93 protein-coding genes, 1 tRNA gene and 2 pseudogenes are annotated in these 99,893 nt (G+C 60.5%); 48 read left to right on the top strand and 48 right to left on the bottom strand.

The genetic code is table 11. The features are described 5' to 3' along the window. Positions 1-308: 308 nt before the first annotated feature. The gene (yegQ, locus tag DBR00_RS12820; protein WP_108490102.1) at positions 309-1,625 is read left to right on the top strand and encodes a tRNA 5-hydroxyuridine modification protein YegQ; all 1,317 of its coding nucleotides are present in this window, start codon (positions 309-311) and stop codon (positions 1,623-1,625) included. A 9-nt stretch (positions 1,626-1,634) separates the two neighbouring features. Here yegQ and DBR00_RS12815 read toward each other — a convergent pair whose 3' ends face one another. From DBR00_RS12815 to DBR00_RS12805, 3 genes are all read right to left on the bottom strand, one after another. After that, complete coding sequence (locus DBR00_RS12815) at positions 1,635-2,342, bottom strand: PolC-type DNA polymerase III (RefSeq protein WP_108490103.1); 708 nt, start codon at positions 2,340-2,342, stop codon at positions 1,635-1,637. After that, positions 2,339-4,270 (bottom strand): putative nucleotidyltransferase substrate binding domain-containing protein, encoded by a 1,932-nt coding sequence (locus DBR00_RS12810; protein WP_108490104.1) that lies wholly within the window; start codon positions 4,268-4,270, stop codon positions 2,339-2,341. The genes DBR00_RS12815 and DBR00_RS12810 overlap by 4 nt, the downstream gene beginning before the upstream one ends. A gap of 170 nt (positions 4,271-4,440) precedes the next feature. Further along, the gene (locus DBR00_RS12805; protein WP_108490105.1) at positions 4,441-6,618 is read right to left on the bottom strand and encodes a malate synthase G; all 2,178 of its coding nucleotides are present in this window, start codon (positions 6,616-6,618) and stop codon (positions 4,441-4,443) included. Between the two features lie 296 nt (positions 6,619-6,914). Between DBR00_RS12805 and DBR00_RS12800 the strand changes: the two genes are divergently transcribed. Then, positions 6,915-7,361: a GNAT family N-acetyltransferase gene (locus tag DBR00_RS12800; protein WP_108490106.1), complete on the top strand. Its 447-nt coding sequence runs from the start codon at positions 6,915-6,917 to the stop codon at positions 7,359-7,361. Positions 7,362-7,382: 21 nt separating this feature from the next. Further along, a complete protein-coding gene (locus DBR00_RS12795) occupies positions 7,383-7,901 on the top strand; it encodes a glycine cleavage system protein R (RefSeq protein WP_108490107.1) in 519 nt (172 codons plus the stop codon). A gap of 356 nt (positions 7,902-8,257) precedes the next feature. Here the strand turns inward: DBR00_RS12795 and rarD are convergent, their stop codons facing one another. The 3 genes from rarD to DBR00_RS12780 all read right to left on the bottom strand — a co-directional run bounded on the left by rarD (position 8,258) and on the right by DBR00_RS12780 (position 11,250). Continuing rightward, entirely contained in the window at positions 8,258-9,151 is an 894-nt protein-coding gene (gene rarD, locus DBR00_RS12790; RefSeq protein ID WP_108490108.1) for an EamA family transporter RarD, read from the bottom strand. Between the two features lie 167 nt (positions 9,152-9,318). After that, positions 9,319-10,293 (bottom strand): serine/threonine protein kinase, encoded by a 975-nt coding sequence (locus DBR00_RS12785; protein ID WP_108490109.1) that lies wholly within the window; start codon positions 10,291-10,293, stop codon positions 9,319-9,321. A gap of 222 nt (positions 10,294-10,515) precedes the next feature. Next, positions 10,516-11,250: a ComF family protein gene (locus DBR00_RS12780; protein WP_108490110.1), complete on the bottom strand. Its 735-nt coding sequence runs from the start codon at positions 11,248-11,250 to the stop codon at positions 10,516-10,518. Positions 11,251-11,330: 80 nt separating this feature from the next. Here DBR00_RS12780 and bioB point away from each other — a divergent pair, with 80 nt between their 5' ends. From bioB to hutC, 16 genes are all read left to right on the top strand, one after another. After that, positions 11,331-12,386 carry a biotin synthase BioB gene (gene bioB / locus DBR00_RS12775; protein WP_108490111.1) on the top strand — a complete coding sequence of 352 codons (1,056 nt, stop codon included), beginning with the start codon at positions 11,331-11,333 and terminating at the stop codon, positions 12,384-12,386. A 122-nt stretch (positions 12,387-12,508) separates the two neighbouring features. After that, positions 12,509-13,690: an 8-amino-7-oxononanoate synthase gene (gene bioF, locus DBR00_RS12770; protein ID WP_108490112.1), complete on the top strand. Its 1,182-nt coding sequence runs from the start codon at positions 12,509-12,511 to the stop codon at positions 13,688-13,690. Continuing rightward, complete coding sequence (locus DBR00_RS12765; RefSeq protein WP_108490113.1) at positions 13,683-14,414, top strand: alpha/beta fold hydrolase; 732 nt, start codon at positions 13,683-13,685, stop codon at positions 14,412-14,414. The genes bioF and DBR00_RS12765 overlap by 8 nt, the downstream gene beginning before the upstream one ends. Then, positions 14,407-15,213 carry a malonyl-ACP O-methyltransferase BioC gene (gene bioC, locus DBR00_RS12760; protein ID WP_108490114.1) on the top strand — a complete coding sequence of 269 codons (807 nt, stop codon included), beginning with the start codon at positions 14,407-14,409 and terminating at the stop codon, positions 15,211-15,213. The genes DBR00_RS12765 and bioC overlap by 8 nt, the downstream gene beginning before the upstream one ends. A 63-nt stretch (positions 15,214-15,276) precedes the next feature. Beyond that, a complete protein-coding gene (gene bioD / locus DBR00_RS12755) occupies positions 15,277-15,966 on the top strand; it encodes a dethiobiotin synthase (protein WP_108490115.1) in 690 nt (229 codons plus the stop codon). A 96-nt stretch (positions 15,967-16,062) separates the two neighbouring features. Next, on the top strand, positions 16,063-16,362 hold the full coding sequence (locus DBR00_RS12750; protein ID WP_108490116.1) for a hypothetical protein: 300 nt from the start codon (positions 16,063-16,065) through the stop codon (positions 16,360-16,362). Positions 16,363-16,515: 153 nt separating this feature from the next. Next, positions 16,516-17,205, top strand: a complete 690-nt coding sequence (locus DBR00_RS12745; protein ID WP_324288934.1) for a putative metalloprotease CJM1_0395 family protein — start codon at positions 16,516-16,518, stop codon at positions 17,203-17,205. Between the two features lie 165 nt (positions 17,206-17,370). Continuing rightward, on the top strand, positions 17,371-19,176 hold the full coding sequence (locus tag DBR00_RS12740) for a phenylacyl-CoA dehydrogenase (RefSeq protein ID WP_108490118.1): 1,806 nt from the start codon (positions 17,371-17,373) through the stop codon (positions 19,174-19,176). Positions 19,177-19,360: 184 nt separating this feature from the next. After that, entirely contained in the window at positions 19,361-20,653 is a 1,293-nt protein-coding gene (locus DBR00_RS12735) for a diguanylate cyclase (RefSeq protein ID WP_108490119.1), read from the top strand. 113 nt (positions 20,654-20,766) lie between these two features. After that, entirely contained in the window at positions 20,767-22,563 is a 1,797-nt protein-coding gene (locus tag DBR00_RS12730; RefSeq protein WP_108538068.1) for an acyl-CoA dehydrogenase C-terminal domain-containing protein, read from the top strand. Positions 22,564-22,733: 170 nt separating this feature from the next. Beyond that, positions 22,734-24,512, top strand: coding sequence for an acyl-CoA dehydrogenase C-terminal domain-containing protein (locus DBR00_RS12725; protein WP_108538067.1), 1,779 nt, complete (start codon positions 22,734-22,736; stop codon positions 24,510-24,512). 190 nt (positions 24,513-24,702) lie between these two features. Then, positions 24,703-25,938, top strand: coding sequence for an imidazolonepropionase (gene hutI / locus DBR00_RS12720; RefSeq protein ID WP_108490697.1), 1,236 nt, complete (start codon positions 24,703-24,705; stop codon positions 25,936-25,938). Beyond that, on the top strand, positions 25,928-26,926 hold the full coding sequence (gene hutG, locus DBR00_RS12715) for a formimidoylglutamase (RefSeq protein ID WP_108538066.1): 999 nt from the start codon (positions 25,928-25,930) through the stop codon (positions 26,924-26,926). The genes hutI and hutG overlap by 11 nt, the downstream gene beginning before the upstream one ends. Then, positions 26,923-28,605, top strand: a complete 1,683-nt coding sequence (hutU, locus tag DBR00_RS12710) for a urocanate hydratase (RefSeq protein WP_108489885.1) — start codon at positions 26,923-26,925, stop codon at positions 28,603-28,605. Before hutG ends, hutU begins: the two co-directional genes overlap by 4 nt. After that, entirely contained in the window at positions 28,602-30,155 is a 1,554-nt protein-coding gene (gene hutH, locus DBR00_RS12705; RefSeq protein WP_108489886.1) for a histidine ammonia-lyase, read from the top strand. The genes hutU and hutH overlap by 4 nt, the downstream gene beginning before the upstream one ends. A gap of 202 nt (positions 30,156-30,357) precedes the next feature. Next, complete coding sequence (gene hutC, locus DBR00_RS12700; protein WP_108489887.1) at positions 30,358-31,071, top strand: histidine utilization repressor; 714 nt, start codon at positions 30,358-30,360, stop codon at positions 31,069-31,071. Between the two features lie 6 nt (positions 31,072-31,077). Here the strand turns inward: hutC and DBR00_RS12695 are convergent, their stop codons facing one another. The 4 genes from DBR00_RS12695 to DBR00_RS12680 form a co-directional block, all read right to left on the bottom strand. Further along, complete coding sequence (locus tag DBR00_RS12695) at positions 31,078-31,734, bottom strand: endonuclease I family protein (RefSeq protein WP_108489888.1); 657 nt, start codon at positions 31,732-31,734, stop codon at positions 31,078-31,080. Between the two features lie 401 nt (positions 31,735-32,135). Continuing rightward, positions 32,136-32,543: a PaaI family thioesterase gene (locus DBR00_RS12690; RefSeq protein ID WP_108488528.1), complete on the bottom strand. Its 408-nt coding sequence runs from the start codon at positions 32,541-32,543 to the stop codon at positions 32,136-32,138. Positions 32,544-32,570: 27 nt separating this feature from the next. Beyond that, a complete protein-coding gene (locus tag DBR00_RS12685) occupies positions 32,571-33,455 on the bottom strand; it encodes an alpha/beta fold hydrolase (RefSeq protein ID WP_108488529.1) in 885 nt (294 codons plus the stop codon). Then, positions 33,452-34,042, bottom strand: coding sequence for a TetR/AcrR family transcriptional regulator (locus DBR00_RS12680; protein WP_108488530.1), 591 nt, complete (start codon positions 34,040-34,042; stop codon positions 33,452-33,454). Before DBR00_RS12680 ends, DBR00_RS12685 begins: the two co-directional genes overlap by 4 nt. 197 nt (positions 34,043-34,239) lie before the next feature. Between DBR00_RS12680 and DBR00_RS12675 the strand changes: the two genes are divergently transcribed. From DBR00_RS12675 to DBR00_RS12665, 3 genes are all read left to right on the top strand, one after another. Beyond that, on the top strand, positions 34,240-34,836 hold the full coding sequence (locus DBR00_RS12675; protein ID WP_108488531.1) for a LemA family protein: 597 nt from the start codon (positions 34,240-34,242) through the stop codon (positions 34,834-34,836). A 12-nt stretch (positions 34,837-34,848) separates the two neighbouring features. Then, the gene (locus DBR00_RS12670; RefSeq protein WP_108488532.1) at positions 34,849-36,786 is read left to right on the top strand and encodes a M48 family metallopeptidase; all 1,938 of its coding nucleotides are present in this window, start codon (positions 34,849-34,851) and stop codon (positions 36,784-36,786) included. A 177-nt stretch (positions 36,787-36,963) separates the two neighbouring features. Next, complete coding sequence (locus tag DBR00_RS12665; protein WP_108488533.1) at positions 36,964-37,167, top strand: hypothetical protein; 204 nt, start codon at positions 36,964-36,966, stop codon at positions 37,165-37,167. Here DBR00_RS12665 and DBR00_RS12660 read toward each other — a convergent pair. Continuing rightward, on the bottom strand, positions 37,164-38,078 hold the full coding sequence (locus tag DBR00_RS12660; RefSeq protein WP_108488590.1) for a LysR family transcriptional regulator: 915 nt from the start codon (positions 38,076-38,078) through the stop codon (positions 37,164-37,166). The genes DBR00_RS12665 and DBR00_RS12660 overlap by 4 nt on opposite strands. A gap of 113 nt (positions 38,079-38,191) precedes the next feature. Here DBR00_RS12660 and DBR00_RS12655 point away from each other — a divergent pair, with 113 nt between their 5' ends. Both DBR00_RS12655 and speB read left to right on the top strand, forming a co-directional pair. After that, entirely contained in the window at positions 38,192-39,271 is a 1,080-nt protein-coding gene (locus DBR00_RS12655) for a polyamine ABC transporter substrate-binding protein (RefSeq protein WP_108488534.1), read from the top strand. A 10-nt stretch (positions 39,272-39,281) separates the two neighbouring features. Next, entirely contained in the window at positions 39,282-40,253 is a 972-nt protein-coding gene (gene speB, locus DBR00_RS12650) for an agmatinase (protein WP_108488535.1), read from the top strand. 209 nt (positions 40,254-40,462) lie between these two features. Here the strand turns inward: speB and tyrS (DBR00_RS12645) are convergent, their stop codons facing one another. Beyond that, on the bottom strand, positions 40,463-41,704 hold the full coding sequence (gene tyrS / locus DBR00_RS12645) for a tyrosine--tRNA ligase (protein ID WP_108488536.1): 1,242 nt from the start codon (positions 41,702-41,704) through the stop codon (positions 40,463-40,465). A gap of 296 nt (positions 41,705-42,000) precedes the next feature. On the opposite strand from tyrS (DBR00_RS12645), the gene DBR00_RS12640 reads away from it, so the two are divergent. The 4 genes from DBR00_RS12640 to DBR00_RS12625 all read left to right on the top strand — a co-directional run bounded on the left by DBR00_RS12640 (position 42,001) and on the right by DBR00_RS12625 (position 46,695). Continuing rightward, positions 42,001-43,098, top strand: a complete 1,098-nt coding sequence (locus tag DBR00_RS12640; protein ID WP_108488537.1) for a GGDEF domain-containing protein — start codon at positions 42,001-42,003, stop codon at positions 43,096-43,098. Positions 43,099-43,189: 91 nt separating this feature from the next. After that, the gene (locus tag DBR00_RS12635; protein WP_108488538.1) at positions 43,190-44,551 is read left to right on the top strand and encodes a bifunctional diguanylate cyclase/phosphodiesterase; all 1,362 of its coding nucleotides are present in this window, start codon (positions 43,190-43,192) and stop codon (positions 44,549-44,551) included. A gap of 482 nt (positions 44,552-45,033) precedes the next feature. Next, entirely contained in the window at positions 45,034-45,219 is a 186-nt protein-coding gene (locus DBR00_RS21085; protein ID WP_256583031.1) for a helix-turn-helix transcriptional regulator, read from the top strand. A gap of 84 nt (positions 45,220-45,303) precedes the next feature. Beyond that, positions 45,304-46,695 carry a DNA cytosine methyltransferase gene (locus tag DBR00_RS12625; protein ID WP_256583007.1) on the top strand — a complete coding sequence of 464 codons (1,392 nt, stop codon included), beginning with the start codon at positions 45,304-45,306 and terminating at the stop codon, positions 46,693-46,695. A gap of 28 nt (positions 46,696-46,723) precedes the next feature. Here the strand turns inward: DBR00_RS12625 and DBR00_RS12620 are convergent, their stop codons facing one another. Both DBR00_RS12620 and DBR00_RS12615 read right to left on the bottom strand, forming a co-directional pair. Next, positions 46,724-47,302, bottom strand: coding sequence for a GIY-YIG nuclease family protein (locus tag DBR00_RS12620; RefSeq protein ID WP_108488539.1), 579 nt, complete (start codon positions 47,300-47,302; stop codon positions 46,724-46,726). 271 nt (positions 47,303-47,573) lie between these two features. Further along, entirely contained in the window at positions 47,574-48,344 is a 771-nt protein-coding gene (locus tag DBR00_RS12615; protein WP_108488540.1) for a nuclease-related domain-containing protein, read from the bottom strand. Positions 48,345-48,569: 225 nt separating this feature from the next. Between DBR00_RS12615 and DBR00_RS12610 the strand changes: the two genes are divergently transcribed. Next, positions 48,570-48,821: a helix-turn-helix domain-containing protein gene (locus tag DBR00_RS12610; RefSeq protein ID WP_108488541.1), complete on the top strand. Its 252-nt coding sequence runs from the start codon at positions 48,570-48,572 to the stop codon at positions 48,819-48,821. Here DBR00_RS12610 and DBR00_RS12605 read toward each other — a convergent pair. From DBR00_RS12605 to rpsU, 8 genes are all read right to left on the bottom strand, one after another. Further along, on the bottom strand, positions 48,763-49,455 hold the full coding sequence (locus DBR00_RS12605) for a CHAP domain-containing protein (protein ID WP_108488542.1): 693 nt from the start codon (positions 49,453-49,455) through the stop codon (positions 48,763-48,765). The genes DBR00_RS12610 and DBR00_RS12605 overlap by 59 nt on opposite strands. Positions 49,456-49,474: 19 nt before the next feature. Continuing rightward, positions 49,475-49,978 carry a hypothetical protein gene (locus tag DBR00_RS12600; RefSeq protein WP_108488543.1) on the bottom strand — a complete coding sequence of 168 codons (504 nt, stop codon included), beginning with the start codon at positions 49,976-49,978 and terminating at the stop codon, positions 49,475-49,477. A gap of 86 nt (positions 49,979-50,064) precedes the next feature. Next, the gene (locus tag DBR00_RS12595) at positions 50,065-50,952 is read right to left on the bottom strand and encodes a hypothetical protein (protein WP_108488544.1); all 888 of its coding nucleotides are present in this window, start codon (positions 50,950-50,952) and stop codon (positions 50,065-50,067) included. A 155-nt stretch (positions 50,953-51,107) separates the two neighbouring features. Then, positions 51,108-51,707 carry a PAAR domain-containing protein gene (locus tag DBR00_RS12590; protein ID WP_108488545.1) on the bottom strand — a complete coding sequence of 200 codons (600 nt, stop codon included), beginning with the start codon at positions 51,705-51,707 and terminating at the stop codon, positions 51,108-51,110. A gap of 80 nt (positions 51,708-51,787) precedes the next feature. Beyond that, positions 51,788-51,864, bottom strand: a tRNA-Ile gene (locus tag DBR00_RS12585). 204 nt (positions 51,865-52,068) lie between these two features. Continuing rightward, positions 52,069-53,913, bottom strand: a complete 1,845-nt coding sequence (gene rpoD / locus DBR00_RS12580; protein ID WP_108488546.1) for an RNA polymerase sigma factor RpoD — start codon at positions 53,911-53,913, stop codon at positions 52,069-52,071. Positions 53,914-53,980: 67 nt separating this feature from the next. After that, entirely contained in the window at positions 53,981-55,963 is a 1,983-nt protein-coding gene (gene dnaG, locus DBR00_RS12575) for a DNA primase (RefSeq protein ID WP_108488547.1), read from the bottom strand. Between the two features lie 140 nt (positions 55,964-56,103). Then, complete coding sequence (gene rpsU / locus DBR00_RS12570) at positions 56,104-56,319, bottom strand: 30S ribosomal protein S21 (protein ID WP_003296736.1); 216 nt, start codon at positions 56,317-56,319, stop codon at positions 56,104-56,106. A gap of 204 nt (positions 56,320-56,523) precedes the next feature. Between rpsU and tsaD the strand changes: the two genes are divergently transcribed. Next, positions 56,524-57,549: a tRNA (adenosine(37)-N6)-threonylcarbamoyltransferase complex transferase subunit TsaD gene (tsaD, locus tag DBR00_RS12565; RefSeq protein ID WP_108488548.1), complete on the top strand. Its 1,026-nt coding sequence runs from the start codon at positions 56,524-56,526 to the stop codon at positions 57,547-57,549. A 35-nt stretch (positions 57,550-57,584) separates the two neighbouring features. On the opposite strand, the gene plsY is transcribed toward tsaD, so the two are convergent. Beyond that, positions 57,585-58,154 carry a glycerol-3-phosphate 1-O-acyltransferase PlsY gene (gene plsY / locus DBR00_RS12560; protein WP_108488549.1) on the bottom strand — a complete coding sequence of 190 codons (570 nt, stop codon included), beginning with the start codon at positions 58,152-58,154 and terminating at the stop codon, positions 57,585-57,587. 73 nt (positions 58,155-58,227) lie between these two features. Between plsY and folB the strand changes: the two genes are divergently transcribed. Then, positions 58,228-58,584: a dihydroneopterin aldolase gene (gene folB, locus DBR00_RS12555; protein ID WP_108488550.1), complete on the top strand. Its 357-nt coding sequence runs from the start codon at positions 58,228-58,230 to the stop codon at positions 58,582-58,584. Then, positions 58,575-59,111 carry a 2-amino-4-hydroxy-6-hydroxymethyldihydropteridine diphosphokinase gene (gene folK / locus DBR00_RS12550; protein ID WP_108488551.1) on the top strand — a complete coding sequence of 179 codons (537 nt, stop codon included), beginning with the start codon at positions 58,575-58,577 and terminating at the stop codon, positions 59,109-59,111. Before folB ends, folK begins: the two co-directional genes overlap by 10 nt. On the opposite strand, the gene DBR00_RS12545 is transcribed toward folK, so the two are convergent. The 12 genes from DBR00_RS12545 to DBR00_RS12490 form a co-directional block, all read right to left on the bottom strand. Beyond that, positions 59,108-60,352 carry a multifunctional CCA addition/repair protein gene (locus tag DBR00_RS12545; RefSeq protein ID WP_108488552.1) on the bottom strand — a complete coding sequence of 415 codons (1,245 nt, stop codon included), beginning with the start codon at positions 60,350-60,352 and terminating at the stop codon, positions 59,108-59,110. The genes folK and DBR00_RS12545 overlap by 4 nt on opposite strands. A gap of 95 nt (positions 60,353-60,447) precedes the next feature. Then, on the bottom strand, positions 60,448-60,960 hold the full coding sequence (locus DBR00_RS12540) for a DUF4136 domain-containing protein (RefSeq protein ID WP_108488592.1): 513 nt from the start codon (positions 60,958-60,960) through the stop codon (positions 60,448-60,450). Between the two features lie 62 nt (positions 60,961-61,022). Next, the gene (locus tag DBR00_RS12535; protein ID WP_108488553.1) at positions 61,023-62,603 is read right to left on the bottom strand and encodes a SpoVR family protein; all 1,581 of its coding nucleotides are present in this window, start codon (positions 62,601-62,603) and stop codon (positions 61,023-61,025) included. After that, positions 62,600-63,871 (bottom strand): YeaH/YhbH family protein, encoded by a 1,272-nt coding sequence (locus tag DBR00_RS12530; RefSeq protein ID WP_108488554.1) that lies wholly within the window; start codon positions 63,869-63,871, stop codon positions 62,600-62,602. Before DBR00_RS12530 ends, DBR00_RS12535 begins: the two co-directional genes overlap by 4 nt. 99 nt (positions 63,872-63,970) lie before the next feature. Continuing rightward, complete coding sequence (locus tag DBR00_RS12525) at positions 63,971-65,893, bottom strand: PrkA family serine protein kinase (protein WP_108488555.1); 1,923 nt, start codon at positions 65,891-65,893, stop codon at positions 63,971-63,973. A gap of 274 nt (positions 65,894-66,167) precedes the next feature. Further along, positions 66,168-66,497 carry a thiosulfate sulfurtransferase GlpE gene (glpE, locus tag DBR00_RS12520; protein ID WP_108488556.1) on the bottom strand — a complete coding sequence of 110 codons (330 nt, stop codon included), beginning with the start codon at positions 66,495-66,497 and terminating at the stop codon, positions 66,168-66,170. Beyond that, entirely contained in the window at positions 66,494-67,315 is an 822-nt protein-coding gene (locus DBR00_RS12515; protein WP_108488557.1) for a symmetrical bis(5'-nucleosyl)-tetraphosphatase, read from the bottom strand. Before DBR00_RS12515 ends, glpE begins: the two co-directional genes overlap by 4 nt. Then, positions 67,315-67,695, bottom strand: coding sequence for a Co2+/Mg2+ efflux protein ApaG (gene apaG / locus DBR00_RS12510; RefSeq protein WP_108488558.1), 381 nt, complete (start codon positions 67,693-67,695; stop codon positions 67,315-67,317). Before apaG ends, DBR00_RS12515 begins: the two co-directional genes overlap by 1 nt. A 41-nt stretch (positions 67,696-67,736) precedes the next feature. Then, complete coding sequence (rsmA, locus tag DBR00_RS12505; protein WP_108488559.1) at positions 67,737-68,540, bottom strand: 16S rRNA (adenine(1518)-N(6)/adenine(1519)-N(6))-dimethyltransferase RsmA; 804 nt, start codon at positions 68,538-68,540, stop codon at positions 67,737-67,739. A 108-nt stretch (positions 68,541-68,648) separates the two neighbouring features. Beyond that, the gene (pdxA, locus tag DBR00_RS12500) at positions 68,649-69,650 is read right to left on the bottom strand and encodes a 4-hydroxythreonine-4-phosphate dehydrogenase PdxA (protein ID WP_108488560.1); all 1,002 of its coding nucleotides are present in this window, start codon (positions 69,648-69,650) and stop codon (positions 68,649-68,651) included. Between the two features lie 164 nt (positions 69,651-69,814). Beyond that, positions 69,815-71,053 carry a peptidylprolyl isomerase gene (locus DBR00_RS12495; RefSeq protein ID WP_371920663.1) on the bottom strand — a complete coding sequence of 413 codons (1,239 nt, stop codon included), beginning with the start codon at positions 71,051-71,053 and terminating at the stop codon, positions 69,815-69,817. 34 nt (positions 71,054-71,087) lie between these two features. Further along, a complete protein-coding gene (locus DBR00_RS12490) occupies positions 71,088-73,859 on the bottom strand; it encodes an LPS-assembly protein LptD (protein WP_108488562.1) in 2,772 nt (923 codons plus the stop codon). Between the two features lie 125 nt (positions 73,860-73,984). On the opposite strand from DBR00_RS12490, the gene DBR00_RS12485 reads away from it, so the two are divergent. From DBR00_RS12485 to DBR00_RS12475, 3 genes are read left to right on the top strand one after another with little or no spacing between them, the layout of a single operon-like run. After that, entirely contained in the window at positions 73,985-75,001 is a 1,017-nt protein-coding gene (locus DBR00_RS12485) for an aminoglycoside phosphotransferase family protein (protein WP_108488563.1), read from the top strand. After that, the gene (gene murU, locus DBR00_RS12480) at positions 74,998-75,669 is read left to right on the top strand and encodes an N-acetylmuramate alpha-1-phosphate uridylyltransferase MurU (protein ID WP_108488564.1); all 672 of its coding nucleotides are present in this window, start codon (positions 74,998-75,000) and stop codon (positions 75,667-75,669) included. Before DBR00_RS12485 ends, murU begins: the two co-directional genes overlap by 4 nt. Position 75,670: 1 nt before the next feature. After that, positions 75,671-76,432, top strand: a complete 762-nt coding sequence (locus DBR00_RS12475) for a TerB family tellurite resistance protein (RefSeq protein ID WP_108488565.1) — start codon at positions 75,671-75,673, stop codon at positions 76,430-76,432. Between the two features lie 35 nt (positions 76,433-76,467). Here DBR00_RS12475 and DBR00_RS12470 read toward each other — a convergent pair whose 3' ends face one another. Next, positions 76,468-77,490 (bottom strand): alpha/beta hydrolase family protein, encoded by a 1,023-nt coding sequence (locus DBR00_RS12470; protein WP_108488566.1) that lies wholly within the window; start codon positions 77,488-77,490, stop codon positions 76,468-76,470. A 136-nt stretch (positions 77,491-77,626) separates the two neighbouring features. Between DBR00_RS12470 and rpe the strand changes: the two genes are divergently transcribed. The 6 genes and pseudogenes from rpe to trpC all read left to right on the top strand — a co-directional run bounded on the left by rpe (position 77,627) and on the right by trpC (position 83,196). Next, positions 77,627-78,301 (top strand): ribulose-phosphate 3-epimerase, encoded by a 675-nt coding sequence (gene rpe, locus DBR00_RS12465; protein ID WP_108488567.1) that lies wholly within the window; start codon positions 77,627-77,629, stop codon positions 78,299-78,301. Beyond that, positions 78,298-79,163, top strand: a pseudogene (locus tag DBR00_RS12460) (phosphoglycolate phosphatase). Before rpe ends, DBR00_RS12460 begins: the two are co-directional and overlap by 4 nt. A gap of 67 nt (positions 79,164-79,230) precedes the next feature. Further along, entirely contained in the window at positions 79,231-80,709 is a 1,479-nt protein-coding gene (trpE, locus tag DBR00_RS12455; RefSeq protein WP_108488569.1) for an anthranilate synthase component I, read from the top strand. A gap of 11 nt (positions 80,710-80,720) precedes the next feature. Beyond that, entirely contained in the window at positions 80,721-81,317 is a 597-nt protein-coding gene (locus DBR00_RS12450; RefSeq protein WP_108488570.1) for an aminodeoxychorismate/anthranilate synthase component II, read from the top strand. After that, entirely contained in the window at positions 81,314-82,363 is a 1,050-nt protein-coding gene (gene trpD / locus DBR00_RS12445; protein ID WP_108488571.1) for an anthranilate phosphoribosyltransferase, read from the top strand. Before DBR00_RS12450 ends, trpD begins: the two co-directional genes overlap by 4 nt. Further along, the gene (gene trpC, locus DBR00_RS12440; RefSeq protein ID WP_108488572.1) at positions 82,360-83,196 is read left to right on the top strand and encodes an indole-3-glycerol phosphate synthase TrpC; all 837 of its coding nucleotides are present in this window, start codon (positions 82,360-82,362) and stop codon (positions 83,194-83,196) included. The genes trpD and trpC overlap by 4 nt, the downstream gene beginning before the upstream one ends. Before the next feature lie 69 nt (positions 83,197-83,265). Here trpC and crp read toward each other — a convergent pair whose 3' ends face one another. Then, positions 83,266-83,910, bottom strand: a complete 645-nt coding sequence (crp, locus tag DBR00_RS12435; protein ID WP_108488573.1) for a cAMP-activated global transcriptional regulator CRP — start codon at positions 83,908-83,910, stop codon at positions 83,266-83,268. A 233-nt stretch (positions 83,911-84,143) separates the two neighbouring features. Here crp and DBR00_RS12430 point away from each other — a divergent pair, with 233 nt between their 5' ends. Next, positions 84,144-84,569 (top strand): OsmC family protein, encoded by a 426-nt coding sequence (locus DBR00_RS12430; protein ID WP_108488574.1) that lies wholly within the window; start codon positions 84,144-84,146, stop codon positions 84,567-84,569. A gap of 69 nt (positions 84,570-84,638) precedes the next feature. Here the strand turns inward: DBR00_RS12430 and coq7 are convergent, their stop codons facing one another. From coq7 to DBR00_RS12415, 3 genes are all read right to left on the bottom strand, one after another. Next, the gene (gene coq7 / locus DBR00_RS12425) at positions 84,639-85,286 is read right to left on the bottom strand and encodes a 2-polyprenyl-3-methyl-6-methoxy-1,4-benzoquinone monooxygenase (RefSeq protein ID WP_108488575.1); all 648 of its coding nucleotides are present in this window, start codon (positions 85,284-85,286) and stop codon (positions 84,639-84,641) included. 93 nt (positions 85,287-85,379) lie between these two features. Next, positions 85,380-86,213 carry a formylglycine-generating enzyme family protein gene (locus tag DBR00_RS12420; RefSeq protein ID WP_108488576.1) on the bottom strand — a complete coding sequence of 278 codons (834 nt, stop codon included), beginning with the start codon at positions 86,211-86,213 and terminating at the stop codon, positions 85,380-85,382. Then, complete coding sequence (locus tag DBR00_RS12415; protein ID WP_108488577.1) at positions 86,198-86,536, bottom strand: histidine triad nucleotide-binding protein; 339 nt, start codon at positions 86,534-86,536, stop codon at positions 86,198-86,200. Before DBR00_RS12415 ends, DBR00_RS12420 begins: the two co-directional genes overlap by 16 nt. A 56-nt stretch (positions 86,537-86,592) precedes the next feature. Here DBR00_RS12415 and DBR00_RS12410 point away from each other — a divergent pair, with 56 nt between their 5' ends. Further along, entirely contained in the window at positions 86,593-88,074 is a 1,482-nt protein-coding gene (locus DBR00_RS12410; RefSeq protein ID WP_108488578.1) for an AAA family ATPase, read from the top strand. A 27-nt stretch (positions 88,075-88,101) separates the two neighbouring features. Here the strand turns inward: DBR00_RS12410 and DBR00_RS12405 are convergent, their stop codons facing one another. The 5 genes from DBR00_RS12405 to hemJ form a co-directional block, all read right to left on the bottom strand. Further along, the gene (locus DBR00_RS12405; RefSeq protein ID WP_108488579.1) at positions 88,102-88,893 is read right to left on the bottom strand and encodes an SDR family oxidoreductase; all 792 of its coding nucleotides are present in this window, start codon (positions 88,891-88,893) and stop codon (positions 88,102-88,104) included. 53 nt (positions 88,894-88,946) lie between these two features. Next, the gene (locus DBR00_RS12400; protein ID WP_108488580.1) at positions 88,947-89,891 is read right to left on the bottom strand and encodes a DUF805 domain-containing protein; all 945 of its coding nucleotides are present in this window, start codon (positions 89,889-89,891) and stop codon (positions 88,947-88,949) included. Between the two features lie 108 nt (positions 89,892-89,999). Next, complete coding sequence (locus DBR00_RS12395) at positions 90,000-91,265, bottom strand: alanine racemase (protein WP_108488581.1); 1,266 nt, start codon at positions 91,263-91,265, stop codon at positions 90,000-90,002. Then, positions 91,262-92,224: a nitronate monooxygenase family protein gene (locus tag DBR00_RS12390; RefSeq protein ID WP_108488582.1), complete on the bottom strand. Its 963-nt coding sequence runs from the start codon at positions 92,222-92,224 to the stop codon at positions 91,262-91,264. The genes DBR00_RS12395 and DBR00_RS12390 overlap by 4 nt, the downstream gene beginning before the upstream one ends. A gap of 21 nt (positions 92,225-92,245) precedes the next feature. After that, on the bottom strand, positions 92,246-92,674 hold the full coding sequence (hemJ, locus tag DBR00_RS12385) for a protoporphyrinogen oxidase HemJ (protein WP_108488583.1): 429 nt from the start codon (positions 92,672-92,674) through the stop codon (positions 92,246-92,248). Between the two features lie 136 nt (positions 92,675-92,810). Between hemJ and argC the strand changes: the two genes are divergently transcribed. The 4 genes from argC (at position 92,811) to erpA (ending at position 95,423) form a co-directional block, all read left to right on the top strand. Then, a complete protein-coding gene (gene argC / locus DBR00_RS12380) occupies positions 92,811-93,845 on the top strand; it encodes an N-acetyl-gamma-glutamyl-phosphate reductase (RefSeq protein ID WP_108488584.1) in 1,035 nt (344 codons plus the stop codon). 47 nt (positions 93,846-93,892) lie between these two features. Next, positions 93,893-94,576, top strand: a complete 684-nt coding sequence (locus tag DBR00_RS12375; RefSeq protein WP_256583006.1) for a DUF6776 family protein — start codon at positions 93,893-93,895, stop codon at positions 94,574-94,576. A gap of 9 nt (positions 94,577-94,585) precedes the next feature. Further along, a complete protein-coding gene (locus tag DBR00_RS12370) occupies positions 94,586-94,996 on the top strand; it encodes a polymer-forming cytoskeletal protein (protein ID WP_108488586.1) in 411 nt (136 codons plus the stop codon). A gap of 76 nt (positions 94,997-95,072) precedes the next feature. Next, entirely contained in the window at positions 95,073-95,423 is a 351-nt protein-coding gene (erpA, locus tag DBR00_RS12365) for an iron-sulfur cluster insertion protein ErpA (RefSeq protein WP_108488587.1), read from the top strand. A gap of 72 nt (positions 95,424-95,495) precedes the next feature. Here erpA and DBR00_RS12360 read toward each other — a convergent pair whose 3' ends face one another. Together DBR00_RS12360 and DBR00_RS12355 are read right to left on the bottom strand one after the other, a co-directional pair. After that, a complete protein-coding gene (locus DBR00_RS12360) occupies positions 95,496-96,587 on the bottom strand; it encodes an anhydro-N-acetylmuramic acid kinase (RefSeq protein WP_108488588.1) in 1,092 nt (363 codons plus the stop codon). Between the two features lie 3 nt (positions 96,588-96,590). Continuing rightward, the gene (locus DBR00_RS12355) at positions 96,591-98,000 is read right to left on the bottom strand and encodes a peptidoglycan DD-metalloendopeptidase family protein (protein ID WP_108488589.1); all 1,410 of its coding nucleotides are present in this window, start codon (positions 97,998-98,000) and stop codon (positions 96,591-96,593) included. Positions 98,001-98,217: 217 nt separating this feature from the next. Here DBR00_RS12355 and tyrS (DBR00_RS12350) point away from each other — a divergent pair, with 217 nt between their 5' ends. Continuing rightward, positions 98,218-99,417 carry a tyrosine--tRNA ligase gene (gene tyrS / locus DBR00_RS12350; RefSeq protein WP_108489037.1) on the top strand — a complete coding sequence of 400 codons (1,200 nt, stop codon included), beginning with the start codon at positions 98,218-98,220 and terminating at the stop codon, positions 99,415-99,417. Positions 99,418-99,598: 181 nt separating this feature from the next. Here tyrS (DBR00_RS12350) and DBR00_RS20805 read toward each other — a convergent pair. Beyond that, positions 99,599-99,893 (bottom strand): annotated as a pseudogene (locus DBR00_RS20805) (hypothetical protein); the annotation flags it as partial.

The raw sequence follows: 99,893 nt of genomic DNA, 5'->3' as shown, positions 1-99,893 counted from the left end.
CATTTCAACCGCCCCGCCGCTGCGCGCATCGAGCATCAACGTGTGCGAGGCATTCGGCTCGGTGCCGGCGGTAATCGCCAGCACACCGTTGGGTTCGTCGTCCTCATAAAGCGAAATGCTGCACTACTTCCTCCGGCCGATGATGCTCAACAGCTTCGACCCACTCTGCAGGCTCAGGTGTGGCGTCTGGGTGGTCAGCTCAGGCACGTCACCGAACAGGTGTGCCCGTTCATGACATAGATGCAGATCAATAGCCGTTAACCGCCCGCGCGCTAGAGTGGGCGGCCCCGTTGGCTGAGCGTTTTCCCATGGCATCGATTCCGCGTTACCCCGAGCTGCTCTCGCCAGCCGGCACCCTGAAAAACATGCGTTATGCCTTCGCCTATGGCGCGGATGCGGTGTATGCCGGGCAGCCGCGCTACAGCCTGCGGGTACGCAACAATGAGTTCGATCACGCCAATCTGGAGGCGGGTATCCGTGAGGCGCATGCCCAGGGCAAGCAGTTCTATGTGGTGGTCAACATCGCGCCGCATAACGCCAAGCTGAAGACCTTTCTGCGTGACCTGCTGCCGGTGGTGCTGATGGGGCCGGATGCACTGATCATGTCCGACCCCGGGTTGATCATGCTGGTGCGCGAACACTTCCCGCAAATGCCGATTCACCTGTCGGTGCAGGCCAATGCGGTGAACTGGGCCAGCGTGCAGTTCTGGCAGCAGCAGGGCTTGAGTCGGGTCATTCTGTCGCGCGAGCTGTCGCTGGAGGAAATTGGCGAAATTCGCCAGCAAGTGCCGGGCATGCAGCTGGAGGTGTTTGTCCACGGCGCGCTGTGCATGGCTTATTCCGGGCGCTGCCTGCTGTCGGGCTATATCAATAAGCGCGACCCCAACCAGGGCAGCTGCACCAATGCCTGTCGCTGGCAGTACCAGGCCACTCCGGCCGGCGAGAACGAGCTGGGTGAGGTGGTGCAGATTGTCGAACCGACCTTAGGCGTGGGGGCGCCGACCGAGCAGCTGTTTCTGCTGGAAGATGCCAGCCGCCCTGGCGAGCAAATGGCTGCCTTTGAGGATGAACACGGTACCTACATCATGAATTCCAAGGACCTGCGCGCGGTGCAGCATGTCGAGCGCCTGGTGCAAATGGGCGTGCATTCGCTGAAAATCGAGGGCCGTACCAAATCCCACTACTACGTGGCGCGCACCGCTCAGGTGTACCGCAAGGCCATTGACGATGCGGTGGCCGGCAGGCCCTTCGACAAATCCCTGATGACGACCCTGGAGTCCCTGGCCCATCGCGGCTACACCGAGGGTTTTCTGCGCCGCCATGTGCACGATGAGTATCAGAACTATGAGCGCGGCAGTTCGGTGTCGGAACAGCAGCAGTTTGTCGGTGAGCTGACCGGCGAGCGGCGTGGTGAGCTGGCTGAAGTGCGGGTGAAAAACCGCTTTGCCGTGGGCGATGGGCTGGAGCTGATGACGCCCCAGGGCAATCTGCGCTTTACCCTGGACCAGCTGGAAAACCGTCAGGGCCAAGCCATGTCAGTCGCTCCGGGCGACGGTCACATGCTGTACCTGCCGGTGCCGCCTGAGGTGCAACTGGAGTACGGCCTGTTGATGCGCGATCTCTAGGGTGCGCCACTACAGCGAGTGCGCGTGCTGCCGTCGACGGTAACCCGTGAGCTGCTGTTCCAGCGCGTGCAGGCTGTCGAGCTGCTGGCTGCGTGCCTTGCTGAACAGAATCAGCGCCAGCTCGGCGGTGGCCAGGGCGTCGGCGCTGGCGTGGTGGCGTTGATGCACCTGCAGGCCGAAATAGCGGGTCCAGTCATCGAGCCCGCCGTGGCGGATGTCGGCCTGTGGGCAGAGCATCGGCGCCAGTTCAGCGACATCGAAGAACCGGTGCTGTAAGCGGTAGTCCAGCGTCTGCTTCAGTGCACGGGCCAACATGCCTTGGTCGAACCCAGCATGAAAGGCCAGCAGCGGGCTGTTACCGACAAACTCCATAAACGTCAGCAAGGCTTGTGCGGGGTCTTCGCCATTGGCGATTTCGCTGGGGGCGATGCCGTGGATCAATGTACTGGCGCTGGCCTGGTGGCCTTCACGGAGCAAGGTGCATTCGAACTGCTGGCTGAGGTCAATTGCGCCGTTGTCGATCACCACCGCGCCAATCGACAGCACCTGATCGCGGCGCATATTCAGACCGCTGGTTTCCAGGTCGAGAACCACGAAGCGCTGCTGCTGCAGCGGACGCTCATCGTGTGTGCGGGGGGCGGCCAGGTTGCCGCGCCGCTCCAGTTGCGCCTGAGTCAGCGCGGGGCCACGCCCGCTAAACCAGGTGAACTTGCTCATAGTTGGTACCTCACAGCCAGGCTGCTCTGCAGCCGCTGCGCCTGGCGGAAAGACTCACGCAGGATGCGCCGGTCGAGGTGGTTGAGGTGGTCAGGGTCAACCCGGTTGGAGTAGGGCTGGCTATTGCGTGCCTGCAGCTGGTGCTGCTGCATCCGTGCCTGCTGAATATAGTGATAAGCCTCTTCATAGGCCGCGCCATCCTGAGTCTCGATCACCCCTTGCTGAATCAGCGCGCGCAGCCGTTCCAGGGTGTTGCAGACGGTCACGCCATGGGCCAGGGCCAGCAGGCGCGCGCCGTCAACGAAGGGCGTCAGGCCCTGCACCTTGAGGTCCAGGGTGTCCTTTTCGGCCCCCTTGCGGGCCACCACGAAATCCCGAAACACGCCCACCGGCGGGCGTTGGCGCAGGGCATTCTCCGCCATCATGCGCTGGAACAGACTATTGTCGGCCACCTGTTGCAGCAGGCCCTGGCGCAGCTGCTCGCAACCCTCGGTTTCGCCCCATACCGCGCGCAGGTCGAAATAGATGCTCGAAGCTAGCAGGTTCTCCGGGGTGGCTTCCTGGACAAAACTGCTGAAACGCCGCGACCACTCCTGACGTGACAGGCACAGCTCGGGGTTGCCGGCCATGATGTTGCCCTTGCACAGGGTAAAGCCACACTGCGCCAGGCGGTGGTTGATCTCCTGGGCCAGCGGTAGCAGGCGCTCGCGAATGGCTGCGGCTTCGGTTGCATCGGCGGCTTCGAACAAAATGCCGTTGTCTTGGTCGGTGTGCAGGGTTTGCTCGCTGCGGCCTTCGCTGCCGAACACCAGCCAGGTGAATGGCACACCGGGGGTGCCCATGTCTTCGAGGGTCAGTTCGATCACCCGGCAGACGGTGTGATCGTTGAACAGGGTGATCAGCTGGGTGATCTGCGTCGAGCTGGCACCGTGGGCGAGCATGCTGTCGACCAGTTGGCGTACATCGCTGCGCAGCGACGCCAGGGTTTCCACCCGCCCGGCATGGCGAATGGTGCGCGCCAGATGCACCAGATCGACCCGCTGCAGGCTGAACAGATCCCGCTCGGAAATCACCCCGCACAGCTGGTCATGCTCAACCAGGCAAACGTGGGCGATATGCCGTTCGGTCATCGCCATCGCCGCATCGAAGGCACTGGCATCCGGGGGGAGATGGAAGGGTGCCTGGGTCATCAGGTCGGCGATAGGTTGTGACAGATCAACACCGTCAGCCACCACGCGGCGCAGGTCGCGCAAGGTGAAGATGCCCAGCGGCTTAAGTGCCGGGTCGGTAATCACAATGCTGCCCACATGCTGTTCATGCATCAGCTTGACGGCGTCGCGCAGTGGCATCTCGGGTGGGCAGCTGATCGGAGTGCGCATCGCCAGTTCACCCAGGCGGGTGTCGAGCGAATACTGCGCCCCGAGGGTTTCCACGGCGCGCATCTGCACTTGTTGATTGACCTGATCGAGCAGGCTGCTCACCCCGCGCAAGGCGAAGTCACGCAATGGGCTGGAGAGTGCAAAGAGTTTGACGAAGGCCGCCTTGTTCAGCAGCAGGCAAAAGGTGTCTTCGGCGGCCAGATGCTCGGTGCGGGTGGCGCGCTCACCAATCAGTGCGGCCAGCGGGAAGCACTCGCCGGTGGTGATTTCAAAGGTGGTTTCGGTGCCGCGCCGCGCTGAATGCGGCCGTTCACCATGGACACGGCCTTGTTTGACGATAAAGAAGTGCTCAACCGGGCCGTCAGTTGGCTTGATGATGGTTTCGCCTGCGCTGTAGAAGCGCAGCTGGCAGTTCTCAACCAGGTAAGCCAGATGCGCCGCGTCCATTTGATTGAACGGCGGAAACTTTTGCAAAAACGCCATGGTGCCGTGGATGTTCTGCAGCACGGCAGTCTTGCCGGCCTGGCTCAAAGCGTCCGCTGTACTCATGGGTGATCTCACCTTTTTGTGAGTATCCATCGTCGGCTGAGCCAGCACGCTGCGCCATTGGACGTAAGTCTAGAGCGCAGTCTCCGCCTGTCGTCGAGCTCTGGTCGGTTAATTGCCAACAATAAAAAACCGCCCAACAGGGCGGTTTTTTATGGGGCTGCAGCTGCGGGTTACAGGCCGTTGGCGGCCTTGAACTCGCGGCGACGGCGGTGCAGAACGGGCTCGGTGTAGCCATTCGGCTGCTTGGCGCCTTCGACGACCAACTCCAGCGCCGCCTGGAAGGCGATGTTGCTGTCGAAGTTAGGTGCCAGCGGACGGTACAGCGGGTCGCTGGCGTTCTGACGGTCAACCACGGGTGCCATACGCTTGAGGCTCGCCACGATCTGCTCTTCGGTGGCAATGCCATGACGCAGCCAGTTGGCCAGCAGTTGGCTGGAGATACGCAGGGTCGCGCGATCTTCCATCAGGCCGACGTCATTGATATCCGGCACCTTGGAGCAGCCCACGCCCTGGTCGATCCAGCGCACCACGTAGCCGAGGATGCCCTGCGAGTTGTTGTCCAGTTCGTTCTGGATTTCCTCGGGTGTCCAGTTGGTGTCTTTGGCCAGCGGAATGCTCAGGATGTCGTCCAGCGACGCGCGCTCACGCGTGGCCAATTCGGCCTGACGGGCGAACACGTCAACCTTGTGGTAGTGCAGGGCGTGCAAAGCAGCGGCGGTCGGCGACGGTACCCAGGCGGTGTTGGCACCGGCCAGTGGGTGCATGATTTTCTGCTCGACCATCGCAGCCATCAGGTCGGGCATGGCCCACATGCCTTTACCAATCTGCGCACGACCTTGCAGGCCGGCGGCCAGGCCGATGTCGACGTTCCAGTTTTCGTAGGCGCTGATCCACTTCTCAGCCTTCATGGCCGCTTTACGCACGACAGCGCCGGCTTCCATGGAGGTGTGGATTTCGTCACCAGTACGGTCGAGGAAGCCGGTGTTGATGAACACCACGCGCTCGCTGGCGGCCTTGATGCAGGCTTTCAGGTTGACGGTGGTGCGGCGCTCTTCGTCCATGATGCCGACTTTGAGTGTGTTGCGCGGCAGGCCAAGAGCGTCTTCAACGCGGCCGAAAATTTCGCTGGTGAAAGCGACTTCTTCCGGGCCGTGCATCTTTGGCTTCACGATGTACACCGAGCCGGTGCGGGTGTTCTTGCGGCGGGTGTTGCCATTCAGGTTGTGGATGGCGATGAGGCTGGTGAACAGGGCGTCCTGAATGCCTTCCGGGATCTCGTTGCCGGCGGCGTCGAGGATGGCCGGGTTGGTCATCAGGTGGCCGACGTTACGCACGAACAGCAGGCTGCGGCCGTGCAGGGTCAGTTCACTACCGTCGGCCTTGGTGTAGACGCGGTCCGGGTTCATGGTGCGGGTGAAGGTCTTGCCGCCTTTGGCGACTTCTTCAGCCAGGTCGCCCTTCATCAGGCCGAGCCAGTTCTTGTAGACCACGACTTTATCGTCGGCATCCACGGCGGCAACGGAATCTTCGCAGTCCATGATGGTGGTCAGCGCGGCTTCCATCAGCACGTCTTTGACGCCGGCGGCGTCGGTTTGGCCGACTGGAGTGCTGGCGTCGATCTGGATTTCGAAATGCAGACCGTTGTGCTTGAGCAATACAGCGGTCGGCGCAGCAGCATCGCCCTGGAAGGCGATGAACTGGGCGACGTTTGTCAGACCGGTGCGGCTGCCGTTTTTCAGTGCAACAGCGAGTTGGCCGTCAACCACGGTGTAGGCGGTGGCATCGACGTGGGAGGCACCTTCCAGCGGTGCGGCTTCATCAAGGAAGGCGCGGGCAAAGGCGATGACCTTGTCACCACGGACTTTGTTGTAACCCTTGCCTTTTTCAGCGCCGCCTTCTTCGCTGATCACGTCAGTGCCGTATAGCGCGTCGTACAGCGAGCCCCAGCGGGCGTTGGAGGCGTTCAGGGCGAAGCGCGCGTTCATCACTGGTACAACCAGCTGCGGACCGGCCAGACGGGCGATTTCTTCGTCGACGTTTTGCGTGGTGGCCTGGAAGTCCGCCGGCTCCGGCAGCAGGTAACCGATTTCTTCGAGGAAGGCTTTGTAGGCTGCCGCGTCATGGGCCTGGCCCGCACGAGCCTGGTGCCAGCCGTCGATCTGCGCCTGAATCGCATCGCGTTTGGCGAGCAGCGCACGGTTTTTCGGGGCCAGGTCATTGATCACCGCTTCGGCACCCGCCCAGAACGTCTCGGCAGCAATGCCGGTACCGGGGATGGCTTCGTTATTCACGAAGTCGAACAGCACTTTGGCAACCTGCAGGCTGCCTACTTGAACGCGTTCAGTCATCACTTGCCTCACTCTGCTCAGCTCTACTCAATAGCCGCGTCGTACATGGGAAATAAATCATGTAGTCCGAGGCGCGGCATACTACATCAAGATCAGGGGAAAATCAGTGGGTGCGCGTCGCTATGCGACCAAGAAGTGCTTTGCAGTCACTACATGTGGCGTTTTGTCGCGATAAATTTTGAATATTGTTTCATATAAATTTAAAAACAGTACACAGTTTATTGTCTGTGTTACTCGCTAACCGGCAGTAGGCTTCTGCCTATACTGCCTCGGCATCGTTATGGAGGGTGTGACTCATGCACATACGGACTGCTACGGCTGCGGATCTGCCGGCGCTCAGCGAGTTGTTTGGCGCTTATCTGGTGTTTTACGAGGTGGCCAAACCGCCGGTAGAGGTTGAGGCGTTTCTCGCTGCGCGCCTGCACCAGGGTGACTCGGTCATTCTGCTGGCCCGCGATGACCAGGGTGTTGCGCTGGGTTTTGTCCAGCTCTACGCCTTCTTCTCCTCGCTGGCTCTGCAGCCGGCCTGGCTGCTCAGTGATCTCTACGTCAGCCCGCAGGTACGCCGGCAGGGCGTCGGCGAGGCGTTGATGAACGCTGCGCGTACGCACGCCGAGGCCACTGGTGCCTGCGGTTTGCAGTTGGAGACGGCAAAGAGCAATCTGCCAGGCCAAGCCCTCTACGAACGCCTGGGCTATGTGCGTGATGAGGTGTTCTATACCTACTGGCTGGCGTTGAAGTGAGCCACGGATAAGGAGTTACATATGGATCATCTGGTATTGACGGTTATTGCCCAGGATCAGCCGGGTCTGGTCGAGCGCATCGCCCAGTGCATCAGTGAACACGGTGGTAACTGGCTGGAGAGTCGCATGTCACGCATGGCCGGGCAGTTCGCCGGGATCCTGCGGGTCGATGTACCGCTGGCTGCACATTCCGGCCTGGTCGCGGCGCTGGAGCAATTGCAGGCCCATGGCATTCGTGTGCAGGTTGCTGCTGGTGGCGCCGAGCCGGCAGTTGCCTGGCAGGCTATTCGCCTGGAGTTGGTGGGCAATGATCGGCCAGGCATCGTGCGTGATATCACCCGTCTGCTGAGCCGTCACGGGGTCAACGTCGAGAGCCTGAACACCGAAGTGGTGCCGACGCCCATGAGTGGTGAGTTGCTGTTCCAGGCTCAGGCCCTGCTGGGCGTACCGCAGAGCCTGAGTCTGGAGCAGTTGCAAACGCATCTGGAAACCCTGGCTGATGATCTGATGGTGGAGCTAAAGCTGCAGGCTGAAGACTAGCAGGCCGTTGAAGACTACCTGCGTTGGCAATACGGCGTTAAAAACAGGCTCGGAATGCTCATTTGCACCAGCAAACTCCGCTTCCTCGCCAGTTTTTGCCTTGTCTTGCCTGCCTCGCCTACGCTTCAACATCCCGCTAGAGCCACTGCTTATCCACGATCGATGTGGATAACTCTGTGCGTAGCATGAGGAGCCCCGGAGCACCGCCTAGTGCCCCGGGGCTTTTTGCTAAGTGCTTATTTTTTAAGCACTTAGTGGCGTGTTGTGCACAAAGGCCGGGGATGCTTCTGTGGATAAGCCGGGGGCAACTGGCTGCAGACCAGCGGCTGCGGGCGCTACAGCTGGCTGGTTGTTTTTTACTCAGTCGGACGTTTGCGCAGGCTTAGCCAGGCATCCACGCTGTAGATCGCCAGCCCCGTCCAGATGCAGATAAACGCCAGCAGCTTGCTCGGGTCGAAATGCTCCCCGAACAGAAAAATCGCCTGCAGCAGCACCAGGGTCGGCGCCAGGTACTGGAGAAAGCCCAGGGTGGTGTAGGGCAGATGGCGGGCGGCTGCGTTGAAACACACCAGCGGCACCAGGGTGATCGGGCCGGCGGCGATCAGCCACAGCGCTTCCGGGGTGCTCCAGAAGTCAGCTTGAGTGCTCATTGCTGCGGGGTGCAGCAACAACCAGCCCAATGCCAGTGGCAGCAGCAACCAGGTTTCCACCACCAGGCCGGGCAGCGCGGCAACCGGCGCCTGTTTGCGGATAATCCCGTAGAAGCCAAAGGTCAGCGCCAGCACCAGGGATACCCAGGGAATACTGCCGACCTGCCACAGCTGCTGCAATACACCCAGCGTGGCCAGGGCCACGGCCAGCCACTGCAGGCGGCGCAAGCGTTCACCGAGAATCAGCATGCCCAGCAGCACGTTCACCAGCGGGTTGATGTAGTAGCCCAGGCTGGCTTCGAGCATGCGCTCGTTATTCACCGCCCACACATACACCAGCCAGTTGCTGGCGATCAGCACACCGCTCAAGGCCAGTACGGCAAAGCGTTTGGGGTTGTTGAGCAGCTCGCGCAGCCAGCCGGGGTGCTTCCATACCAGCAGCAACAACGCGCCGAACAGCGCGGACCAGAGTGCACGATGGACGATGATTTCCAGTGCCGGCACGCTCTGGATGGCTTTGAAATAGAGCGGGAACAGGCCCCAGATGATGTAGGCGGTCAGGCCGAGAATATACCCGCGACGCGGGTTGGCGGTGGCCATGCTGGGTCCTTGCTTAGGCGGCTAACGAGAGGCTTGCGATTCTAGTCGGCGCGGCGCGGGCTTGTCTGGGTGGGCAGGATTTTCTTCAGGCGTAAACCCATCTGCCTGTCACAAAGACGTTACAGCGTCAGGGCCAACTGTAGTGGTCGGCCCTGTGGCCGGGCGCGTTAAAACAGCTTGAGCGGCTCTTCATCCAGCGCCGACAGCTGTTCACGCAGTATCAAAATTTGTTCGCCCCAGTAACGTTCGCTGCCGAACCAGGGGAAACTCATGGGGAAGGCCGGGTCATCCCAGCGGCGTGCCAGCCAGGCGCTGTAATGCATCAGGCGCAAGGCGCGCAGACCCTCGATCAGCGGCAGTTCGCGGGGGTTGAAGTCGTGAAACTCCTGATAACCGTCCATCAGCTCCGACAGTTGGCCGAGGCGCTCATGGCGCTCGCCGGCCAGCATCATCCACAGGTCCTGCACGGCCGGGCCCATGCGGCAGTCGTCGAGGTCGACCATATGGAAGGTGCCGTCGCGGCACAGCAGGTTGCCGGGGTGACAATCGCCGTGTAGGCGGATCGCCTGCACCGGATTGGCGGCGAACAGCACCTCCAGGCGCTTGAGCAGGTCACGCGCCACTGACTCGTAGGCCGGCAGCAAGCTGCGTGGAATAAAGTTACCATCCAGCAGGGTGGCCAGTGAGGCATGGCCGAAGTTGCTCACTTGCAACGCTTCACGGTGAGCAAACGGCTTGAGTGAGCCGACCGCATGCAGGCGGCCAAGCAGTTGGCCGAGGCGGTACAGTTGGTCGAGGTTGCCGGGTTCCGGTGCGCGGCCGCCACGGCGGGGGAACAGGGCGAAGCGAAAGCCCTGGTAACTGAACAGGGTTGCGCCGTCGCGTACCAGGGGCGCTACAACCGGTACTTCGCATTCGGCCAGCTCGAAGCTGAAGCTGTGCTCTTCGCGAATTGCGTCATCCGTCCAGCGATCCGGACGGTAGAACTTGGCGATCAGTGGTGTCTCGTTCTCGATGCCCACCTGATACACGCGGTTTTCATAGCTGTTCAGTGCCAGTACGCGGGCGTCGCTGAGGTAGCCGAGGCTCTCCACGGCATCCAGCACCAGGTCGGGTGTGAGTGCGGCAAATGGATGGGACATGGGTAACTCCAGCAGGTGGGCCGCAAAGTGTACCGCTTAGAGCCTGTCCAAAGTCTGCTGCGCGTCGGCCCTGCTGCGTTAAAAACAGCCTCGGAATGCTCATTTACACCCGTAAATTCTGCTTCCTCGCCGTTTTGACCAGCCGGAGGCTGTTACTACGTAGCGCCTTGCATGGTTCTAGCTCGCGAGCCTTTGAACAGGCTCTTTCCTGCAACTAATTAGTCAGTCGCCTGGCTTTGGTGTGCGCGCCAGGCAGTACACATCAACCCGCGCCGCGCCGGCCTTCTTTAATAGCCGCGCCAGGCTTTCGGCGGTGGCGCCGGTGGTCAGCACATCATCGATCAGTGCCACATGCAGACCGCTGAATGTGCTACCCGGCGCCAGGGCGAAGGCTTTACGCAGGTTGCGTTTACGGGTGGCCGCATCCAGCTGCTGTTGCGCCGGTGTGTCGATCACCCTCTGCAGCCAGTGTGCCTGTTGCGGCAGTTGTAGGCTGGCGCTCAGCCATTCGGCGAGCAGGTCGGACTGGTTAAAGCCGCGCTGGCGTTGACGTTTGTCGGCGAGGGGCACCGGCAGCAGCAGATCGGGGCGCGGCAGCCCTTCATCAAATGCATGCTGTAGATGGTGTGACAAAAGCTCGCCGAGCAGACGTCCTAATGGCCACTTGGCCTGATGCTTGAAACGGGTAATCAGGCTGTCGACGGGGAAGGCGTAACGCCAGGGCACTTCGACTTTGCTAAAACTCGGCTGCTTCTTTAGGCAGGCCCCGCATACCAAGCCTTGGCTGGGCAGCGGCAGGGCACAGACCTGGCAATGCCCGCCAAGCCACGGTAGCTCGGCTTCGCAGCAACTGCAGATGGCCTGGTCGTTGTCTGTGTGTTCATCGCACAGCAAACAGATTTGCTTGCTTTTTAACCAGTTGTAAACCTGGTGTTTTGAGTTGGGTTGACAGCGCATACGCCTTCCATAACTATGCCGAACATCCGTGTCGTGCTTGCTGACTCTAGCAAGCCGCTGCCAATAACAAGGAATATCCGATGAGCGCTACCATCGCCGCCAACCTGCGTCACGACTGGACTCTTAATGAGGTCAAGGCGCTCTTCGAGCAACCGTTCAACGATCTGTTGTTCCAGGCGCAGACCGTGCATCGCGCGCATTTTGACCCGAATCGTGTTCAGGTCTCGACCCTGCTGTCGATCAAGACCGGCGCCTGTCCGGAAGACTGCAAGTACTGCCCGCAGTCCGGCCACTACAACACCGGCCTGGAAAAGGAAAAACTGCTGGAAGTGCAGAAGGTGCTGGAAGCTGCCGCCGAGGCCAAGGCCATCGGTTCTACCCGTTTCTGCATGGGCGCGGCGTGGAAGCACCCGTCGGCCAAGGACATGCCCTATGTGCTGAAAATGGTTGAGGGTGTCAAAGCCCTGGGCCTGGAAACCTGCATGACCCTGGGCAAGCTGGATAAAGAGCAGACTCAGGCCCTGGCGGCTGCCGGCCTCGACTACTACAACCACAATCTGGACACCTCGCCGGAGTTCTACGGCAACATCATCACCACCCGCACCTACGCCGAGCGCCTGGAAACCCTGGCCTATGTGCGTGATTCGGGGATGAAGATCTGCTCCGGCGGCATTCTCGGCATGGGCGAGTCGCTGGACGACCGCGCCGGGTTGTTGATTCAACTGGCCAACCTGCCGGAACATCCGGAGTCGGTGCCGATCAACATGCTGGTGAAAGTCAAAGGCACGCCGCTGGCCGATGAGCAGGATGTCGATCCGTTTGACTTTATCCGCATGCTCGCCGTGGCGCGGATCATGATGCCGCAGTCGCATGTGCGCCTGTCCGCCGGCCGCGAGGCGATGAATGAGCAGATGCAGGCCCTGGCGTTCTTCGCCGGCGCCAACTCGATCTTCTACGGTGAAAAACTGCTGACCACTGCCAACCCGCAAGCCAGCAAAGACATGCAACTGTTCGCCCGCCTCGGCATCAAGCCGGAAGCGCGCGAAGAGCACGCTGATGAAGTGCATCAGGCGGCCATTGAGCAGGCGCTGGTCGAACAGCGCGATTCTAAGCTGTTCTATAACGCAGCGGTCTGATAGCTGTGCTCTGAATAGGTGGGAGGGGCTTTAGCCGCGATCAGGCGCAAGGTCGGTCGCGGCTAGAGTGGATCGTCCCCGGCCTCTCCCACGGTATTGCGTCCTTACTATCCAGGTTGCCTATGTCATTCGACCTTGCCGCCCGCCTCGCCGAGCGCCGCACCGCCAATCTCTACCGTCAGCGGCCCATGCTCGAGTCACCGCAAGGGCCGCTGGTGCAGGTCGATGGTCGGCAGTTGCTGGCCTTCTGTTCCAATGACTACCTCGGTTTGGCCAATCACCCCAAAGTGATCGAAGCCTGGCGCGCCGGCGCGGAGAAATGGGGTGTGGGCGGCGGTGCCTCGCATCTGGTGATCGGTCACAGCACGCCACATCACCAGCTCGAAGAAGCGCTGGCCGAGTTCACCGGAAGACCCCGCGCCTTGCTGTTTTCCACCGGTTATATGGCCAACCTCGGTGCGGTTGCTGCACTGGTCGGGCAGGGCGACTCGGTGCTGGAAGATCGCCTTAACCATGCCTCCCTGTTGGATGCTGGTCTGCTCAGTAGTGCGCGCTTTTCCCGTTACCTGCACAACGATGGCGTCAGCCTGGCCAATCGCTTGCGCAAGGTGAGTGGCAATACCCTGATTGTCACCGACGGCGTGTTCAGTATGGACGGTGATCTGGCCAACCTGCCGTCGCTGTGTGCCGAAGCGCGCCGCGCCAATGCCTGGGTGATGGTCGATGATGCCCATGGTTTCGGCCCGCTGGGCGCCACCGGCGGCGGCATTGTCGAGCACTTCGGCCTGGGCCTGGATGATGTGCAGGTGCTGGTCGGCACCCTGGGCAAGGCCTTCGGCACGGCCGGTGCGTTTGTCGCTGGCAGTGACGATTTGATCGAGGCGCTGGTGCAGTTTGCCCGGCCCTATATCTACACCACCAGCCAGCCGCCGGCGCTGGCCTGTGCCACCCTGCAAAGCCTGGAGCTGCTGCGCAGCGAGCACTGGCGGCGCGAACACCTGAATGCCCTGATCAAGCGCTTTCGCGACGGCGCGCAGGCCATCGGCCTGGAACTGATGGACAGCGCTACGCCGATTCAGCCAATCCTGGTTGGTGACAGCGCGCGCGCTCTGCAGTTGTCGCAGCTGTTGCGTGAACGCGGTCTGTTGGTGACGGCGATTCGTCCGCCCACCGTGCCGACAGGTAGCGCGCGCTTGCGCGTCACGCTGTCCGCCGCGCACAGCCTGGAACAGCTGGAGCTGCTGCTGGAGGCCCTGGCCGAGTGCTGGCCGCTGCTGACGGGTGAGGCGGCCGTACATGCGTGATCGACTGATTCTGCTGCCCGGCTGGGGGCTCGGCACTGCACCCTTGCAGCCGCTGGCCGAGGCTTTGCGCGGCCTCGATCCGCGCCTGCATGTCGAAATAGAGCCATTGTCGCCGCTGGATTCCTGCGATCCGGCCGACTGGCTGGATGAGCTGGATGCCAATCTGCCAAAGGACGCCTGGCTCGGCGGCTGGTCCCTTGGTGGCATGCTCGCCGCCGAACTGGCGGCGCGTCGTGGCGAACGTTGCAGCGGTCTGGTGACCCTGGCCAGCAATCTGCGTTTTGTCGCCGAGCCAAGCTGGTCTGCGGCTATGCCCGCCGAGACGTTTAAGGCTTTCCGTCAGGGCTGCGCCGCTGATGTGTCCGCTACCCTGAAGCGTTTCTCCCTGCTTTGCGCCCAAGGCGCTGCGGATGCCCGTGGCCTGTCGCGGCAGTTGTTCGGCGCGGCTCCGTTGCCGCAGTCCGCCACTCTGTTGGCCGGGCTGGATCTGCTGGCCAACCTGGATACGCGGGCAGCGCTGCAAGCCTTTGTCGGGCCGCAGCTGCACCTGTTCGCCGGCCAGGATGCCCTGGTCCCGGCGAGCGCTGCGCAGGCCTTGCTGGCGCTGTTGCCGGATGTCGAGATCGGCCTGATTGATCACGCCAGCCATGCCTTTGCCTTGGAGCGCCCGCATGAGATTGCGGCGGCGATTCAGGCCTTTCTGCATGAGGCCGGCGATGACTGATCTGGCGCATGACCCACTTGGCGGCCTGCCGGATAAGCGCCAGGTAGCGGCGTCGTTCTCACGTGCGGCTGAAAGCTATGACAGTGTCGCCGCCCTGCAGCGCAATGTCGGCCAGCAGTTGCTGGCGCAGCTGCCTGCAGCGATCAGCCCAGCGCGCTGGCTCGATCTGGGCTGCGGCACCGGTTACTTCAGCCGTGCTTTAGGCGCGCATTTTCCCGTCAGTCAGGGCGTGGCTGTGGACATCGCCGAAGGCATGTTGCAGCACGCTCGGCCGTTGGGCGGCGCACAGCAGTTTATTGCCGGCGATGCCGAACGCTTGCCGCTGCAAAGCGCGTCCTGCGACCTGCTGTTTTCCAGTCTGGCGCTGCAATGGTGTGCGGATTTTTCCGCGGTGCTTGCTGAGGGTGCACGGGTGCTGCGCTCTGGCGGTGTGCTGATGTTTAGCAGCCTGTGTGTTGGCACCCTGCAGGAGTTGCGTGACAGCTGGCTGGCGGTGGATGGCTTTGTGCACGTCAACCGCTTCCGCCGTTTCGAGGATTATCAGCGCCTGTGCGCTGCCAGTGGCTTGACGTGTGTGAGCTTGCAAACCACTCCAGAAGTCCTCTACTACCCGGATGTACGCAGCCTGACCCATGAACTGAAAGCCCTCGGCGCGCATAACCTCAACCCGGGTCGGCCCGGCGGTTTGACCGGACGGGCGCGCATGTTGGCGCTGCTTCAGGCCTATGAGCAATTCCGCCAGCCGCAGGGCCTGCCGGCAACCTATCAGGTGGTGTACGGCGTACTGCGTAAGGATTGAGATCAGCGCGGTTTGTTCTGAGTGCCCCCAGAGCGTCGCCCAACCCCCTCGTCAGAGACCCTTATGAGCCAAGCATTTTTCGTCACCGGCACCGATACCGAAATTGGTAAAACCACCATCGCCGCCGGCCTGCTGCATGCAGCGCGCTTGCGCGGCTGGTCCACGGCGGCTGCCAAACCGGTGGCGTCCGGCTGTGTGCGAACGGCGGATGGCCTGCGTAATGATGACGCTCTGGCGCTGCTGGGCGAATGCACCCTGGCGCTGCGTTACGAGGAGGTCAATCCGCTGGCCTTCGAACCGGCGATTGCCCCGCATCTGGCAGCGCGCGAGGTGGGTGTATTGCTGGATGTTGCCGCGTTGCAGGTGCCGGTGCAGGCGATTCTGGACAAGCAGGCAGACTTTACCCTGATTGAAGGGGCCGGCGGGTGGCGCGTGCCATTGTCCGGGCAGGAAGCCTTGTCGGACCTGGCGATTGCCCTGCAGCTGCCGGTGATTCTGGTGGTGGGTGTGCGTCTGGGCTGCATCAATCAGGCGCTGCTCACCGCCGAAGCCATCCTGCGTGACGGCCTGTCGCTGGTCGGTTGGGTGGCCAATCTGGTTGACCCGCACACCTCGCGGCTTGAGGACAATCTGGCGACCCTGGCTGAGCGCCTGCCGGCGCCCTGTCTGGGTTATCTGCCGCGCCTGGCCGAAGTCACGCCGGCTGCGGTTTCTGGCTATCTCAGTCTCGATCTATTGCACCGAGCGCTATAAGCAGGCCCAGTGCCATAGCCTTTTACTTGTACGTTTTTCGAGCAACTTCTGCTTCAATTGAAACCGTTAGAGGTTTGCCATAGTGGGAGCTTGGGCATGGAAATTTCAGGAAGCGCCTTCAAGTCGGGCATCAGCACCATTCAGTCCGGCCAACGCCGGGTCGATCAGGCTGCGGCAGATATCGCCAGCAATGCGGTTACCCAGCCAAAGCAGCCGACCTCCACGCCGCCGGCCAATCAGGTCAACCCTGCGCCGAGTTCGGCCGAGCAGACCCGTCCCGATCTGGCGGAAAGCCTGGTTGCTCTGCGTCAAGGTCAGAATGAGGCAGAAGCGGGTGCCAAGGTGGTGAAAACTGCCGATGAGGTGCTCGGCACCCTGATCGATACAACGGCCTGAGTCGCCCGCCCCGAGCGTACTCATGCCTGGCAATGAGGCAGTAATTGCGGGGCGAGGAGTCATTGCATGCAGATTGGCGGCGCAACGTCTTATCCTGCGCCTGCAGCAACTCTACTGCCGGCTCGGCTTCTTGCGTCCAATGTTTCCCCAGATGTGTCCCCCGATATCACTCGCGCCGCGCAGGCACCTATAACCGCTGCCCAGCCGCTGGCCGATGGGCAGTCGGCCTCGTCGCGTGAAGAGGCGGATAAACCTGCTGATTCCTCGGCCAATCCCGATAAAGCCAAAAGCCGCGAAGGCGAATCCAATCCGCAGCAGCAACGTCTTGAGCAACTGGAAATCGCCAAGCTGGTCAGCCGTGACCAAGAGGTGCGCACCCACGAGCAGGCGCATGCGGCTGTCGGTGGTCGTTATGCTGGAGCGCCGAGCTACACCTATGAACGCGGGCCGGATGGCAAGCGCTATGCAGTGGGTGGTGAAGTGAGCATCGACACCAGCCCGATCCCTAATGATCCGGAAGCCACCCTGCGCAAGATGGAAGTTGTCATCCGTGCTGCATTGGCGCCCGCTGAGCCCTCTGCGCAGGACCGGCAGATTGCCGCGCAAGCCCAGCTGCAGATGGCCGAAGCCCGTGTCGAACTGGCGCAACAGCAGCGTGGCGATGTTCAAGCTGCCAGTGAGGCGCGTGCGGAAAAGCGCAAAGCCGATGAGCAAGACGATGAGGGTGAGGATAAATCCAAGGCACCTGTGCAGCAGGATCGACCGCCACCACCTAGTCTTGATCTTTACCAGCAACTGAGCGATCTGCGGGAGCCGGTTTCAGTTATCGATCTGGTGGCTTGATCAGTGTTTGGGGTGCTTGACTTTAAATAGGCATAAACGTATGTTTCAAACGCTTGTTTGATTGACTCGACTGCCAAGGGGCAGGCGAGCGCCGGGATTGCTCCCGAAAACGACCGAATATCCGGTCACCTACACACTAAGAATCCACCGCAGAGGTTAACCGCTATGCCTGATTACAAGGCCCCCTTGCGTGATATCCGTTTCGTACGCGACGAACTGCTCGGCTACGAAGCGCATTATCAAAGCCTGCCTGGCTGCCAGGACGCTACTCCGGACATGGTCGACGCCATCCTTGAAGAAGGCGCCAAGTTCTGTGAGCAAGTGCTGTCCCCGTTGAACCGTGTAGGTGACACCGAAGGTTGCACCTGGTCCCCGGAAGGCGTGAAAACCCCCGCCGGCTTCAAAGAGGCCTACCAGCAATACGTTGAAGGCGGCTGGCCGAGCCTGGCGCATGATGTTGACCATGGCGGTCAAGGTCTGCCTGAGTCGCTGGGCCTGGTACTCAGCGAAATGGTGGGTTCTTCCAACTGGTCGTGGGGCATGTACCCAGGCCTGTCGCACGGCGCGATGAACACCATCTCCGAGCACGGCACCGACGAGCAGAAGCACACCTACCTGACCAAGCTGGTATCGGGCGAGTGGACCGGCACCATGTGCCTGACCGAGCCACATTGCGGTACCGACCTGGGCATGCTGCGCACCAAGGCCGAGCCGCAAGCTGATGGCACCTACAAAGTGTCCGGCACCAAGATCTTCATCTCCGCTGGCGAACACGACATGGCCGATAACATCGTCCACATCGTACTGGCTCGCCTTCCGGACGCGCCGCAAGGCACCAAAGGTATTTCGCTGTTCATCGTGCCGAAGTTCTCGGTTAACGCTGACGGCTCTGTTGGCGCGCGCAACGCCGTTTCCTGTGGCTCGATCGAGCACAAGATGGGCATCCACGGCAACGCCACCTGCGTGATGAACTTTGACGGCGCCACCGGTTTCCTGATCGGCCCAGCCAACAAAGGCCTGAACTGCATGTTCACCTTCATGAACACGGCCCGTCTGGGTACCGCTCTGCAAGGCCTGGCTCACGCTGAAGTCGGTTTCCAGGGCGGCCTGAAGTACGCTCGCGAGCGTCTGCAGATGCGTTCTTTGACTGGCCCGAAAGCGCCAGAAAAAGCCGCTGACCCGATCATCGTCCACCCGGACGTGCGTCGCATGCTGCTGACCATGAAAGCCTTCGCTGAAGGTAACCGTGCGATGGTGTATTTCACTGCCAAGCAAGTGGACATCGTCAAATACAGCAAAGACGAAGCCGAGAAGAAAGCGGCCGACGAACTGCTGGCCTTCCTGACGCCAATCGCCAAAGCCTTCATGACCGAAGTCGGCTTCGAAGCCGCCAACCACGGCATGCAGATCTACGGTGGTCACGGCTTTATCGCTGAGTGGGGCATGGAGCAGAACGTTCGCGACTGCCGTATCTCCATGATGTACGAAGGCACCACCGGTATTCAGGCCCTCGACCTGTTGGGTCGTAAGATCCTGATGACCCAAGGCGGCGCACTGAAGAACTTCACCAAGATCGTGCACAAGTTCTGCCAGACCAACGAGTCCAACGACGCCATCAAAGGCCTCGTCGAGCCGCTGGCCAAGCTGAACAAGGAGTGGGGCGACATCACCATGAAAGTGGGCATGGCCGCTATGAAAGACCGCGAAGAAGTCGGTGCCGCTTCGGTGGACTACCTGATGTACTCCGGTTATGCCTGCCTGGCTTACTTCTGGGCTGACATGGCTCGCCTGGCTGCCGAGAAGATTGCTGCCGGTGCTGAAGACGAGGCGTTCTACAAAGCCAAGCTGCAGACCGCCAACTTCTACTTCGCGCGCATCCTGCCGCGTACCCGTGCGCACGTTGAATCCATGCTGTCTGGCGCCAACAACCTGATGGACATGGCCGAAGAAGACTTCGCCCTGGGCTACTAAGCCTCCGTCCTTTTCAGGTCAAAGAAACCGCTGCCCCTGGGGTGGCGGTTTTTTTATGTGCGCTATTCAGGCTGGGGTAAAAACTTTACCGGTCGCTTTTTAGCCGTCGGGCTCCGTGCGAAATTCTGCTTTTACAGGCAAACTGCAAGGCGTTGTCTACTTTTGCCGTCGTGTGGGGCTTGCCTTGTCGCGTTTTGCTGCTGTGCGCTTCAGTCACTTTCTGCCTTCGTTGCTGCTTCTGCTTGGCGGGGTGTTTCTAGCGCGCTTGGCGGTGCTGAGTGAGTTCTTTGCTTCATTGTTCAATGTATTGCCGACGCTGCTATTGCTGCTCGGCGGGGCGTTCTGTCTGGTTTACGGGCGTCAGCGCGAAGTGTTTTTGCTGCTGACGCTGTACCTCGGCTATTTCCTGCTTGATACCCAGGTTGATCATTTTCGTGCCACCGGCCAGGTGCGTACCGATGCCGCATTGATCTTCCATCTGTGCAGCCTGTTGCTACCTTTGCTCTACAGCCTGTATGCAGCCTGGCAAGAGCGTACGCATTTGCTGCAGGACATGGTCGCGCGTGCGGCGGTGTTGCTTGCCTTCGGGGCGGTGACAGTGGGGCTGGCGCAGCGCTTTCCCGAGGCGCTGCTGCATTGGTTGTCGCGGGTACGTTGGCCGGCATTGCAGGCCGACTGGCTGGCGCTGGTGCAGCTGGCCTACCCGGTGTTTGTCCTTGGGCTGATTGTGCTGCTGGTGCAGTACCTGCGTGCACCGCGTCCCCTGCACGCAGCACAGTTGCTCGGTCTAGGCGGGCTGCTGTGGATGTTGCCGAATACCTTCACCTTGCCCAATGCGCTGAATGTGATGAGCAGCCAGATCATGCTGATGCTGGTGGCGGCATTGGCCCATGAGGCCTATCAGATGGCCTTCCGCGACGAACTGACCGGCCTGCCTGGGCGGCGTGCACTGAATGAGCGGCTGCAGCGTCTGGGCCGCATCTATGTGATTGCCATGGCCGACGTGGATCATTTCAAGAAATTCAACGACACCCATGGCCACGATGTCGGCGACCAGGTGCTGCGTCTGGTCGCCAGCCAGCTGCGTAAGATCGGCGGGGGCGGCAAGGCCTACCGCTATGGCGGTGAGGAGTTCACCTTGGTGTTCCCCGGCAAGACGCTGGAGGAGTGTCTGCCGCATCTCGAACAGGTGCGTCAGGCTATCGAGCACTATCGCCTGCAACTGCGTGATCAGCAGCAGCGTCCACAGGACGACAAGCAGGGGCGTCAGCGTCGGGCGGGTAAGGCAGCGTCCCAGGTGGCTGTGACCATTAGCATGGGCGTGGCCGAGCGTGGTGCGGAGCAGGCCAGCCCGGATGAGGTGATCAAGGCTGCTGACCAGGCGCTGTACAGCGCGAAAAGTGCTGGGCGCAATTGCATTCGTAGCCACGGTCAGCGACGAGGGGCGGTCAAGCTGTCGCCCGGTACGCGCCAGTAAGGCGGCGCGCTTATGGCGCTGTATTCAGCAGTTCTACGGTCGTTGTTGGCGCGGCCCGCTACGCCGTAGCGTGGTGGGCTGAAGCGACCCCATGAATCTGCTGGAGCCTCACCATGCCTGACTACAAAGCCCCGCTGCGCGACATGCGTTTTCTGATCGATGATGTCTTCGACTTCCATGGCAGTTACGCCGCACTGGGGGCCAGTGATGCCAGCCCGGACATGGTCAGCGCGATTCTCGAAGAAGGCGCGAAATTCTGTGAGCAGGTGCTAGCGCCGCTGAACCGCAGCGGTGACGAAGAAGAGTGCCAATTCAACAATGGCAACGTGACCACGCCCAAGGGCTTCAAGGAAGCCTTCACCCAGTATGTTGAAGGAGGCTGGAATGGCCTGGCGGCTGATTCAGCATACGGTGGTCAGGGCCTGCCGCAATCGTTGGGCTTGATGATCAGCGAGATGGTCGGCGCTAGTAACCTGTCATGGGGCATGTACCCGGGCCTGACCCACGGCGCGATGTCAGCGATTCACGCCCACGGCAGTGAGGCGCAGAAGCAGACCTACCTGAGCAAGCTCACCGAAGGTCGCTGGACCGGCACCATGTGCCTGACCGAAGCCCATTGCGGCACCGACCTTGGCCTGATCAAGACCCGCGCCGTGCCCCAGGCCGACGGCAGCTATGCGCTCACCGGCAGCAAAATCTTCATCTCCGCCGGTGAGCACGACATGAGCGAGAACATCGTGCACCTGGTGCTGGCCAAGTTGCCCGATGCCCCGGCGGGCACCAAGGGCATTTCGCTGTTTATCGTGCCCAAGTTCCTGCCGGATGCGGCAGGTGAAGCGGGCGCGCGCAATGGCGTGAGCTGTGGCTCGATTGAGCACAAAATGGGCATCAAGGCCTCGGCCACCTGCGTGATGAACTTCGACGGTGCCACTGGCTACCTGATCGGTGAGCTGAACAAAGGCCTGAACTGCATGTTCACCATGATGAACCATGCCCGCTTGGGCACGGGCATGCAGGGCTTGTGTCTGGGTGAGGCGAGCTATCAGGGTGCGCTCAAATACGCCAACGATCGTTTGCAGATGCGCGCCCTCAGCGGCCCGAAAGCCCCGGAGAAAGCCGCCGACCCGATCATCGTGCACCCCGATGTACGGCGCATGCTGCTGACCATGAAAGCCTTCAACGAAGGCAACCGCGCGCTGGCTTACTTCACCGCACAGTTGCTTGATCAAGCACACCTGGCCGGCAGTGCCGAACAACGTGAAGAAGCGGAAAACCTGCTCGCCTTCCTCACGCCGATCTGCAAAGCCTTTATGACTGAGACCGGTTTGGAAGTGACCAACCATGGCATGCAGGTGTATGGCGGCCACGGATTTATCCGCGAGTGGGGCATGGAGCAGCTGGTGCGTGACTGCCGCATTGCGCTCATTTACGAAGGCACCAATGGCATCCAGGCCCTCGACCTGCTCGGGCGCAAAGTATTGGGCAGCCAGGGCAAGTTGCTGCGTGGCTTTAGCAAAATCATCCATAAATTCTGTGAGGCGCAGGCTGAGCAAGCACCGTTCGCCGCATATGTCAGCCAGTTGGCGGGCCTTAACAAGCAGTGGGGGGAACTGACCCAGCAGATCGGTATGGCCGCCATGAAGAACCCGGACGAAGTCGGTGCTGCTTCGATGGATTACCTGATGTATTCCGGATACGTCATTCTGGGCTACTTCTGGTTGCGTATGGCGCTGGTGGCACAGGCCAAACTGGCGGCCGGGGAAGGCGATGCGGCCTTCTACCAAACCAAACTGGCCACCTGCGAGTTTTACTTCAAGCGCCTGCTGCCGCGCACGGCGGCGCACCTTGCCGCCGCACAGGCGGGCAGTGCCTGCATGATGGATTTGCCTGCCGCCAGTTTCGCCCTCTGACGAGCGGCAAGCACAGGTAAGAACCCGCCAGTAGGCGGGTTTTTGCTGTGGGGTGCCGATCAAACGCTTTGTGGATTATTGGTCACGACGCGACCCTATGTGTCTGAAATAGTGTTCGGTTAGACTTCAAACACTTCCGTATACCTGTTGGTTTGTTCGAGGATTGCTCCATGGCTGACTACAAAGCTCCCCTGCGCGATATGCGCTTCGTGCTCAATGAAGTGTTTGAAGTGTCCAAGCTGTGGGCCCAATTGCCGGGCCTGGCCGAGGTGGTGGATGAAGACACCGCCGCAGCGATTCTCGAAGAAGCCGGCAAAGTCATGGCGGGCACCATTGCACCGCTTAACCGCAGTGGCGATGAAGAGGGCTGCTCGTGGAACAACGGCGTGGTGAAAACCCCAGCCGGTTTCCCTGAGGCTTATCAGACCTATGCCGAAGGTGGCTGGGTTGGCGTCGGTGGTGACCCGGTGTTCGGCGGCATGGGCATGCCCAAGGTGATCTCCGCGCAGGTCGAAGAAATGGTCAACTCGGCCAACCTGTCGTTCGGCCTGTACCCGATGCTGACCGCCGGTGCTTGCCTGTCGATCAACGCGCACGCCAGCGAAGAGCTGAAAGAAAAATACCTGCCGAACATGTACTCCGGCGTTTGGGCCGGTTCCATGTGCCTGACCGAGCCGCATGCCGGCACCGACCTGGGCATCATTCGCACCAAGGCCGAGCCGCAAGCCGACGGCAGCTTCAAGATCAGTGGCACCAAGATTTTCATCACCGGTGGTGAGCACGACCTGACCGAGAACATCATCCACCTGGTGCTGGCCAAACTGCCGGACGCCCCAGCTGGCCCGAAAGGCATCTCGCTGTTCCTGGTGCCGAAAGTCATGGTCAATGACGACGGTTCGCTGGGTGAGAAGAACTCGCTGTCCTGCGGCTCGATCGAACACAAAATGGGTATCAAGGCTTCGGCCACCTGCGTGATGAACTTCGACGGCGCCACCGGCTGGATCGTCGATGCGCCGAACAAAGGCCTCGCCGCCATGTTCACCATGATGAACTACGAGCGTCTGGGCGTCGGCATTCAGGGCCTGTCCCTGGGTGAGCGCAGCTACCAGAACGCCGTGGAATACGCCCGCGACCGTATCCAGAGCCGTGCGCCGACCGGCCCGGTGGCTAAAGACAAAGCCGCCGACCCGATCATCGTGCACCCGGACGTGCGCCGCATGCTGCTGACCATGAAAGCCCTGAACGAAGGCGGCCGTGCCTTCTCCAGCTATGTGGCCATGCAGTTGGACACCGCCAAGTACAGCGAAGACGCCACCACCCGCAAGCGCGCCGAAGAATTGGTTGCTCTGCTGACGCCGGTGGCCAAAGCCTTCCTCACCGACATGGCGCTGGAAACCACCGTGCACGGCCAGCAGATCTTTGGCGGCCACGGCTTTATCCGCGAGTGGGGCCAAGAGCAACTGATCCGCGACTGCCGCATCACCCAGATCTACGAAGGCACCAACGGCATCCAGGCACTCGACCTGGTCGGCCGTAAAGTGGTCGGCAGCGGCGGTGCGTTCTATAAGCACTTCGCTGAAGAGATCAAAGCCTTCACCGACAGCGCCGACGCCTCGCTGGCCGAGTTCGTCAACCCGCTGAAAGACGCCATCGCCAACCTGGAACTGATGACCAGCGACCTGCTGGAGCGCGCCAAGGCCAACCCGAATGAAGTCGGTGCCGCTTCGGTCGAGTACCTGCAAGTGTTCGGTTACACCGCCTACGCCTACATGTGGGCGTTGATGGCCCGTACCGCACTGGCCAAGCAGGATCAGGACGAGTTCTACGTCAGCAAGCTGGGCACCGCGCGTTTCTTCTTCGCCCGCCTGCTGCCGCGTATCCACTCCCTGACTGCGTCGGTCAAGGCCGGTAGCGAGTCGCTCTACCTGCTGGACGCGGCGCAGTTCTAAACGCTGTCTGGTAACCGCAAAACCCCGGCCTCGTGCCGGGGTTTTGCGTTTTGGCGGCCTGAAAAGCGCGGTGACGGTTTTAAAGTCGGAAGCCATCACGGTCTATTTGTATAGTCATTTATTGGTCTTTGGGTTGATGAAAAGGTTTTTTAGGTTTATTTGTATATACAAATAAAGCGGAAGCCTGACCATGCCACGTGCATCCTCCATTCAGTTATGGCGTGACCTTGTGTTGTTTGATGGCGAGCAAACCTGTCCGCAACTCATGGCCGTGTGGGTGCAAGACGGTCGCATCGCCGGGCTGTGCCCGGAGGCTGAGTTCGACGCGGCGGCGCTCAGCGATGCGCGTGAGGTGGGGCGCGGCGGGGTGATGACGCCGGGTCTGGTCGATTGCCACACCCATCTGGTGTACGCCGGTAATCGCGCCCGTGAATTCGAGCAGCGTCTTGAGGGTGTCAGTTACGCCGATATTGCCCGGGCCGGCGGCGGTATCCTCAGCACCGTGCGCGCCACCCGTGCAGCCAGTGAAGACGAGCTGATCGCCGCCAGCTTGCCGCGCCTGGATGCTTTGCTCGCGGATGGCGTGACCACGCTGGAGATCAAATCCGGTTATGGCCTGAGCCTCGATGACGAGCTGAAGCTGTTGCGCGCGGCGCGTCGACTGGGCCAGTTGCGCCCGGTGCGTGTGTTGACCACGCTGTTGGGCGCACATGCACTGCCGCCGGAATACCACAAGCGCGCGGATGAGTACGTGACGTTGGTGTGCGAGAGCATGATCCCTGCCGTGGCCGCGCAAGGGCTGGCCGATGCGGTGGATGTGTTCTGTGAGCACATCGCCTTCAGCCCGGCGCAGTGCGAGCGGATTTTTCAAGCGGCGCAGCGTCATGGCTTGCCGATTAAGGCGCATGCCGAGCAATTGTCCAATCAAGGCGCTAGCGCGCTGACGGCGCGTTATCAGGGCTTGTCAGCCGACCATATCGAATACCTCGACGAGGCCGGCGTACAGGCCATGGCCGCCGCCGGCACGGTCGCCACCCTATTGCCGGGGGCTTTTTACACCCTGCGCGAAACCCAGTTACCGCCCATCGAGTTACTGCGCCAATACGGCATCCCCATGGCCCTGGCCAGCGATGCCAACCCCGGCACCGCGCCCATTTGCTTCCCAACCCTGACCCTCAACCTGGCCTGCACCCTGTTTCGCCTGACCCCACGCGAGGCGCTGGCCGGCATGACGGCGCACGCGGCCCGCGCGTTAGGTCGGCCGGATTTGGGGCGGATTGCCGTGGGCGCGCCTGCCGATCTGTGCCTGTGGGCTGTGCAGCAGCCCGCCGAACTGGCGTATGCCGTGCAACCGGGGCGCTTACGCCAGCGCATCGTCAACGGCGTTATCTGCCACCCTATCGAGGTTGATCATCATGCACGCTGATCGTCACTGCATGTCGCTCTGGCAGGGTCGGATTGACCCCGAAGCGGACAGCCCGCGCTGGCATCAGCGCATTCAGCCGCTTGCCGTAGACAGTGCGCCGGGCTTGGCGTTGCTGGGGTTTGCCAGCGATGAAGGCGTGCGCCGCAATCAGGGCCGCGTCGGGGCAGTAAATGGCCCGCCGGCCATGCGCAAGGTGTTGGCCAACCTGGCCTGGCACCGTCAGGGTGCGGCCTATGACGCTGGCGATGTGCTGTGCGCCGATGGCGATCTGGACGCCGCCCAGGTGCGCCTAGGGCATAACGTTTGTGCGCTGTTGAATGCCGGGCATTTGCCCATTGTGCTCGGCGGTGGCCATGAAGTGGCCTTTGGCAGTTGGCTGGGCCTGGCCGGGCACATGGCGGATAGCTCTTCACAAATAGCCGCCCCACGGATGGCCGTCCCACGTATTGGCATTATCAATTTCGATGCGCATTTCGACCTGCGCGACCCGGCGCATGCCCACTCCTCGGGAACGCCCTTTGCGCAAATCGCCGACGATTGCGCTGCCCGTGGTTGGCCGTTCGCCTATGCCTGCTTGGGCATCAGCCGCGCCAGCAACACCCGCGCCCTGTTCCAGCGTGCCGCGGAGTTGAACGTGCTGGTGCGTGAAGACCGCGAGATTCGCGAGTCCAGTTTGCAGGCCATCAGCGCCGAACTCTCAGGCTTTATGGCCGGCTGCGATGCGGTTTACCTGACCATCGATATCGACGTACTGCCCGCCTGCGAAGCGCCGGGCGTCAGTGCGCCGGCCGCGCGTGGCGTGCCGCTGGTGCTGCTCGAGCCGCTGCTGGAAGTGGTGCGCGACAGCGGCAAGCTGCGCCTGATTGATCTGGCCGAACTCAACCCGGAGTACGACATCGACAGCCGCACCGCCAAGGTGGCGGCCCGCCTTATCCATTTGCTGAGCCTGACCGGCTTACCTCACCCCTCAACAAGGAGCGCGCCATGAACCGTTATCGCGACACCACCATTCGTGCCGCCCGTGGCACCACGTTGACCGCCAAGAGTTGGCTGACCGAAGCGCCGCTGCGCATGTTGATGAACAACCTCGATCCGGACGTGGCCGAAAACCCAAATGAATTGGTGGTGTACGGCGGCATCGGCCGCGCCGCGCGCGATTGGGCGTGCTACGACAAAATCGTCGAGGTGCTCACCCGCCTTGAAGACAACCAGACGCTGTTGATCCAGTCCGGCAAGCCGGTCGGCGTGTTTGAAACGCACAAAGACGCGCCGCGTGTGCTGCTGGCCAACTCCAACCTGGTGCCGCATTGGGCCACCTGGAAACACTTCAACGAACTGGACGCCAAGGGCCTGGCCATGTACGGGCAGATGACTGCCGGCAGCTGGATCTATATCGGCAGCCAGGGCATCGTTCAGGGCACGTATGAAACCTTCGTTGAAGCCGGTCGCCAGCATTACGGCGGCAACCTCAAGGGCCGCTGGGTACTCACCGCAGGACTCGGTGGCATGGGCGGCGCGCAGCCGTTGGCGGCAACCCTGGCCGGTGCCTGCTCGCTGAACATCGAATGCCAGCAGTCGCGCATCGATTTCCGGTTGAAGACCCGCTACGTCGATGAGCAAGCCAGCGATCTGGACGACGCCCTGGCGCGTATCGACCGTTACTGCCGTGCAGGCCAAGCGGTGTCCATCGCCCTCTGTGGCAACGCGGCCGAAATATTCCCGGAGCTGGTGCGCCGTGGCGTGCGCCCGGACATGGTCACCGACCAGACCAGCGCCCATGACCCGCGCCACGGTTACCTGCCGGCTGGCTGGAGCTGGGATGAGTATGTGGCCCGTGGCAAAACCGAGGAAACGCGGGTGGTCAACGCCGCCAAGCAGTCCATGGCCGTGCACGTGCGCGCCATGCTGGCCTTCCAGCAGATGGGCGTGCCGACCTTTGATTACGGCAACAACATCCGCCAGATGGCGCTGGAGGAGGGCGTCGATAACGCCTTCGACTTCCCCGGCTTCGTCCCAGCCTATATCCGCCCGTTGTTCTGTCGCGGTATTGGCCCGTTCCGCTGGGTGGCGCTGTCGGGTGATCCGGAAGACATCTACAAAACCGACGCCAAGGTCAAAGCGCTGATCCCGGACGACGCCCACTTGCACAACTGGCTGGACATGGCCCGCGAGCGCATCAGTTTCCAGGGGTTACCCGCACGTATCTGCTGGGTCGGCTTGAAAGATCGCGCGCGTCTGGCGCAAGCCTTCAATGACATGGTCGCCAGCGGCGAGCTGAAAGCCCCGATCGTCATCGGCCGCGACCATCTGGACTCCGGCTCGGTGGCCAGCCCCAACCGCGAAACCGAAGCCATGCAGGACGGCTCCGACGCGGTGTCTGACTGGCCATTGCTTAACGCCCTGTTGAATACTGCGGGCGGCGCGACCTGGGTGTCGTTGCACCACGGCGGCGGGGTTGGCATGGGCTTTTCGCAGCATTCCGGGGTGGTGATCGTCGCTGACGGCAGCGCCGACGCCCGCGCCCGTCTGGGTCGAGTACTGAGAAATGATCCGGGCACCGGGGTGATGCGCCACGCCGATGCCGGTTATGAAATGGCTGTCGATTGCGCCCGCGAACAGGGCCTCGACCTGCCCATGATTGCCGCCACCCAAGGAGCCCCCGCATGAGCCTGTTTACCCTGCACCCCGGTCAGCTGAGCCTGGCCGATGTGCGTGCTGTTTACCAAGCGCCGCTGCAGTTGCAACTGGATGCCAGCGCTCACGCCGCCATCGAGGCCATCGAGGCCATCGAGGCCAGCGTGGCCTGCGTTAACGGCATCATCGCCGAGGGCCGCACGGCTTACGGCATCAACACCGGTTTTGGCTTGCTGGCCTCAACCCGTATCGCCAATGAAGACCTGGAAAAGCTGCAGCGTTCGCTGGTGCTGTCGCATGCCGCCGGCGTCGGCGAGCCGCTGGACGACGCCATGGTGCGGCTGATCATGCTGCTCAAGGTCAACAGCCTGGCGCGTGGTTTTTCCGGTATTCGCCTGCAGGTGATCGACGCTCTGATCGCCCTGATCAATGCCGAGGTCTACCCGCATATTCCGCTCAAGGGGTCGGTCGGCGCATCTGGCGATCTGGCTCCCTTGGCGCACATGTCGCTGGTGTTGCTGGGTGAAAGCCAGGCGCGCTATAAGGGGCAATGGCTGCCCGCCACAAAGGCATTGGCCATCGCCGGTTTGCAGCCGATGACCCTGGCCGCCAAAGAAGGCTTGGCGCTGCTTAACGGTACGCAGGTGTCCACCGCCTATGCGTTGCGCGGGTTGTTTGAGGCTGAGGATCTGTTTGCCGCCGCCACTGTTTGCGGCGCACTGACGGTGGAGGCTGCACTGGGCTCGCGTGCACCGTTCGACCCGCGCATTCATGCGGCGCGTGGCCAGCGCGGGCAAATCGATGCAGCGGCCCTCTATCGCCACCTGCTCGGCGACAGCAGCGAGGTCGGCCGCTCCCATGAAGCCTGCGACAAGGTGCAGGACCCGTATTCGCTGCGCTGCCAGCCGCAGGTGATGGGTGCCTGCCTGACCCAGCTGCGCCAAGCCGCTGAGGTGCTGGCGGTGGAAACCAACGCCGTGTCGGATAATCCGCTGGTGTTCGCCGCTGAGGGCGATGTGATTTCCGGCGGCAATTTCCACGCCGAGCCCGTGGCCATGGCCGCCGACAATATCGCCCTGGCGATTGCCGAAATCGGCGCACTGAGCGAACGGCGTACCTCGCTGATGATGGACAAACATATGTCGCAATTGCCGCCGTTTCTGGTGGCCAATGGCGGGGTCAACTCCGGTTTTATGATCGCTCAGGTCACCGCTGCTGCCCTGGCCAGCGAGAACAAGGCGCTGGCCCATCCGCACAGCGTCGACAGCCTGCCGACGTCGGCGAATCAGGAAGACCATGTGTCCATGGCTCCGGCCGCTGGCAAACGCCTGTGGGAAATGGCCGCCAACACCCGTGGCGTGCTGGCCATCGAATGGCTGGGTGCCTGCCAGGGCCTGGACTTCCGCCAGGGGCTGCACAGCTCGCCGCTGCTCGAGCAAGCGCGCCACGCCTTGCGTGCGCAGGTTCCGTATTATGTGGAAGACCGCTTCTTTGCTCCGGATATCGAGGCCGCCAATCAACTGCTGGCGAGCCGCGTGCTGACTCCGTTACTGCCGAGCGGCCTGTTGCCGTCGCTGGCGTAGGTTGGGTTGAGGAGCAACGCGACGAAGCCCAACGGCTGCCTGGCAGGCTACGCGGTTGCCAGAGCCTCCGCCTGTTGGGCTTCGCTGCGCTCAACCCAACCTACATCCGACTCCTGACCATCCAAGGCATCAGGCGGGGCTGCCCGTCGTCTGTGGCGGGCGTTATCATCCGCGCACCGGGTAGCATCCCCAAGGAGCCGCTGTGAGCAGTACCACCCCGCGTTATAAAGCCATCGAAGCGTTCCTGCTGGAGCGCATCCATAGCGGCGCTTATCCGGTTCATCATCAGATTCCGCCGGAAGAGCAACTGGCGCGGGATTTTGGGGTGAGCCGCATGACCGCCAATAAAGCCATTCGCGATCTGGTGCAAAAAGGCTATCTGCTGCGCCAAGCGGGCTTGGGTACCTTTGTCACCGACCGTAAGGCCGAATCCTCACTGCAAGAAGTGCTGAACATTGCCAATGAAGTGCGCGGCCGTGGGCATGCCTACAGCAATGACATCATTCGTTGTGAAGCGTTGGCGGCGGATGATGAAGTGGCGCTGCGCCTGGGGTTACGTGTGGGCGCTGAGGTGTTTCACAGCATGCTGGTGCACCGCGAAGACGGTGTGCCGATTCAGCTGGAAGACCGCTTCGTTAACCCGCGTTGGGTTCCGCATTATCTGCAAAGCGATTTTGCCAAGCAGACGCCCAACGAGGTGTTGGTCAACAGCTGCCCGATTTCCGATGTCGAACATGTGGTTGAGGCGGTGCGGGTGGATCAGGCTGTGGCGCGCTGGCTGGATATCGACGTGGCCACGCCGTGCCTGAGCGTGACCCGCCGGACCTGGTCGGGCGATCACTTGATCAGCTACGCCCGGCTGATTCATCCGGGTGACCGCTATAAATTGCGCTCCCTGCACACGCTGCACCGCTAGTGCTGATCAGTTTTTGATCTGCTGCTCGACCAGTTCGGGATTATCGATAAAGCGGTTGCGCGTGCCCTGTAGGTCGGCAATCTTGTCGTTGCGCGCTTTTTCTTCGGTATCCGGTGGGTCCATCTGGTGCCACTTCTTGTACATCTGCACTTGGCCGACGATGGGCAAGTCGTATTCGACGTGCATGTAGAAGATCGCCCGGGCGATATTGCCCTTGGCTTCATCGCGTGGCTCTATGAGCTGGAAACTGGTTTTCAGGTCACAGCCGATGTCGGCGAACTTGCTCGGTACGCTGTCGTCCAGATCACCGAACTGTGCATTGCGCCGCACCAGTTCGACGCGGGTCATGGCGGGGTAGAGGTTGTGCAGGTCCGATGCCATGTAGACATAACGCGGGTTCATGATTCCGCACTGGCGATCGGTCACGCAGCGCAGCGCGCTTTTCAGCTGTTTGCTGCTGTAGATCGGACTGGCCTTGAACTGACCGTTCTCTTCACTGAACGCCTTGCCGCAATACAGCGACGTCCCGCCCTGGCCATAGACTTGGCTCCAGAACAGTTGCACGGCGGCTTTGGGATCGGAAAGCTGATTTTGCCCATTGGCGAATGCAAGTGGGCTGATGCTGGCTGTCAGGCAGCCGATGGCAAGAAGCAATGAGCGCATGGATGGCCCCAGTGACCACCGTTGACGGGGTCTGTTGTTTTTGTAAGACAGGATCGAGTCTAACAAGACCTGCGTCACAAAATAAAGCCGAGCAGTTGCTTGGTTGTCCGTGTTTGCGTGTGTAAGCCATGGCTTACACGGCGTGCTGGCGATTGCCACTATGCCCGCTGCCGGGTGATGGCTAATCTGCCCCACATGGACGTCGCGCAGGAAGCGCACTTTAGCAACAGGGAAACGTGGGACAGCTGCCAGGAAGGCAAGCAGATCAAGGATGTCAGCAAACAGTCTGCAAAGGCCCCGCAATGCGGGGTTTTCTTTTTTCTGCCCCATGTATTTTTACGTTTATCCTTCAGGCCCTTTCTGGCCGCCATCAGCGTGCACTGTCTATCCTGTGTGCGCTTTCAACGCGAGAGCACGCTGAATACCGCGCTCGCCCGAGCAATTCGCACCGATTCGACGACAAAGTAGCAATTGGCAAACGCCAGGCTCTTTCCGACCTTTTGCACATCGGTTTCGATGGTTATCCAGTCGCCGAGTTTGGCGGTACCGACGTAGTCGATGGTCAGGCTGCTGGTGACCAGCGGGGTTGGCGGCTCTTCGGCGAAGGCGCTGTTATAGCCCAGGGCAACATCCGCCAGGCTGCTGAGTACGCCGCCGTGTACCAAGCCGCGGGCATTGCAGTGTTTGGCCTCAGCGCGCAGGCCGATCACCAGGCCTGTATCGCTGCGCTGGTTGTAGATCGGCCCGAGCAGATCCAGAAAGGGGCTGCTGCGAAACAGCGGAGTAAAGCCTGCGGGGATCATGCTCATCCGCGACACCTCTCTGGCTGGGGCTGTTCAGGCAGCCTGGCGCTGCGCCTGCAGGTCAGCAAACCAGTTCAGCGTGTCATCCCACAACGTCTGTGCGGCTGGGCGAAAGTAGCCCATATGGCCGATGGCGCCAATGCTGGCGGTTGAGTCGATGGTGCGCGCTTGATAGGGCGCGGAACTGTAAGCTGCCATAAAGGCATCGCGCGAGGCGGGCGGGGCCCACAGGTCGTCCAGCGCATTGGCGGCAATGATCGGCGTGCTGACCTGAGCGAAACGCTCGGCGAGGCCTGGCATCTGAGGATCTTCGAAGAAGTAGCGCGGGTAGCTGCACCAGCGTTTCCACTGGGTGTAAACCCCGAGCGGCAAGTCCTCGCCCATGCCCAGCCTGCTCCAGGCCAGGTAACCTTTGTAACGGGTCATCAGTGGGCCGATCAGTCGCCACATGGTCAGCACACGCAGCTGCTCGGTCTTGGGCATCCAGCCGTGCCAGCCGGCACCTGTGCCGAAGGTGTAGAAGCCCTGAACCTGATCGTGGTTCGGCAACAGGCCGAAGGCATGCCCGCCAAAGGAGTGGCCCACCATATACAGCGGCCGCTGCGGATGACGGTGCTGATCGACGGCAGCGGCCAGGTCAAGGTGGGCCCAATCCAGGTAGTCCATCTTGAAGCCACGCAGGCTGGCCGGCTTCGACTGGCCGATGCCGCGATAGTCGAGGGTCAGGGTGCTGTAGCCGCGCTGCGCCGCGTACTCGGCAAATCGTCGATAGAAGCCCTGCGGCACGCCAGTGGCACCGGCAATCACCAGCTGCGCGACCGGCTCTGGGGCGTGATACAGGGTAGCGGTGAGCGGATAACCGTCGAGTGCCGGCAACTGCACGGTTTCACTAAGGATGGCAGGGGTATTGAGGCTCATGGGTAGGCTCCTCCCGGAAACTGTTCGCGGGTCAGGTTGAACAGGGCAGTCGCGGCACGCTTGAGCGGCTCGCTGCTGCCAGCAACGCGGGCTTGCAGCAGCCCGCCTTCATACAGCGCGACAAACAGTGCAGCGAGGTTATCCGCCTGCTCGCGGGGATAGCCGTAGGCATGCAGCTGCACACTCAACGCCTGGCGCACGGCGGTAAAACTGCGCTGCAGTGCGGCGCGAATCTCCACATCTTCCGGGCCGCTTTCCAGGGCGATGGTGGCCAGCGGGCAACCACGCTCGAACTGGCTGTTTTCCAGCTGCTGCAGTGCACCCTGCAGCCAGTTATGCAGCGCCTTGAGCGGGTCTGGCTGCTGGGTAAAGAGCTGGCTGAACAGGCTGTCGATATGCCGGCTGATATGGTCAATAGCCGCCACCGCCAGCTCACTCTTGCCGCCGGGGAAGTGGTGATAAAGGCTGCCCTTGGGCGCGCCGGCTACCTCCAGCAGTTCATTCAGGCCAACACCGTGCAGGCCTTTGCGCTGCAGGGCGTCGGCCATGGCGTGGATCAGTTTGTCGCGGGTCGAGATCTTTTTCATAGGTGAATATATAGACCGGTCGGTCTATTTTGCCAAGGGATTTATCCACCATGCGGCATCTGGATACCACCGCATAAGCCAAGCACCAGGTTGGCCACGCCTAGGTTCAGGGGGTGTAGTTTTGTGCCGTTGAGCATTCGCTGCGACACTTTTCCGCTACCATCTGCTTTTTCTCGCATGCTGATAAGGATTTCCCCATGTCCATTTCCACGCTGATTTTCCTGGCTGTTGTCGCGGCGCTGATCTTTTACGTGATTGGCATCTACAACCAGTTGGTGACCCTGCGTAATCGTTTTCAAAACGCCTTTGCGCAGATCGAGGTGCAGCTCAAACGCCGTTATGACCTGATCCCCAACCTGGTGGAAACCGCTAAGGGCTACATGGCGCATGAGCGCGAGACGCTGGAGGCGGTGATTGCCGCGCGCAACAATGCCGTGACCGGGCTCAAGGCTGCTTCTGCGCAGCCGGGCAACGCGCAAAGCATGGCGCAGCTGGGCGGCGCGGAAGGGCTGCTGAACAGTGCCCTGGGTCGCCTGAACGTGACCCTGGAGGCTTACCCGGACCTCAAGGCGTCGACCAATATGCAGCAGCTCAGTGAAGAGCTGAGCAGCACCGAGAACAAGGTGGCCTTTGCCCGCCAGGCGTTCAACGATGCAGTTATGGCCTACAACACCTACAAGCAGGCGTTTCCACCGGTATTGCTGGCTGCCAGCTTTGGCCACGCCCAGGACGCCAGCCTGCTGGAGTTCGCCGACAGCGCCGCGATTCAGGAAGCGCCGAAGGTATCGTTCTAAGGACTCTCAGGGATGAATTTCTTCGAGCAACAGGATCGCGCCCGGCGTAACAGCGGCCGCCTGCTGATCCTGATGGTGCTGGCGGTACTCAGCTTGATCAGTTTGACCAGCCTGGCGTTGGGCGTGGTCTGGCAGGTATTCGGTCCTGACCCGCAGTCTCTCGGCTTGCTGGATGGACCGCGCACGTTACTGCCCAGTTGGCCGCAGGTGGCGATGGTCGCGCTGGTCGTAATCGGCGTGGTGCTGCTGGGCAGTGTCTACAAGGGGTTGCAGCTCAGTCGCGGCGGCAAGGCAGTGGCCGAAAGGCTGGGTGGGCGGTTGATCAACCTCGCGCCACAGAGCCTGGAAGAACAGCGCCTGCTCAATGTGGTGGAGGAGATGGCCCTGGCCTCGGGCACGCCAGTGCCTCCGGTGTATGTGCTGGATGATGCGGGCATTAACGCCTTTGCCGCTGGCCTCACGCCGCAGGATGCGGTGATCGGAATTACCCGTGGGGCGGTTAGCCTGCTCTCGCGTGAAGAGCTGCAGGGGGTGATTGCCCATGAGTTCAGCCATATCTTCCACGGCGATATGCGCCTCAACACACGCCTGGTGGCGGTGCTGCACGGCATTCTGTTGCTGGGGCTGATCGGTGGGTTTCTGCTGCGTAGCAGCTCCCGCAGCAGTTCGCGCTCCAGTCGTGACAATTCGGCGGCGGCGATCATCGCGGTGGGCGCTACCTTGTGGCTGCTCGGTTATGCCGGGACGTTCTTCGGCAGCCTGATCAAGGCTGCCGTGAGCCGGCAGCGCGAGTTTCTCGCCGATGCCTCGGCGGTGCAGTTCACCCGCAATCCACAGAGCATTGCCGGGGCGCTGCAGAAGATCGGCGGCAACCAGTATGGCTCGCAATTGCGCGCCGGACATGCGGCCGAGTTCAGTCATATGTACTTCGCCGCCGGTATCAGCCGGGCGCTGGAGGGCATGCTGGCGACCCATCCGCCATTGGATGAGCGGATTCGTCGCGTCACGCCGGAGTGGGATGGGCGCTACCCGGATGTCTCGATCCTCAGTCTGCTGCCTGCCGATGCCACGGCAGACCAACGTGCTGTGGCCCAGGGCTGGGATCAGGCCTTGACCGGCTTTAGCGCCGCTTCGGCCACGGCGGCCATCGCCAGCATTGGGGAGCCACGTGCGGCCCACCTGCAGCAGGCGCATAAAGTGCTGGATGAGCTGCACCCGGCGCTGCGTCAGGCCGCGCACCATGGCAGCGGCGCACAGGCCTTGGTCTATGGCTTGTTGCTGGCGCCTGTGACGCCCTTGCGTGACCAGCAACTGCAGATGCTCAAGCCACTGCTCAGCGCCGAGTTGATGGAACATGTGCAGGCGCTGGAACAACCGCTGCGCCAGTTGCCAGGCAACCAACGGTTGACCCTGCTGGACCTGGCCATGCCGGCGCTCAAGCAGCTGGGCGCCGAGCAGGCGGCCGCGTTGTGTGCGGTGATGGCACGGCTGATCCGTGCCGATGGCCAGGTTGAGCTGCTGGAATGGACCTTGCTGCGCATCGTCGAGCGCAACCTGGCCCCCAGTCGGCGGCTCAGTGGGCATTTTCACCTGCTGGAAGTGCTGGATGACGCTCAGGTGTTGCTGTCGTTTCTGGCCCATGCCGGCAATGTGCCGCCGGACCAGGCGCAAGCAGCGTTGGCAAAGGCGGCGGGCGAACTGCCGTATAACGCGCTTAACCTGCTACCGGCAGCGCAGTGCGATCTGAAAGCCTTGGAGGCCGCCCTCAAACGGCTTAACCAGCTGCAGCCCTTGCAGAAACCACGGCTGCTCAAGGCCATGGCGCGCTGCATTGAGCATGATGGGCGTATCGAGGTGGCCGAGGCCGAGTTGCTGCGCGCGGTGGCTGACCTGCTGGACTGTCCGATCCCGCCGCTGCTGCATGCGACCAATGGCGCGCAGGTGGGTTGACGCCGCTGGCTTCGCGGCGGAGTCTGAACAGGCAGGCTCCGCGCGGTCATCAACCTGTCACTTCGGGCGCCGATGCTTGGGCCATAGCAACAAGACTTGCCGCTAGGCCGATTGGCCACTTGTTTACTGCCTCCTGACCTTAACCGTCACGCCGGGTTGTCCGGCAAGGAGCCTGTCATGCACCTGCTTCCCCTGACCCACGATCTCTTCGACCCACAGCTGCAACTGGAGGCCGAGCCGCTATCAGCTGACGCATCGCCCTGGCCGTGCCTGGGCGTGCCGAGCATCCACCGCGACATCAGCCAGACGATTGCCGCCATTGACCGCCTGAGTAAGCAGTTGCGGCAGGCGCCTGTGCATGAGCCTGTGCAGCGGCGTTAAGGGCTGGCCGATGGGCTGGCGCTGAACGCCCGTAGCAGGTCTTCGACAAACGCCCGCTGCGCATCGCCAGGATACTGGCCGCGGTGGCTGGCCAGGTGGAACTGCACGTCGAAGCCCAGGCTGTCGGCTTCGATCGCGCGCAGGCGCCCGGCGGCCTGCCAGGGGGCGGCGATGTGCACGGGCAGGTAGCCGATGTGCCTGCCGGACAGGATAAAGGCCAGGGCGCCATCGACCTGTTCGGTCTGTGCCGAACTGGTACTGCTCTGCAACGGCTCGCGCGCCTTCACAAAGCGGTAGGGGTGGCGCACGCTGTCCGCCTGCTGCAGGTCGGCCCGGCTGATCTGTCGGCGGCTGAACAGCGGATGCTCAGCGGCGCAGTAGAGCACCTGACGTTCGTGAAACAGTGGGTGATAGTCCAGTGCATTCTGGTTGCCGGAGAAGTAGCCGATGGCCAGGTGCAGCTGGTTCTGCAACAGGCGGCGCTCCAGTTCGGCGGGCATGGCAGTCAGCAGTTCGATCTGCACCGCCTGGTTGCGTGCGCGAAAGCGCTGGATGGCCTCGGCCACCTGTTCCAGCACCTGCGCGGCCAGCCCTTCGGACAGGCCGATGCGCAGCTCACCGAGCAGCTTGTCGGCCATGCCCTGGGCCTCGTCCTTGAAGGTGTCGATGGCGCTGAACAGTCGGCGTGTGGCGCTCAGCACCTGCTCACCCTTGGGCGTCAGGCGAAAGCCCGCCTTGCCGCGCTCGCACAGGCGAAAGCCCAGGCGGGTTTCCAGTTTGGCCATCTGCGTGCTGATGGTCGATTGGCCAATCCCCAGTTCGCCCTGGGCGGCACTGAAACCGCCGCACTCCACCACGGTGACGAACAGGCGTAGCAACTGCAGGTCGAGGTCGCGTAACTGGCTGAGCATGGCAGGGCCTAACATTGATGTATGTCGATGCCAGAGTAGAACACTTCATATTTAAGCTAAGCAAACCGGCAGGCAGGATGTGCCCAGCTCACCCCTTTACCGAGGTCATTCCCATGCGTCAGGCCCTTGCTCCGTTGCTGCTGTGTTGCGCCTTCGCCGCTCAGGCCGAAGAAAAAGCCCTGAACCTGTACAGTTGGTCCGCCTACCTGCCGGAGCAAGCCCTGCAGCGCTTCAAGGATGAAACCGGGATCACGGTCAAATACGACATCTTCGACAGTGCCGAAGCCCTGGACAGCAAACTGCTCACCGGCGGCAGCGGTTATGACGTCGTCTTCCCGGCTTCCAGCGGCCTGGCTCGGGCGATTCAGGCCAAGGCCGTGCAACCGCTGGATCGCACGCAACTGCCGCATCTGCAGAACCTCGACTCGGCGCTGCTGAGCAAGCTCGCCAGTGCCGACCCCGGCAACCAGTTCGGCCTGCCGTACACCTGGGGCACGGTTGGCGTGGGTTTCAACCTTCAGGCGCTCGAAAAGCGTTTGCCCGGCGTGCCGCTGAACAGCCTGGATCTGCTGTTCAAGCCCGAGTACGCCAGCAAGCTCAAGGACTGCGGCATCGCGGTGATCGACTCGCCGCAGGAAGTAATCAGCATTGCCCTCAACTACCTCGGCAAAGACCCTTACAGCAGCGACCGCGCCGACCTCGATGCCGTGGCGCAGCTGCTCACCCAGCTGCAACCGAACCTGCGTTACGTCGGCGCCGGCCGGCATATCAATGACCTGGCCAAGGGCGAAATCTGCCTGGCGCTGACCTACAACGGCGACGCCTACATGGCCGCGGCCAACGCCGCTGAGGCCAAGCAGCCGTTCGAGGTGCAGTACCGCATCCCGCGTGAAGGCACGCTGCTGTGGTTCGACACCATGGCCATCCCGGCCGATGCGCCGCACCCCAAGGCCGCCCACGCCTTTATCGATTACATGCTGCGCCCCGAGGCCATCGCCGAGCTGACCAACAACGTGTTCTTCGCCAACGCCAACCAGGCTGCCACGGCGCTGGTTGACCCGGCGATCAGCGGCGATGCCGATATCTACCCCGGTGAAGCGGTGCGCGCACGCCTGTTTGCCGAGCAATTGATGCCGCTGCGCCAACAACGTGAACGCACGCGCATCTGGACCACTTTCCGCAGTCAGTATTGAGGACAAGGCAATGGAAGCATTCAACGGCAACGACCTGGCCTTCACCCGCGACAGCCTCTACGGCACCTTCTCCGAGCCGACCTATGCGGGCGTCACCAGTTTTATGCGCCGGCGTTACAGTCGCGACCTAGCCGGCGTGGATCTGGTGGTCAGCGGCGTGCCCTTCGACACCGCCACCACCAACCGCCCCGGCACCCGCTTCGGTCCGCGGGCGATTCGCGCGGCATCGATCACCAGCGCCTGGGAGCGGCATTACCCCTGGGAGTTCGACCCCTTCGACCACCTGGCGGTGATCGACTACGGCGACTGCAATTTCGATCACGCCCTGCCGCACAAGATTCCGGCGGCCATCGAGGCGCACGCCGAGCATATCGTGCAGGCCGGTTGCGCCATGCTCACCTTGGGCGGCGATCACTTCATCAGCTACCCGCTGCTCAAGGCCCATGCGCGTAAACACGGCACGCTGTCATTGGTGCACTTCGATGCCCACAGCGACACCTGGCCGGACAGTGATGACAGCGAGCAAGGCGTCAGCCACGGCACCATGTTCTACCACGCGGCCCGTGAAGGGCTGGTCGATCCTTCGCGCTCGGTGCAAATTGGCCTGCGTACCACCAATGACGACGTGATGGGCTTTCAGGTGCTGGATGCGCGTCAGGTGCACCGCAGCACGCCGGAGCAGATCGCCGCGCAAATCCGCGCGCGAGTCGGTGATCACCCGGTGTACCTGACCTTTGATATCGACTGCCTCGACCCAGCCTTCGCCCCGGGCACCGGCACGCCGGTGTGCGGCGGCCTGAGTACGCATCAGGCGTTGGAAATTCTCCGCGCCCTGCGCGGGATCAATCTGGTCGGCATGGATGTGGTGGAAGTGTCGCCGCCCTACGACCACGCCGAAGTTACCGCACTGGCGGGCGCCACCGTGGCGATGGAGTTGGTATGCCTGTATGCCGCGCGGCATAAGTTGGGTGAAAAAACCTAGCGGGCGTTGGCTGGAAATCGCGTTTTATTTCCACCCTGGGCGTCCGCACGGTTGCCCTTGGTGGACCGGTGCAGCGGGGTCCACCCTACGCTAACGCTGTCCTGTGTCGTGTGTGGGAGGCGCTTTAGCGGCGAGCTTTTAACGGCTGTTATCGCGGCTAAAGCGGAATGCCGCCCAGCCCCTCCCGCGATAAAACCATGACCGGTGCATCACCGCGCCTGCAACAGGTAATGACGCTTCTTGCCCAGGCTTAGCCGCCGGCCCAGTTGCCAGGCCTGCAGCGGCTGGTCTGGGTTGCGCTGACGTTCGCCATCCAGCAGCAGACCGCCGCCGCTCGCCAGGCGGCGTACTGCGCTGCGTGAGGGCTGCACGTTATGGCGTAGCAACAGATCGGTGAGGCTCAAACCGCTAGCAAGGTCTTCCGGGCTGACGCTTAGCTGTGGCAGCTCGGCAGCCGTGTCTTTTGCGCTAAATAACGCCAGAGCGGTGGCTGCGGCGTCGCGGGCAGCTTGTTCACCGTGGGCCAGGGCTGTGGCAGCGTTGGCCAGGATGATCTTCGCCTGGTTCAGTTCGGCGCCCTTGAGGGCGCTCAAGCGCGCCACCTCATCCAACGGCAGTTCGCTGAACAGGGCGAGAAAGCGCCCGACATCGGCATCATCGCAATCCCGCCAGAACTGCCAGAAGTCGTACGGCGCGAGCTTGTCGCCATTCAGCCACACCGCGCCGCTGGCGGATTTGCCCATCTTGCGCCCGTCACGGGTGGTCAGCAGCGGCATGGTCAGGCCGAACAGCGGCTGACAGTCCTGGCGCCGGCCCAACTCCACACCATTGATGATATTCGCCCACTGGTCGGCTCCGCCCAGTTGCAGGGTGCAATTGTGTCGGCGCGCCAACTCAGTGAAGTCATGGGCCTGCAGCAGGGTGTAGCCGAACGCCTGAACGCTCAGCGAATGCCCACGCTCCAGGCGGTTGCGCACGGCGTCGAAGGTCAGCAGGCGGTTGATGGAAAAGTGCCGGCCGACCTGATCGAGAAACTGCAGGTAGCCGATGCCGTCCAGCCAGTCGGCGTTGTCCACCACCAAACCGTCGCAGGGGCCATCGCCGAGCTGGATGTAGCGGGCAAAGCAGCCGGTAATCCCGGCAATGTTGTGCTGGATCTGCGCTTCCGTCAGCACTGGTCGGCTGCTGTCGCGAAAGCTCGGGTCGCCGATGCGCGTGGTCGCGCCGCCAATCAGCAGGATCGGCTTGTGCCCGGCGCGTTGCAGGTGGCGCACCAGCATCAACGCCTGCAAATGGCCGACGTGTAGGCTGTCCGCCGTGGCATCAAAGCCAAGGTAGAAGGTGAGCGGGCCTTGGTTGAGCGCCAGGCGCAGGCCATCGAGGTCGGTGCTCTGGTGGATAAAACCACGGGCATCAAGCTGGTCGAGCAGATCAAAGGTGTTGCTGGACATAGGTGTCTCCTGGTGAAGGCAAAGGCCTGAGGAGACTGGAGTGAGGGTGTGCTATCCGGGCCGCCTCAGGCGGATCGGACATTCAACAACGCATCTACCGCCTGGTGAGAGGGAGCAGGGCGTAATAAAACGCAGCGATGGGGCAGAGATGACGTGTGTGCATGGGCGGCACTTTACCGGCTGTGGCGAGCACGTCAACCGCCCGTGGTTGACTGCGGTGCAGCAACCATCTGGTATTGAGGGCGCGAGTTGAGGCACAGTGAGCCATCACTCCGCCATCCGGGCAGGGCCGAGCCATGTTCTTCCGATCGCGAGCCAAGCGGGGCGCTGACAAAAGTGCTGCTGTCGACGATATGCAGGACATTGGCCAGCGTTCCTTGATCCGCATGATCTTTGCTGCCACCGGGCTGACCCTCGGCGTGTTCTGCATGTTGCAGTTCATGGCTGGCAATTACCTGTTTGCCAGTTTCGAGTTACTGGTCACCGGGATTTTGCTGTGGGGCGCCTGGCGAATTATCCGGGTGCGAAATTTGTTGCCCTGGGTGTACCTCTACCTGCTGCCGACCTTCAGTTTTCTGCTGTATATCATCGTCATTCCCAATGCCTCCAAGACGGCTTTCGTCTGGGTATACAGCATCCCCGTGCTCTCCTATCTACTGCTTGGGCGCACGCGCGGCAGCTTGCTGGCGCTGCCCTTTGTACTCGGCGCCTGCCTGCTTTACCTCTACACCTATCCGCTACGCTGGGATGCCGAAGGCCTGATCGACTTGGGTAATGCCGTGTTCTGCGGGGTGATGATCATCATCTTCGTGCACCTCTACGAAACCCGGCGTGCCCTGGCCCACCAGCAGTTGCAGCAAATGGCTCGAACCGATGCGCTGACGGGGGTGGCCAGCCGTGGCAGCTTCCAGCAGAGCCTGGAACAGAGTGTGCGCGAAGTCCGGCGTAGCCAGGGGCGTCTGGTGCTGGTGATCCTCGATGTTGACCACTTCAAAGCGGTCAATGACCAGTACGGCCACGATGCGGGCGATCAGGCCTTGCGCCACATCTGCAACAGCCTCAGCCAGCGCCTGCGCAACACTGACAGCCTGGGTCGCCTGGGCGGTGAAGAATTTGGTCTGCTGCTGCGCAACACGGATCAGCAAGCCGCCGTGCCGCTGGTGGAAATGCTGCGTGAACAGATCGCCAGCCGAGCGTTGCTCTATGGTGAACAGCAGATTTTCCTCAGTGTGACCCTCGGATTAGCCGAGTGGCCCACCGATGGTGAAAGCGCGGAACAACTGTATCGCTGCGCGGACAAGCGCTTGTACCGGGGCAAGGAACAGGGCCGTAATCGCCTGGTTTACCGCGACTCAGTTATTGATGTGTCGCGTGGGCCGAGCGATGGCACATGACGCGGCGGCATGGCCGTCTACACTGACTCGGGCGCTCCGGGGTGCTCCATTCGCCTGCGCGGCTCCAAAACAGGTCTATTAGAGACATTCAATGAGCGCCCTTTCGGCCTTTATCCGGCAAATCATCAAACTTTGGTATTCCACCGATCTGGCCCTGATCGGCGAACGCCGTGAGCGGCGTATGCGGGTGCTGGCCAGTTTGGTGCTGTTGCTGGTGGGTAGTTTTTGGGGCGTTTTTTTTGCGTTACGGGGGTACTGGGCCATCGTGCTGATGGACATTGTCCTGATCCTGTGTGGCTTGGGTGTATTTATCCTCACCCTGCGCAACAAGGTTCGCAGTGCCAATTTGCTGTTGTTCGGGGTGATCATTCTGGTGATCGTCGGCATGACCCTGGTGCTTGACCCGCACACAGCCGGCGCGCCGCGTGCGACCCATTTGTACCTCTTGCCACTGGCTGTGGCCGCCCTGATGTCATTTCGCAACGAAAGCCTGTGGCTACGCTACGGTGTTGCCTTGATGTGCCTGGTGCTGTTTACCGCCCTGGCATCCTCTCCCTGGAGTCCAACCCATGCCTACAGCCTGCCCGATGAAGTGAGAGCAGTGGGCTCCTGGTTCCAGGGCGGTGCCGCCATGCTGATGCTCTTTGTGCTGCTGCACATCCTGCAAAGCGATGCGGCGGAGCGCTCTATTCTCGACCGTGATCTACAGATTGCGCTGCGGGACGGGCAGTTCGTGCTGTATTTCCAGCCTCAGCTGAACCACGTGGGCCGCGTTACCGGCGCCGAAGTCCTGATCCGTTGGCAGCACCCGCAACGGGGTCTTGTCCCCCCTGCGGAGTTCATCGATCACGCCGAGAAAACCGGGATGATCATCCCGATCGGTCAGTGGGTGCTGGAGCAGTCCGTCAAGCAATTGCATCGCTGGAAAGATGACCCTCGCCACGCCGCCTTGGGGCTGGCGGTCAACATCAGTCAAAAACAGTTTCATCAGGCCGACTTTGCAATCGACCTGCTGAAACTCGTCGATGAACAGGCGATTGAGACCAGTCGCCTGGAGTTGGAATTGACCGAGACGCTGATCGTGCAAGACATCGATGACTTGCTGAACAAGATGCAGGTGCTCGGTGAGCGCGGCGTGCGGTTTTCCCTGGATGATTTCGGCACCGGTTTTTCCTCCCTCAGCCACCTCAAACGACTGCCCCTCAACACGCTGAAAATCGACCGATCCTTTATATGCGACGTACTCACCGACAGCAGCAGTGAAACCATCGTGCGCACTGTTATCGCGCTCGGGCAAAGCATGGGCATGTCGGTGATCGCCGAAGGCGTGGAAACCGCCGCGCAGCAGCAGTTTCTGCTGAGTAACGGGTGTGTACAGTTTCAGGGCTACCTATTCAGCAAGCCCCTGCCACTCGAGGCTTTCAGCGCTTTTGTGCAACGCCAGAATGGCTGACAGGCGCGTAGCGCTAAGCAGGACTGCAAAAGCCGCGTAATACGCGGCTTTTGTTTGTTGGACCCACACGGACTCGAACCGTGGAGTAAAGGATTATGAGTTGCCTAGAAACGCTGCAAGCCCAGTGAAATCGTGCGTAGGTTAGCGCAGGTACAGTGAGCTGGAAGTAGCGTGGTTACTGTTGTTGAGCGTAATTTTGCGAAATTGGTATGAGCTGGGCACTGTACCGCTAGCGTACTGTTTTTTGTACCGCGAAACGGTCAGGTTTTCTCTTCCATCGGGCGGTTTCTGCTCTAATTCTGCTGGCTGTGTTGCGGATTAGCTGTTAGCACTCGCCTTTAATTCCGCGTCCGCTTTGATTTTTTAAAGAGTTATGTATACGTTACATTTCATCTGTTATGTCATGTATACAGAACATAGATTATTCCCTTATAGCAACGCGCCTGGGTGCCCAGGTTCGGCAGCGCCGCCTGAATTGAGGGCTGACCCAAGCCAAACTCGCTGCCTTGGCTGGCATCATCCAGGAGAAGGTTATCGCCATCGAGAAGGGTGACCTGTCTGTGGGTATGGTCGCTTATGCACGAGTCCTGGGGGCGTCGGACTGTGAGCTTGCCATGGTACCCGCTGTCATGCCCACGCTGGACGAAATCCAAGGCGTATTTGACTGATGGTGATCGTAGCGTAGGTTGCAACGCCTGGCCGCGTGAGGGTTGACAACACCTGTAAGCCCGGTATTCTCGCGGAGCCTAAATTTGGCGCCATTAATTGGATACATCATGACTCATTCCCCCGACTATCGTACTAGTCTTCGCCTTACACATACGCAGCATGAAGCGGTAAACAACCTGTGTCGTGCGGACGGGGGCAAAATGACCATGAGTGCTTGGATTGCACGAGCAATCGATGAAAAGATTCATCGTGATACACAATTGGCTCAAACCCGACCAGCGCACGATGCTCGTTTAGGGCGTCGTTATTACGAATTTTTTGCCGGGGGAGGGATGGCGCGTGCAGGTTTGGGCGAGGGCTGGGACTGCCTTTTCGCTAATGACTTCGACCCGATGAAAGGTCGCGTTTACCGGGATAACTGGGATGGCGGTTTGGATCTGCTCGTGGAAGACATTAACAAAGTCACCACCAAGCAGTTGCCAGGTCAAGCTGACCTAGTGTGGGCATCCTTTCCGTGCCAAGACCTTTCGTTAGCAGGTATTTATAAGGGTATCGGACGTCAACAGGATGAGCGGCAGACCCGTTCAGGTACATTTTGGCCGTTCTGGCAACTTATGCGTGATCTTATGGCCGAAAAGCGTGCTCCCAAAGTGATTGTGCTTGAAAACGTCTATGGAGTACTAACCTCTAACAATGGCGAAGATTTCGCAGCCATCGGCTCAGTCCTCTGTGATGCGGGCTACCGGTTTGGCGCAATGGTGATCGACGCACGCCATTTTGTTCCGCAGTCGCGCCCTCGTGTCTTTATTGTAGGGGTGCGGCCTGACGTGGAACTTCCGCCAATGTTGATGTCCCAAGTTCCTGTCGGTCCGTGGCACCCAGAGCGAATGTTGAAAGCCTATGCCGCGCTGCCGAAGAAAGCTCGGGAAGCCTGGGTGTGGTGGAATTTGCCAGTTCCGCAAGAAAGGGAGACTACTTTTATCGGGCTGATCGAAGAGCACCCTGAAGGCGTGAAGTGGGATAGCGCGGAGAAAACAAAACAGCTCATAGCCATGATGAGTCCTACTAACCTAGAAAAGGTCCGTGCAGCGCAAAAGTCGGGTAGGCGCATGGTGGGAGGCCTATACAAGCGTACACGTCTCGATGAGCTGGGCAACAAGGTGCAGCGCGCCGAAGTTCGGTTCGACGACATTGCAGGTTGTTTGCGCACCCCGGCTGGTGGATCGAGCCGGCAAGTCATCCTTGTTGTCGAAGGGAAGAAGATCCGCTCACGCTTGGTGTCTCCGCGCGAAGCTGCGCGCCTGATGGGGCTTGACGATGCCTATAAGCTCCCAAGTAACTATAACGATGCATACCACGTGGTGGGGGATGGCGTGGCTGTTCCTGTAGTACGTCACCTTGCGGAGTATATTTTTGAGCCAATACTGTCCGGTATGTGCGAGGTAGTTCCCATCCAAAAAGACAAGGTCGCATGATGAATGTTGCACCAAGGGGCGCACGGTATCAGTCGCTGTCGCTTCCTTCGTCAGGCTGAGCCTCCGCGAGCCCGAGTAACGTTCTGTGGTATTTCTGAAGGCGACCAAAATGAGCATCCATTGCTCGTGCGATCTGAGGTGAATTCTTGACGGCGAGGAAATGGCCGACAATCTGTGCGTAATGGCCTGCTTGGCGAGGCAGTCTCTGTGTCGCATCCTTGCGTTCTCGAAGTTCGTCATCCGGCATAACCTGGACAATTTGCTCGGGTTTTGGCGCAGCCCCATAGCCTCGGTCTAGAGGAACAGTGCCGTTCATCAGCTGAGATGTTTGGTTGAACGCATGAAACAGTTGAGCTTCAAGATCGTTGATGGCGTCCTTTGAGGCTACGGGATACGTCCAAACGTATGCAATTTCCCACACATCGATTTGCCTGTTGGCAATGATGTCCGAACGCGCTGATGTAAGGTGTCTTGACACTCGGCTGCGAATCCCGTCCTTCGATTGGCCAACGTAAATAGGAATATTGTCTAGGTCGCAAAGTGCATAGACGCCGATTTTAGTGGTCAGCGTTCTGACTGCTTGTTTCCTGAAAGCAAAGTCCGTCATCTCTATCCTGGAATCAGTATGTTTGGCCCGGGAGGAATTTCATAAATGCTCACGAGCCGTTTAGTACGTAGCGTCGCTTAAACGCTACAGATGACAGCTCGTCAGCAAAACCGTACCTGCGAACGGGGTTGTAGAATATTTCAAGGTAATCAAGCATATCTGTGGTTGTCATAAATGGGAAAGTGGACAAATTTGTTTCTTTTTTGAATCGTTTCTTTTGTGACTTGTTGAGCTCAATGAGGGTAGGCACGCCTTCTCTAGTATCTGTGATTTAAAAAGTCTGCATTGTTCTGCACTTGGGGAACGCCGAGCATCCCCAAAACTGCTGCCCCGCTTTCGCCCCTGATTTCACGGTGCGAATCAGCAGCGCACTGCCGCATTTCGGGCACTGTCGCTCAGCTGTCGGATCACTCCGACGCTTAAGGTTTTGCACATGTTCGCGCTGGGTGGCGAGGGTCGGCGCGCGGCGGCCGGTTTGCAGGGCTTGCAGCATGGCGTCGACTTCAGCCGCGCTAAATACCGGCTGCTGGAATGACTTGATATAGCGGATAAAGCCGATGCCCTGGGTCACGTTGGGCGGCACGTCGGTTTTGAAGGTGCTGCCGCCAACAAAGGTGATCACCGAGTGCAGGTGCTCGGGGTTAACGCCAAGGGTGGCTTCCAGCGCTTTGAGGTGCTTGTAGTTCTGCCGTAGCGGGTTCTGGAATTTGAAGGTGTGCTTAGGGAATTTTTGCGTCCACTGTGCCTGATTCTCGCTGCCGAAGATCCAGCCGCTCATGTTCTTCGTTTCCAGCACGAAGATGCCGTAGGGCGAAAGGAATACGTGGTCGATTTGCGTGGTGCCGTCTGGCGTGTTCAGGGTGACATTGTGCAGGCGGCGGTAGGTCTGCTTATCCAGCTGCCAATGGGCAAACAGCCTCACCAGGAGTTCGCCGATATGGCCCTTGGCCCAAGGCGACTTGAGTAGGCCGAGCATCAGCATCAGCGGGATCACCCAGCCGAGCGTGCCCCAGACCTGGGCGATGATAGGGGTGAAGTCCATTTCTCAACCTCCGGAATCCTGAATTAAGCGGATAGTACCGAAACTAAGCGCAAATGGACGAACGTATTAAATGGCGACATTCGCCTCATGGCGTGAGCCGAATATTCCGGCTATTCGGCTCACAAACCCTTTAGCGCTTCCCTGGCTGAGTAGCCGCAGTGGCGTTGATTTTCTGCTGGGTCATGTATACGTTACATTCAATCAATTAAGTAACGTATTCATGACATGGACTATTCCCTCATCACGCAGCGCCTCGGCGATCAGCTTCGGCAGCGCCGCGGCAATCGCGGGCTGACTCAGGCTGCGCTCGCTGCCTTGGCGGGCATCACCCGGCAAAAGGTTATCGCTATTGAGAAGGGCGACCTCTCGGTGGGAATGATGGCCTATGCACGCGTGCTGGCGGCCCTCGACGCTGAGCTTACGGTGGTGTCGGCCGCCATGCCCACGCTGGATGAAATCCACGGAGTATTCGATTGATGTCGCTCAGCTCAGGTGCGAGCATTGCATCGGCCGGCGTTAACCTGAGCCAGCCGAGTACGTTGGCTTGGCCGATGTACCAGCGCCCTTCGCGTTGGGTGAGTGGCAGGTCTTCTCTGGAGCGACCGAACGGGCCGGGGTTCTGTTGGGCGATCTGCAAGGAGTCGCTGCCGACGCTGGCGATAATCGCCACATGCCCATAGCGGTTGAACAGCGTGGGCGCGAACACCAGCAAGTCTTCTGCTTGCGGTTGCGCAGCGCTGCCATTGCGGAACTGCAGCATGGCGCGTTTGGTGTTCAGGCTGCCGTCACTGAGCGTTGGGTCGAAGAAGTCTTTGGCATGCCCGTAACTGTCGGGCATGCGGTGGTCATGGCGTTCGAAGTAATAGCGTTTCACAAACTCCACACATTGGTAGCGCAGCCCGAGGTTGTAACCGTCCTTGCTCAGGTTGCGCCCCTGCACGGTATTGACCCCGCCGTTGTAGTAAATCGCCACCCCATTCAACTCATCAAGCTGATCGCCGACCGCATGCTGGTTGTTGGGGTTGATGCGGGTAACGGCTGCATACGTCGCCAGAGCGATCGAAGGCAGCAGAACACAGCTCGCGAGCAGGGCGATTCGGCGCTTGTTCATCGTGAGACCGGGGCGGTGGTTAGCGGGCTTTGCGTTCGTGCTCAGCTATTTCGGCAAAGGCTTTGCGATGCTCGGCTTGGGATGCATAGTCCCCGATCACTTCGCTGACGTATTTCCCGGTTAGGTTTTCGCCAGTCTGGGCATCGCGTGAAAAAGTGACCACAAAGCGTCTGCCGACTAACTCCAGGTAGATGTTGTGGTAGTCCTCGGGCTTGTGGGGTTCGGCGAACGCGCTGTAGGCATAACGAACACGTTGGCGAAGGTCCGGAGGGTTGTCGATTAGCGTCGTTCTATCCAGCTCTGGGTATTCATCCCGCAACTCACTACTGGCTATCAGAGGTAGTTCCGCGTATTGGGACGCTGTAAAAGGCAGCGGCTTGCTGCGCAGCATGGTGTCATTGCTGGCCCCGCCATCTGCTTCAATATTGCGCGGTTTATACATGCCACTGACAAACCACTGGCTGGCATCGAACATCTCTTCGATTTCGAAACCGCCGTAATACATCATGATTTTCTTGGGCATCTCGCTCTCCTTGGCACTTAGATAAAGCCCCGTCGCTAAGCTAGCGGCCAGGGCAATGCTCCATAACAGCGGCTTGTTCAAGCGCCTCATAACGGTTTGTATTCCAGCAAAGTGGCCGGTACCCCAGTGGGCGAGTCTCCGGCACGTACGGGGCGTAACGCACCGTCTGCGTCCAGTGGGTAGCCGATGGATTGCTGGTATCTATCGCGGCTATTGGCATGGCGCGCGAGCGTTTCATCTTCCGCGCTGGCAGTTTTGAGCGGCGGTCTTGGGGGCGACTCATTAGGCAGCTGGGCGTTGGCGTCTTTGCTGGTCTGACGATGCGCTGCTAAGCGCTTTTGATAGTGGCTGCGCTGTAACTCATAACGATCCATGGCCAGCTTGTCCGCCCGGACCCTTTGCTTTGCACCCTCCAAACCGGCGCGATCTGTGGCGTTACCATAAGTCTGGTCATAATTGCTGCGCCGCGGGAATGCCCAAACAGGGGTCTGAGCGGTGTTGGCGATCAACTGCGCCAGACTCTTCTCGTACAGTGGGTCTTCGCTCTCGCTGACGTGTACGTCGGCATGAATACCAAGGCCGGTACGGCAGGCGTAGGAGTGAATCTTGGCGCTCAGGTCGAACGCTTCAGGCTTGAGCATCTGGGCTTGGGCGTCACGCAGGCGGTAGCTGTCGGCCTTGTCCAGTTCATAACCAAACTCGATGGTGCCGACCAGGCCATGGGCGAATAGGTCGAGCTGCTTGATCTCGCGCTTTTTGCTGATGCGTAAGTTGATGAAGTCGAGCAGTTGGGCAATGGAGTCGAGTTCCCGGTATTTCGCGCCATAGCGGGTTTCGACCACACCCTTCACTGCATCGAGCAAGGGGCGCTCATAGTCTTCGGTGAAAATCAGAAAAATGCGCTGGGTGGCATCGTTGGCGCTTGCGGGCGGATAAAGGCGAATTTGCCGAATACCCTGATTGATAAAGCGCATCTTGTTGCCTTTCTGTTCTCGCAGCCTCTCCATCAAAGTCATATGTGAGGCACCGACAACGGTGATGAAGTCACGCTGAAGAGAAATTGGGATCTGCTGTATTGAATGCTGGGCACTTGTTTTGCCCTGATGAGGTGCTGTCATTGCATCTGTCCTTAGAAGCGAATGCCTTTTTGCTTGAGGTGGTTGGCGGCCTCTCGACCCCAACGAACAACCACGGCTTGCGGATCTTTAGTAAACACACGTTCGGTGTTGCCGTAGGCATTGGTGTAACCGACAAAGCGCTGGCCATCGCCGCACTCCACGCAATACAACGCGTCCTCGACCGGCTGGCCGCTATGGCTGTCTACCAGCTGATACTGCTCGCTGTGCCTGGGCAGTATCTCGGGTGCGCTGAACGGCGCGCTGCCTGCTTGAGTGCCGACCAGTACGTCGCCTGAGCCGGTAATGATGAGCCCGCCATGAGCGGTGGCACTGCCTAGAAACGCGATGGGTTTGCCATTGACCAGGATGCTGCCAATGCCTTCAGTGACCGCATCGCCGCAGGCCGTGCTGTCGCCCACACGCAAGGTCGGCAGGCTGTTGATCAAGACATCAGGCGAACCAGTGGTGGTCGGGTTGGTGCCATGCCCTGGGATGGGACACGCATTTAAATCACTGAGGCGGGAGGCGGGTTTTGCCATGGCTGTCGTCCTTGTGCCAGAGGTGTCGGCATTCTGAGCACCATGGGATTTTTCCGCTGTGGCTAAGTTCACTTTTCGGGCGGATTTGACGAGCAAGTTCAGCGGGACTTTTGGCAGGCATGAAAAAGCCGCGCAGTGCGCGGCTTTAAAGGTGGTGGGCCCACACGGACTCGAACCGTGGACCAAAGGATTATGAGTCCTCTGCTCTAACCAACTGAGCTATGGGCCCTCAGAGGCGGGCGGATTATACCGGTGCTCTTTCTTTAGCGCCAATCAGATGACGGTGTAGAGCTGCTGGATCTGATTTTTTTGTGCAATTGTCCGGTTGTCGTTCTGGTGTGCGGTTTGAAAGCAGGGTGGTGATCCGGTTTCACGCTGGAGGTGATGGAGGGCCTCTAATGCAAAACCCCCGGCAAGGCCGGGGGTTTTGGTGTTACTCGTCGAGGAAGGAGCGCAGGTGCTCGCTTCTCGTCGGGTGGCGCAGCTTGCGCAGCGCCTTGGCTTCGATCTGACGAATCCGCTCGCGGGTTACATCGAACTGCTTACCGACTTCCTCAAGGGTGTGGTCGGTATTCATGTCGATGCCGAAGCGCATGCGCAGTACCTTGGCTTCACGCGCGGTGAGGCCGGAGAGTACTTCGCGGGTGGCTTCCTTGAGGCTTTCCACGGTCGCCACATCAATAGGCGATTGCATGGTGGAGTCTTCAATGAAGTCGCCCAGGTGCGAATCTTCGTCGTCACCGATCGGTGTTTCCATGGAGATCGGCTCTTTGGCGATCTTCAGTACCTTGCGGATCTTGTCCTCAGGCATCTCCATGCGTTCACCCAGCTCTTCCGGGGTCGGTTCGCGACCCATTTCCTGCAGCATCTGCCGGGAAATGCGGTTGAGCTTGTTGATGGTCTCGATCATGTGCACCGGAATACGGATGGTGCGCGCCTGGTCGGCAATCGAGCGAGTGATCGCCTGGCGGATCCACCAGGTTGCATAGGTCGAGAACTTGTAGCCGCGACGGTATTCGAACTTGTCTACCGCCTTCATCAGGCCGATGTTGCCTTCCTGAATCAGGTCGAGGAACTGCAGGCCGCGGTTGGTGTACTTCTTGGCGATGGAGATCACCAGACGCAAGTTCGCTTCAACCATCTCTTTCTTCGCGCGACGGGCCTTGGCCTCGCCGATCGACATGCGACGGTTGATGTCCTTGATTTCAGCCAGGCTCAGCTCGCACTCGGCTTCCAGGGCAGACAGCTTTTGCTGGCAGCGCTGAATATCACCTTGCAGGTTGCCGATGGCTTCGGCGTATTTGGCCTTGCCTTTGGCCAGTTGCTCTGCCCAGGTCTGGTCAACTTCATTGCCAGGGAACAGGCGTAGGAAGTCGGCGCGGGGCATGCGAGCGTCACGTACGCACAGTTGCATGATGGCGCGTTCCTGGCCGCGCAAGCGCTCAAGGGAGCTGCGCACTCTTACAACCAGGGAATCGTACTGCTTGGGCACCAGCTTGATTGGCATGAACAGCTCGGCCATGTCCTTCAGCGCAGCGTCACCCTGCTTGCTGTTGCGGCCATGCTTTTTCAGGGCTTTCTTGGCCAGCTCAAGTGCTTCGCCAATCGCGGTGAAGCGGCGCAGTGCTTCTTCTGGATCTGGGCCGCCGTCGCCTTCTTCTTCCTCGTCGTCACTGGCTTCTGCGTCGTCGTCGTCGCTCTCGTCAGCCGTTTCACCATCCTGCACCGGCAGGGGGGCGGCAGCTTCGGCTGGTACGATGCCGTCATCTGGATCGATGTAGCCACTGAGCACTTCAACCAGGCGACCACCGTCGGTGGTGACGCGGTTGTATTCGGCGAGAATGCTGTCGACAGTGCCGGGGAAGTGGGCAATAGCGCCCATGACTTCGCGGATGCCTTCCTCGATGCGTTTGGCGATTTCGATCTCGCCTTCGCGGGTTAGCAATTCCACCGTGCCCATTTCGCGCATGTACATGCGCACCGGGTCGGTGGTTCGGCCGATATCGGTTTCAACGGCCGCGAGTGCAGCCGCCGCTTCTTCCGCGGCGGCTTCGTCGGTGTCGGCTTCCGCCAACAACAGGGCGTCCGCATCCGGAGCACTCTCGAATACGTTGATCCCCATGTCGTTGATCATGCGGATGATATCTTCCACCTGTTCCGGGTCGGAAATATCCTCCGGCAAGTGGTCATTGACCTCCGCGTAAGTCAGGTAACCCTGCTCACGACCGCGGCTGATCAATTCTTTCAAACGAGACTGCTGTTGCGCTTTTCCGGACATAACACCCTATCCACTGAAGGTCTTGGCGGGCAAAAAACAAGCCGCGGATTATACCCGAGCAACGCACCTAAGCGCCAGTTGAACTCGGGGTTACCGGTGATGCATTACGGCTCAGCAAGCTGCGCAGCTGATTTTTCTCTTCTGCGCTCAACTCGCTTTGACGGGCTTTGCGCAGCAAATGTTCCAGGCTGCGCTCACGTTGGCGGGCTACAAGACTAGTTATAGTGTCGAAAAACTGTTGTTCAAGGTTGTCTACTGAAATCAGCCATTCCTTTTCCGCGAGCGCGCGCAGTAGGCGGCCTTGCTCCGTGCCATGCCAGCGTGCAATCAGTTGCAGTGAGCGCAGCTTGGGGTTTTTCTGCAGTGCGCCGAGCAGGGCGACCAGCAGCTGGGCGTAGGTGTCGTCTTCGGCGGCGAAGTGGCTTACATCTTCGACTTTCTGTGCAAGTTGCGGATGGTGTAGCAGTGTGCGCAGTGCGCTCAGGTGGGGTGATTCGACGCTGACAGCGGTACGTGGCGCGCGCGGGGCGAACTCGCCTTGGCCTTTCTTGCTCCATTTGCCGCCGTCTTTCTTCCAGTTGCCCTTGCCTTTTCCGCTGTTGTGTTCGAACTGTGGCGCGGGGCTGGGGTTTTCGTATTCGTTGCGGCTCGGTTCGACATCGTAATAGGCGCTGTCGGGGATTTGTGGGTAATCCGGGTAGTCGCTAGGCGGTGCGCTGCTCTGGCTTGGCTGACTGCTGCGCGCAGTTGGCGCCATTTGCTGCAGGGCTTCGCCGGACAGTCCGGTGATTTCGCTCAGGCGCTGGCGCATCAGGGTGCGCAGGTTGTTGCCAGGGATCTTGTCGATCAGCGGCGCGGCCAGGGTCATCAGGTGGGCTTTGCCTTCCAGTGAGCGCGGGTCGGCTTCTTCGCTGAGTTGCTGGAAGAAGTAGTCGGCCAGTGGCTGAGCGTGCTGGTTGATCCGTGCGCGGAAGGCGTCGGTGCCTTCGCTGCGTACCAGGGTGTCCGGGTCTTCGCCGTCGGGCAGGAATAGAAAGCGCGCGCGGCGGCCGTCCTGCAGGCTCGATAAGGTCGCCTCGAGGGCGCGCCAGGCGGCGTTGCGTCCGGCGGCGTCACCATCGAAGCAGAACAACACGCTGGGTACGACGCGAAACAGACGCTTGAGGTGCTCTTCGCTGGTGGCGGTGCCGAGGGTGGCGACGGCATTGCGTAGGCCTTGTTGGGCCAGGGCAATGACGTCCATATAGCCTTCGACCACCATGATCTCGTCGAGGTCGCGGTTGTGTTTGCGTGCCTCGAACAGGCCGTAGAGCTCCTGGCCTTTATGGAAGACGGGGGTTTCCGGTGAGTTCAGGTATTTCGGCTTTTCGTCGCCCAGTACGCGGCCGCCAAAGGCAATCACCCGGCCGCGGCTGTCGCGGATCGGGAACATGATGCGGTCGCGGAAGCGGTCGTACACGCGTTTGCTTTCGGCGTTTTCAATCAGCAGGCCGGCATCGATCATGGCTTTTTGCTGCAGGCTGTCGCCGCCCAGTTGTTTGAGCAGGTTGTCCCAGCCTGGCGGCGCGAAGCCCATGCCGAAGTCGCGAGCGATTTCGCCGGACAGGCCTCGGCCTTTCAGGTAGTCAATCGCGGCTTTGCGCTGTGGGTGATTTTTCAGTGCCTGTTTGTAGTACTCGGCGGCGGCAGTCAGCAGTGGGTATAGCGGTGAGTCGGTGGGTTGGCGTGGCTTGTTGTTGCGTCCGCCTTCCTCGCGAGGCACTTCCATGCCGGCGCGCTTGGCCAGATCCTCGATTGCCTGGGGGAAATCCAGTTGGTCATGGTCCATGACAAAACCCAGGGCGTTGCCGCCGGCGCCGCAGCCAAAGCAGTAATAGAACTGTTTGTCCGGGCTGACGCTGAACGAGGGGGTTTTTTCTTTATGGAAGGGGCAGCAGGCGGTGTAGTTTTTGCCGGCCTTTTTCAGCTGGATGCGTGAGGCGACCACGTCGACGATGTCGGTGCGGTTGAGCAGGTCATCGATAAAAGACTGTGGGATCAGGCCGGCCATAGGCGCTCAGAATACTGTTGCACCTGCGTGCAGACCAGAGAGAAGCAAAAACTAAAAGACTCCGATCGTCACCCGGAGGTGGCGCGGAGTCTTAAAGCGAAGCCCGCTAAAAGCGGGCATCCAGACGTTGCGTGTACGAATTAGTACAGGCGAACGCTGCGGCGCTGCTCGCGCTGCACTTTCTTGGCGTGACGCTTAACAGCAGCGGCTGCTTTGCGCTTACGCTCGGAAGTTGGCTTTTCGTAGAATTCACGGCTGCGAACTTCAGCCAGAACACCGGCTTTTTCGCAGGAGCGCTTGAAACGACGCAGAGCTACGTCGAAGGGTTCGTTCTCTTTAACTTTGACGGCTGGCATCCAGGGCGTACCTTCTTTATTACCGGGGGTAACGTTGCTCCTGGCATTTGGCGCTGGAGAACGTAGGTTTTTAAGGGTTGCGGATGTTACCGCCTCATCGCGAGGAATGCAAAGCCTCTGATCGAAAAGCGCTGGCCGGTTCGCGCCAGCGGCCATTATCATGCGCGCCTTCGAAGTTGCACACACTACTACAAGGCACTGTCCATGCTGGTTCTGGGATTGGAAACCTCCTGCGACGAAACCGGTGTCGCGCTGTATGACAGCGAGCGCGGCCTGCTGGCGGACGCGCTGTTCAGTCAGATTGATTTGCACCGCGTCTATGGTGGCGTGGTGCCTGAATTGGCCTCGCGCGACCACGTCAAGCGGATGTTGCCGTTGATCCGTCAGGTGTTGAGCGAGGCCGGCTGCGTGGCGACTGACATCGACGCCATCGCCTACACCGCAGGCCCTGGCCTGGTCGGTGCCTTGCTGGTTGGCGCTTCTTGTGCCCAGGCCTTGGCCTTTGCCTGGGGTATCCCGGCGCTCGGTGTGCATCACATGGAAGGCCACCTGTTGGCGCCGATGCTGGAAGCACAACCGCCAGCCTTTCCGTTCGTCGCTTTGCTGGTGTCGGGCGGGCATACCCAACTGGTGCGCGTGGATGGCATTGGTCAATACCAGCTGCTTGGCGAGTCTCTGGATGATGCGGCGGGTGAGGCGTTCGACAAGACCGCCAAACTGATGGGCTTGCAGTACCCCGGCGGCCCCGAGATTGCCCGCTTAGCGCTAAGTGGCACGCCTGGCCGTTTTAAATTTCCGCGGCCGATGACGGATCGGCCTGGCCTGGAATTCAGTTTCAGCGGTCTGAAGACCTTCACTCTGAATACCTGGCAGCAGTGCCAGGCTGAGGGTGATCACTCAGAGCAGACCCGTTGTGACATCGCCCTGGCATTTCAACAGGCGGTGGTTGATACCCTCACCATCAAATGCAAGCGTGCGCTCAAGCAGACGGGCCTGAACAACCTGGTGATCGCCGGTGGGGTGAGCGCCAACAAGGCGCTGCGCCAGGCGCTGGAGCAGATGCTCGCCGAATTGAAGGGGGCCGTGTTCTATGCGCGTCCGGCGTTTTGCACGGATAACGGCGCGATGATTGCCTATGCCGGCTGTCAGCGTTTGCTGGCGGGGCAGCACGAAGAGCTGGCGATCAAGGTGCAGGCGCGCTGGCCGATGGAACAGCTGCCGGCGCTGTAAGCGGCGGCATGACGAATCAGATTCAGGTTGTGGCGTTAGAAATGCCGCTCACGGCCGGCGAACAGATCGCGTAAATTGCCGCGATGGCGCCAGACGATCAGTCCTGTCAGGACACAGACCGGTAGCAGTGCTGCGGGTTGTTGCCAGGCCAGCAGTGGCAGGGTCAGTGGGGTGGCGATCAAGGCGGCCAGTGAGCTGGTGCGGGTCAGGACAAACGTCAGTAACCAGGCGGCAACGGCCAGTAAGGCTGCGGGCGGATACAGCCCCAGGAGCATGCCGGCGGCGGTGGCGACACCTTTGCCACCACGGAAGTTGAAATACAGCGGATACAAGTGGCCGATAACGGCGGCCAGGCCGATCCAGGCTTGTTCCTGCAGGCTGAGTTGGAGCAGTTTGGCCAGTATTACTGGCAGCAGGCCTTTGAGGAGGTCGCCGATCAGCGTGAGGATGGCCAGGCGTTTGCCGGCTACCCGGAGCATGTTGGTGGCCCCGGGGTTACCCGAGCCACTGGCGCGCGGGTCCGGTCCGCCGGCCAGGCGGCTGAGCAGAATGGCGAAGGACAACGAGCCGAGCAGGTAGGCGAGGGCCGCCAACAGCCAAAACATGGTATCCATTCCGGGCAAGGGAGCCCTGATTCTAACTAGGTGCGGCAGCCTTGTCGTGCCGCGGAGAGCGTGCGTGGACACAGTTTTTATCGAGGGGCTGGAGGTCGACACGGTGATCGGTGCCTACGACTGGGAGCGCACCATTCGCCAGTGTTTGCGTTTGGACTTGTACCTGGGGTGGGATAATCGTCCGGCTGCCGTCGGTGACGAGCTGGACAAAGCACTGGATTACGCCAAGGTTTCGCAGCGGATTCAGGCGTTTGCCAGTGGCTCGCACTTTATCCTGGTGGAAACCTTTGCCGAGCGGCTGGTCGAGTTGCTCATGGCTGAGTTCCAGATACCCTGGGTGCGGCTCAAACTGACCAAGCCCGGCGCAGTACCGGCGGCCCGAGGTGGGGTGGGCGTGGAGATCGAGCGCGGATGTCGCTAACTCCCGTTCTACTTGGCCTGGGCAGCAACATCGGGCGTGAAGCGCACCTGCGCGCTGGCCTTGATGCACTCGCCGGGTTGCTCAGCGACATGCGCTGCTCGCCGGTGTTTGAAAGCCAGGCGGTCGGCATCAAGAGCGGGCCGTTCTTCAATCTGGTGGTGGCCGGCTACAGTGAGCTGCCTTTGGGCGAGCTGGATCGTCGGCTGAAGTTTATCGAAGCCGATAACGGTCGCTATGCGCCGGAGCGCAAGGGACTGCCACTGGACATCGATGTGCTGCTGTACGGCGATCTGGTTGGCAACTTCGATGGCTTGATCCTGCCGCGTGCAGAAATCCTCAAGAACGCATTCGTGCTTTGGCCGCTGGCCCTGCTGGTGCCGGATGTTATGCACCCGGCGCAACAACGCAGCTTTGCCGAGCTCTGGCAGGCCGCGCAGATTGAGCAGCAGCTTTGGCCTGTGGCGTTTACGTGGCATGAGCAAGCGTTAACACCTGCAGAATTGCTTGCGCTTTACCCGGTCCGTTAGTCCTGCGCGGTACTGGCGGAGGCTGTTGCCTTGAACGTTACCAGTGCCTGCAGGCGCTCTCGGTTTAGCGCTTCACCCAGTTCGGCGCCTTTCAAGCCTTGCTCTAGCAAGGGTTGTACGGCCACAGCGCGTGCTGCTTGCATGGCGGCGCGCAGATAATCTGCTTGTGGATACGCGCGTTGCTCCAGGCCCAGGCGTCCGCGGGCGTCCATTTCACAGGCGGCGATAAATTCTTCGAAGCGCTGCGGGCGGCGGAACACGTCGAAGCCTTGCAGCAGTTTGAGCAGGGTCGACGCCTTCAGCTCCAGAGCGCGGTGACCGTGGGTGTGGTATTCACCAACCTGCAAGGCCAGTTCCTGGCAATCCTTGGGCGCCTTGCAGCGCTGGTTGATGGCGCGGATCAGCTTCAGGCCGGTGTGTTCGTGGGCGATATGTCGGGGCCATTCGGCCTCCGGCGTCAGGCCTTTGCCGACATCATGCAGCAGGCAGGCCCAGCGTACGGTCAGCGGTTGCTGGTGTTCGGCGCATTGGCGCAGCACGCTGAGTACATGCTCGCCGGTGTCGATCTCCGGATGGTGGGCGGCGGGTTGTGGCACGCCGAACAGCGCGTCGACCTCGGGCAGCAGTTCACGCAGGGCGCCGCAGTCACGCAGCACCTGGATAAAAACATCAGGGCGCGATTCCATCAGGGCGCGGGAGACTTCCTTCCAGCTACGTTCTGGTGTCAGCGCGCTTAGCTCGCCGGACTCGCTCAGTTCGCGCATCAGCACCAGGGTTTCAGGCGCTACGCGAAAGCCCAGTGGCGCGTAACGGGCGGCAAAGCGGGCGACGCGCAATACGCGCAGTGGGTCTTCGGCGAAGGCCGGGGAGACGTGGCGCAGCAGCCGGGCTTCGAGGTCGCGTTGGCCACCGTAGGGATCGATCAGCGTGCCGTGATCGTCTTCGGCCATGGCATTGACCGTCAGGTCGCGGCGGACCAGGTCTTCTTCCAGGGTCACGTCCGGGCTGGCGAAGAAGGTAAAGCCGCCGTAGCCGCGCCCGCTCTTGCGTTCGGTGCGGGCCAGGGCGTATTCCTCGCCGGTCTGCGGGTGCAGAAACACCGGAAAGTCGGCGCCCACCGGGCGGTAGCCCAACTCAAGCATCTGTTCGGCGCTGGCGCCGACGACGACCCAGTCGATTTCGCTGACTTCACGACCCAACAGGCGATCCCGTACGGCACCGCCGACTTTGTAAATCTGCATCATGGTTCCTCCGCTAAATGCGGAGGATAGCGGCTGGTCGCTGACGAAGGGTAGCCTGGATGCCGTTCTGAACCGCCCTTAGAGACGCAGTCGGGCTAGGGGCGGGCTCGTGGAATTTGCTGCAAGAGCGCCTGGGTAGCGCGTTCGAGCAGTTCGGCGCTGTCCCTGGCGGGGCTCAGGCCGGTGCTGATCAGGCCTTCCCAGAGAATATCCTGATTGGGTGTGGTCAGGCGCAGGCGCAGGGTGCCGGTTTCATCGCGCAGACGATGGATGGCCTGGTAGGGGCCGAGCAGGGTTGGCGGTGCGGCATCGGTTTTGAAGTCCAGTGGGCTGTCCTGCACGGCCAGCCAGTAATACACCTGAATCTGTGCCTGCGGACTGGCCTGGTAGCCACGGTTGCTGAGGCCTTCGCGCAGCAATTGTTCAAGCTGTTCGTAGCGCTCGGCAAACGGTACTTGGCCCTGTACCGCCTGCTCGGCGGCGATCAGGCTGAAGCGGTGTTTGCCTGTTAGCGCCTGGCTGGCCGGCGTGAGTACCTGGGCGCGTGGCAACTGGTTGCTGCAGGTGGCGAGTGCCAGGCACAGCAGTAGTACGATAAACAGGCGCATCAGCATGCTTCCGATTGGTCTGTTGGCCATGCTGCTGCTCGCGCTCACTCCCACGCAACCGATCAAATGGGCGGGATCATCAGGTCGAGGCGTGGGTAGTCGGTGTCATGTGCGTTGTCGTTTTGAGGCGGCACGTGCTGGGTACTGACCAACTGCTCGCCTTGATAGATCTCCAGATGGATGTTGAAGCCCCACAGACGATGCAGATGTTTGAGCACTTCTTCGGTCGAGTTGCCCAGCGGCTTGCGGTCATGTTGCTGATGACGCAAGGTCAGTGAGCGATCACCACGCCGATCGATACTCCAGATCTGCACATTGGGTTCGCGGTTGCCCAGGTTGTATTGCGCAGCCAGGGTCTCACGGATGCTGCGATAGCCGGGCTCGTCATGAATGGCGGGGACGTACAGCTCGTCCTTCTGGTCGTCGTCGAGAATGCTGAACAGCTTGAGGTCGCGGATCACCTTGGGTGACAGGTACTGCAGGATAAAGCTCTCATCCTTGAAACTGGTCATGGCGAACTTCAGGGTACTCAGCCAGTCGCTGCCGGCAATGTCGGGGAACCAGCGTCGATCTTCTTCGGTGGGCTCTTCGCAGATGCGGCGGATGTCGCGGTACATGGCAAAACCCAGGGCATAGGGGTTGATGCCGCTGTAGTAGGGGCTGTCGAAGGGCGGCTGGTAGACCACGCTGGTGTGCGACTGCAGGAACTCCATCATAAAACCATCGGTGACCAGACCTTCGTCGTACAGGTCGTTCATCAGGGTGTAGTGCCAGAAGGTCGCCCAGCCTTCGTTCATCACCTGGGTCTGGCGTTGTGGGTAGAAGTACTGGGCGATTTTGCGCACGATGCGAATGATCTCGCGCTGCCAGGGTTCCAGCAGTGGCGCATGTTTCTCCAGGAAGTAGAGGATGTTTTCCTGCGGCTCGGCAGGAAAGCGTTTGCTGTCTTTGCCTTCACCCTTGTTGGCGCTTTTTGGAATCGTGCGCCAGAGGTCATTGATCTGCTTTTGCAGGTGCTCCTCGCGGTCTTTCATGCGCCGCCGTTCTTCCTCGGCGGAAATCGGGTAGGGGCGTTTGTAGCGGTCCACACCATAGTTCATCAGGGCGTGGCAGGAATCGAGCAGGTCTTCCACGGCGTCGATGCCGTGGCGCTCCTCGCACTGCATGATGTACTGCTTGGCGAACACCAGGTAGTCGATGATCGAGCTGGCGTCGGTCCAGGTGCGGAACAGGTAGTTGCCCTTGAAGAAGCTGTTATGGCCATAGCAGGCGTGGGCGATCACCAAGGCCTGCATGCAGATGGTGTTCTCTTCCATCAGGTAGGCAATACACGGGTCGGAGTTGATCACGATCTCGTAGGCCAGGCCCATCTGCCCGCGCTTGTAGCCTTTTTCGGTGCTGAGAAAGTGCTTGCCGTACGACCAGTGGTGGTAGCCCAGCGGCATGCCGACCGAAGCATAGGCATCCATCATCTGCTCGGCGGTGATCACCTCGATCTGGTTGGGGTAGGTGTCCAGCGCATAGCGCTCGGCAATACGGGCGATCTCCCGGTCATATTGACGGATCAGTTCAAAGGTCCATTCCGAGCCGGTAGAGATCGGCTGGCGCTTTCTCTCGCGGGTGCTGCTGTCGGACGTGCTCATGTGGTTAGCCTCCGCTGGAACAGGTCGCGGAATACCGGGTAGATATCGCCGGCCGATACCAACTGCTGTTGGGCGAAGGTGTCGGCGAAGGCTTCGCTGACGTGTTCGTATTCAAACCACAGCGCCTGATGCTCGCGCGGGGTGATCTCGACGTAGGTGAAGTACTGCACGAACGGCATGATCTGCTTGATCAATATATCCCTGCAGATCGGTGAGTCGTCATTCCAGTTATCACCATCCGACGCCTGGGCGGCGTAGATATTCCATTCGTTGACCGGGTAGCGCTCGGCCATGATCTCCTGCATCAGTTTCAGTGCGCTGGAGACGATGGTGCCGCCGGTTTCGCGGGAGTAGAAGAACTCTTCTTCGTCCACTTCGCGTGCGCTGGTGTGGTGACGGATGAATACCACGTCGATCTTGTCGTAGTTGCGCTTGAGGAACAGGTACAAGAGGATAAAGAAGCGCTTGGCGATGTCCTTGGTCGACTGCGTCATCGACCCGGAAACATCCATCAGGCAGAACATCACCGCCTTGGAGCTGGGGTTGGGCTGTTTGACCAGCAGGTTGTACTTGAGGTCGAAGGTGTCGAGGAAGGGCACGCGTTTGATCCGCGCGCGCAGTTTGCTGACTTCTTCCTCAAGCGCCTGGATATCGCCGAGGTTGTCGGGCTGTTCCCGCTTCAGGCGTTCCAGTTCGGCCTGGGCGTTCTTGAGTTTGTTGCGGCTGCTGCCAGACAGGGCGATGCGTCGGGCGTGGGCGGAACGCAGGGTGCGCACAATGTTGATGCGTGATGGGTTGCCTTCGTTGCTGATTCCCGCGCGTACGCTCTTGAAGGTGTCGCTGCCGGTCAGGTGGCGTTTGATCAGATTGGGCAGTTCCAGATCCTCGAACATGAAATCGAGGAATTCCTCCTGGGTGATCTGGAAGACGAACTCGTCCATACCCTCACCGGAGTTGCTCGCCTTGCCCGCGCCTTGTCCACCGCCACCGCCTTGCGGGCGGGCAATCTTCTCACCGGTGGTGAATTCGCGGTTGCCGGGATGCACGGTGGTCTGGCGACCGCCGCGGCCGTGGTGCAGGACTGGCTCGTCGATATCGCGGCCGGGGATGCCGATCTGTTCGCCGTGCTCCATATCGGTGATGGAGCGGCGGCTGACCGCTTCTTCCACGGCCTTTTTGATGTGGTCGCGGTAGCGCCGCAGGAAGCGCTGGCGGTTTACCGTGCTCTTGTTCTTGCCGTTCAGGCGTCGGTCGATCACATGGCTCATAACTGCCCTCCGTGCGCTGCAGACATCAGGCGCAGTCAGCACAGGGCCGCGTTTGTCGCGCGCCCTGTACCCGCTGGCGGCCTGTCGCGTCAGGCCGCTTTATTGCGATTTACGAACCCGCAGATACCACTCGGACAGCAGGCGTACCTGCTTGTCGGTGTAACCGCGCTCGACCATGCGAGTGACGAAGTCGTTGTGTTTCTGTTGGTCCTCCTTGCTCGCTTTGGCGTTGAAACTGATGACTGGCAGCAGGTCTTCGGTGTTGGAGAACATCTTCTTCTCGATCACCACGCGCAGTTTTTCGTAGCTGAGCCAGGTCGGGTTTTTGCCATTGTTGTTGGCCCGGGCGCGCAGCACGAAGTTGACGATCTCGTTGCGGAAATCCTTCGGGTTGCTGATGCCGGCGGGTTTCTCGATTTTCTCCAGTTCCTCGTTGAGGGCTACGCGGTTGAGAATTTCTCCGGTTTCCGGATCGCGGTATTCCTGATCCTGAATCCAGAAATCGGCGTACAGCACATAGCGGTCGAAGATGTTCTGGCCGTATTCGCTGTAGGACTCCAAGTAGGCGGTCTGGATTTCCTTGCCAATAAACTCGATATAGCGCGGTGCCAGATACTCCTTGATAAAACGCAGGTAGCGCTCACGGGTCTCTGCGGGGAACTGTTCCTGCTCGATTTGCTGCTCCAGCACATAGAGCAGGTGCACTGGGTTGGCGGCGATTTCGTGCGGGTCGAAGTTGAAGACCTTGGACAGGATCTTGAAGGCAAAGCGGGTCGACAGGCCGTTCATGCCTTCATCTACACCGGCGCTGTCGCGGTATTCCTGAATCGACTTGGCCTTGGGATCGGTGTCCTTGAGATTTTCGCCGTCATATACGCGCATCTTCGAGTAAACGTTGGAGTTCTCCGGTTCCTTCAGGCGGCTGAGCACGGAAAACTGTGCAAGCATCTTTAAGGTGTCCGGCGCGCAGTGGGCCTTGGCCAGGGAGCTGTTGATCAGCAGCTTGTCGTAGATCTTGATCTCATCGGAAACGCGCAGGCAGTAGGGCACCTTGACGATGTAGATGCGGTCGATGAACGCCTCATTGTTCTTGTTGTTGCGGAAGCTGTGCCATTCCGACTCGTTGGAGTGAGCCAGCAGAATGCCGCTGTACGGAATCGCGCCAAGGCCTTCGGTGCTGTTGTAGTTACCCTCCTGGGTGGCGGTGAGCAGTGGGTGCAGCACCTTGATCGGGGCCTTGAACATCTCGACAAACTCCATCAGGCCTTGGTTGGCGCGGCACAGTGCACCGGAGTAGCTGTAGGCGTCGGCGTCGTTCTGCGGGTATTCCTCCAGCTTGCGGATGTCCACCTTGCCGACCAGTGCGGAGATGTCCTGGTTGTTCTCATCGCCTGGTTCGGTCTTGGCCACTGCGATCTGGTTGAGGATCGAGGGGTAGAGTTTGACCACGCGGAACTGGCTGATGTCGCCGCCGAACTCCTGCAGACGCTTGGTCGCCCAGGGCGACATGATGCTGTTGAGGTAGCGCCGGGAGATGCCGTAATCCTCTTCGAGGATGGCACCGTCTTCAGCATCACTGAACAGCCCTAGTGGCGATTCGAACACCGGCGAGCCCTTGATGGCATAGAAGGGTACTTTTTCGATCAGGTGCTTGAGCTTTTCCGCCAGTGAGGATTTACCGCCGCCTACTGGGCCGAGCAGGTAGAGGATTTGCTTCTTCTCTTCCAGGCCCTGAGCCGCATGGCGGAAGTAGGAGACGATCTGGTCGATGCACTCTTCCATGCCATGGAAGTCGGCAAACGCCGGGTAACGGCGAATCACTTTGTTGGAGAAAACTCTGGAGAGTCGTGGGTCTGTTGACGTGTCGAGCAGTTCCGGCTCACCGATGGCCAGCAACAGGCGTTCAGCTGCCGAGGCGTAGGCGCTGCGATCCTGTTTGCATAGTTCGAGGTACTCCTGGAGGGAAAACTCCTCCTGGCGAGTCGCTTCGAAACGTTGTTGGAAGTGGCTGAATATGCTCATGACTTCACCTCGCTCGATGCGCAGAGCCGGTGCGGGTTCGGTCAGGCGCTTGGTAGCCCCGGTGCGGATGCCGCCGGGTAAAACCCCCAGAACACCAAATAGTCATACCGATGGCCCGATGCCGTTTGGCCGGCTCTACCTTGTTTTGGATGGCCTGAGCTAAAGGATAGTTCGGAATCGGCGAGGTCAAGGGCCGAGCAACGATAACAGGCTATTACCGCTGCTCGGCAATGCCCGGCAGGCCACAGCTGGTGCGGCCTGGGCGTGGAGAAAATTATTCTTCCGCGCTATGTGCGGTGTCGTTGGGGAACGTCGCGCGCCACAGTTCAAAGCCGCCGTCGAGGCTGTAGACATCGCTGAAGCCCTGGCCGACCAGATAGGCCGCCGCACTCTGGCTGGAGTTGCCGTGGTAGCAGGTAACGATCAGTGGGGCATCAAGATCGGCCTGGGTGATAAAGGCGTGCAGTGAATGATTGTCGAGGTGCTGCGAGCCACTGATATGCCCTGCCGCAAAACTCTGCGGGTCACGGATGTCGACCACCACCGCACCTTGCTGGCGCAATGCTTGTGCCTGCTCGGGGGGGATGCGTTTGAACTCACTCATGCTTGCTCCTTACAGTCGCAGCTGTATTTCTCGCCGCTATCGATATTCATCAGGGTCATGCTTGCGCCCCATACACAGCCGGTGTCCAGAGCGATTACGTCAGGCTCTGGGGATTGCCCTTCAAGCGCCGCCCAGTGGCCGAAGATGATGCGCTGGCCGCGGGTTTTGCGCTGTTTGTAACTGAACCAGGGGGCATATCCGGCCGGGGCACTGCCGACGCCTTCCTTGCTTTTCAGATCAAGGGTGCCATCGGCTTTGCAGAAGCGCATGCGGGTGAAATAGTTAGTGATTACCCGCAGGCGCGTCACGCCCTGCAGGTCGCCGTCCCATTTGGCCGGCTCGTTGCCATACATGCCGTCGAGAAACAGCGGCAGGCGCGCGTCATCGCGCAGGGCCTCTTCTACTTCGGCGGCGCGCCGGAGGGCTTTGTCCATGCTCCACTGCGGCGGGATGCCGGCATGCACCAGGGCGGTGTCGCGAGCCTCATCGTAATGCAGCAGCTTTTGCCGGCGCAGCCAGTCGAGCAAATCGGCGGCATCCGGTGCCTCGATGATCTCGCGCAGGGTGTCGCCTTTCTTCAGGCGTTCGATGTTGTGCGCCACGGCCAGCAGGTGCAGGTCATGGTTGCCCAGCACGCAGGTCAGTGCATCACGCATGTTGTAGAGAAAGCGCAGCGTCGCCAGCGATTCAGGACCACGGTTGACCAGATCACCGACCAGCCAGAGCTGGTCCTGCGCAGGGTCGAAGGCCACACGTTCAAGCAGGCACTGCAGGGGTTTCAGGCAACCTTGCAGGTCGCCTACTGCATAAGTGGCCATCAGTGCAACGAGCCCGGCACCGCCAGGCGGAAGGGCGCGATCACGGCATCGAAGCGTTTTCCGTCCTCGGCGAGCATCTGGTAGCTGCCCTGCATGATGCCGACGCGGGTGGTCATCACTGTGCCGCTGCTGTAGGTGTGGCTGGTACCGGCTGCGATCAGCGGCTGCTGACCAACTACGCCTGCGCCACGGACTTCCTGCACACGGCCATCACCATCGGTGATGACCCAGTGGCGGGACAGCAGCTTGGCCGGCAATTCGCCGTTGTTGCTCACCGTGACGGTGTAGGCAAAGGCAAACCGGTTCTGCTCCGGTTGCGACTGCTCCGGCAGGTAGCGGGTGACGACGCTGACGTCGATGTGGTAACGCGAATCGCTCATGCGTAATTAACTCGGTAGGCAGAAGGCCAGTCTAGCTGCAGTCAGGTGGCGTTGGTGTGCTCGGCCAGTTTGTCTGCCAGGCGCACAAACGCAGCGAGGTCCAGTTGCTCGGGACGCAGGCTGCCATCAACACCAGCGGCCTCGATGGCCTCAGCGGGCAGCAGCGCCTTGAGGGTGTTGCGCAAGGTCTTGCGGCGTTGATTGAAGGCTTCGCGCACCACGCGCTCAAGCAAACGGTGATCCTTGGCCGGATGTGGCAGCACCTCGTGCGGCACCAGGCGGACGATGGCCGAATCGACCTTCGGTGGCGGGTTGAACGCGCCAGGCCCGACATTGAACAAGTGTTCCACGCGGCAGTGGTACTGCACCATGATCGACAGGCGACCCCAGTCGCCACCACCTGGTTCGGCGGCCAGGCGTTCGACCACTTCTTTCTGCAGCATGAAGTGCATGTCGCGAATCAGGGCAGCGTTATCCAGCAGGTGGAAGATCAGCGGCGTAGAAATGTTGTACGGCAAGTTGCCGACCACGCGCAGGCTGTGCGGCGCAGCTTGCAGTTGGGTGAAGTCGAACTTGAGGGCGTCGCCCTGATTCAGCCGGAATCGCGGGTTGTCGCCGAACTGGCCTTGCAGGATCGGTACTAGGTCGCGGTCGAGTTCGATCACGTCTAGCTGCGCGCCGCTGTTCAGCAAGCCTTCGGTCAGTGCGCCCTGGCCTGGCCCGATTTCCAGCATGTGTTCGCTTTCGCGGGCGTGGATGGCGCGCAGGATGCGGTGAATCACCCCGGCGTCATGCAGGAAGTTCTGGCCGAAACGCTTGCGCGCGCGGTGTTGGTACTCGGACATGCAGCAGCTCCAGGCTTCACGCCAGGGGTGTGAAGCGAATGTAACGCGGGTAGAAAGCCCGGCAGTTTAACAGCATTGGCGGCTTGCGCCCTGTGATGGGCGTTGCTGTCAGCCGCTTTTCAGCTGGCTGGCGGTCATTTCATAGGCCGTTTGCAGGGCGACCTGTAGGCTGCCGCAGTCGATCTTGCCGGTGCCAGCCAGGTCCAGTGCAGTGCCGTGATCGACCGAGGTGCGGATGATCGGCAGGCCTAGCGTAACGTTGACCGCTGCGCCGAAGCCCTTGTACTTGAGTACTGGCAAGCCCTGATCGTGGTACATCGCCAGCACTGCATCGCACTGCTCGAGGTGCTTGGGGGTGAACAGGGTGTCGGCCGGCAGGGGGCCGATCAGGTCGATACCTTCGCTACGCAGTTGCTGCAGGGTGGGCTCGATGACTTCGATCTCCTCCCGGCCCAGGTGGCCGCCTTCGCCGGCATGCGGGTTGAGGCCGCAGACCAGAATGCGCGGCCGTGCGATGCCGAATTTCGTGCGCAGGTCGTGGTCGAGGATGCGCGTGACCCGGCTGAGGCGTTCGGGGGTGATGGCGTCGGCCACATCCTTGAGTGGCAGGTGCGTGGTCACCAGTGCCACGCGCAGGCCGTGGGTGGCGAGCATCATCACCACCTGTTCGGTGCGAGTCAGTTCGGCGAGAAACTCGGTGTGTCCGGAGAAGGCAATTCCGCCTTCGTTGATTACGCCCTTGTGCACGGGGGCGGTAATCATTCCGGCAAAGTGGCCATCGAGACAGCCCTGGCCGGCCCGGCTCAGGGTCTGCAGCACGTATTGGGCGTTCTGTGGGTTCAACTGGCCGGGGCTGACCGCTGCAGCCAGAGGCGTGTCCCAGACATACAGGCTACCAGCGGGCGCTGCATGGATTGGCCAGGTCTCGGGTGCGACACGGATCAGGTCAATGTTTAGGCCAAGCATGCGCGCGCGTTCAGCCAGCAAGTCGCGACTGGCAATGGCGATCAGGGCATGCGGCTGCGCTTCACGGGCCAGCAGCAGGCACAAGTCAGGGCCTATTCCGGCAGGTTCACCGGGGGTCAGGGCAAAGAGACGGGCAGTGTTCATCGACGGGTGCTCTCGAGGGTGTCAGCGGGCGTCATTGATTAGGTGCGCTGCATTATGCGTCGTTACAAGGACTTGGCGCAGTTAACTACACGCTCAGAAAAAAGCCCGGTTATGCATGGGCATAAACCGGGCTTGATCTGTCGCGGGGCGAGTGGCCATGCCTGTCAGAGTTTGGTCTCGACGTAGGCTTCATCACGAATTTGCCGCAGCCAGGCCTGCAGTTCTTCATCGTACTTGCGGTTGCGCAGTACGGTCATGGCTTGCTGCTCGCGGAACTGTGCGCTGCTGTCTGTCGCGCGACGACCCATGACTTCCAGCACATGCCAGCCGTAAGGGCTCTTGAACGGCTTGGACAACTCACCTGCCGGCGTGTTGTTCATCACTTCGCGGAATTCTGGGACCAACGCGCTCGGGTCGATCCAGCTCAGTGTGCCGCCATTAAGTGCGGAGCCTGGGTCTTCGGAGAAGTTCTTTGCCAGCTCGGCAAAGTCTTCGCCCGCCAGGATGCGCTGGTAGAGGCGCTCAACCAGGCGCTTGGTCTCGGCTTCGCTGCGGATTTCGCTGGGTTTGATCAGGATATGGCGCACATTGACTTCGTCGCGCACCTGATTGCCGCCTCCGCGCTTCTCCAGCAGTTTGATCATGATAAAACCACCCGGTGTACGCACCGGCTCGGTCACCTGACCCACTGAGAGCGCTGCAATCATGTTGTCAAATGGCGGTGGCAGCTGTCCGGCTTTACGCCAGCCCATTTCGCCGCCTTCCAGTGCGGTCTCGCTGGCCGAGCGTGCAATCGCCAGCTGGGCGAAGTCCGCCCCCTGTTGCAGTTGCTCGTACAGTTCACGTGATTGCCGGTCGGCGGCCTGGATTTCCTCAGAGGATGCCCCTTCGCCGACCGGGATCAGGATGTTGGCCAGGCGGAACTCTTCGGACAGCTGCATCTTGCCTAAGTCCGAGGCGAGGAAGTTCTGCACTTCCTGGTCGGTAACCTGAATACGCTCGGCCACACGGCGTTGGCGCACGCGGCTGATGATCATCTCGCGACGAACCTGGTCACGCGCATCATTGTAAGACAGCCCGTCCGCAGCCAGTGCTGCGCGGAACTGCTCGATGCTCATGCCGTTGCGTTGAGCGATGGTGCCAATGGCCTGGTTCAGCTCTTCGTCAGTGATGCGAATGCCGGAGCGTTCGCCGATCTGCAGCTGGATGTTCTCGATGATCAGGCGCTCAAGCACCTGCTGGCTCAATACATGCTCAGGCGGTAGTGCGGCGCCGCGCTGGGCGATGGTTTGCTGCACTTCACGCAGGCGTGAATCGAGCTGGCTTTGCATCACCACATCATTATCGACAATCGCCACAACGCGGTTGAGCGGTTGTACCTCAGCGTGTGCCGCAGTACCCATAAACAGCGCGCCCAACAGCAGGGGGCGCACGCAATCAGAAAGCTTTGTCTTCACGTTCACGATAACCTTGAATGCCTTGGTCGAGGAAAGTCTCAACTTTATTGCCGACTACACCACCCAGACCTTTGAGCACGATCTGCAGGAAAATCCCACGATCTGCCTGGTCGTTCAGCGATGGACTCAGGCTGACTTCGTCGTAGTCAATCCAGTAGCGGTTGATCAGACGCAGTTTCCAGCAGCAGCTGTCATATTCGAAGCCGGCGAATGCCTCCAGCGTGCGGTTGCGACCATAATCATATTGCCAGCGGGAGATTGCGCTCCACTGCGGCACGATCGGCCAGATAACCGAGAAGTCATGTTGGCTGATCTTGTAGTAGTCCTTGATGTAATTTGCGCTGCCAGGCGTACCGTAGTCGCCACCGCCCACAACCCAGTTACCGGTTGCTTCGTCATAGCGCACGGTGTCGTTGCGATAGCGATAGCCAGCGTTGACCACCTTGTTCGGGTTGTCTTCTGGTTGGTAGTGGAACATCGCGCTACCCGAGCGGGTGCTGCCGCTATCCGGATCCCAGTTGAAGTCCGATGAGAAGCGCCAGTCGCGGTTAAAGCGGTAGAGATACTCAAGGGCGTAAGGCGATACCGATGCAGTCGAGTCACTGCGTGTGCGGTAATCGATGCCGGGCAGCTGCACCTGGCGGTCTTCGAAGTAGAAGGCCTGGCCGATACTGAAGCGCTGACGCTCAAAGCCATTCGGCTCAATCCAGCGGTTGGTTACGCCCAGCGACAGTTTGTTCTCGTCGCCGATACGGTCCTTCCCGGAAAAGCGGTTTTCACGCCACAGCGAGGAGTAGCTGAACGTGCTCTCGCCTGTGTCGAAAATTGGGATATCGGTCTGGTCTTCTTCTGGCACATAGAGGTAGAACAGGCGCGGCTCGAGGGTCTGTCTATAGGACTTACCGAACCACTGGGTGCTGCGGTCGAAGTACAGGCCGCTGTCCAGGCTAAACATGCCAACACTGCGGTTCTGGTTGCCTTTATATGTCTGTTCGGCAAGCAGGGTGTTCTTACCTTGCTGATCGAGGGTCAGATCGTAGCTGGTTTGCAGGAACTTGACCTGAGGTGTGATAAAGCCCCAGTTCCAGTTGAGTGGCAAGCTGGCGCCAGGCTCGACATGCAGGCGTTCACCATTGGCGCGGGCCAAACCTTGCAGGCGGGTGTCGTACCATGGCTGTTCAACTACGCCGTCCTCATTAATGAAGTTGCCTTTACGCAAGCTGCGGTCGAAACGCACATATTCCGTGCCGTAGCTGAAGTTCACTCCGGCCGGCTTGAATGGCAGTACACCATCCAGCGTCAGCTGTGGCAGGCGGTTGTAAGGGGTAACATCAGTGATATTGGCCAGTTCGTAGGCGTGTGCGTTCAACCGCGCGGTGTAGCTGTCGCCTCGATAGGTCAGGGTGCCGCGTTGGTCCACATAGCTGGTCGCGCCAATGCCCAGGTCGGTATTCAAGTCCTGGAAATAGTACGGGTCGCTGATGTCGGTGTAATCGACCTCAGCCAGCAAACGCGAGGTCAGGCCGGTCTTGTGCTGCCAGCTGTACATCCAGCGCTGATCTTCGTACTCGGACTGCAGTTTGCGGTCGTCGTTGCTGTCGTCGAGGTAGGCTGCGCCGAACTGGCCTTCGCTGTTCTTGGTGAGGTAGCGAAATTCGCCTTCCATCAGCAAGCCGCGATCGCTCATGTAGGTCGGATACAACGTGGCGTCGTAGTTCGGCGCCAGGTTGAAGTAGTAAGGCGTCTGCAGGGTCAGGCCGTTGTCGCTGGAGCTGCCGATGCTGGGCGGCAGGAAACCGGACTGACGACGATCATCGATCGGGAAGTAGATATACGGTGTATAGAACACCGGAATATTCTTCACCCGCAGGGTCACGTTGGTCGCGGTGCCAAAACCGGTGGCCGGATTCAGGGTGATGTTGTTGCCCTTCAGGTGCCAGGCGTTGCTGCCCGGTTCGCAGCTGGTGTAAGTGCCGTCTTTCAGGCGGATGATCGCGCTTTCTTCACGTTTGGCGTAGAGCGCGTTGCCGCGAATATGGCTCTTGTGCAGGACGTATTCGGCGTTGTCGACCTTGGCTTCACCGTTGTCCAGTTGCAGCTCTGCACGGTCACCCACCACCAGCATGCCCTGATCTCGCAGGCGTACATTGCCGACCAACTCACCACGGTTTTCCGCCTGGTGCAGGTTGGCTTCGTCTGCCTCAACCTGCATACCCGCTTGGCGTACGACGACATCACCGGCGAGGGTGGCAATCTGTTGCTCTTGCTGATAACGCGAAGCCTTGGCCGATACGAACATCGGCGCTTCGTCCATTGGCGTCTTGTCGTCCATGCCTGGACGAATCGGCTCTACATACGCACCGGCGCAATAGGGGCCGGCTTCTGCCAGCTGGGCGGCGGTGAGGTTTTCACGCGGCACCCAGTCAAGGTGGCTGTAGTCAGTGCTGCGTGAGGCCAGGCCTTTACCAAGGCTTTCGGTCACCAGCGTGGTTTGCGCTGCTTGGCTCTCGCCAGGTGCAGTGCTGCCATCAGCGGTCTTGCTGCTGGCAACCGAATCACGTTGTACTGGCCGGGCGGGCAGTGCAGCATTGCTGGCTTTCGGGGCGCATGCCCAGCCGCCGGAGGCGGAAACCTGGCAATCATACTGCTCGGCAGCGACGGCAAAAGGGACTGCTACAGGCTGTAGCGCCAGAAGGCTGCCAGTAACCAGTAGAGGGAATTTTTTACGAAACGCGGGGTATTTTACTGCCATCTTATTTTTTCCGGGCTTCCTGCGCGCCATTGGCCCTGAGGCCGCACGCCTCTCGATGGGCTTGAAAAGATGCTGGATAATAAAGCATGACCCGCGCAACGGCTAGCGCCGTCGGAGACCTTGTAATGCCTGATGAAGATGTACGCCTGAAACTCCTCGAAAACTGGCTGGATCAGCAGCTGCCTGGGCTGTTTGCCGAGCAGGGCTGGGGTGCTGTGCCCGCTGCCACCCTGACGTCGGCTAGCAGTGATGCCAGTTTTCGCCGCTATTTTCGCTGGCAGGGGGCGGGGCGTAGCCTGATTGTGATGGATGCGCCACCGCCGCAGGAAGATTGTCGGCCCTTCGTCAAGGTTGCCCAGTTGCTGGCTGAAGCACAGCTCAATGTGCCGCAGATTCTCGCTGCGGATCTCGAGCGAGGTTTTTTGCTGCTCAATGATCTGGGGCGGCAGACCTATCTGGATGTGATTAATGAAGGCAACGCGGATGAGCTGTTTGCCGATGCCATGCAGGCACTTTTGGCTTTCCAGCAGCTGTCGATGAACACGCCATTGCCCAGCTATGACGATGCATTGCTGCGTCGTGAACTGCAGCTGTTTCCTGAGTGGTATGTACAGCGTCACCTGGGCGTGACGTTGACGGCTGCGCAGTTGGCGCTCTGGCAGCGCGCCAGCCAGGTGCTGATTGACAGCGCCCTGGCGCAACCCAAGGTGCTGGTGCACCGTGACTACATGCCGCGCAACCTGATGCGCAGCGAACCGAACCCCGGCGTGCTGGACTTTCAGGATGCGGTCTACGGTCCAGTGACTTACGACATCACCTGTTTGTTCAAGGATGCTTTCCTCAGCTGGCCTGAGGTGCGTGTACGCAGTTGGCTCGAACAATATTGGCAGCAGGCGCGCACTGTTGGTGTGCCGGTTCAGCCGCAGCTTGATGACTTTCTGCGCGCCAGCGACCTGATGGGGGTGCAGCGCCACCTCAAGGTGATCGGCATCTTCGCGCGGATCTGCCACCGTGATGGCAAGCCCAAGTACCTGGGGGACGTGCCGCGTTTCTTCGCTTATATAGAAGGGGTGCTGGCGCGGCGCCCTGAGCTGGCCGAGCTGGGTGAGCTGCTGGCCAGTTTGCCGCGGGAGCCTGTATGAAGGCGATGATTCTGGCTGCAGGCAAAGGTGAGCGCTTGCGGCCGTTGACCCTGCATACGCCGAAGCCGCTGGTGCGTGCTGCTGGTGTACCGTTGATCGAATACCACGTCCGTGCCTTGGCGGCCGCCGGGTTTACCGAGCTGGTGATCAACCATGCCTGGCTTGGGCAGCAGATCGAGGATTACCTGGGTGATGGTGCGCGCTTTGGTGTGCGCATTGCCTATTCCGCTGAAGGCGAGCCCCTGGAAACCGGCGGTGGGATTTTCAAGGCCCTGTCGTTGCTTGGCGATCAACCCTTTGTGCTGGTCAATGGCGATATTTTCACCGACTACCCCTTTGCCGAGTTGCGCCGCCCGTTAAGCGGTTTGGCTCACCTGGTGCTGGTGGCCAACCCGACGCATCACGCGAGCGGTGATTTCTGCCTGCAGGGCGAGCGGGTCAGTGATGTCCAAGCGGAGGGAGTCAACCTGACCTACAGCGGCCTGGCGGTATTGTCGCCTGCGTTGTTTGCCGAGTGTCAGCCTGGGGCGTTCAAACTTGCGCCCTTGTTGCGCCAGGCCATGACTGCAGGTCAGGTCACCGGTGAGCAGTTTGCCGGGTGCTGGGTGGATGTGGGCACGCATGAGCGCCTGGCTGAAGTCGAACGATTGCTTGAGACGCGGGCTTAAGATGATTTGGCCCGCCACCTTGTTGGGTGCTGTTGCCGGGCTGGCGGTGGCCAGTATTCCTGGAGCCATGCTCGGCGGTTTGCTCGGTCAGGTGCTGGATCGGCGGCTGCGGCTGCAGTCCTGGGCGGCGCTGCGTGAACGCCTGGGTGGTCGGGCGGCACCGCGCGATGAGTGGCTGCTGTTTGTGCTGCTCGGGCGTTTGGCGAAAAGCGGTGGGCGTGTGCTACCTGCACATATCCAACAGGCGCGGGCAGAGATGCAGCGGCTGGGTTTGAGTGCCGAGGCGCAGCGTCAGGCGATTGAAGCGTTTGCGCAAGGCAAGACCGGGCGCGATAGCCTGCGTGGGCCGTTGCGCCGTCAGCAGGCGCGGGCTGAAACCCTGCTGCGCGCCTGTTGGCGGATGGCCTGGGCCGATGGTCAGGTCAGTCAAGCGGAGCGTGAGCTGATCATGCTCTGGGGCAAATGGTTGCAGGTTTCCTCGGCAACCCAAACGCAGCTGAGTGACGCTTGTGCACCACAGCAAGGCCCGCTGGTGTCGACGGCCAGCAACGCCTATCAGCGTGCCCTCACGTTATTGAATGTAACTGCCGATGCCGAGCCTGCGCAGATCAAGCAGGCGTACCGGCGTTTATTGAGCCGCCACCACCCGGACAAGCTGGCGGGCAGCGGCGCAACGCCTGAGCGTGTGCGCGAAGCCACCGAACGCACCCGTGAATTGCACCAGGCCTATGACCTGATCCGCCAACGTCACGGTTTTCGCTAGGCCTACTGTGGCGCGGCAAGGGCTGCGTGGCCGGATTACTTCGCCTGCAGTTTCAGGGTCAGCCAGCCTTTGATGCGCCGATAAAGCTGTTCCTGTTCGGCCTCGCGATTGCCCGGCAGCGCCTTCATGGCCACCTGGATATAGGCTGGATGCTTCTGCCGTTTGCCCGCTTGTGAGCGTTTCAGTGCTGCCTGGCGGTCAGCGACCTGGTCCTTGTAGTAAAAGTCGCCTGTGGCCAGCTGCAGTTGCGGAATCAGCTCATCCAGAGGAGGCGTGAAACCTGCGGGCAGTTCGGCGGCGACCAGCAGCAGGTTGCTGACCTTGGCCGGCTTGCGTTCGGCCAGGTAGCGCGCGGCCCAGTAAGCGCCGCTACCATGGCCGAGCAGAACGATGGTTTTGGCCTGTTGCTGTTCGGCAAAACCAATACTGGCTTCAATGCGTGCCAGGACGCGTTCGGCATGCGTCTTCTGCCGCGCTTCCGGGCTTGGCGTTGCGCTGGCAGCGGGCGTGCTGGCTGCAGCTGCGGATGCGTCCGTTTCGGCTGGCGCTTCAGTTGGTGCGGCTTCGCTGGCAGGTGCGCTGTCGGTGTTGGCCTCCGTGTCGGTTGCGGCGGGTGTGGCGGACTCCGTTGCGACGTCACGCAGGGGAGGGGCATCGCTGTTGGGGTCCGGCAGAGTCAGGCTGAGACTGTGCCAGCCGCCATTGGGCAGCTTGCGGCGCAGTGGGCCAACGCCCTGCGGCCAGTCGGCATTCTCATCATCGCCCGGTACGAGAATCACTGCTCCACTGGGGTCGGCGACATTGGCAGGTAACCAGAGGGCCAGAAAGCGTTCATCGCCCGCCTGCAGTTGCTGCTGTTCCTTCTGCTCCAGACGTTGCTCCAGCGCAGTGGCATCCACTTCGCTGCGCTCGGGTAGGGGGGCGCGGACTTCTGCCGCAGGTGCGGGTGAACTGTCGGTGGTTGCGGGGGCTTCTTCTGTGGGCGTTTGTTCTTCCGCCTGCAGTGGGCTGATCGATAGCAACAGGCTCAGGGTCAGGGCGGCGTGGCGCGAAAACATGGGGTTCTCCGGCGAACATCGTGTTTCAGCAGCCTAGCCTTTTCCGCTCGGCTTTGTCAGGTGTCGTTCACGCGCGCCAGGCCTTGGATCGGGCTGGTACAATGCGCGCCTTCCGTGAATACCACCGAGGTGCGTCATGCAACCCTTCGCCATTGCTCCGTCGATTCTGTCTGCCGATTTCGCCCGCCTGGGCGAGGAAGTGGACAAGGTGCTCGCCGCCGGTGCCGACATCGTGCACTTCGATGTGATGGACAATCACTACGTGCCCAACCTCACCATCGGCCCGATGGTCTGCGCGGCGCTGCGTAAATACGGCATCACCGCGCCGATTGACGCGCACCTGATGGTCAAGCCGGTTGACCGCATCATCGGCGACTTTATCGAGGCCGGTGCCACGTACATCACCTTCCACCCGGAAGCCAGCGAGCATATCGACCGCTCGCTGCAGCTGATTCGCGACGGTGGTTGCAAGGCCGGTCTGGTGTTCAACCCGGCCACCCCGCTGGAGGTGCTCAAGCACGTCATGGACAAGGTCGACATGATCCTGCTGATGAGCGTCAACCCAGGTTTCGGTGGGCAGAAATTCATTCCCCATACCCTAGAGAAACTCAAGGAAGCTCGCGCGCTGATCGACGCCTCTGGTCGTGAAATCCGTCTGGAAATCGACGGCGGGGTGAATGTACAGAATATCCGCGAAATCGCAGCTGCCGGTGCCGACACCTTTGTCGCAGGCTCGGCGATCTTCAACCAGCCGGACTACAAAACGGTGATCGACGCGATGCGTGCCGAATTGGCTCAGGCTCGCGGATGAGTTTGCTGCGCGGGTTGTTTAACGGCGAGTTGCCGCGCCTGGTGATGTTCGATCTGGACGGCACCTTGGTCGATTCGGTGCCGGATCTAAGCGCCGCCGTCGATAAGACCTTGCGCGGGCTTGGCCTGCCGGCAGCAGGCATCGAGCGGGTGCGCGACTGGGTGGGCAACGGCGCGCGGGTGTTGGTACGCCGTGCCCTCGCGGGCGGCCTGCAACATGAGCATATAGATGAGGCTCGAACCGAACAGGCGCTGGAGCTGTTTATGCAGCACTACGCCGAAAACCACGCGCTGACCCAGGTCTACCCTGGCGTGCGGCCAACCCTGGACTGGCTGCGTGAGCAGCAGGTCGAGCTGGCGATTGTCACCAACAAGCCCGAGCGCTTTGTCGCGCCGTTGCTCGATGAAAAAGGCCTCGGCGGTTATTTCCGCTGGATTGTCGGGGGCGACACTTTGCCCCAGCAGAAGCCTGATCCGGCGGCGCTGCGGCATGTGTTGCAGCTGGCGCGTGTGCCGGCTGCTCAGGCGCTGTTTGTCGGTGATTCCCGCAATGATGTGCTTGCAGCCAATGCCGCCGGGGTACCTTGCGTAGCGCTGAGTTATGGCTACAACCATGGCCGGCCGATTGCCGAGGAGCACCCGGCGTATGTGCTGGATTGCCTGAGCGGCCTGCTGCGTCCCGCCGAGCCTGTGCTTTTGCCGGGTCTTGCGGGTTGATTCGCTTTCGGCCCTGCGCTAGTGTGGCCGCAGTTCACTCCCGCCTGAATTAAGAGAGTTTCGTGGTGGTCACCTGCACGCGCTGGTCGGCAAGCACCGACATGAAAATCATCAAGGCACTGGCCCGTTGGCGCTGGCGCCTCTGACCTGATCTTGGCTTTAAGCAAAGCCCGCCTGCATTCGACCGTATTACCTCAAGCCACGAGGCTGCTCATGACCCGCGAAGAATTTCTGCGTTTAGCCGCTGCCGGCTATAACCGCATTCCTGTTGCCTGCGAAACCCTGGTGGATTTCGACACGCCGCTGTCCATCTACCTGAAACTGGCCGATGAGGCCAATACCTACCTGCTGGAATCCGTGCAGGGCGGCGAGAAGTGGGGGCGCTACTCCATCATCGGCCTGCCGGCGCGCACCGTGTTGCGTGCCTATGAGCATGAGGTGAGCATCAGCGTCGACGGTGTCGAAGTAGAACGGCATCACTGCGAAGACCCACTGGCCTTTGTCGAGCAGTTCAAGGACCGCTACAAGGTGCCTACGCTGGCCGGGTTACCGCGCTTTAACGGTGGTTTGGTCGGTTACTTTGGCTATGACAGCGTGCGTTATGTCGAACCCAAGCTGGCCAAAGGCGTTAATCCTGATGCCTTGGGCACGCCGGATATCCTCTTGATGGTGTCTGACGCCGTGGTGGTGTTCGACAACCTGGCGGGCAAGATGCACGCCATTGTGCTGGTCGACCCGAGCGAAACCGATGCGCTGGAACAGGGGCAGGCGCGCTTGCAGAACATCCTGCACAAGTTGCGTCAGCCGATTACCCCGCGCCTGGGCGTGGACCTGTCGGCACCGGCCGGTGCTGAGCCGGACTTTATCTCCAGCTTTAAACGCGATGACTACGAAAATGCGGTCAAGGCGATCAAGGAGTACATCCTCGCCGGCGACTGCATGCAGGTGGTGATCTCGCAGCGCATGTCGATCCCGTTCAAGGCCGCGCCGATTGATCTGTACCGCGCGCTGCGCTGCATCAACCCGACGCCTTATATGTACTTCTTCAACTTCGGCGACTTCCACGTGGTCGGCAGCTCGCCGGAAGTGCTGGTGCGTCTGGAAGATGGCTTGGTCACCGTGCGCCCGATTGCCGGCACCCGCCCACGCGGTGCGAACGAAGAGGCGGATCGGGCTCTTGAAGAAGACCTGCTGTCCGATGCCAAGGAAGTCGCCGAGCACCTGATGCTGATCGACCTGGGCCGCAACGACGTCGGTCGGGTGGCCAGCACGGGTAGCGTCAAACTCACCGAGAAGATGGTGATCGAGCGTTATTCCAACGTTATGCACATCGTTTCCAACGTCACCGGCCAGTTGAAGGAAGGCCTGACCGCTATGGACGCGCTGCGCGCCATTCTGCCGGCGGGCACCCTGTCCGGCGCGCCGAAGATTCGCGCCATGGAAATCATCGACGAGCTGGAGCCTGTCAAGCGCGGCGTCTACGGCGGCGCGGTGGGTTATCTGGCGTGGAACGGCAATATGGACACCGCCATCGCCATCCGTACAGCGGTGATCAAAGATGGCGAACTGCATGTGCAGGCCGGTGCCGGCATCGTTGCCGACTCGGTGCCTGCACTGGAGTGGGAAGAAACCCTGAACAAGCGTCGCGCCATGTTCCGCGCCGTTGCTCTCGCCGAACAGACTGCCGAATAAGGGGTTACGCCATGCTTTTAATGATCGATAACTACGACTCCTTCACCTACAACGTGGTGCAGTACCTCGGCGAACTGGGGGCTGACGTGCACGTGATCCGTAATGACGAACTGTCGATTGCCGAAATTGAGGCGCTGCAGCCTGAGCGCATCGTGGTTTCGCCCGGCCCGTGTACGCCGACCGAAGCCGGGGTGTCCATCGAGGCCATCCTGCACTTTGCCGGCAAGCTGCCGATTCTCGGCGTGTGCCTGGGCCACCAGAGTATTGGGCAAGCTTTTGGCGGTGATGTGGTGCGTGCCCGTCAGGTGATGCACGGCAAGACCAGTCCGGTGTTCCACCGCGATCTGGGCGTCTTCGCCGGCCTGAACAACCCGCTGACGGTCACCCGCTATCATTCCCTGGTGGTCAAGCGCGAAACCTTGCCGGACTGCCTGGAAATCACCGCCTGGACGCAGCACGAGGACGGTTCGGTGGATGAGATCATGGGCCTGCGCCACAAGACCCTGCATGTTGAGGGCGTGCAGTTCCACCCGGAGTCGATTCTCACCGAACAGGGCCACGAGCTGTTTGCCAACTTCCTCAAACAACAAGGAGGCCTGCGCGGATGAATATCAAGGAAGCCCTCAACCGGGTGGTCAATCAACTCGACCTGAGCACCGAAGAAATGCAGGACGTCATGCGCGAGATCATGACGGGCCAGTGCACGGATGCGCAGATCGGCGCCTTTCTGATGGGTATGCGCATGAAGAGCGAGACCATCGACGAGATCGTCGGTGCCGTTTCGGTCATGCGTGAGCTGGCCAGCCATGTGCACTTGCAGACCCTCGATCATGTGGTCGATGTGGTCGGCACCGGCGGCGATGGTGCGAACATCTTCAACGTCTCCACGGCGGCAAGCTTTGTGGTTGCGGCTGCAGGCGGCAAGGTGGCCAAACACGGCAATCGGGCCGTTTCTGGCAAGAGCGGCAGTGCTGACCTGCTGGAGACTGCAGGGATCTACCTGAGTCTGACGCCCGTGCAGGTGGCGCGCTGTATCGAGGGCGTCGGGGTCGGCTTCATGTTTGCCCAGGTGCATCACTCAGCGATGAAATATGCCGCCGTGCCACGTCGTGAGCTGGGCCTGCGTACCCTCTTTAATATGCTTGGCCCGCTGACCAATCCGGCCGGGGTCAAGCATCAGGTGGTGGGCGTGTTCAGCCAGGCACTGTGCCGGCCGCTGGCCGAGGTGCTCAAGCGTCTGGGCAGTCAGCACATCCTGGTGGTGCATTCGCGCGATGGCCTGGATGAGTTCAGCCTGGCGTCGGCGACTCATGTCGCCGAATTGAAGGATGGGCTCATCACCGAATACGACGTGCTGCCGGAAGACCTCGGGCTGAAGAGCCAGAGTTTGGTCGGCCTGGCGGTGGAAAGCCCGGAGGCCTCGTTGGCACTCATTCGTGATGCCCTGACGAAGCGCAAGACCGAAGCCGGGCAGAAAGCGGCCGACATGATTGCCCTGAATGCCGGTGCGGCGCTGTATGCAGCGGACCTGGCGAGCAGCCTCAAGCAAGGCGTGCAGCTGGCCCATGACGCCTTGCACACCGGCCTGGCCTGGGAAAAATTGCAGGAGTTGGTGTCCTTTACCGCTGTATTCAAAGAGGAGAATGCCGGGTGAGTATTCCAACCGTTCTGGAGAAGATTCTCGCGCGCAAGGCAGAAGAAGTCGCCGCGCGCCGCGCCGTTGTCTCACTAGCCGAGCTTGAACAGCAAGCCCGCACTGCCGATCCGGTGCGCGGTTTTGCCGAGGCACTGATCAGCCAGGCCAAGCGTAAGCAGCCGGCGGTGATCGCTGAAATCAAGAAGGCCTCACCGAGCAAGGGCGTGTTGCGCGAGCATTTCGTGCCGGCCGAGATTGCCCAGAGCTATCAGAGCGGCGGCGCCACCTGCCTGTCAGTGCTCACCGATATCGACTTCTTTCAGGGCGCGGATCGTTACCTGCAGGAAGCCCGTGCCGCCTGCGCGCTGCCGGTGATTCGCAAGGATTTCATGATCGATCCGTACCAGATCGTTGAAGCCCGCGCCCTGGGCGCTGACTGCGTGCTATTGATCGTCTCGGCGCTGGGAGATGCGCAAATGGCTGAGTTGGCTGCCACGGCCAAGGCATTCGGTCTCGATGTGCTGGTGGAGGTGCACGACGGCGAGGAGCTGGAGCGGGCGCTGAAAACCCTGGATACGCCGCTGGTGGGGATCAACAACCGCAACCTGCACACCTTTGAGCTGAGCCTGGAAACCACTCTCGACCTGCTGCCACGGATTCCGCGTGACCGCCTGGTGGTGACCGAGAGCGGCATCCTCAACCGTGCCGATGTCGAGCTGATGGAAATCAGCGAGGTGTACGCCTTTCTGGTCGGTGAGGCGTTTATGCGTGCCGACAATCCGGGGGCCGAGCTGGAGCGCCTGTTCTTCCCTGGGCGCAAGCGGGTGATCGCCTCTCCTGATGTGGAATGAATCCATCACACAATAAAAAAGCCGGCGTATGCGTCGGCTTTTTTATGTCTGCAGTCTTCCGCGGGTGGCTTAGCGCGTGCCGAACACCACCATGGTCTTGCCCTTGACGCTGACCAGGCCCTGTTCTTCCAGGGCTTTGAGGACACGCCCCACCATCTCGCGCGAGCAACCGACGATGCGGCCGATCTCCTGACGGGTGATCTTGATCTGCATGCCGTCGGGATGGGTCATGGCGTCAGGCTGCTTGCACAGATCGAGCAGGGTACGCGCGACGCGGCCGGTGACGTCCAAGAAGGCCAGGTCGCCGACCTTGCGCGTGGTGTTGCGCAGGCGCTCAGCCATCTGGCTGCCCAGGGCATAGAGAATGTCCGGGTCCTGTTGGGTGAGTTCGCGAAACTTGGCGTAGCTCAGCTCCGCCACTTCGCACTCGGTCTTGGCACGCACCCAGGCGCTGCGTTCTTTTTCGGCCCCGTCCTTTTCGAACAGGCCCATTTCGCCGAAGAAATCCCCGGCATTAAGGTAAGCGATGATCATTTCCCGACCATCATCGTCTTCGATCAGGATGGTGACCGAACCTTTGACGATGAAGAACAGCGTTTCACAGCGATCGCCTGCATAGATAATGGTGCTCTTGGCGGTGTAGCGGCGGCGGTGGCAATGCGCGAGAAGCTTGTCGAGATTTTTTATTTTAGGTGTAAGGGTAATAGCTACCATGCCCGAATCCCGAATTTATAAAGGTAAGCCGTTGTGCGGCTGAAGTTCTAATAATAGTTATCTCTACAAGTGTGCCAGTAAATCGCTATCTGCTTAACCACCAGTCCAATACTAGGTGTTGTTTTGCGACCTGGCTAACACTCAGCGGCGAGCTTTTGGCTCTCTTGGCACTCAAAGAGGTTGTCGCGGTGCTGTGCTAAGCTGCCTCCCTTTTTAACAGCGGAGCCCAAGTAATGAAAGCGCGTATTCAGTGGGCCGGCGAAGCCCTGTTTATCGGAGAGTCGGGCAGCGGCCATGCGGTGGTAATGGATGGCCCGCCAGAGAGCGGTGGGCGCAACCTGGGTGTGCGCCCGATGGAGATGGTGCTGATCGGCCTCGGTGGTTGCAGTAACTTCGATGTAGTCAGCATCCTGAAAAAATCCCGCCAGGCGGTAGAGAGTTGTGAGGCCTTTCTGGAAGCTGAGCGCGCTACGGAAGAACCCAAGGTGTTTACCAAAATTCATCTGCATTTTGTGGTCAAGGGGCGCGGTCTGAAGGACGCTCAGGTCAAGCGTGCAGTCGAGTTATCGGCGGAGAAGTACTGCTCGGCCTCGATCATGCTGGGTCGCGGCGGCGTCGCGATCACCCACGACTACGAGATTGTCGAGCTGGGCGAGTAAGCGGTTGCAGATACCTCGTGACATGAAAAAGGGCACCTCGGTGCCCTTTTCTGTGCCTGCGATTCAGTTCTATACGCGGTAGGTGGTGCTGGTCATTACCTTGGCCAGCAGGCTCATGCCGAACTTCACCGGTGCCGGGAAGCGCAAGCCACCAGCGTCCAGTGCGTTGCAGGCATGTTGCTCTTCATCGACACGCATCTGCTCGAGAATCGCACGGGATTTCTGGTCTTCCTGCGGGATCTGCTGCAAGTGATCGTCCAAGTGTTTGACCACTTGATCTTCAGTGGCGGCAACAAAGCCCAGGCTGACCTTGTCGCTGATCAGACCAGCCGCAGCGCCGACACCGAACGACAAGCCGTAGAACAGCGGATTGAGGATGCTCGGTTGGCTGCCCAGCTGACGGATGCGTTGTTCGCACCAGGCCAGGTGATCGATTTCTTCATCGGCGGCATGCTCCATCGCCTGACGTACCTGCGGCAGCTTGGCGGTTAGCGCCTGGCCCTGATACAGCGCCTGGGCGCAGACTTCACCGGTATGGTTGATGCGCATCAGCCCGGCCACATGCTGGGCTTGGCGCTCGTCCAGTTCGGCCTCCGGCTGCACGATAGCCGGTGATGGCCGTGCCGGCTGGCCGCTGAATGGCAGCAGGGTGCGCAAGGCAGCATCGGCTTGCAGCAGCAGGCGATCAACAGGTGAGAAGTGACGTTCGCTGGCCATAGGGACCTCCTGCGATGATTACGGCGCTCAGTTTACTCCACGCGCGGGAGAAGGTCTGTTGACGTTTCGTCGCAGCCTGGCTGCGCTTCGGCCTCAGGGCAGTTCGCGCAGCACGCGAAAACCCAGGGCGTAGTCCTTGTGTTGTGGCTGCTTCATGTCGCGCTGGCTGCTGCGCAGGTAGCTCGGGCCGCTGTTCCAGGCGCCGCCGCGGACCACCCGCGGGCTCTGATCCATCAAACTGGCGCGGTGCTGTTCGCTGCCGTCGAAAGGGCTGGCGAAGCGCGAGGCGGTCCACTCCCAGACATTGCCGGCGGTGTCATGCAGGCCGAAGGCATTGGCAGCGAACTGGCCGACACGCTCGGTCTTGCTCTGAATCAGGCGCGAAGTGGCACAGCCACGGCAATGCGCGCGCGGTCGGGTTTCCGGGCTGTCTAGCTGTTCGCCCCACCAGTAGTAGCTGGTGCTGCCGGCGCGCGCGGCGTATTCCCATTCAGCCTCGGTGGGCAGGCGGTAGCGCTGCCCGGTGACCTTCGACAGCCACTGGCTGTAAGCCGCAGCCTGGTGCCATGACACATGGATCACCGGCCGCTGCGCCGACAGCCCCCAGCCCTCGTTGTCCGGCATTGCCGTGGCGGTGGCTTCGGCGTAGTGCTGCCAGTCGGCGAAGCTCACTTCATAGCGGCCGATGGCGAAGGATTGGTTGATCTCAATCGGCGTCAGTGGCCGCTCGTTATGGTTGCCACGGCCGCTGTGGTCACCCAGCAGATAGCGCCCGGCCGGCACCACAACCAGCTGTGGTCCTTGCTGGCCCTGTGGCAATACGTCGTTAAATACGCTGCCAACCGTATGCGCCTGCGTTGGATTGCCAATCAGCAGGGCGAGCATGCTCAGCGCGCCGAGTAATGCGCGATTCAACCCGGTGGCCATGTCATCTGCCGCTGACCCAGTACATGCATATGGATGTGATGCACCGTCTGGCCGCCCAGATCATTGCAATTCATCACCACGCGAAAGCCTTCTTCACAGCCGTGCTCTTGGGCCAGGCGCTGGGCGGTAAAGAGGATATGCCCGGCCAGCGGCGTGTCAGCGGTGCTCAGATCATTGAGGGTGCTGATGTGTTTTTTCGGGATAACCAGAAAGTGCACCGGAGCCTGTGGACCGATATCGTGAAAGGCCACCACCTGATCATCTTCATAAAGCTTGCGCGCTGGTACCTCACCAGCGACGATCTTGCAAAACAGACAGTCCATGACAGTCCCCCCCGGTCACTCAAAAGAGGGCCGAGTTTAGTAGACAAGGAGTGCGGGTGAAAAACGATATTCATGATCTGGGCCTGGTGTTGGATTCCAAGACCAAGCTGGTGCTGATCGAATCCTGGGACGAGCCGCGGGTGCTGGAAACCCTGACCGGGCTCGCCGTACGCCGTGGCCTTGGCTTGCAGGTGTGGTCGGTAACCGAGGGTTTGCAGCGTGTGGGCTATTCCATTCAGGAACCGGTCGACAGTGCCACCCTGGAGCCGGAAACCGCGCTGCGTCTGATCAAGGCGGATACGCAGCCGACACTGTATGTGCTGTGCGATCTGCATCCGTTTCTTGAGGACAACCCCAAGCTGGTGCGCCTGCTCAAGGAAATCGCTATGAGTGAGGACCCCAGCAAGCCGACGCTGGTGCTGGTGTCTCATGCCTGCAAGTTGCCGCCTGAGGTGCAGCGATACGCCTCACGCTTTAGCCTGTCTCTGCCTTCCGAGGAGGAGTTGCTGGCCATCGTACGCGAGGAAGCCACCGGCTGGAGTGCGCGCAACCGCAATGCCCGCGTGCGTACCGATAACCGCACTTTGCAGCAGGTGGTGAAGAACCTGCGTGGCCTTAGCCACGCCGAAGCGCGGGCGCTGGCGCGCAATGTGATCTGCGATGACGGGGCAATCACTCAGGAAGACCTGCCGGAACTGAACAAGACCAAGTTCAGCTTGCTTGACCTCGATGGCGTGCTGAGTTTCGAGTACGACACCGCGCGATTCGCTGAAGTCGGTGGGTTGAACAATCTCAAGCGTTGGCTGGGGGAGCGGCAGGGTATCTTCCTCGAAGGTAAAGGTGTCGATCTGCCCAAAGGCGTGCTGCTGGTGGGGGTGCAGGGCGGCGGCAAGAGTCTCGCCGCCAAGGCTGTCGCGGGTCTGTGGGGCTTGCCCCTACTGCGTCTGGATTTTGCCTGCCTGTACAACAAGTTTTTTGGCGAGACCGAGCGTAACCTGCGTGAAGCCCTCAAGCTTGCCGAGCAGATGGCTCCCTGTGTGCTGTGGATGGACGAGATCGAGAAGGGCCTGGCCAGCGGTGATCACGATGGTGGCGTCAGCCAGCGCGTACTGGGCACTCTGCTGACCTGGATGGCCGAGCGCAAGGCTCCGGTATTTATGGTGGCCACCGCCAACGTGATTTCCCGGCTACCGCCGGAGCTGGTGCGCAAGGGGCGCTTCGATGAGCTGTTCTTTGTCGATTTGCCGGACGCGGCGGTGCGTGCCGAAATCTTCCGTATCCACTTGGCGCGGCGCGAGCTTGAAGTTGCGGGTTTCGATTTGACGCAACTGGCGGCGGCCTGCGAAGGGTTTTCCGGTGCGGAGATTGAGCAGGCGGTGGTCAGCGCCCTCTATGCATCGCAAGCCCAGCAACAGACGGTCACCCAGGCCTTGCTGCTGCAGAGTATCCAGGGGACGGCGCCACTGTCGGTGGTGATGGCCGAAGACCTTGCCGCTCTACGTGCCTGGGCGGATGGACGCACGGTCAACGCGGGCTAATGGCTCGTGAAGCTCGGTAAACCAGTTTTAGATTGGCTTGCCGAACTGGCGATTCATTCGTGCGCTGATTCGCCGGACCAGCCAGCGCGGTCCTAATCGAGGGCTGAGAGCAATCAGGCGATTGCGCCAGCCTGGGATGATGATTGCTCGGTTTTTCTCCAGGGCCTTAACAGTGATCAGCGCCACTTCTTCGCAGCTCATCATCAGCTTGCTGCCTTGCAGGGCTTTGACGTCCATGCTGGCTGTGCGGAAGAACGCACTGCGAGTGGGGCCCGGACACAGCACGGAAACTTTCACCCCGTCCGCTTTCAGCTCCTCGCGCAGGCCTTCGGAGAAATGCAGCACATAGGCCTTGCTGGCGTAGTAGTTGCTCATGCCTGGGCCTGGCTGAAACCCGGCAACCGAGGCCACGTTGAGAATCTGGCCGCTGCCCTGGCCGGCCATGATGCTGCCGATGGCGTGGCACAGACGCGCCAGAGCCAGGATATTCAGTTCGATCAGTTGCTGTTCGCGGGCCCAGTCCTGGGCCACGTAGGCGCCAGAGCTGCCGATACCAGCGTTGTTTACCAGCAAATCGATAGTGCGTTCGCCTTGCTCCAGCTCATGCAGCAGGCCGCTGACCTGCAGCGGCTGGCTGAGGTCGCAGACGCGAAATAGCACCTCCACGGAGAAGCGTTGAGTCAGCTCGCAGGCAATGCTTTCCAGCGCATCGCGTTGACGTGCCACCAGAATCAGATTGCGGCCACGCCGGGCCAGGGCCTCGGCCAGGGCCAGGCCAATGCCACTGGAGGCTCCGGTGATAAGCGCGTAACGGGTCATAGGACTCTCCGGGATGGGGCCTTTCGACCCCACGCACCGTGCAAGGTTGCGTTTTAGAGCGCGGCGTCTGCATAGCCCATATAGGCGGGCAGGGCGATGGCTGCGACGATGCCAAGGATGATCATCGCAATCCACAGCAGGGCGAGGACTTTTACCGCCTTGCTGTTGGGCGGTGGCGGTGGGCCGAAGCGGTTAGCCTCGGTGCTGCCGGGGATGATGAACATCAGCAGCGAGAACACCCCGCCGACAACCGGCACTAGGGTGACCAGCAGCAACCAGCCAGACCAGCCGATGTCATGCAGCCGCTGCACGCCGAACATGATGCCAACCACCGCCACGGCGATGCCCACTACCACCATCAGCAGACCGCCAAGAATCTCCGATGCGGCGAAGAAACCACCGGCGATGCCGAATAATGGCAAGCAGGCCAGCATCAGCACCATTGACCAGGCCAGGTAGCGCAAACGGCCGATTCGCCCGTCGGTGGTAAAGACTTTTAGCTCGCCGAACTCCGGCAAGGCTTCAGCCACTGCAGCTTTAGGCGTGGCGTAGGGCGTGGTTGCTGCGCTGAGCACTTCTGGCGGGTTCTCAGCGAGCATGGCCTGACGGGCGATGAATTTCTCGATAACGATGCCGCATGCCGAGCATTCGATGGCTTTGCTTTGCTGGTGACCGCACTTTGGGCATGTCATCAGTACGTTGCTTTCGGCTTCGCTGCTTTCCGTACGATGGTCATCGGTTTCCACCAGGCTCAGGCTGGCGGCCAGATCCTGTTCCTTGCGCACTTTGGCGCCGGCACTTTGCAAGGCTTTGAGGTACTGGTCGGCCTCGTTCTCGCTAAGGTCGCGTTTAATATCGACTGGTTTGCCGATGAACAGCGAGTTGATCCGGGTCAGATCGCTCTTGAACAGCCGAGCAAGGTTTTCCTTGGTGGTTTCCAGGCTTGCGTCCGGCATCAACTCGCCGTTGAACACAATCTTGTAGCGGGCTTGGGTCATGTCGGCGTCCTTGTCGGTGCCAGGATGGAGTTGCGCTACAGACTAGCCGGCCTGCAGGCCAGTAAACAAGCCGCTTTGCCTGCAAATATGTGCATCCCTAGAGATGCTTCACGCTCTGCCGTGCGCTGCCCAGCTGCCCACTAGACGGCCGTTGCGCAGCAGTACGAGTTGGTTGAACAGTTCGAACAGTCCCTCCGAACGGTGCGGGTGGAGGAATACCCAGTCATCGACCTGCAGACCTGTGTTGTGTGAGCCGATTAGCCGCTCCTGGTTGGCGCTGCGACCATACAGTCGGTCATAGCTCAGCCCGGCAGGAGAGACCGGGGTGGCTGGCCACTGTCCGCCATACAGGTAGTAGGCCTGCTGACGGTTACGATCCCAGCGTTGCATCAAGGGCTGCGCCGAGGCGAGAAACGGCAACTGCCCAGGCAGTGCCTTGAGCACCGGGCTGGCGATCCACAAGGCCGCCTGCAGGCCGTCGAGCAAGGGGCTGTCAAAATCGCTGGGTTTGAGTAACGCGGAGCCTACCGCCACCTCATTCAATGGTGTGGCGAGGCGCGTGTGCAAGGTATAGGTCAGGCTTCCGGCACCATTGAGCAGCGGTTGCGCCGGCCATAACTCGCTAAAGGCGGCGGCACTGGCAATAAACGCCTGGTAACGCGCTGCGCTTTGGGCAAAGGCGTTGTCTTGATCCACCCAGGCGGGCGTATGGGCCAGGTGCGCGTCATAGCCCATCAGGCCGCGAACGCGCAGCCGGTTGGGTGTGTTACGCAGCCAGGTGAGCGCTGCAGCGAGTTCGGCGGCTGTGGCAAAGCCGCCACGGGCCAGGCCGATGTCGATTTCAAAGGCAATCTGCAGCGGTTGGTCGAGCGCGTTGGCCAGGGCGGCGTATTCCTGCAAGCGGGTCTGGCTGTCGATCAGCCACGTCAGTTGCTCGGCGGGGACAAAGCCGCTGCCCTGCGGCAGTTGCTGGTAGAAACTCAGAGCCGCTGCGCTGGGCAAGGGCTTGCCGAGCAGCAGGTCGGACCGCGGGAAGTTCAGCGCGAGCTGATTGATCTGTGGCTGGTGGAAGACCATAAAACGCTGCGTGCCGAGCTTCTTCGCCAGGTACTCAAGCAAGCCGGTGGTGGCCAGTGATTTGGCTACCAGGCGCAGCGGCAGTTGGCTGCCGAGCTGCTCAGCCAGCCGCTCGGCATTCTGATCCAGGCGTGCGAGGTCAATCACCAGCAGGGGAATACCGCGGCCCTCACGGCGCAGCAACTGGTTAAGTGCCGCGAAGTAGGGCGCGTGCGGCTGGCCAAGGTCGCTCGGGCGCAGCGCCCAGCCGGCCAGCAGCCCGAACGCGCCGATGCTGAGCAGGCTGCGTCGCTTCATCGCGGCCAGCGTTGTTGCAGCTGCAGGCTGTGCGTGAGGGCGGCGCGGTATTCGCTGTCGAGGCGGGCGATCAACTGCTCGACGCTGGGCAGGTCGTGGATATTGCCGACGCCCTGCCCGGCCGACCACACGGTTTTCCAGGCCTTGGCTTCTTCGTCCATGGGTTTGAGTTTCTCGCCGTAATTGACTTCGCCTTTGTTCTGCAGCTGTTTGAGGTCGTAACCCGCCTGCTCCAGGCTCTGGCGCATAAAGCTCGCCGGGACGCCGGATACGGCGGGGGTGTGAATGATGTCGGCGGCTTTGGCGTCGAGGATCATCTGCTTGTACGCAGCGGAAGCGGCGTTTTCCTGGGTGGCGATCAGGCGGGTGCCGAGGTAGGCAAGGTCGGCGCCAAGCAGTTGCGCAGCCAGTACTTCGTGGCCCTGATTGAGGCAGCCGGCGAGGAGCAGGGTCTTGTCGAAGAACTGGCGGATTTCCGCGATCAGCGCGAACGGGCTCCAGGTACCGGCGTGTCCGCCTGCGCCGGCAGCGACTGCGATCAGCCCATCGACGCCGGCTTCGGCGGCTTTCTCGGCATGCCGGCGGGTGGTCACGTCGTGGAACACCAGGCCGCCGTAGCTGTGCACCGCGTCCACCACCTCTTTCACTGCACCGAGGCTGGTGATCACGATCGGTACACGCTGTTCGACGCAGATCGCCAGGTCCGCCTGCAGGCGCGGGTTGCTGCCGTGCACGATCAGGTTGACCGCATAAGGCGCGGCTTTGCTGTCCAGCCCCGCTTCGATCTCCTCCAGCCAGCCTTTGAAGCCGCTGCTCTCACGCTGGTTCAGCGCGGGGAAGCTACCGACGATGCCGTTGTTGCAGCAGGCCAGCACCAGTTGCGGGTTGGACACCAAAAACATCGGTGCGGCGACGACGGGCAGGCGCAGGCGTTGTTCGAGCAGGGCGGGCAGCGACATGCAGTAATCCTCTTGTTGGCGTTAGAAAGGGCGAACCACGACCAGAATGACAATACCAAGCAGGGCTAGTACGGGTGCTTCATTGAACCAGCGGTAAAACACGTGACCGCGCTGGTTCTCGCCCCGGGCAAATGCCTTGAGTTGGGTGCCGCACATAAACTGGTAGACCACCAGCAGGGCCACCAGGCTCAGCTTGGCGTGCATCCAGCCTTGGCTGAAGTAGTGGCTCGGGTTAAGGCTAATCAGCCACAGGCCGAGGCCGAGGGTAAGAATCAGCGACGGCCACATGATTCCGCGATAGAGCTTGCGCTCCATGATGCAGAAGCGTTCACGGCTGATTTCGTCGGTGCTCATGGCGTGGTAGACGAACAGGCGTGGTAGGTAGAAAAGGCCAGCGAACCAGCAGACCATGGCGATGATGTGAAAAGCCTTGAGCCATAGATAGAGCATTATCCGTACTCGTTGCTGAAAAGTGCCCCGATAGTAGTGGGCATGGCCGTATCCGTCATCACCGGCGGTTGGCCCCTGGCGGAAGCGCCCGTATTATCGGCAGCTTTCCACTGTTGGTATTGCAAAGGGGCAAGTGATGATCAAGGTTGGAATCGTCGGCGGCACGGGGTACACCGGTGTCGAACTGTTGCGTCTCTTGGCGCAACACCCGCAAGCGCAGGTTGAAGTGATCACCTCGCGCTCCGAGGCCGGCATGCGTGTCGACGAGATGTACCCGAACCTGCGCGGTCATTACGACAGCCTGGCGTTCAGTGTGCCGGATGTCGCCACCTTGGGCGCCTGTGATGTGGTGTTCTTCGCCACGCCGCACGGTGTAGCCCATGCCCTGGCCGGCGAGTTGCTGGAGGCGGGGACCAAGGTGATCGACCTGTCAGCCGACTTCCGCCTGCAGGATGCCAATGAGTGGGCCACGTGGTATGGCCAGCCCCACGGTGCGCCGGATCTGCTGCCGGAGGCGGTTTATGGGCTGCCCGAAGTCAATCGCGAAGCCATCAAGCAGGCGCGCCTGATCGCCGTACCGGGCTGCTACCCCACGGCCGCGCAACTGGCGCTGATTCCGCTGCTGGAGGCCGGCCTGGCCGACACCACGCAAGTGATCGCTGACTGCAAATCGGGTGTCAGCGGTGCGGGTCGCGGGGCCAGCGTCGGTTCGCTGTTCAGCGAAGCCGGTGAAAGCATGAAAGCTTACGGTGTGAAGGGCCATCGGCATCTGCCGGAAATTCGCCAGGGCCTGCGCCGGGCTGCCGGTAAGGATGTCGGTCTGACCTTTGTACCGCACTTGACGCCGATGATCCGCGGTATCCATGCGACGCTTTACGTCACGGTGGTCGACCGCTCGGTAGACCTGCAGGCGCTGTTCGAGAAACGTTATGCCAACGAGCCCTTCGTCGATGTGATGCCGGCCGGCAGCCATCCGGAAACCCGCAGCGTGCGTGGCGCCAACGTCTGCCGTATCGCCGTGCATCGGCCGCAAGACGGTGACCTGGTGGTGGTGCTCTCGGTGATCGACAACCTGGTCAAAGGTGCTTCGGGGCAGGCCTTGCAGAATATGAACATCCTCTTCGGCCTCGATGAGCGTCTGGGGCTGTCACACGCAGCCTTGCTGCCCTGATGCCGGGCTGGGAGGTTCGCCTGCACGATCCGGCGCGTGCCCGGCGCATGCGTCTGTTCACCGTGTTGCTGGTACTGTGCATTCCGCTGGCCTTCTATGCCGGGAGCGTGTGGCAACTGCAGCGTCAGCCGGCGGTAGCGGTGGAGACGGCGAGCGCGGTGGTGCGTGATGAGCAGTTGCTGCGCGAGGTGGAGGCGTTACGCCAGCGCCTGGCGGTGCTCGGTAGTGCTGAGAAAGTCAGTCAGCAAGCCAATGAGCAGAGCCGTCTGAGCATCAAGCTGCTGGAAGAGCAAATCTATAGGCAGCAGCAGGACCTGGCCTTCTACAAGGGCGTGCTGGCTCCGGCCAGCCGCCGTGAAGGGCTGCGGATCAAAACCTTTGAGCTGCAGGCCACGGACAGGCCCGGGCTTTTCCGCTACAAGATACTCCTGAGCCGTGTCGGGAAAGGCGAGACGCCGCTGGAAGGTCAGCTGCAGGTCTCTATAGTGGGTAAACAGGGTGAGCAGGAGGTCACGCTTGAACTGGCCGCGCTGACTGCCGGTTTGCCGGACGCGTTGCCGGGGCAAGCGATTGCCTTTGCCTTCAAGCACTTCCAGGCCATCCCAGAGGCCGGGCGCTTTGCCGAGCTGAAGTTGCCTGAGGGCTTTATCCCGCGTGAAATCAAGGTGCGTGCTGAGGTGCAGGGCGAGAAGCCGCTGCAGCGCACGTTCAAGTGGAACAACGAGGAGTAACTGTTCCTTATGTGGAATAAAGACAAGGCGCGCCCTGATGTACAGCGTTTCGCCGGCAAGACCAGCCTGATTGCGGTAGGCGCCGAGCTGCATGGCGACCTGAGGTTTCAGGGCGCGGTACAGGTCGATGGTCAGGTCCATGGCAACTTGCTGGCCAGCGAAGGCATGGTGCGCATCAGTGTGCAGGGGCGGGTTGAAGGCGAGATCCGTGCGCCCCATGTAGTGATCGACGGCGAAGTCATTGGCGATGTGCACGCCAGTACTCACCTGGAGCTCGGTTCGCGTGCGCGCGTGCGCGGCAATCTTTACTACGCCCTGATGGAAATGGCCATGGGTGCACAAATCGAAGGGCGTCTGTGCCGCTTGCAAGACGAGGCGCGACCGTTGGAGCTGCCGCAACCGCAGGATGCTGCACAATAGTTGACCGCTTTTCTAGGGTAAGCGGATAATGCCGATCAGAATGCAGTATGGCGCTTAGCGCCGGGAGTTAATCAGCATGAGCGTCGAAACCTTCACCCCCAGTGCGATGCAATTTACGCAGGGGGCGGCGAACAAGGTGAAGAACTTGGTCGATGAAGAAGGCAACCCGCGGTTGAAGTTGCGCGTCTTCGTAACGGGAGGCGGCTGTTCCGGCTTCCAGTATGGTTTTACCTTCGATGAAGAAGTGGCCGAGGATGACACCATCATCGAACGCGAGGGTGTCAGCCTGGTGGTTGATCCGATGAGCTTCCAGTACCTGGCAGGTGCCGAAGTCGATTATCAGGAAGGGCTGGAAGGGTCGCGTTTTGTGATCAAGAACCCCAATGCAACCACCACCTGCGGTTGCGGTTCTTCGTTCTCGATCTGAATCTGGCTGTTCACTGCAACGCCGTGCCTTGTGCACGGTGTTGTCGTTTCTGGCTGTGGCTTTGCGTGGGTTTCAGGCGGGGTAGATCGCGCCGAGAATCCGCAGACCGCGTGCGCCTGTGACGCTGGGGCGGTTGCCCGGAATGCCTTCCAGGCAACAATGCGCCAGCCAGGCAAAGGCCATGGCTTCCACCCAGTCGGCGGGTACGCCCTGCGTATCGGTGCTGCTGACTTGGCATTGCGGCAGCAGTTGGGCCAGGCGCTGCATCAACCTGTGATTGTGCGCGCCACCGCCGCAGACCAACAGTCGCTCGGTGTTCTGCTGAGCGGCCTTGAGCGACGCGGTAATGCTGATTGCTGTTAGTTCCAGCAGGGTGGCCTGCACGTCCACTGCGGCCAATACCGGCAGGGTTTGCAGCTGCTGATCCAGCCAGGTTAGGTTGAACAGTTCACGGCCTGTGCTCTTCGGGCCTTCCGTCTGGAAGTAAGGGTTGCTCAGCAGCGTTTGCAGCAGTTGCGGCTGCATCTGGCCACTGGCTGCCCACGCGCCGTGCTGGTCATAGGCCGCGCCTTGATGGCGCTGTATCCAGGCATCCAGCAGCACGTTGCCCGGCCCGCAATCAAAGCCGTGCACCGGGCGCTCAGGCTCCAGCAGGCTGAGGTTGCTGAAGCCGCCAATGTTGAGAATCGCTTGAGGGCTGTCTGGGCGGGCAAACAACGCCTGATGAAAGGCCGGAACAAGTGGCGCGCCCTGACCACCTGCGGCCACATCACGGCGGCGAAAATCGCTGATCACGCTGATGCCAGTCAGTTCGGCCAGCAGTGCCGGATTACCGATCTGGATAGTGAACCCTCGCGCGGGCTCGTGGCGTACGGTTTGACCGTGGCTGCCGATTGCGCGAATACGTTCGGCGGCTATGTCGTGTTGGCTGAGTAGGTTCTTGATGCCCTGCGCCGCCAGATCAGCCCACTGTTGCTCGGCAATAGCCGCGCGGGCCAGTTCATCCGTGCCTGGGGCGCACAGGCTGAGCAGGTCGCTACGCAGCGCGTCGGGCATGGGCAGGTAGTGGGTGCCGAGCAGCTGGGTGCTCTCGGTTTGCTCAATCAGCGCGATGTCCAGCCCGTCGAGGCTGGTACCGGACATCACGCCCAAGTAGAGAGGCATGGTTCAGCGCTGATTGTTGAGGGCAAGCAGAGTGGACTTTTCTTTGTCCATTTGTGCCATCAGTGGTTTGCTCAGCTGCATGAAGCGTGCTTTCTCGCTGCTGGCAATAGGGTCGGCCATCGGCAGTTTCTGGCTCAGCGGGTCAACGTGCACGCCATTGACCTGGAACTCATAGTGCAGGTGCGGTCCGGTGGATAAGCCGGTGGTGCCGATATAGCCGATGATCTGGCCCTGCTTGACGTTGATGCCGTTGCGGATGCCTTTGGCAAAGCCGTTCATATGGGCGTACAGGGTGCGATAGCGCTGGCCGTGCTGGATGATCACCGCATTGCCATAACCGCCATGACGGCCGGCCAGGGTGATCCGGCCGTCGCCGGCGGCCTTGATCGGTGTGCCACGTGGCGCAGCGTAGTCCACACCTTTGTGGGCGCGAATTTTATTCAATACCGGGTGGCGTCGACCGGTCGAGAAGCGTGAGCTGATTCGAGCGAAATCCACCGGGGTGCGGATAAAGGCTTTGCGCATGCTCTCGCCATTGGCGTTGTAGTAGCTGCTGATGCCTTGCTTGTTTGTGTAGCGCACCGCAGTGTAGGTCTTGCCGCGGTTGGTGAAGCGTGCGGAGAGAATATTGCCGGTGCCGATCTGTTTGCCGTTGACCACTTTTTTCTCGTAGATCAACTCAAACTCGTCACCTTCGCGAATGTCCATGGCGAAATCGATGTCATAGCCGAATACGTTGGCCAGGTCCATGGTCAGGTTGTGTGATAAGCCGGCTCGCTTGGCCGATAGAAACAGTGAGCTGTTGATTACTCCATGGGTATAGGTGGTATGGATTTCAGGTTTCACCAGCTCGCGCTTGAAGTTGAAACCTTTCTCGCTCTTGGTTAAGGCAATGCTTTCCAGATCGCTAAGTTTGCTGTGCAGGCTTTCAAGCTGGCCTTCGGCGTTCAGATTGAACTCTAGGGCTTGACCTACCTTCAGGCGTGTCAGCTGCTTGGCTTCCTTGCTGCTGTTAAGCACGGCATGCAGGCTAGTGGCACTCAGGCCGACCTTGGCAAAAACCGTGGACAACGTATCGCCATTTTCAACGCGGACAACGCGGTGTAGCGGATCTGTTTCCTGAGTTTCTTCAGGTTGCTTTGCTTGTAGTTCTACTTCGTTTGTGTCCGCTGAACCTGCAGCGAATGGGGACTCGCTCGGGGTCATGCTCAGTGACTGTGTCGCTTCGGGGGCATTCTGCTGCTCGGAGTACTCAGCATTATGATCCAGATCCAGATTAATGAAGGTCTTCTTAGCTTCTACTTCGCGGGAGGGGAAAACCAGAAGTGCCAGGCTCAGCAGGGCGGCAACGCCACTGGCCGCCAGGATATGGCTTTTCGGATATAGCGGCGGCGCTTTAGTTGTAGAGGTCATAGGCGGCTTTTTGACTTTGGAAAAATGAAAAGAAAAAATAGATAAACGAAATGATGAATATGCAGTAACTGTATAAAATATAACCAAATCGCTGGCTAGGCAAGCTTGCTTGGCGCGTGATGATCTTAGCGTGTGTGAGTGGCGGGCAGAACTTGTGATTTGTCTGCGATCTTGTATGGTTGGTTCCCTTTTGAGTTGAGTGGTTGTGAGTGCAGTCATGAAGTCGGTTGAAGAGCAGTTAGCGCTGATCAAGCGTGGCGCGGAAGAAGTTCTGGTTGAGGCTGAGCTGATTGAGAAGCTCAAGCGCGGTCAGCCGCTGCGCATTAAAGCGGGCTTTGATCCGACCGCGCCTGATCTACATCTTGGGCATACGGTGCTTATTAATAAGCTGCGTCAGTTCCAGGACCTTGGTCATCAGGTGATTTTCCTGATTGGCGACTTTACCGGGATGATTGGTGACCCTAGCGGCAAGAGCGCGACTCGCCCGCCCTTGACTCGCGAGCAGGTGCTGGAAAATGCCGAGACCTATAAGAATCAAGTGTTCAAGATTTTGGATCCGGCAAAAACCGAAGTCGCATTCAACTCCACCTGGATGGATAAGATGGGGCCGGCTGACTTCATTCGCCTGACCTCTCAATACACCGTGGCACGTATGCTCGAGCGGGATGACTTCAGTAAGCGTTACTCAACCAATCAGCCGATTGCAATCCACGAGTTCCTTTATCCGCTGGTTCAGGGGTATGACTCCGTTGCGCTGCAGGCAGATGTTGAGCTGGGTGGTACTGATCAGAAATTTAATCTGCTGATGGGGCGCGAATTGCAGCGTTCGTATGGGCAGGCCTCGCAATGCATTGTCACCATGCCGCTGCTTGAAGGGCTGGATGGCGTCAAGAAGATGTCCAAGTCGCTGGGTAATTACATTGGTATCCAGGAGGCGCCAGGCATCATGTACAACAAGCTGGTCTCCATGCCGGATGCGTTGATGTGGCGTTATTTCGAGTTGCTCAGCTTTCGCTCCATGGACGAGATTGGCCAGTTCAAGCGTGATGTTGAGCAGGGCGCTAATCCGCGTGACATCAAAATCAAATTGGCCGAGGAAATCGTGGCGCGCTTCCATGGCGAGGAAGCTGCACTCAATGCTCATCGTTCAGCGGGTAATCGCATGAAAGAGGGTGAGCTGCCGGAAGATCTGCCAGAAATCGAGGTTCTATCTACCGAAGACATGCCTATCGCAGCATTGCTCAACAAAGCTGGTCTGGTGAAAAACGCAGCGATGGCTCGCGATCTGTTAGGTGCCGGCAGTGTGCGTGTCGATGGTGAGGTTGTAGATCGTGCCTTTATATATAAGCTAGGTGCGGTGCACGTTTGCCAAGCTGGCAAGAAAGCCTTTGCGCGCATTGCGCTCAAGGCGGAGTAGCCTATCCGCTGACTGTTGCGCGGTGTTTTCGACAAAGCCGTTGAAGCGCAAGCTTCAACGGCTTTGTCGTATCTGCAGGCGGTGCAGTGTCTGGTTCTATTCGCAGTGGTCGCCGTGTCGGCGAAACAAATATGAAACAATCAGTTGACCTCAGGGTTTGAGTCCCTATAATGCGCAGCTCTTAAGGCACATGCGGCTCCTTAAACTTCTTATAAAACAAGAAGTTAGATTTAAATAAGGGGTTGCAAAGCAGCGAAAGCTGCGTAGAATGCGCCTTCTCTTCAGGGGTGATGTTTGAGTCTGAAGGGTTCGGTCGAGGTGATCGGAAGCGGTAGAAGAGGGTGTTGACAGTGGTTTTAAACGCTGTAGAATTCGCCTCCCGCTGACGAGAAGCTAGGTGTTGATCGAAAGCGCAAGTGGTTGAGATTGAAAAGAAATTTTCGAAATCGCTTGACGGAGAATGAGGCTGCTGTAGA

This window comes from Pseudomonas sp. HMWF032, from assembly GCF_003060885.1.
Classification (GTDB): Bacteria; Pseudomonadota; Gammaproteobacteria; order Pseudomonadales; family Pseudomonadaceae; genus Aquipseudomonas.
Note: the sequence above shows the minus strand (reverse complement) of the source record. Positions and strands in the feature narration are given on the sequence as shown.

Coding starts and splice junctions, on each gene's coding strand:
- DBR00_RS12360 (WP_108488588.1), bottom strand. CDS start 96,587: ATGCCTCTCTACTTGGGCGTGATGTCCGGTACCAGCCTCGACGGGCTG.
- DBR00_RS12375 (WP_256583006.1), top strand. CDS start 93,893: ATGCGTCTGTTCACCGTGTTGCTGGTACTGTGCATTCCGCTGGCCTTC.
- DBR00_RS12355 (WP_108488589.1), bottom strand. CDS start 98,000: ATGACCTCTACAACTAAAGCGCCGCCGCTATATCCGAAAAGCCATATC.
- bioC (WP_108490114.1), top strand. CDS start 14,407: ATGACTGATCTGGCGCATGACCCACTTGGCGGCCTGCCGGATAAGCGC.
- DBR00_RS12795 (WP_108490107.1), top strand. CDS start 7,383: ATGGATCATCTGGTATTGACGGTTATTGCCCAGGATCAGCCGGGTCTG.
- dnaG (WP_108488547.1), bottom strand. CDS start 55,963: ATGGCCGGCCTGATCCCACAGTCTTTTATCGATGACCTGCTCAACCGC.
- folK (WP_108488551.1), top strand. CDS start 58,575: ATGTCGCTAACTCCCGTTCTACTTGGCCTGGGCAGCAACATCGGGCGT.
- DBR00_RS12515 (WP_108488557.1), bottom strand. CDS start 67,315: ATGGCCACTTATGCAGTAGGCGACCTGCAAGGTTGCCTGAAACCCCTG.
- trpE (WP_108488569.1), top strand. CDS start 79,231: ATGACCCGCGAAGAATTTCTGCGTTTAGCCGCTGCCGGCTATAACCGC.
- DBR00_RS12780 (WP_108490110.1), bottom strand. CDS start 11,250: ATGCGCTGTCAACCCAACTCAAAACACCAGGTTTACAACTGGTTAAAA.
- DBR00_RS12695 (WP_108489888.1), bottom strand. CDS start 31,734: ATGCGCTCATTGCTTCTTGCCATCGGCTGCCTGACAGCCAGCATCAGC.
- erpA (WP_108488587.1), top strand. CDS start 95,073: ATGAGCGTCGAAACCTTCACCCCCAGTGCGATGCAATTTACGCAGGGG.
- DBR00_RS12810 (WP_108490104.1), bottom strand. CDS start 4,270: ATGAGTACAGCGGACGCTTTGAGCCAGGCCGGCAAGACTGCCGTGCTG.
- DBR00_RS12615 (WP_108488540.1), bottom strand. CDS start 48,344: ATGGACTTCACCCCTATCATCGCCCAGGTCTGGGGCACGCTCGGCTGG.
- DBR00_RS12545 (WP_108488552.1), bottom strand. CDS start 60,352: ATGCAGATTTACAAAGTCGGCGGTGCCGTACGGGATCGCCTGTTGGGT.
- bioF (WP_108490112.1), top strand. CDS start 12,509: ATGTCATTCGACCTTGCCGCCCGCCTCGCCGAGCGCCGCACCGCCAAT.
- glpE (WP_108488556.1), bottom strand. CDS start 66,497: ATGAGTGAGTTCAAACGCATCCCCCCCGAGCAGGCACAAGCATTGCGC.
- DBR00_RS12765 (WP_108490113.1), top strand. CDS start 13,683: ATGCGTGATCGACTGATTCTGCTGCCCGGCTGGGGGCTCGGCACTGCA.
- DBR00_RS12495 (WP_371920663.1), bottom strand. CDS start 71,053: ATGGGTACTGCGGCACACGCTGAGGTACAACCGCTCAACCGCGTTGTG.
- DBR00_RS12595 (WP_108488544.1), bottom strand. CDS start 50,952: ATGCGCTTTATCAATCAGGGTATTCGGCAAATTCGCCTTTATCCGCCC.
- DBR00_RS12655 (WP_108488534.1), top strand. CDS start 38,192: ATGCGTCAGGCCCTTGCTCCGTTGCTGCTGTGTTGCGCCTTCGCCGCT.
- crp (WP_108488573.1), bottom strand. CDS start 83,910: ATGGTAGCTATTACCCTTACACCTAAAATAAAAAATCTCGACAAGCTT.
- hemJ (WP_108488583.1), bottom strand. CDS start 92,674: ATGCTCTATCTATGGCTCAAGGCTTTTCACATCATCGCCATGGTCTGC.
- DBR00_RS12690 (WP_108488528.1), bottom strand. CDS start 32,543: ATGAGCATGATCCCCGCAGGCTTTACTCCGCTGTTTCGCAGCAGCCCC.
- tyrS (WP_108489037.1), top strand. CDS start 98,218: ATGAAGTCGGTTGAAGAGCAGTTAGCGCTGATCAAGCGTGGCGCGGAA.
- DBR00_RS12490 (WP_108488562.1), bottom strand. CDS start 73,859: ATGGCAGTAAAATACCCCGCGTTTCGTAAAAAATTCCCTCTACTGGTT.
- DBR00_RS12370 (WP_108488586.1), top strand. CDS start 94,586: ATGTGGAATAAAGACAAGGCGCGCCCTGATGTACAGCGTTTCGCCGGC.
- coq7 (WP_108488575.1), bottom strand. CDS start 85,286: ATGGCCAGCGAACGTCACTTCTCACCTGTTGATCGCCTGCTGCTGCAA.
- DBR00_RS12635 (WP_108488538.1), top strand. CDS start 43,190: ATGAGCGCCCTTTCGGCCTTTATCCGGCAAATCATCAAACTTTGGTAT.
- rpe (WP_108488567.1), top strand. CDS start 77,627: ATGCAACCCTTCGCCATTGCTCCGTCGATTCTGTCTGCCGATTTCGCC.
- rpsU (WP_003296736.1), bottom strand. CDS start 56,319: ATGCCAGCCGTCAAAGTTAAAGAGAACGAACCCTTCGACGTAGCTCTG.
- tyrS (WP_108488536.1), bottom strand. CDS start 41,704: ATGTCCAGCAACACCTTTGATCTGCTCGACCAGCTTGATGCCCGTGGT.
- DBR00_RS12785 (WP_108490109.1), bottom strand. CDS start 10,293: ATGTCCCATCCATTTGCCGCACTCACACCCGACCTGGTGCTGGATGCC.
- DBR00_RS12805 (WP_108490105.1), bottom strand. CDS start 6,618: ATGACTGAACGCGTTCAAGTAGGCAGCCTGCAGGTTGCCAAAGTGCTG.
- DBR00_RS12470 (WP_108488566.1), bottom strand. CDS start 77,490: ATGTTTTCGCGCCACGCCGCCCTGACCCTGAGCCTGTTGCTATCGATC.
- DBR00_RS12750 (WP_108490116.1), top strand. CDS start 16,063: ATGGAAATTTCAGGAAGCGCCTTCAAGTCGGGCATCAGCACCATTCAG.
- DBR00_RS12525 (WP_108488555.1), bottom strand. CDS start 65,893: ATGAGCATATTCAGCCACTTCCAACAACGTTTCGAAGCGACTCGCCAG.
- DBR00_RS12725 (WP_108538067.1), top strand. CDS start 22,734: ATGGCTGACTACAAAGCTCCCCTGCGCGATATGCGCTTCGTGCTCAAT.
- plsY (WP_108488549.1), bottom strand. CDS start 58,154: ATGTTTTGGCTGTTGGCGGCCCTCGCCTACCTGCTCGGCTCGTTGTCC.
- DBR00_RS12680 (WP_108488530.1), bottom strand. CDS start 34,042: ATGAAAAAGATCTCGACCCGCGACAAACTGATCCACGCCATGGCCGAC.
- bioB (WP_108490111.1), top strand. CDS start 11,331: ATGAGCGCTACCATCGCCGCCAACCTGCGTCACGACTGGACTCTTAAT.
- DBR00_RS12540 (WP_108488592.1), bottom strand. CDS start 60,960: ATGCGCCTGTTTATCGTACTACTGCTGTGCCTGGCACTCGCCACCTGC.
- DBR00_RS12660 (WP_108488590.1), bottom strand. CDS start 38,078: ATGCTCAGCCAGTTACGCGACCTCGACCTGCAGTTGCTACGCCTGTTC.
- DBR00_RS12675 (WP_108488531.1), top strand. CDS start 34,240: ATGTCCATTTCCACGCTGATTTTCCTGGCTGTTGTCGCGGCGCTGATC.
- apaG (WP_108488558.1), bottom strand. CDS start 67,695: ATGAGCGATTCGCGTTACCACATCGACGTCAGCGTCGTCACCCGCTAC.
- rarD (WP_108490108.1), bottom strand. CDS start 9,151: ATGGCCACCGCCAACCCGCGTCGCGGGTATATTCTCGGCCTGACCGCC.
- DBR00_RS12605 (WP_108488542.1), bottom strand. CDS start 49,455: ATGAACAAGCGCCGAATCGCCCTGCTCGCGAGCTGTGTTCTGCTGCCT.
- rpoD (WP_108488546.1), bottom strand. CDS start 53,913: ATGTCCGGAAAAGCGCAACAGCAGTCTCGTTTGAAAGAATTGATCAGC.
- DBR00_RS12420 (WP_108488576.1), bottom strand. CDS start 86,213: ATGGCCACCGGGTTGAATCGCGCATTACTCGGCGCGCTGAGCATGCTC.
- DBR00_RS12390 (WP_108488582.1), bottom strand. CDS start 92,224: ATGTCGCTGCCCGCCCTGCTCGAACAACGCCTGCGCCTGCCCGTCGTC.
- DBR00_RS12670 (WP_108488532.1), top strand. CDS start 34,849: ATGAATTTCTTCGAGCAACAGGATCGCGCCCGGCGTAACAGCGGCCGC.
- hutI (WP_108490697.1), top strand. CDS start 24,703: ATGCCACGTGCATCCTCCATTCAGTTATGGCGTGACCTTGTGTTGTTT.
- DBR00_RS12640 (WP_108488537.1), top strand. CDS start 42,001: ATGTTCTTCCGATCGCGAGCCAAGCGGGGCGCTGACAAAAGTGCTGCT.
- hutU (WP_108489885.1), top strand. CDS start 26,923: ATGAACCGTTATCGCGACACCACCATTCGTGCCGCCCGTGGCACCACG.
- hutH (WP_108489886.1), top strand. CDS start 28,602: ATGAGCCTGTTTACCCTGCACCCCGGTCAGCTGAGCCTGGCCGATGTG.
- tsaD (WP_108488548.1), top strand. CDS start 56,524: ATGCTGGTTCTGGGATTGGAAACCTCCTGCGACGAAACCGGTGTCGCG.
- DBR00_RS12530 (WP_108488554.1), bottom strand. CDS start 63,871: ATGAGCCATGTGATCGACCGACGCCTGAACGGCAAGAACAAGAGCACG.
- DBR00_RS12405 (WP_108488579.1), bottom strand. CDS start 88,893: ATGACCCGTTACGCGCTTATCACCGGAGCCTCCAGTGGCATTGGCCTG.
- DBR00_RS12475 (WP_108488565.1), top strand. CDS start 75,671: ATGATTTGGCCCGCCACCTTGTTGGGTGCTGTTGCCGGGCTGGCGGTG.
- DBR00_RS12665 (WP_108488533.1), top strand. CDS start 36,964: ATGCACCTGCTTCCCCTGACCCACGATCTCTTCGACCCACAGCTGCAA.
- DBR00_RS12415 (WP_108488577.1), bottom strand. CDS start 86,536: ATGGACTGTCTGTTTTGCAAGATCGTCGCTGGTGAGGTACCAGCGCGC.
- DBR00_RS12740 (WP_108490118.1), top strand. CDS start 17,371: ATGCCTGATTACAAGGCCCCCTTGCGTGATATCCGTTTCGTACGCGAC.
- trpD (WP_108488571.1), top strand. CDS start 81,314: ATGAATATCAAGGAAGCCCTCAACCGGGTGGTCAATCAACTCGACCTG.
- rsmA (WP_108488559.1), bottom strand. CDS start 68,540: ATGTCCGAGTACCAACACCGCGCGCGCAAGCGTTTCGGCCAGAACTTC.
- bioD (WP_108490115.1), top strand. CDS start 15,277: ATGAGCCAAGCATTTTTCGTCACCGGCACCGATACCGAAATTGGTAAA.
- speB (WP_108488535.1), top strand. CDS start 39,282: ATGGAAGCATTCAACGGCAACGACCTGGCCTTCACCCGCGACAGCCTC.
- DBR00_RS12430 (WP_108488574.1), top strand. CDS start 84,144: ATGAAAGCGCGTATTCAGTGGGCCGGCGAAGCCCTGTTTATCGGAGAG.
- murU (WP_108488564.1), top strand. CDS start 74,998: ATGAAGGCGATGATTCTGGCTGCAGGCAAAGGTGAGCGCTTGCGGCCG.
- DBR00_RS12620 (WP_108488539.1), bottom strand. CDS start 47,302: ATGACGGACTTTGCTTTCAGGAAACAAGCAGTCAGAACGCTGACCACT.
- DBR00_RS12485 (WP_108488563.1), top strand. CDS start 73,985: ATGCCTGATGAAGATGTACGCCTGAAACTCCTCGAAAACTGGCTGGAT.
- pdxA (WP_108488560.1), bottom strand. CDS start 69,650: ATGAACACTGCCCGTCTCTTTGCCCTGACCCCCGGTGAACCTGCCGGA.
- DBR00_RS12730 (WP_108538068.1), top strand. CDS start 20,767: ATGCCTGACTACAAAGCCCCGCTGCGCGACATGCGTTTTCTGATCGAT.
- DBR00_RS12535 (WP_108488553.1), bottom strand. CDS start 62,603: ATGAGCACGTCCGACAGCAGCACCCGCGAGAGAAAGCGCCAGCCGATC.
- hutG (WP_108538066.1), top strand. CDS start 25,928: ATGCACGCTGATCGTCACTGCATGTCGCTCTGGCAGGGTCGGATTGAC.
- yegQ (WP_108490102.1), top strand. CDS start 309: ATGGCATCGATTCCGCGTTACCCCGAGCTGCTCTCGCCAGCCGGCACC.
- DBR00_RS12600 (WP_108488543.1), bottom strand. CDS start 49,978: ATGCCCAAGAAAATCATGATGTATTACGGCGGTTTCGAAATCGAAGAG.
- DBR00_RS12395 (WP_108488581.1), bottom strand. CDS start 91,265: ATGAAGCGACGCAGCCTGCTCAGCATCGGCGCGTTCGGGCTGCTGGCC.
- argC (WP_108488584.1), top strand. CDS start 92,811: ATGATCAAGGTTGGAATCGTCGGCGGCACGGGGTACACCGGTGTCGAA.
- DBR00_RS12450 (WP_108488570.1), top strand. CDS start 80,721: ATGCTTTTAATGATCGATAACTACGACTCCTTCACCTACAACGTGGTG.
- DBR00_RS12815 (WP_108490103.1), bottom strand. CDS start 2,342: ATGAGCAAGTTCACCTGGTTTAGCGGGCGTGGCCCCGCGCTGACTCAG.
- DBR00_RS12610 (WP_108488541.1), top strand. CDS start 48,570: ATGGACTATTCCCTCATCACGCAGCGCCTCGGCGATCAGCTTCGGCAG.
- DBR00_RS12800 (WP_108490106.1), top strand. CDS start 6,915: ATGCACATACGGACTGCTACGGCTGCGGATCTGCCGGCGCTCAGCGAG.
- DBR00_RS12685 (WP_108488529.1), bottom strand. CDS start 33,455: ATGAGCCTCAATACCCCTGCCATCCTTAGTGAAACCGTGCAGTTGCCG.
- DBR00_RS12400 (WP_108488580.1), bottom strand. CDS start 89,891: ATGACCCAAGCCCGCTACAAGATTGTGTTCAACGGCGAGTTGATGCCG.